The sequence below is a fragment of the Corallococcus caeni genome (genome assembly GCF_036245865.1).
GTDB classification, from domain to species: domain Bacteria; phylum Myxococcota; class Myxococcia; order Myxococcales; family Myxococcaceae; genus Corallococcus; species Corallococcus caeni.
Genome location: NZ_BTTW01000003.1, coordinates 575689 through 689348 on the forward strand (window position 1 = coordinate 575689; position 113660 = coordinate 689348).

Sequence of the window (113660 nt, forward strand, 5' to 3'; positions counted from 1 at the left end):
CCCCAGTAGCCCTGGGCGACGCTCGACCCCGACACCCAGACCTCGCCCACCTCGCCGGCCGCGCGCCGCTCCAGCGTCTCCGGATCCACGATGGCGATGCGCTGCTCCGCCAGCGTCCGGCCACACCCGACCAGCGTCCGGGCACCCGGCTCCGCCGCGCCCACTTCCTCCGCGCAGTGCCGCTCCAGCGCTCCGCCCGAAATCGTCACCGACACCGGCGGGGCCGACTTATCGCCACCGGAGACGATGAGCGTGCCCTCCGCCAGGCCATAGCAGGGGTAGAACGCCTCGCGCCGGAAGCCGCTGGGACCGAACGCTTCCATGAAGCGCTCCAGCGTCTCCGGGCGGATGGGCTCCGCGCCGCAGAACGCGACCTCCCACCGGCTCAAATCCAACGCCTGGCGCTGCTCCGGCGTGCTCTTGCGCACGCACAGGTCGAACGCGAAGTTCGGCCCGCCGCTGATGGTGCCCCCGAAGCGCGACACCGCCTCCAGCCACGCCATGGGCCGCTTGAGGAACGCCATCGGTGACATCAGCGCCACGGGGAACCCACCGTGCAGCGGCTCCAGGATGCCGCCGATGAGGCCCATGTCGTGGTACGGCGGCAGCCAGATGACGCCCACGCTGTCCGCCCGCGCCTGGAACGCGCCGTGGATCAGCGACAGGTTGTGCAGCAGGTTCCCGTGCGTGAGCATCACGCCCTTGGGCGTGCCCGTGCTCCCGGACGTGTACTGGAGGAACGCGAGCGACTCCGCCCCCACGCCCTCGGGCGCCACCCAGTCCCGCTCACCGCCCTCCGGCAGCGCATCCGTCGCCATCCAGTGCAGCGCGCGGAAGTCCGGCGCCTGCTCGAAGACGAAGTCCGACAGCTCCAGGATGCCGGACGTGGTGAGGACCACCGACGCCCTCGCGTCCTGGATGATGGCGCGCAGGCGGGGCAGGGTGCGCTCCAGCCGCATCGGATCCGGCGGATACGCGGGCACCGCCACCGCGCCCGCGTACAGACAGCCGAAGAAGCCCGCGACGTAGTCCAGCCCCGGCGGGTACAGGAGCAGCACGCGCTCGCCCACCGCGCCCCGCTCACGCAGCGCCGTCGCGATCCTCCGCGCGCGCACGTCCAGATCCGCCGCGCTCCAGACGGTCTCTTCGCCGTCGCCGTCTCCCAGGAAGGTATAGAGCGGCGCATGGGCGGAAGGCCCATGGACAAGCTTCAACAGGACGCCAGGAAGGGTTCGCGAGAAGTCGGGCACGGGGGGCCGTCCATGTGTCAAAAACCGCCGACACTTAATAGCAGCCCTGGTACTCGATCCCGTAGGCACTCGCGGTGATGAATTCCCTTCGAAGGCTCCCGCCGCCAGCCCACTCGGCGAGCGAGAACCCGCCGGGAATCACGCGCGGCCGAACAGGCCCTTCAACCACCCCATGAAACCTTTCTGCCGTGACACGACCGCTGCGTCCGGAACTGCCTCCTGGACGACCGGCGCGGACGCCGCCACGGGGGTGCGCGCCGCCGGAGCCACGGCCGGTGCCGCCGCGGTCTCCTGCTGCGCCAGCCGCGCCTTCACCACCTCCGGCGTGTCGCGGGTGGTGAACGTGCTGACCACCTCGCGCCCCGTGCTGCCCTCCCGCGCGACCACCTTCAGCAGCGACTCGTTGTTCACCTCGAACGTCACCTGCACCTGCACCGCGCCGCGCGGCTTCTTCGGCAGGCCCGCGAGCCGCAGCGTGCCCAGGTACTCGTTGTCCTGCGCGCGCTCGGAGTCCCCCTGGAAGACGGTGAGCTCCAGCTCCGTCTGGTCGTCCCGGTGCGTGGAGAGCGTGTAGCTCTTGACCGCCGGCAGCGACACGTTGCGCTCCAGCACCGGCTTGAAGCGCCCACCCGGCAGCCCCACGCCAATGGCCATGGGCAGCACGTCGATGAGCACCACGCCCTCCAGCTGCCCCAGGCTGTGCGCCAGCAGCGCCGCGCCCAGCGCCACCGCCTCGTCCGGGTGCACGCCCTTGCTGGGCGGCCGGCCGAAGAACTTCGTGATCTTCTCGTGCACCAGCGGGAAGCGGCTCTGCCCACCGACGAGGATCACCTCGTCGATGTCCTGCGGCTTCAGCCCCTTGGCCTGGAGCACCTCCTCGCAGACCTGGACCGTGCGGTCCACCAGCCCCTCCGTCAGGGCGATCAACTTCTGCCGCGTGAGCGTGACGTCCAGGTCGTACGGCTTGTTGTCGATCATCGTGATGAAGGCCACGTGCACGCGCATCTCCGAGCGCTCGGAGAGGGCGCACTTGGCCCGCTCCGCCGCGTCGTTGATGCGCTGCAGGGCCACCCGGTCCCCCTGGAAGGCGCGGCCCGTCTGCCGCTGGAACTCCTCCAGGAGGTACTCCACGATGGCGTTGTCGAAGTCGATGCCGCCCAGGAACGTGTCGCCGCCGGTCGAAATCACCTCGTAGACGGTGTCGTGCAGTTCCAGCACCGACGCGTCGAACGTGCCGCCGCCCAGGTCGTACACCAGCACGCGCTGGTTGAGCTTCTTGCCGTAGCCGTACGCCAGCGCCGCCGCCGTGGGCTCGTTGAGGATGCGCTCCACGTACAGGCCCGCGAGCTTGCCCGCCTCGCGCACCGCGTGCCGCTGGTTGTCGTTGTAGTAGGCGGGCACCGTGATGACCGCCCGGGAGATGGGCTGGCCCAGCTGGTTCTGCGCCACCTCGCGGACCTCCCGCAGGATCAGCGCGGAGATCTGCTGGAGCGAATAGATGCGGTCGCCCAGGCGCACCGCCGCCTCGCCGTTCTGGCCCGCGGCGATCTCGTAGTGGAAGCGGCCCTTGATCTGCCCGACGATGGGCGACGCGTACGGGCGGCCCACCAGCCGCTTGGCGCCGTACACCGTCTGGCGCGGGTTGGTGAGCATCTGCCCCTTCGCGGGGTGCCCCACCACCAGCTTGCCGCGCTGGTTGAACGCGAGGATGGAGGGCACCGTGTTGTGGCCCTCGCGGCTGGGCAACACCCCGGGCTTCGCGCCGCGCACGAACGCGGCGCACGAGTTCGTCGTCCCCAGGTCGATGCCGATGACAGGCCCCGTCCGGGGCGGCTCCACCGTGTTCAGCTCCAGTGACGCGTCCGTCACCATCTCCAGCGCGGGCGCGGCCGGGGCCTCCATCCGGGGGATGGCGCCGGCCTCCGCGGCCATGGCCGGGGGCAGGGCAGGGGCCGCCGCGGGGGCGGGGACGGTGTAGTCAGCGGGGCCCACGCCGTTGGGCACGGGGGGCAGGTCCGACTGGGCGTGAGGAAGGATGGCGACCGCGGCGTCCAGGAACCGGCGGGTCGGCGGGTCCGCCTCCCCGAACTTCAGGCCCATGCCGGAGATGCCCTGGCCCTGCTGTCCGGTGACGAAGTGGACGATGGCCGCTGTGTAGAGGAGCCGGTCGCCGCTTGCCAGGCGGAGGTCCAGGGTGACGGCCGTGCCCGGGGGGCGCACGGCCTTGGCGCGCAAATAGATGCCGCCCCGGGTGATGTTGCCCCCGTATTTCGCGAGGAACTCCTCGGGGGTGGCGAAGGGCAGCTTCACCACCAGCCCGACCGCCCCCGCTTGATTCAAATCCGCCAAGGCCCGGTCCAAGTCCCAAGAAGTGTGTGTGGGACGCCGAGTATCACCCGAAGTCCGAGGGAACGGGCGGCAAAAAACCTTCTTCCGTTGCGCGGCAGCCGCGCAAACCGTATGGACACGCACCCGCCGGGCGCTGGTGCCCCGCGGGGCCTCCGGGAGCCCCCATGTTGAACCCCGATATCCGGCTGGCCCTCACCTTCGACGACGTGCTCCTGCTGCCCGGTGAGAGCGCCGTCACCCCGCGTGATGCCGACCTCACCACCCGCCTGACGCGCAACATCCGGCTGAACGTGCCCCTGCTGTCCGCGGCCATGGACACCGTGACGGAGGCGAGAACCGCCATCGCCATGGCGCAGGAGGGCGGCATCGGCGTCATCCACAAGAACATGACGCCCGAGCAACAGGCCCTGGAGGTCCTCAAGGTCAAGAAGTTCGAGAGCGGCATGGTGGTGGACCCCATCACCATTGAGCCCAAAGCACCGCTCGCCCGCGCCCTGGAGCTGATGAAGATGCACGGCGTGTCCGGCGTGCCCGTGGTGCAGGGCAAGCGCCTGGTGGGCATCCTCACCAGCCGCGACGTGCGCTTCGAGAAGAACCTCTCCCAGAAGGTCGAGGACGTGATGACGACGAAGCTCGTCACCGGCCACGAGGGCATCGCGCACGACGACGCCCAAAAGCTCCTCCATGAGCACCGCATCGAGAAGCTCCTCGTCGTGAACGAGGCCTACGAGCTCAAGGGCCTCATCACCATCAAGGACATCGAGAAGCGCCGCACCCACCCCAACGCGGCCAAGGACGCCAAGGGCCGCCTGCTCTGCGCCGCCGCCGTGGGCGTGTCCGCGGACCGCGAGGCCCGCATCGACGCGCTGGTCAAGGCGGGCGTGGACGTCATCGTCGTGGACACCGCGCACGGCCACTCGAAGGGCGTGATTGAGGGCGTGCGCGACACGCGCAAGAACTTCAAGGGCTTCGACCTCATCGCCGGCAACGTGGCCACCGCGGAGGGCACGCGCGCCCTGATTGAGGCGGGCGTGGACGCGGTGAAGGTGGGCATCGGCCCGGGCTCCATCTGCACCACCCGCGTGGTGGCCGGCGTGGGCGTGCCCCAGGTGACGGCGGTGGATGACTGCGCCCGCGAGGCGGACAAGCACGGCGTCCCCATCATCTCCGACGGCGGCATCAAGTACTCGGGCGACATCGTGAAGGCGCTCGCCGCGGGTGCCAGCTCCGTGATGATCGGCTCGCTGTTCGCCGGCACCGAGGAGTCCCCCGGCGACGTCATCCTGTACCAGGGCCGCAGCTACAAGAGCTACCGCGGCATGGGCAGCCTGGGCGCCATGAAGCAGGGCGCCAAGGACCGCTACTTCCAGTCCGACGTGGAGGCGGTGAAGCTGGTGCCGGAGGGCATCGAGGGCCGCGTCCCGTACAAGGGAACGCTCTCCATGAACGTGCACCAGATGCTGGGCGGCATCCGCAGCGGCATGGGCTACGTGGGGTGCGCCACCATCGAGGAGCTGCGCACGAAGGCCACCTTCACGCGCATCACGTCCGCCGGGCTCAAGGAGAGCCACGTGCACGACGTCATCATCACCGAGGAAGCGCCCAACTACCGGATGGAGTAGCCGGAAGGGTGGGCGCCGGTCCCCGCCCCGGGGAGAAGCTCCGGGGCAGGGGAGGGCAGGCAGGGGCCTACTTGCCGCGACGCTTGCCGCCGCTGGACGTGTCCTCGGCGGGGGCGGCCGTGGTGGAGACGCGCTTCTCCGCCGCGCCCACGCGCTGGAGCAGCTGCTCGCGGTCATCCGGGTCCAGCGTCTCGATGGCCTTCTTCAGGGTGGCGAAGTCCAGGCGGGCCACCGTGACGGTGTTGCCCCCCTTGATCTCCTGCACCGTGGGCACGTCCACCAGCTCGCGCAGGTAGGTCTCGAACTCCACCCTGACGTCCGCGGTCTGCTGGATGCAGGTGTCCTTGGCGTTGACCAGGTTCTGGCTGCCCTCGCGGTAGCTCAGGTCCGGGTTGCGGGCCATGGCGTCCTCGAAGGTGTGGGTGCGGTCCTTCAGGGACGAGTACAGATTGACGTAGTCGATCAACCGGTCGGACTCCGGCCGGTTCACGTCCCGCGCCTTGTTGAGGGGCTGGGTGGTGTCGTCACAGGTGAGCTTGGACAGCTCCGTGACCCCGGGCGCGTCCTTCACCGCGACGCTGCGGGTGTCTCGTTCCAGGCGTTCGTCGGAGGTGATCTCCTTCACGCACCCCGAAGCGGACAGGAGGAGCATGGCTGCTGCAGTGGAAGCGGACAGGCGGCGCACGAACAATTGACGGCCTTTCAGCGTTGATTTCCCGAAGTTTGTAGCGATAAGGGCCCCCACCCGTCAACGACGCCCCCTGGGAGAATCGCCGGTGGACCTGCACTCCGAGAAGATCCTGATCCTTGATTTCGGGAGCCAGTACACCCAGCTCATCGCCCGCAGGGTGCGCGAGCTGGGCGTCTACTGCGAGATCCACCGCCCGGACCTCCCCGCCGCCGACATCCGCCAGTTCGCGCCGAAGGGCATCATCCTCTCCGGCGGGCCGGCGTCCGTGGAAGCGCCCGGCTCCCCGCGCTGCGACCCCTACGTCTTCGAGGCCGGCGTCCCCGTCCTGGGCATCTGCTACGGCCTCCAGCTCATCTCCAAGCTGCTGGGCGGCCGCATCGACCGGGGAGCCCACCGCGAGTTCGGCAGCGCGGCGGTGGAGGTCCTCACCGCGCGCGGCCCCTTCGCGGAGTTCCACCCGGGCGACCAGGTGCAGGTGTGGATGAGCCACGGCGACCGGGTGGACGTGCTGCCGCCCGGCTTCGAGGCCATCGGCCGCAGCGGCAACTCGCCCTTCGCGGCGGCCGCGCACGCGACGAAGCCCTGGTACGGCCTCCAGTTCCACCCGGAGGTGGTCCACACGCCGCAGGGCAAGGCCATGCTGCGCGCCTTCCTCTTCAACGACTGCAAGGTCACCGGCTCCTGGACGATGAAGGGCTTCATCGACGAGGCGGTGGAGACCATCCGCAAGCAGGTGGGTGACGAGGGCCGCGTCATCTGCGGGTTGTCCGGCGGCGTGGACAGCTCCGTGGCGGCGCTGCTCCTGCACCGGGCCATCGGCCCCCGGCTCCAGTGCATCTTCGTGGACAACGGCGTCCTCAGGCAGGGCGAGCGCGCGCAGGTGGAGGCGCTCTTCGTGGACCGCTTCCACGTGCCGCTCAAGACGGTGGACGCGCGCGAGCGCTTCCTGTCGAAGCTGGCCGGCGTGACGGATCCGGAGCAGAAGCGGAAGATCATCGGCCGGGAGTTCATCGCCGTGTTCGAGGAGGCCTCGCGCGACGTGCAGGACGCGGGCTTCCTGGCGCAGGGCACGCTGTACCCGGACGTCATCGAGTCCGTGTCCTGGAAGGGCCCCTCCGTCACCATCAAGAGCCACCACAACGTGGGCGGCCTGCCGGAGACGATGAAGCTCAAGCTGGTGGAGCCCCTGCGCGAGCTCTTCAAGGACGAGGTCCGCGCCCTGGGCCGCGAGCTGGGCCTGCCGGACGAGATGGTCTCCCGTCAGCCCTTCCCGGGCCCGGGCCTGGCCATCCGCGTGCTGGGCGAGGTGAACGAGAAGCGCCTGGACCTGGTGCGCCGCGCGGACGCCATCGTGCAGGAGGAGGTCCACAAGGCCGGCCTCTACAAGGAAGTGTGGCAGGCCTTCGCCGTGCTGCTGCCGGTGCAGAGCGTGGGCGTGATGGGCGACGAGCGCACCTACGAGTCCACCTGCGTGCTGCGCGCCGTCACCAGCGTGGACGGCATGACGGCGGACTGGGCGCGCATCCCGTACCCCATCCTGGAGAAGATCTCCTCGCGCATCACCAACGAGGTGCGCGGCATCAACCGCGTCGTCTACGACATCTCCTCCAAGCCGCCCGCCACCATCGAGTGGGAGTGAGCGGGTAGGGCAGGGCGCTCAGGTCACCGCGCGCCGGATGGCCTCCTCCACCGGCGACGTGTCCTCCGGGAGCCGGGCCAGGCTCAACGGCTCCCGGGGCAGGAGCGGCGGCTGCGCCATGAAGCGCGGCCGCGTTCCCCGGTGGGCCTGTGCCGAGTGCACGAGGAAGGGGTGGCACAGGTAGACGGTGCCCGCCTCTCCCGTGGCCAGCACCTCCCGCCGGTGGGCGGACTCCGAAAAGCCGTTGGCCGCGAGCTGCCGGAGCGTCAGGCCCGCCTCGCCCGCCGGGCCCAGGAGCCGGGCGATGTCCTGGTGCGAGCCCACGCGGATGCGGGTGGGCGCGTCGTCCTCGCCCACGTCGGAGAAGAGGAAGAGCATCAGCAGCGCCCGGCCCTTGGAGGCGACGTTGGCGCGCCAGTCCATGAAGTCCGGCTTGTCGAAGTCGAAGCCCACGTCGATGTGCCACCCCGTGTCGCCCGGGTCGTCCGGAGACGGGAAGCGCACCGGGAACGTGCCCATGGCCCGGCACGGCAGCCAGCGGCCGGGACCGACGAGTTCGTCGAACGCCTCGTGCAGCACAGGCGTGTTGGCGGCGTCCACGAAGGGCTTCTGCGTGTACATGCCCAGGCGGATGACGGGCCGGGTCCAGGTGGCGGGCTTGTCCGGGTCACAGCCCGTGTCCTTCCAGAGGAGGGCCCGGGCCTCGTCCGCGACTTCACGGGGGAAGGCGTGGTCGATCCGGATGAAGCCGTCCCGCATGAACTGCTCGGCGCGCGCGTCCATGAAACCTCCTGCCCCGGGGGGAGTGCCGGAGCGCCTCGACTTCACGGCAGGTAGCCGCTCTCCCTGACGAAGGTCTTCACCGCGGCGGTGTCCGCGTAGTCCAGTTCAATCATCCGCCGGAGCGCCGCCTGCTTGTCCGCAGCCTTCGCATGGTAGGCGCGAGCCACCGCGTAGCCCACGTAGTAGCCCACGTCCGCCACGCCGAACGCGTTGTCCGCGCCCGCCCAGAGCCAGGGGGCGAAGGTGTCCGTCGCGTCCTGGGCCTCGCGGAACCGCTCGCGCAGCTCGGCGTCGTGCTGGGGGCCGTAGGTGACGTAGGCCAGCGGGGGCAGCCGGCCGGTGACCTGCTCCGCCACGAAGTCCGCCACGCCCTCGTAGACGACCCAGTCCACCAGCACGTCGGCGGGCGGCTTCTGACGGGTGTGCACGGCCTCATGGGCGATGAGCAGGTCCATGCCCTGGTGGGGGCGGCTCTTGAAGAAGGTGCCCAGTCCGTCGCGCAGCTTCGGCGGCAGCTCCGAGACGTCGACCCCTTCGTCGCCGGTGGCCAGCTCCGCGCCCACCAGCACGCGGCCGTCCAGCGCGGTGCCGCTCGACTTGAGCGCCCCGACGGCGAAGTAGACCTCCGCGGGTCCCAGGGCCGGGTAGAGCGCGCGGAAGCGCGTCAGTGTGGGTTCGACGTGGGATACCGCCTCCCGGGCCCGCGCCGTCAGCGGCCGCACCGAGTCCCAGAACCGGGGGTAGTCCCGGATGGCGTCCACGTAGCCCCGGGCGGTGTAGTGCCTGGCGCGCATGAAGCTGTGCAGCCCCGGGGTGCCCCGGTCGATGTAGAGCGTCTGGAAGCGGGCGAGCTGTTCGGCCGGGTCCGTCGTGGCCCGCACGGCGTCATAGGCCTCCCAGAAGTGGTCCACGTCCACCGTGGAGACCACGTCCTGGACGGCCGGCGGGGCCTCCACGGGGCGCTTCGAGGCGCAGGCCTCCAGGCAGAGGGCGGCGGCGGTCGTCACGACGAGCAGGGCGGGGCGGAGGCGCATGGCGGACCTGGGAGGAGATGAACGAAGAGGCTGCCCGGTTCGCACCGGGCAGCCTCTGGGGACTTCAGGACGCGGTGGGGAGGACTACCCCGCCGGGTTCGCCTTCACCGGCGGCACCTTGGTGCTGCCGGGGCGCAGCTCTTCCAGGACGCGGTTGGCGCCGTAGACCTTCTGGAGCGCCTCGATGATGGCGTCCGAGTGCACGGCCACGGTGCGGTTCACGGACTCGTCGAAGCCGTACTCGCCGCCCAGCGACTGGATGTTGCCGTCGAACACCAGGCCGACGATCTCCTGGTTCTTGTTCACCACGGGCGAGCCGGAGTTGCCGCCGATGATGTCGTTGGTGGTGACGAAGTTCATCGGCGTGGTGCCGGTGATGACCTTCTCCGACTTCACCCACGACTTGGGCAGGGCGAACGGGTCCTGGCCCGTGGCGTGCTCGAAGGTGCCGGCCATCTGGGTGATGGGGGCGACCTTCTCACCGTCCTCCATGTAGCCCTTCACCGAGCCGAACGACACGCGCGGGGAGAACGTCGCGTCCGGGTACTGGCTGGTGCCGTAGATGTCGAAGCTCGCCTTGGCGACGAGCTCGCTGTTCTTCTTGATGACGGACTCCACGTCGTCCTCGAACTTCTTGCGGATGGCGCGCGCGTCGGGGTCCACCAGCGCGGCCAGCTGGATCATCGGGTCCTTGGACGCGTCCACGGCCTTCTTGCCGCCGTCGAAGAGCGCCTGGCGCGTCTTCACGTCCGCCAGCTTGGAGCCCTTCACCACGCGGGTGGCGACCTGCTCCGGGGACTCCTTGCCCAGCACCTTCTTCACGAACGGGTGCTTGGCGCCCAGCTCCTCACGCAGCTTGGTGAGGCTGAACGTCAGGCGGGCGATCTCCAGCTCCGGGTAGATGGGCGCGGGGCTGAAGAGCTGCGCCTTGAGCGCGGGCTGGTTGGCGTCGTTGAACTCGCGCAGCCGCTGGCCGTTGTCCTTGGGCAGCTCGTCGCCGGCGCGCACCAGCGTCTTGGCGATGCCGAACAGGGTGGAGGACAGGCCCTGGCCCTGCTCGATGTAGTTCAGGTCCTTGCGCAGGTTGACGAGCTGCGCCTCCGCCTTGGCGATCTCATCCCACGCCGCGGCGTACTTCTTCTTCATCTCCGGGTTCGCGTCGACCTTCTTGCGCAGCTCCTGCTCCGCGGCGACCTTGGAGGCGAAGAACTTCTTGTCGAGCAGCGCCTCGTGGCGGCCCTTGGACGCCTTGAGGCCGTTCTCCACGCCGAACAGCAGGTTGCTGGAGATGCGCTTCTGCTCGGGGCCGCGCTTCTGGAACTCGGTGATCATGCCGCGAAGCTCGGACAGGTACATGAGCGTCTTGGGCATGGACACGTCGCGGATGTACTCCAGCTCCGCGATGGTCAGCGCGCGCGAGGTGCGGCCCGGGTTGCCGGCCACGAACGTGAGCTCGTTCTCCTTCGCGCCGTGCTCGGACCACTTGAAGTAGTCCGGCGTCTTCACCGGCTGCTTGTCCTGGTAGACGCGCACGAAGGACACGTCCAGGTCGTAGCGGGGGAACTCGAAGTTGTCCGGGTCACCGCCGAAGAAGGCGATGGCGTGCTCCGGGGCGAACACCAGGCGCACGTCCTGGAAGCGGCGGTACTTGTAGAGGTTGTACTTGCCGCCCTGGTACAGCGTGACGACGTCACAGCGCACCTTGTCGTCGCCGTTGGCGCAGGCCTTCTCCACCTTGGCCATCTCCGCCTTCAGCGTGTCCGAGTACTGCTTGCCGGTCATCGACTGGGTGGCCTTGTTGAGCTGATCCGTCACGTCGGTGATCTCGACGAGCTGGTTCACCTCCATCGCCGGGCACTGCTTCTCCTCGGCCTGCGTCTTCGCGTAGAAGCCGTTGGCCAGGTAGTCCTGCTTCGCGGTGGACAGCTGCTCGATGCAGCCGCGCGCGCAGTGGTGATTCGTCATCACCAGGCCATCCGGCGACACGAAGCTGGCGGAACAGCCGCCGGCCAGACGCACCGCGCCCAGGCGGAGCTTCTCCAGCCACTGCTGATCCGGCTGGAAGCCGTACTTCTCCTTCACCTTGGCGGCGGGGAAGTTGTTGTACGTCCACATGCCTTCATCGGCGAGCGCCGGGGCGGCACCCACGAGGGCGGCGATGACCATCAATCGCTTCATGAATGGGATCCTTTCGGGCCGCGGGACGGAGACCCGCGGGGACGGGGCGTTTGTGAGGGATGCCTCAGCGGCGGTCAAGCTGGGAAAACGCCCACGCCAGAAGCACAACGTCCGAGCGCCCGAACGATTCCCTGGGCCCCCTGGCAGGCAGGCGGATTTCCCACCCGCCACCTCCCGACGCACCGCGTCCGAGCCGGATCAGGCCGCCCGGGCCCGCGTCCACGCCCCTGGCGTGGTGCCCAGCACGGCCCGGAAGTCCGCGATGAGGTGGGCCTGATCATAGTAGCCAGCACCCGCGGCGATGGCGCCCCAGTCCGGCCGTGCGCCCTGGCCCTGGCCCTGGACGGAGGAGGCCTGGAGCGCGCGCTGGAAGCGCACGAGCCGGGCATAGGACTTGGGTCCCATGCCGAGCACGTCGTCGAAGGCGCGGCGCAGGTGCCGCTCGCTCACGCCCAGGGTGCGGGCCAGGTCCGCGACGCGGGGGATGTCCGTGGCGTCCGTGAGCAGGCGGATGCCGCGCCGCACGAGGTACGCGGCGGCCGGTTCGAAGACGTCGTCGCGGTGGAGCCGCTCCACGAGCGCGGCCTCCAGGGTGCGCAGTCGGGCGTGGGAGGTGGGGGCCTGGGCCAGTGAGGCCCGGAGCCGGGCCCCGTCCGCCTTGCCCCAGAGCGTGTCGATGGAGAGGGTCCGGTGGGCCAGCTCCGACATGGGCAGGCCGAAGAAGGGGTAGGCGCCGCCGGGCTTGAACTGGATGCCCAGCGTGTCGGGCGGCACCTCCGAGGGCGCCTTGCGCACCACCTGCTCCCGGGGCCCCAGGGCGTGCACATCGCAGGCGGTGGGGGTGACGCGGACGACCAGTTCGACGGTGCCGTCCGGCACGCGGAGGTAGTCCCCCGCCAAGGGGCCTCGCCACAGGACCCGCACGCGCTGGATGAAGCGGGACAGGTCGGCCCGGGGGGCCAGCGCGGTGTCGGGCGGAGCGGCCATCGCCATGAAGCATGGGGCGGCCGGGCCGGGGCTTTCAAGCGGCGCCAGGGCGCATGGCCGATTCCTCCAATCGGGCACCGGGGTCGGGTCCGTACCTTGCCGGGCATGCGAATCCACCACCTCAACTGCGGAACCCTGTGTCCCGCCAGCGCCCGGTTCGTCACGGGCTCGGGCGGACTGTTCGAGCGGGCCCGGATGGTCTGCCACTGCCTGCTGCTGGAGACGTCGCGCGGGCTCGTCCTCGTGGACACGGGCCTGGGCACCCGGGACGTTCAGGACGCGAAGGCCCGGCTGGGCCAGCGCTTCGTGAAAAGGAACGCGCCCAGGCTGGATCCGGCGGAGACGGCGCTGGCCCAGGTGGAGCGCCTGGGCTTCAAGCGTGAGGACGTCCGGCACATCGTGCCCACGCACCTGGACCTGGACCACGTCGGGGGGCTGGCGGACTTCCCGGACGCCCAGGTCCACGTCTTCGGGGACGAGCACGCCGCGGCGATGGTGCCGCCGGATGCCCGCGCGAAGTTCGGGTACAAGCCGGTCCAGTGGGCACACGGGCCGAAGTGGAACCGGTACGCCGTGGAAGGGGAGCGCTGGTTCGGCTTCGAGTCGGTCCGGGTGATTCCGGGCCTGGACGCGGAGGTGGTGCTGGTGCCGCTGACGGGCCACACCGCGGGCCACTGCGGCGTCGCGGTGAAGGGGCCCGGAGGGTGGATGCTGCACGCGGGGGACGCGTACTTCAGCCACCGCGAGGTGGACCTGGTGGCGCCGCGCAGCCCGTGGGGCGTGGCGCTGTTCCAGAAGTTGAGGTCGGTGGACAACGCCGCGCGGCTCCAGAACCAGGAGCGGCTGCGCGGCCTGGTGCGTGCGCACGGACACGAGGTGAAGGTGTTCTCCGCGCACTGCGCGGTGGAGTTCGACCGGGTGCGCGCGGGATGAAACAAGCCTGTAGCATGGCGGGACCTTGCGACGCGCTCTGCTCTTCGGGTCCCTCCTGTTGTCGTTGTCGTCGTCCGCCGCCGCACCCGCCCGCGTCCAGGTCCTGAAGGCCGCCCGGCTCTTTGATGCGAAGGCGGGCAAGGTCATCACCCCGGGGGTGGTGGTGGTGTCGGAGGGAAGGGTGGTGGGCGTGGGACCGAAGGCGCCCGTGCCGGAAGGGGCGAGCGTCGTGGACCTGGGCGACGCCACGCTGCTGCCGGGCTTCATGGACGCGCACACGCACCTGACCGTGGAGCCCGGCCCGGACTGGCGCAAGGACCTGGTCGACAGCTTCCAGCGCACCATCCCCGAGCAGACGTTGGACACGCTGCCGTGGGCCCGGGCGACGTTGATGGCGGGCTTCACCACCGTGCGCAACCTGGGCGCGGAGGACTTCATCGACATAGGCCTGCGCAACGCCATCGCGCGAGGCAATGTGGTGGGGCCGCGCATCCTCGCGGCGACGTCCAGCCTCAGCTCCACGGGCGGGCACTGCGACTACGGCAACTCCTTCCGCAAGGGCCTGCTGGCCCACGACGCCAGCCCCGGCGTGGCGGATGGCCCGGACGCGCTGCGCGCCAAGGTGCGCGAGAACGTGAAGTACGGCGCGGACGTCATCAAGGTGTGCGCCACGGGGGGTGTGATGAGCCTCAACGCGGACCCCGACGCGCCGCAGCTCACCCAGGCGGAGCTGGACGCGGTGGTGGATGAAGCCCACGCGCACCGGCGCAAGGTGGCCGCGCACGCGCACGGCGCGGAAGGGGCGAAGCGAGCCATCCGCGCGGGCGTGGACTCCATCGAGCACGGCACGCTGATGGACGACGAGGGCGTGGCGTTGATGAAGCAGAAGGGCACCTGGTACGTGCCCACCGCCCTGGCCTTCTTCGGGGTGAAGGAGCTGGCGGACCAGGGCAAGCTGCCCCCGGACACCGTCGCCAAGCTGCGCGCCGTGGACAAGCGGCGGGAGCACGTGCTGCGCAAGGCGATCTCCCTGGGTGTGCGCATCGCCTTCGGCACGGACGCGGGAGTGTTCGAGCACGGCCGTAATGCGCAGGAGTTCGCGCTGCTGGTGGAGGCAGGCCTGTCGCCGGCGGAGGCCCTGCGCACCGCCACGGTGAACGCGGCGGAGCTGCTGGGCGTGGCGGACAAGCTGGGGACGCTGGAGCCCGGGAAGCTGGCGGACGTCGTCGCCGTGCCGGGCGATCCGCTGAAGGACATCCGCGTCACGCAGAAGGTCTTCTTCGTGATGAAGGAGGGCGTCATCCAGCGCGACGACACGGCGGCATGTTCGCGCGCCGCGCCGTGAGGCGGCACCTCCGGATGAGCACGTCACATCGCAAGAAGGACTGACCTGGGCGCGAGGCCAGCTCGTCCTCATCAGGTGCCGGGCAGGCGCGGCCCCAGGCACCGGACGGCGCGAACTGGTCCGACTGTCGGACCAGTTCCAAGCTCCTCAGCCGGACCAACGCGGCCTCGGCCCCCGGACGGCGCGAACTGGTCCGACAGTCGGACCAGTTGACCTGTGGTGCCTCCGGCCGGGGGCCCGGGCCCTTATGAGGCCAAAGGAGATTCTTCACGAGGAGGACACGGCGAACCGCCCAGGCGCCGTGAGCCTCACCGTCGGATGAGCACGTCGCTCAGCAGGAAGTCGAGCGAGTCCCCAGTCAACCAGCGCTCGCTCACGCCCGCGAAGTCTGGCTCCGCGTCGGCGTCAGCCTGGCGCCAGAGATCCTCCAGGCGGAAGCGCGCGGCGGTGCAGTAGACGTCCGCCAGTGCATCGGCGTGGGCCTGACCTCGTGAAGCCAGGGCCGCCGCGTGGGCTAGCGTGACGGACATGGTGAACAGCTCGTTGCAGAGCTGGTTCATCAGGATGAGCGTGCGCTGCCGGGCATGAAGGACACCCGCATCCGGGTATCGGCGCGACAGGTCCAGGCTTCGCTTCGCGAGCCGATGCACCTCACGAGCCGTGTGCTGGAGGTGCTCGCGATTGCGCGGGGACAGGTGCTCCTCCACGGGCAACGGGGCTGGGGGCGAGTCCAGCTCCGCCGTGTGCGCGGCCGACGGGTAGTAGAGGGAGAACAGGCCTTCCCGCGCGGCCTTGTGGTCCACGAGGAAGTCCACGCCGCCCGCGACCCGGAATGCCCGGGCATCGCGCAGGGTCCGCTCCAGCGGGACCGGTGTCGCGCCCCGAGCGGCCTTGCTCTCCGATGTCTCGTAGCCTTCCGCGGCGAGCAGCGACATCGTCCGGTCCGTGATCCGAGCGCACGTCAGCGACGCGATGTTCTTGGCCGCCACCTGTTCGAACCAGCGCAAGGGCAGCGTGTCCGCCGTCACACCGGTGAGGCTCCAGCGGGCCACGCTCTCCATGGCGAAGACCTCCGCCGCGGTGGCGGACACCTGACGCTGGATCTCATCGAAGTCGCCAAGCCTGCGCCCCTGCGCGAGGCGCCGGTGGAGGAAGTCGCGCGACCACTGGAGGCACTTCTTCGAGAGCGCCAGCGACGCGGCCACGATGATGTACATGCGGCCCAGGGCGCTGAGCGGCTCCAGCAGCGGCGTGTTCCGCCAGTGCTCCTGCGCCATCGCGAGCATCCGCTCCTTCGGCACGCGCACGTTCTCGAAGCCGAGTGCGGCGATGGGCAGCCCCCGCAGCCCCATCAGCTCGTGCTCGGCGCGGACGTGGAAGCCGGGGCTGGAGGCCTCCACGAAGAAGAGGCTGATCTGCTCGCGGCCGTCTTCCTGGAGCGTGGCGGTGACGTTCAGCAGGTCCGCGATGGACCCGTTCCCGATGAAGACCTTCTCCCCGTTGAGGACATACGCCGTCCCATCCTCCGTGGGCACGGCGGTGGTGGACGCGCGCCGCACGGAGGCGCCGATGGGCTCGGTGTCGGCCCAGCCGGAGATGACTCCATCGGCGACCCGGCCCCGGACGTAGTCCTTGAGGGGACCGTCCTGCACGGCTTCGATGATGGCGCCCGCGCCCAGGCCACTGTGGATGGCCAGCGTGTAGCCGACGGGCAGGCACACGCTCATCACGGCTTCGATGACACGGAAGGTGTTCAACATGGAGAGGCCCCGGCCTCCCAGCTCCCGCTCCACCTGGAGCTTGTAGTAGCCGCGCGAACGCAGGGCTTCGCGTAGCTCCGGTGGGATGCGTCCCGTGCGCTCGATCTCGTCCGGGTCCACGTGCGCCTGGAGGAACTGCTCGACCTCGGCGATGACTGCGTCGCCCTGCCGGCGTTCATCGGGGTCCTGTTCGGGGAACGCGCGGACGAGGTCCCAGCGGAGCTTCCCCGCGAAGAGCTGGCCCAGGAAGCCCTCGCGGCTGCGGGTGGCGGGGTGCAGTGGCTCGTGGCTCATGGGGTCGGGTTCCTTCTGGAGCGTGCTTCCGCGAAGAGGCGCAGGAGGGTGGACCTCGGCTCCGGATCCCGGAGGTAGAAGTGGCCACCGGGGAGCAGGTGGAGCGCGAAGGGGCCGGTGGCGTGGACATGCCACGGCTCCAGCTCCGCGCGGGTCAGATCGTCCTGGGTGCCGCCCGTGACGGTCATCGCGCAGGGGAGGGGCGCGCGGTCCTCGTGACGATGGGACTCCACGAGGAGCAGGTCCGCGCGCAGGCCCGGGAGGATGAGCTCGCGCAGCTCTTCGTCCTCGCGCAGCTCCTGGATCAGCTCGCCGTAGGTGGGCTCAAGAGCGGTGAGGAGTCCGTCCTCGTCCAGATGGCTCGGGGGGATGCCGCGCGGGGGGAGCTGTGGGGCTGGGGCCGAGGAGAGGAACAGCGTGTCGGGTGTCACCCGGCCCAGGTCGCGCAGGCGGCGCGCGGTCTCGAAGGCGACGAGCGCCCCCAGGCTGTGGCCGAAGAACGCGAAGGACGTTCCGAAGTCCACCGCGTGAACCAAGGCGTCCACCAGTTCGTGCAGTCGCGTGAACGGCGCTTCTTCCGCCCGAGCCCCCCGGCCAGGGAGCTGGATGCCCCAGACCTCAAGGTCCGGGAGCAGGTCCGCCCAGCGGACGTACTCGCCCACGGAGCCGCCGCTGTGCGGGAAGCAGAAGAGGCGCATGGAGGCATCCGGGCGCCGGATGCGGCACGCGAGCCAGGGAGAAGTCGCTGTCATACCGCGGAGGACTCCGCGATGACCAAGAGGCCGTCGCTGTGCGGGCTGCGGAAGAGGCGCATGGCTCCGGAAGAGGTCGAGGTCATGCCTGAGAAGACTCCGCGATGAAGCGGGTCAGCCTGGCCACGGTGGGCGCGCGGAAGATGGCCTTCACTTTGAGCGGTACGGCGACATGCGGACGCAGCCGAGCGATGAGCTGCGCCGCCATCAACGAGTCGCCTCCCAGCGCGAAGAAGTTGTCGTGGAGCCCCACCCGGGCCAGCCCCAGGACCGCCGCGAAGGCGGTAGCGATCCGGCGCCCGACTTCGTCCTCGGGCAACTCCGCCGCTTCGTGGCTCCCCATGGATTCAGCGTCGGCGCGCATGGGCACACCTGAAGGCGCCGCGTCCATGGCGATGGCGACCGTGGGATTCGTCACCATCGCGGTCGTGCCTGGCGCTTCGACGAGGTAGCGCTGCCGTTCGAACGGGTACGTGGGCAGCGGCACCCGGCGGCGGCGTGCGCCCCCGTGCAGGCCCTGCCAGGAGAGCGGGACGCCCGCGCTCCACAGACGTCCGGCGGCGGTGAGCGCGCTGATCGCGTCGGACGTGTTGTCCGCGGGATGGGGGAGGGTGGCCACCGTGAGGTGTGCCCCCGCTTGCGGGTGCTGACGTGCCAGCGTCGCCAGCGTTCGTCCGGGCCCGACCTCCAGGAAGATGCTGGCCGGGCCGGCGAACAACGTGTTCAGCGCGTCGCCAAAGCGCACGGTGTGGCGCAGGTGCGCGGCCCAGTACGCCGGGTCCACGGCCTCCTCCGCCGTCATGGCCACGCCGGTGCGATCGGAGATCCACGGGAGCCGCGGCGGACGCCGCTCGACGTGTTGGACGCAGGCCGTGAACGCGGCCAGCGACGGCTCGACGAGCGGTGAATGTCCCGCGCCTGGAATGCGCAGCAGCCTCGACTCCACACCGCGCGCCGCCAGCCCGGCCTGGAGCGCTTCGATCTCCGCCACCGGACCGGACACCGCGCACTGCGCGGGCCCGTTCACGGCCGCCAGCGCGAGGCCACCCTGAAGCAGGGGCACCAGCTCCGACTCGGGCAACGGCACGGCCAGCATCGCGCCCGAGGGCAGGCTCGCGAGGATGCGCGAGCGCTCCAGCACCAACCGCAGCGCGTCCTCCAGCCGGAAGACCTCTGCCACCGTGGCCGCCGCATAGGCCCCCAGGCTGTGTCCCACCACCGCGGCGGGCTGCACGCCCCAGCGCTTCCACAGCCGCGCCACCGCGTACTCGATGACGAAGACGGAGAGCTGGCCGGTGACGAACTCGCCCATCCGCGCGCTGGCCTGCTCCAGCGCGGCGGTGTCGGTGGGATCTGGATGGAGCACCGTCCCCAGGTCGAACCCGAGGAGCGGCGTCAGGTGCGCACGGCACGCGTCCACGGCTTCACGGAACGCCGGCTGCGAGCCGTACAGCTCCCGGCCCATGCCCACGTGCTGCCCACCGTGCCCGGGGAACATGAACACCACCTGACGCTCACCGGACTCCTGCCTGGATGAGTCCTCCTGTTCCGTCAGTGCACGCAGAGCATCGGCGGTGTCCTGGCCCACGGCGAACGCGCGGTGCCTGTGCGCGCCGCGTCCCACCTGGAGCGTCCAGGCGACGTCCCCCAGGTCCACCTCCGGATGCGTACGCAGGTGCCCGCCCAATCGGTCCACGGCACGGGTCAACGCCGCGGGGCCGTAGGCTGACAGCACCAGCAACTGCGGGGAGCGCGAACGCTCTGAGCCGGGCAGGGTGGGTGCCTCTTCCAGCACGGCGTGCGCGTTGGTGCCGCCAATGCCCAGCGAGCTGACACCCGCGCGTCGGGGACGACCGCCGGTGTCCCAGTCCCGCAGCGCCGTGTTCACGCGGAAGGGACCGTGCTCGAAGTCGATCTCCGGGTTGGGCTGTTGGAAGTTCAGGCTGGGCGGCAGCTTCCGGTGCTCCAGCGCGAGCACCGTCTTGATGAAGCCCGCCACGCCCGCCGCCGCATCCGTGTGGCCGATGTTCGTCTTCACCGACCCCAGCCAGCAGGGCGGCCCCTCACGAGCACCGAACGCCTTCGTCAGCGCGGCGACCTCGATGGGATCTCCCAGCCGCGTGCCGGTGCCATGCGCTTCGAGATAGCTGATGCTCGCGGGCTCCACCCCCGAGGCATGCAGGGCGGTCTCGATGACGCGGGACTGCCCCTCCACGCTCGGCGCGGTGAAGCCGATCTTCCCCGCGGCGTCGTTGTTGACGGCGGTGCCCCGGAGGACGGCACGGATGCAGTCCCCATCCTCCAACGCATCCGCGAGCCGCTTGAGCACCACGATGCCCGCGCCATTGCTGCCCACCGTGCCCTGCGCCCGAGCGTCGAACGCGCGGCAGCGGCCATCCGGGGACAGGGGCCCGCCCTCGCTGTAGTGACCGAACCGGGGCGGCACGTGCACGGATGCGCCGCCCGCGAGCGCGATGTCACAGTCGCCCGCGAGCAGCGCCTGCGCCGCCAGGTGGATGGCGACCAGGGACGTGGAGCACGCGGTCTGCACGGTGACAGCGGGCCCACGAAGCCCCAGCTTGTAGGCCACGCGGCTGGTGAGGAAGTCCACGCCCGTGGCCAGCCGGAGCTGCCAGTCACTGGCACCCGCCAGCAGGTCCCTCCGGGCACGCAGCGTGGACAGGTAGTCCGTCTCGCTCCCGCCCGCGAAGACGCCGATGGCGCCCCGGTATCGAGCCGGATCATACCCGGCGTCCTCCAGCGCCTCCCGCGCGCACTCCAGGAACACCCGGTGCTGCGGATCCAGCATCAGGGCTTCCTGCGGCGAGATGCCGAAGGCCGCCGCATCGAACATCTCTGCGTCCGCGACCAGACCGAAGGCGGGTACCGCCTCGCCGACAGCGCGATCGGTGGGAGGTTCGGCACAGGGCCGTCCGTCCGGACCGAAGAAGGTGATGGACTCGACGCCGCCGGCGAGGTTGGACCAGAACTCCGCCGCGTTGGCCGCACCGGGGAGCCGGCACGCCAGGCCCACCACCGCGAGGTGCGCCGAGCGATCCTCTTCCTCCATCAGGTCGAGGGACGCGCTCATTCCACGTCCTCCCGGGAGCGGTCCGACGTCAGCCGGCCCTGACGGCCCAGCAGGCGCGCACGTCCATTGCGCCGTTGCTCCTGGCGCTGTTCCTGCGCGGCCGCGGCCTCGCCTCCGTCGTCCCGGCCCTGGAGATGTCCCGCGAGCGCTCGGACGGTGGGGAACTCGAACAGCGTCACCATGGGCACGTCGTGGCCCATGCGCTGCTTCAGGAGGTGCTGCACCTGGGCCAGCAACAGCGAGTGGCCCCCGAGGTCGAAGAAGTTGTCCTCCGCGCCCACCCGCTCCAGGCGCAGCGTCTCGCACCAGATGCCAGCGATCCGCCGCTCCTGTTCGTTCGCGAGCGGGACCTGGGGCGCCTGGGTTCCGGGCGTGGGGTCTGGCAGCGCCCGCTCATCCACCTTGCCGCCGTGGGTGAGCGGCAGCGCCTTCAGCTCCACGTAGGCGGACGGGATCATGTACGCCGGCAGCTCGCGGGAGAGGTGCTCACGCAGCCGCGCCGGTGAGGGCACGGCCTGCCCGACACGAGGCACGAGGTAGCCGACCAACTGCGGTGCTCCCCCAGAAGGGCTCCACGCGCGAACGTGCGCCTCCGAGAGTCCCGGGTGCGTGCGCAGCCGCACGGCGACCTCCGCGGGCTCCACGCGGAAGCCACGGATCTTGAGCTGCGCGTCCATGCGGCCCAGGAACTCGAGCGTCCCATCCGGCCGGCACAGGACCCGGTCGCCCGTGCGGTACATGCGTGCGCCCGGCTGTGCCGAGTAAGGGTCGGGGACGAAGCTCGCGGCCGTGAGGTCCGCACGGTTCAGGTAGCCGCGCGCCACGCAGGCACCGCCGACGTACAGCTCTCCCGCGACACCTGGAGGGACCGGCTGCAGGTCCGCATCCAGGACATAGGCCGAGGCCCCGTCGATGGGCTGGCCAATGTCGGGCAGTTCTCCCGCGACACCCATGGGCACCGGCTGCGGCTTCGCATCCAGGACATGGACCTTTGCGCCATCAAGGGGCTGGCCGATAGCGGGCCGTGCTGTATCTGGACCCGCCGGCAGCACCTCGCCCGAGGTGGCCGTCACCGTGGTCTCGGTCGGGCCGTACTGGTTGAACAACCGCCACGGGAGTCCGAGCACCGGCCGCGCATGGAGCCGGTCTCCGCCCGCGAGCACCGTGCGCAGTTCACACGCGGCGGGCCATGGCAGGGCCAGCAGGCGTTCAGCGAGCGCGGTAGGCAGGTCCGTGAAGGTGATCCGTTCGGAGAGCAGCCAGGCCTGAAGCCGCTCCGGCGACAGGCGCACGTCCTGCCCCGGTACGTGCAACGTCGCGCCCGCGGTGAGCGCGGGCCAGACCTCCGCGACGGACGGATCGAACGCGGGCGAGTAGAGCAGCGTGGTTCGGCTGTTCGCATTCAACCCGAACGCGCGCCGATGCCAGCCAACGAGGTGGGCCAGCGCGCCATGCTCCACGACCACACCCTTGGGGACGCCTGTGGAGCCGGAGGTGTACATGACATAGGCCCACTGACCGGGCCGCACCTCCGGGGGCAGGCCACCCCGAGGCGTACCCGGGCCACGGAAGTCCTCGATGCGCATGCGCTCCAGCGTTGCGGGAAGCCGCTCCGCGAGGGGGCTGGTGGTGATCACCTGCCGGACACCGGCATCCGCGAGGATGAGCGCGATCCGTTCGACTGGGTGCTCGGGATCCAGCGGAAGGAAGGCGGCACCGGACAGCATCACGCCCAGCTCGGCCGTGACGAGGTCCGCACCGCGTGGCGTGCAGACGCCGACGACCGACTCCGCGCCCGCTCCGTGCTCGTGGAGATGCTCGGCGAGCAGCGTCGCGCGCCGGACCAACTCCGCGTAGGTGACAGTGCCTGCCTCGTCGCAGACGGCCACCGCGTCGGGAGTCCGCAGGGCCTGCTCCAGGACCTGCTGATGCACGGGGGCCTCCGCGCTGACGGAGGTCGCGGAGCCGTCGCCCAGGAGGACCTGCCGCTCCGCGTCCGAGAGCATCGGCAGGCGCGACACCGAGGTGCCGGGACTGGCCACCGCGGCCTCGAGCAATCGGAGGAAGTGCGCGGACATCCGCTCCATCGTCGAGCGGTCGAAGAGGTCCCGGTTGTACTCCCAGATGAGCGAGATGCGCGCGTCGCCGCGCTCCTTGTCCCCCAGGTGCCGGCCCGCGTGCGGAATGGCGACGACGTCCAGGTCCACCTTCGAGGATCCATTGCCGCGCTCGAAGATGGTGCACGAGGCCTCACCCAGCCGGGGACTTCGCACGGCGGAATCGTGGAAGCTGAACATGGCCTGCACGAGCGGGTTCCGGCTGGGGTCGCGCTTCACGCCCAGGGCTTCAATCAGCTTGAGGAACGGATACGTCTGGTGCTCCGCCGCTTCCACGGTGAGGTCCCGCACCTGGCGGACCAGCTCCCGGAACGACGGCGCGCCGGAGACGTCACACCGCAGGACGACGGCGTTGACGAACATGCCGATGACGTTCTCGATGTTCCGGACACCCGCCCGGGCCGCGAACGCCGAGCCGATGCACAGGTCCTGCTCCCCGGTGTAGCGATGCAGCAGCGTGGCGAAGGCGGCGAAGAGGGTGTTGAAGAGGGTGACGCCCTCTGACTGGCAGAACGCGCGCAGGGCGCCGGGCAGGGCGGGCGGCAGCTCCAACCGGAGCAGGTCGCCGTTGAAGGTCTGCACGCGGGGGCGCGGATGGTCGGTGCGCAGCGGAAGCACCTCGGGAGCACCGGCCAGCCGCTTCCGCCAGAAGTCGAGCTGGGCCTTCATGGCCGGGCCTTCGAGCGCCTCGCGCTGCCACGACGCGAAGTCGCGGTACTGCACCGGAAGCTCCGACAGCGGCGATGGCTCGCCCCGCAGATACGCGTTGTAGAGCGCGTCCAGCTCCCGCATCAGCACGGAGAAGGACACGCCATCGTGGACGACGTGGTGCTCCACGAGGACCAGCTCGTGATCATCCGGAGTCAGGCGGACGAGGGTCCAGCGCGCGAGCGGCGGCTCGAAGAGCGACAGCGGTCGGCGCAGCTCCTGGCGCAGGGCCTCTTCACGCCGGTGCTCGCGTTCATCCAAGGGCAGCGCGGACAGGTCGATCAGCGGGACCTGTACCGGCGTCACGGGAAGGACGCGCTGCCATGGCCGGCCGTCGACTTCTTCGTAGGTCGTGCGCAGCAGTTCGTGGCGCCGGGTGACTTCCGTCAACGCGCGTTCGAGCACCGCCAGGTCCAGACCGCCAAGCACACGGAGGGTCGTCTGCGCCTGGTAGGAGATGCTTCCGGGGGACAGCTTCTGGAGGAACCAGACCTGTTCCTGTTGCACGGACAGCGGTGCCCGAGCGGGGTCGGCGACGCGGACCACGGGCGGCAACGCGGCCTTCGCGGGGACAGCCCGGCGCGACTCCAGCACCGTCGCCAGCTGGGAGATGCGGCGGTGGGCGAAGAGCTCCGTCAGCGACAGCGGGAGGCCCATCACGTCCTCGACCCGAGCGGTGATCCGCGTGGCCAACAGGGAGTGTCCGCCCAGTTCGAAGAAGTCGTCCTCGACGCCGATTGCATCCAGGCGCAGCTCCTCCTGCCACACCCGCGCGAGCCCGTGCTCCAGCTCCGTGCGGGGCGCGACGTAGGCGCTGCTTCGGGTCGCGTGGGCTTCAGGCGTGGGGAGCGCCCGCACGTCGACCTTGCCGGTGGGGCCCAGGGGAAGGGCGTCCACGACGATGAAGGTCCGGGGCAGCATGGCTTCGGGGAGCCATGCCCGGAGGTGCTCGCGGAGCTGCTCCGTCCCGGGAACGGCCCGCGCGTCCTTCGGCGCGAACCAGGCCACGAAGGAGACGTCCTGGCCCTCGGCATCAGTGGTGCTCCGCGCCATGACGTGCGCGGCCCCGACGTGCGGATGGGTCAGCAGTGCGGCGGTGATCTCCGCGGGCTCGATGCGGATGCCGCGGACCTTCACCTGACGGTCGGAACGGCCGTGGAACTCCAGCGAGCCATCCGGCAACCGGCGGCCCAGGTCCCCCGTGCGATACAGCCGCTCACCGCCGAAGCGGGAGAACGGATCCGGAATGAAGCGGTCGGCGGTCAGGTCCGGAGTGCCCACGTAGCCGCGAGCCAACCCCGGTCCGCCGATGAACAGCTCTCCCGTCTCGCCCTCCGCCACGGGCCGCAGCTCTGGACCCAGGACGTGGACCTCCACGCCATCGATGGGCCGCCCGATGGAAGGCAGCCGTTCGTCGGGCGCCTCGTCGCTGGGAGGGACGACGCCGGACGTGCTGTAGATGGTGCACTCGGCGGGGCCGTAGCCGTTCACGAGCTGGAACGGCAGTCCAGGCCTGGGGCGCAGGTGCAGCCGGTCACCGCCGGTGAGCACCCAGCGCAGGGGGCAGGACTCGGGCCAGGGCAGGGGGAGGACGCGCTCGGCAAGGGGCGTGGGCAGGAAGACGCAGGTGATGTCCCGGGCCAGCAGCCAGTCCTGAAGCTTCTGGGGCGACAGGCGGGTCTCCTCGTCGGGAGGCAGCTCCAGGCGGGCGCCCGAGGCCAGCGACGGCAGGAGGGCCATGACCAACGCGTCGAAGCCCGGCGAGGCAACCACGCCGATGCGATCCGCTGGCGAGAGACCGAACGTGTCGCAGTGGTACTCGGTGAAGGCGGACAGGGCCCGGTGGCTGATCATCACGCCCTTGGGCAACCCGGTGGAGCCCGAGGTGTGGATCACGTACGCGAGATGATCCGGATGGACGGGGACGCCCGGGTTCACGTCCGGGAACGACTCCAGCGCAAGGGCCGCCGGAGTCAGGACCTGGATGCCGTCCGCCGCGAGCCGCTCCACGGCCGGTCCCGCGCCGATGACGAACCGGGCCCCCGCCGAGACGGACATGGAGCGCAGGCGTTCCGGAGGGGCGGCCGGGTCCAGCGGAAGCCAGGTGGCTCCGGCCTTGAGGACCCCGAGGACGGACGCCACCAGCTCCACGCTGCGAGGAAGGCACACGCCGACGAGGACGTCCGGTCCAGCGCCCCGAGCCATCAGCGCATGGGCCAGCCGGTTCGCGTGTGTGTTCAGCGCGGCATGGGTGAGGGAGCGGGCCCGGGAAGCGACGGCGAGCTGGGAGGAAAGTTCGTTCGCTCGTCGCTCGACGAGCTGGTGGACGGGGGGCAGCAAGAATCCTCCAACCGGCACCCGTCCGAACAAAATCAAGCGTTTAGCGGATTTGGGCCGTTTTCAGGATTTTACATGACCCAGTGACACACCGTGAGACAGGCCTGTCACAGGGCCAGCAGCAGCCCGACGGCGGCACCGCCCAGTACCAGCCAGGCCGAGTTGACCCGCCAGCGCAGGAGCAACAGCGCTCCAAGTCCGGCGAGGGCCACCGTCCATCCATCCACCAGGGCCGCGCGTCCCAGTTGCCACGTCACCACGGCCATGAGGGCCAGCGAGGCCGCGTTGACGCCGTCGAGCACCGCGCCCGCGGTCCGGGACCGGCGAAGCCTGGGAATCAGAGGGCCGCTGAGCGCCACGAAGACAAACGCGGGCAGGAAGATGCCCAGCGTGGCGAGCCCCGCGCCGGGCGTACCGCCCACCAGGTAGCCAATGAACGTCGCGGTGGTGAAGACAGGGCCCGGCGTGAACTGGCCCACGGCCACCGCGTCCAGGAGCTGGGCCTCGGTGAGCCAGCCCCAGCGTTCGACGAGGTCCGCCCGCAGGAAGGCCAGCAGGACGTAGCCACTGCCGAACAGGACGCTGCCGACCTTGAGGAAGAACAGGAAGAGGCCGCCCAGGCTGAACGGCGTGGCGGCCGTGGCCGCCATGGCGGTGACGCCGTTGAGGGCGAACGGCGTCAGGGTGAGCGCCGATCTGGACGCAGGGGACGCCCGGAGATGGCTCCAGGCCGCCAGGCAACCACCGGCCAGGGCCAGGATGAGCAGTTCGTTGGCGCCAAGGGCGCTTGCGACGGCCGCGCCGATGGCCACGGCGACCCGGGGACGCGTCGTCAGGGCCGTCTTGCCAAGGCTCCACAGGGCCTGGAGCACCACGGCCAGGATGACGGGTTTGACGCCATACAGGAGGGCGCCGGCTTGCGGCAGGGTGCCAAAGCGCACGTAGGCCCAGGCAGCCGCCAGCGTGAGGAGCATCGCCGGGACGATGAAGCACACGCCGGCCACCAGCAGCCCGGGCCAGCCAGCACGCCGATGGCCGAGGTGGATGGCCAGCTCGGTGGAGTTCGGGCCCGGGATGAGGTTGGTGGCGCCCAGCAGGTCAAGGAAGTCCTCACGGGGCAGCCACCGGCGCCGCCGCACGAGCTCGTCTTCCATCATCGCGATGTGCGCGGCAGGGCCCCCGAAGGCGGTCAGCCCCAGCCGGAGGAAGACCCATGCGACTTCGCCAAGCGAGCCCCGGGCGACGTCGTGGGAATGCGTTGAGTCCATGCGCCGCGGGAGCCTCGTGATGAACCGGAACCAACGGAATCGCGGCGGATGGTGCCACGGCGCAAGGGAGGGGATGAGCCCCAATGAACCCCACCCAGGACCCCAGAGACTTAGTTTACATAACGCTTCTTATCAGACGTTTCGACTGGGGGTTCCCCAAGGATTCCAGGCGCTTCCCCGGACCACCCCAGGCCTCCATGGACGTCCCCGCAACCCGCCCGGCGGACCTCCCGAGCACCGACTCCGCGCTGGCCCCCAGCGTCGACCGATACCGTCGACCAGCCACCTCCGGCCCACGGCCGCTGGAATTGGGTGCTTCCCGAGCCCGGTTCCGGAACGTACCTTGCCGGCCCATGCGCCTCTTCCGACGAACCGGACTCGCCGCGCTGTGCGGCCTCACCGCGGCCCTGCTGACGGGCTGTCCCGACAAGACGCCCCAGGGCCCCGTGGACGGCGGCGCCACCAGCGCCGCGACGACCCCGGATGCGGCTCCCGAGGCCGTCGTCTTCACGCTCCAGTACCAGTCGCCCGACGCCGGCATGGCGCTCATCCCCCTGGCCCTGGAAGAAAAGCCCCTCGTGGAGCCCACCTCCGACCTGGAGCTGCGCAGCACCCTGGGCCTCAAGAACTACCGGGTCCGGCTGATGGACGAAGCCGACCGGGCCATGGTCTCCGACGACTCCGTGTCCGAGGCCGACGACGGCCTCGTGTACCGCATCCACCTGCCGCAGCCGCTCAAGACCGGCTACTCGTACACCCTGGTCGTGGACGCCCAGACGGGCTCGGCGTTCCAGGACTCGCGCGGCCGCGACGTGGACGACCTCCGGGCCTCGTTCCAGATCATCGGCGACAAGGAAAAGGCCAAGCCGCCTCCGCCGCCCCCCGCCAAGGGCGGCAAGAAGAAGCACAAGTAGCCGTCATTCCTGGGCTTCGGACTGCCCCGGCGCCTGATCCGGCAGCGGTTCGGGCGTGGCCGGCGCCGGGGTCGGCAGGTTCAGCGCCGTGCGGAGCTCCCGCAGCTTCGCCTGGATGAGCCGCATGTTCCCCGGGCCCATCCGCAGCAGGTGCTTCTGGGCCTTGCTCAGCCCCTCCAGCTCCGGCGACGCGTAGACATACAGCGCGCCCTTGGGCATCACCTCCACCGGCCCCTTCGGCACCGGCACCGCCAGCAGATGCTGGATGGCCCGGCCGAAGGCCGTCTCGAAGCCCTGATCCGGCGGCGCGATCTCCCGGTACGCCTGGTCGATGAGCGGCTTCAGCTCCCGGTACACCATCGCCGCGCCGGACGCGTCCAGCGAGCCCAGCACCCGGGCCACCAGGTCGTAGCGCGCGTAGCTCAGCGGCGCGATCTCCGAGCGCCCGTCCGCCCCGGCCGCGCCCACCTGGAACGCCCCCACGGGCGCCATGAACAACAGCGAGGCCCGGGGGCTCTCGCCGTCGGCGATGTTGCTCACGGACGCGGTGAACCGGCGCGCCAGGTCGCGCTCCTGGAGCCACCGCGCCAGCTCCGGATCCACCGACAGCTTGCCCACCAGGTCGCGGATCCGCCCGTCGCTCTCCGGCAACGACACCTCCGGGGGTGCCTCCGCCATGCCCGCGTCCACCACCGGGGGCGCCGTCACCACGGGCGGCTGCTCGCTCTGGCGCCTCAGGCCGAAGTACGAGGCCGCCACGCCCACGACCATCAGCGCGATCAGGATGCCCAGCACCTTGCCCCGCGACGGCGCCTTGGGCGGCTCGGCCTCCGGCGGCGGTGGGACTCCTCCAGGGCCTGGGTTCACGAAGTTCGGATCACTCATGGTGCCGGACCTTACAGACAGGCCTCCGAGCCATTCCACGCGGGCGTGAACAAACCGCGCCGCCGGTGTTCACCGCGCGGAGAGGACCTCGTCCGGCAGGCGCCAGAGCTGGCCGTCCTCGGACGACAGGATGAAGCCGCCGGGCAGCAGGTGCACGGACGTGACGGTCTCCGTGGGCAGCGGCAACTCCCACGCGCACACGGGCCGCAGCGAGTCGGGGTCCAGTTGAAGCAGGTACCACTCCCCCGCCTCCAACAGGTCCTCCACCGCCACCAGCACCGCCCCCGCCGTCACCAGGCCTGTGTACCCCGTGGCCAGCGTGCCCTGTTCCGGCAGCAGGAACTCCGCAGCCATCCGGGCCTCCGGATACGTCCAGCGCCGCACCCAGGTGCCGCCCACGCCGATGAAGCCCGAGCCGTCCGGCAGGAAGCCCGCCGGATAGAACGGCGCATCCACCGACGCGACCGCCGCGCCGCGCTCGAGCCCCGCCGCGCCACGCTCCACGAACGTGAGCCACGTGCCCTCCTGGCCCTGGCTCACCGCCACGCCCATCACCGGCAGGCTCGGGTGCGGCATCCATTCGTACAGCCCGTCCAGGTCGTCCTCGCCCACGGGCGGCATGGCGAGCTCGAGCCCGGCCTCCGTCCCCGCGACGTCTGATAACGTTTGGGCATCCAGGACGTGCACGGACGCCCGCCCGTCCCGCGCGCCGCTCGTCCACAGGCCCTGGCCGGTGACGTCGAACCCCAGCGCCTGCGTGGGCCGCGTCCAGGCCCGCGCGGGCGTCTCCACCGGACCGCCGTCCGGAGACTGGCCCACCATTTCAATCCGGCCCGGTCCCAGCACCGCCGCGCCCCGCAGCGATGGATGCAGCGCCACCAACTGCGCCGTCCGGGGCAGTTCCAGCGCATGCCCGGGCGGCCAGGCCTCCGTCGCCCCGAGCACGGCCAGGCGCCGCGTGCCCACGGCCAGGCCCACCGCTTCGGCCGTGGGCGTCAGCACGAAGCCGTCGCCCGCCCACTCCGCGTCCGTCAGCGGCAGGGCCGTGAGCCGGGTGAGCGCCACGCGGCGGCTGGGAATGCCCCAGAGGGTGCCGGGCCGCGGCCGGCCGACCCAGGGCACGACCTGGCCGCTCAGGAATCCTGCTCCATGGCCCGCACGCGCGCGAGCGTGTCCAGGTCGCGTTCGGTGGGGCCCAGCTCCAAGAGCAGCCGGCTCACGTCGTAGAGCAGGTCCCCGCGCTCGAAGACCTTCAGCCGGGGGACGTCCAGGTTCAGGTCGTCCGCGCCCTTGTTGTACGCGAGGTCCATCAGCGACCGGAGCTGGAACGAGTCGTAGAGGTTGTACTCCACCAGGTAGCGCAGGGCCTCCACGTCGCCGCGCCGCAGGTACGCGCGCCACAGCAGCACCGCGTCGTAGCCGTTGACGCCCTTCAGGTGCGGCGGCCGGCCCACGCCCAGCTTGTCTTCAATCTCCTTCAGCCCGCCGCCCATCCCCAGCCGCCGCGTGACGAAGCGCAGGTCGATGTGCGCCTCCGGCACCGGGAAGTTCTTCGCGCCGAAGTACTCCTTCAGCACCGGCACGTCGAAGCACGAGCCGTTGAACGTCACCCACAGCCGCCGCGTCGCCATCGCCTCCGGCAGCGCGTCCATGTTCCGGCCCTGGATGAAGACGTGCAGCCCCGCGGCGTCGAACAGGCTCACCACGGTGGGCACCTGCGTCTGGCTGCCGTCCGTCTCGATGTCGAAGTAGACGGCGTCGTCCTGGAACTCCGGGAACAGGCGCCAGTGCTCGCGCGGCGGCACCAGGCGGGCCAGCTCCTTCAGGTCCTTGCGGGCCAGGGCCTCGCGCGCCTCCGCGATGCGCTGGCGGGCCACCGTGTCCGCCTTGCGGCTGATGACGATGCCGCCGTCCGGGAAGTCATCCCAGGTCCGGATGCCCTTGGACCACAGGTCCTTCTCGCGCCACGGCCCCACGCCGGGGATGTGCTGGAACGTGTGCAGCAGCATCAATCGAGCGCACCCAGCCTTCCCGCCAAGAGGTCGTCCAGGAGCGGCACGTCCGCCTCGCAGAACGGCAGCGCCTGCATCTCCGAGGGCGTGTGGAACGCCAGCTGGTGCGCGCCCAGGGGCTTCGGCTCGCCGGACACCAGCGTGGCCCCGTACAGCACCAGCTCCACCGTGAGGTCCGGGTACGTGTGCCGGCCCTCCCACAGGCGGCGGCCCACGGACAGCTCCACGTCCAGCTCCTCGCGGCACTCGCGCGCGAGGGCGGCTTCGTCCGTCTCGCCCGCCTCCACCTTGCCGCCGGGGAACTCCCAGAGGAGCGCGCGGCTGCCGCCGGGGAGGCGCTGCTGGACCAGGTACCGCGGCCCGCCGTCTTCCGGGCCGGGCCGGGGAATCAGCGCGGCCACGACCCGCACCGTCCGGGGCACGGCGCGCGTCACCCGCGCGGCCCCTTCTTCACGTCGTTCATGTCCAGCGAGTACAGGTACGCGTTGTTGGACAGCACGTACACCCGCGAGCCCACGACGAACGGCGGCGCGGAGATGCCCGTGCCCGGGTTCCACGACAGGCGCGTCTTGCCCGTCGTCGGGTCCACGAACAGCAGCGCACGCTCGTTGGGCACCAGGAGCATTCCCCGGGCCAACACCGGAGCCAGCGCCGTCCTATCCTTGAGGGGGAGCGACCAGATGAGCTTCCCCGTCTCCCCCAGGTAGGCGTCCACGCGGCCGTCGCCCGTGGCGAACACGACCTCGCCCCGGGACAGGAGCGACGTCAGGCCGCCCACGCTGGTGTTCCAGATGACGGCGCCGGTGTCCGCCTCCAGGGCGTACAGGCCGTTCTTGTAAGACGCGACGTAGAGCCGCCCCGCCGAGTCGATGGCCGGCGTGGTGTCCACGTCCAGGAACTCCGTCCCCGCGCCCGACAGGGACTTTTCCCAGACGACGCCGCCGTCCTCCAGCTTGAGGGCGACGAGGAAGCCGTCGGAGAAGCCGACGTACGCGGTGCCCTGGTCCACCCTCGGCGCGGAGGCGCCGCGGATGGTGAAGCCGGACGGCGGGTCGCGGCGGTACTGCCACACCCACGTGCCGTCCGTCGCCTTCACCGCGAACACCGTGTCGGTGTCCGTGGCCACCAGCACCAGGCCGTCCGCGAGCACCGGCACCGTGGCCAGCGACTCGTTGGTGGCGTACTTCCACTTCACCGCGCCGGTGCGGCCGTCGAGCGCGTACAGCACGCCGTCGCCACCCGGCATGTAGAGGACGCCCTCGCTGGCGATGCCGCCCGCGAGCGCCCGGGCCCCCGTGCGCAAGGACCAGGCCACCTGCCCGTCCGGCCCCACCGCGCGGATGTAGCCGTCACGCGTCTGGACGACGACGTTCCGGCTCTCCGGGTCGTACACCGGGGAGGCGGGCTCGCGCGGCGAGTATTCCAGCAGCGGGACCTTGTCGACCAGGCCCTTCCACCAGTCCACCTGGAAGTAATCCACCGGCGGCTGGCGGGGCGCCGCGGGCAGCTCCGGGTTGCCATACAGCGGCGCCCGGGCACACCCGGCCAGGAGCCCCACCCCGGCCACCATTCCCACCCACCGCTTCCACCGAGCGAGCCGCATGGTCATGAGCGCGCTACGGCTGCCCCGCGTCCGTGGCCGTGGCGGCCGGCGGCGCCGGCGTGGGCACCTTCACGCCCTCCGCGGCCAGCACCGCCATGCGCTCGGTGGCCTGACGGGCCGCGGCGCTGTTCGGGTGGTCCGTCGGGATCTTCGACAGCACCTGCGCGGCTTCGTCCTTCTTGCCCTGGAGGATCAGCATGCGCGCCTTGTGGTACGCGCCCATGCCGACGAGGTACTCGCCGGTGTCCGCCTTCTCCATCTCCTCGAAGGCGGTGATGGCCTTGGCGTAGTCGCCCTTGGCCTCGTAGGCGTAGCCCTGGCCTTCCAGGGCGCTCGCGCGCAGGGCGTCGTTCTCCGGGGCGCCCTTGAGGAAGGCGTCCAGGGACGCCAGGGCGTCGTCGTTCTTGCCCAGCCGGAACTCGGCCTTCCCCTGTGCCAGGGCGGCCGTCGTCGCCGAGCGCGTGCCCTCGTGCTCCTTGCGGAAGGCCGACAGCTGCTTCACGACCTCCTCGTCACGGGCCTGCACCGTCGCGAACGGGGGCTCCGTGGCCGTGGGGTCCGCCGGGTCCACGCCCGTCACGGGGCGGTCCAGGACGGTGAGGGCCTGGCCCAGGGCCATGGCGGCCGTCTCCTCGCCGCGCTTGGACACTTCGCTGACGATGGCGAAACCCACCGCGCCCAGCACCAGCACGCCCGCGCCGATGGCGAGGAACTTCTGGCGCTGCATCAACCAGTCGCGCGCGTCCGCCCCCACCTTCTGGAAGGCGTCCGGCTGGCGAAGCTCCTGCTGGCGAATCTTCTCGGTCTTCTGCTGGGCCACGATGAAGGGACCTCTCTCCGGCTCGACGGTGCTCTTCGCTCTGCTGGGAAAGCGGCGCACTGTAAAGAGCGCCCGCTGGGAGTGTCAACGCGTGAGCGCGGTCAGTCGCGCCCCGCGCGCTTCCCGCCCTTGCCACCCTTGCCCGCCAGGTGCGGCTTCTTGCGCGCCTCGCGCTTGGCCTTGCCTGGCCGCTCGCGGAAGAGCAGGCGGATGGGGACCCGCAAGTCGAACGTCTTGCGGATCTGGTTGGTGATGTACCGCTTGTACATGTCCGGCACGCCCTGCGGCTCGTTGCACGTGAGGGCGAACGTCGGCGGGGCCGCCGCCACCTGGGCGATGTAGTACAGGCGCAGCGGCTTGCTCTTCACGATGGGCGCCGGGTTGTTGTCCACCATGTAGTCCAGCAGCTTGTTGAGCTGCGGGGTGGGCGCCCGGAAGCGGAACTGCTTGGCCAGCTCCACCGCCACGTCCACCACCTTCTCCACCTTGGAGCCGTGCAGGGCGGACGTGAAGATGACCGGCGCGTAGCCCACGAACTTCAGGGCGATCTTGAGGTCCTCGCGGAAGGCCTCCTGGCGGCGCTTGTCCTCCGCGATGAGGTCCCACTTGTTCACCACGATGACCAGCGCGCGGCCCCGGTCCATGGACAGGCCCGCGAGCTTCGCGTCCTGATCCACCGCCGGCTCCGTGGCGTCCATCAGCAGCACCGCCACGTCGCTGCGCTCCAGGACCTTCAGCGCCGCGATGACGGAGTACTGCTCCACCTGGTGCGCGATGGTCTTCTTGCGCCGGATGCCCGCGGTGTCCGTGAGGATGAGCTGGTTGCCCTTGTACGTGACTTCCGAGTCGATGGGGTCGCGCGTGGTGCCGGCGACCTCGCTGGTGACGACGCGCTTCTCCTTGAGGATGGCGTTGACCAGGGTGCTCTTGCCCACGTTGGGCCGGCCGATGATGGCCACGCGGATCTTCCCGTCGTCCGGCGGCGCCTCGGCGTCCTCGCCCTCCACCTTCTCCGGGAGCTTGGACACCACGGAGTCCATCAGGCTGCCCATGCCCAGGTTGTGCTCGGCGGACATGGCGTTCACGTCGCCCAGGCCCAGGCGGAAGAACTCGCCGGCCAGCGACTGCATCTGCCCGGTCTCGTTGTCCAGCTTGTTGGCCGCCACGACGACGGGCTTGCCCGACTTGCGCAGGTAGTTGGCGACGGCCTCGTCCGCGGTCGTCATCCCCGCGCGGGCATCCACCACGAAGATGATGACGTCGCACTCCTCCACCGCGAACTGCGCCTGCTCGCGCACCTGCTTGAGCAGCGTGTCCTTCTCACCGGGGACGAAGCCGCCCGTGTCGATGAGGGTGAAGGCGCGGCCCTCCCACTCCGCGTCGGCGTAGTGCCGGTCGCGGGTGACGCCCGGCTCGTCCTCCACGAGCGCGATACGCCGGCCCACCAGGCGGTTGAACAGCGTGCTCTTGCCCACGTTGGGGCGACCGACAATGGCGACCAGCGGCTTCATGGAGTCTCTTTCGACAGCGACGACGACTTCAGCGGCAACGACGTCAGCGGCAACGGCTTCTGCGGCGACATCACTCGTAACCCAGCTTCCTCAGGCCCGCGGCGCGTTCGCTCCAGCGGGCCTCCACTCGCACGCGCAGGTCCAGGTACACGTGCGCGCCCAGCAGGCGCTGCACCGACTTGCGCGCGTCCGTGCCAATGAGCTTCAGCATCTGCCCCTGCTTGCCAATCAGGATGGCCTTCTGGCTGTCGCGCTCCACGTAGATGGACGCCGCGATGCGGATGAGGCCGCCCAGCTGGCCGGGGGGCGTGCCCGGGCGCGGCTCGCGCTCGGATTCGTCAAACACGTCCACCAGCACCGCGGTGGAGTACGGGATCTCCTGGCGGCAGTGCCGAAGCACCTGCTCGCGGATGTACTCCGCCACCAGCACGCGCTCCTGCTGGTCCGTGAGCATGTCCTCCGCGAAGAGGGGCTCGCCCTCCGGCAGGTGGCCCAGCACGACCTGGAACAGGTGCTCCACGCCGTCCTTCTCCCGTGCGGAGATGGGCACCACCTCCGCGAAGGGGAACTCCTGGCCGTAGAGGGCGATGAGCGGCAGCAGCTTCGACTTGGGGATGGAGTCGATCTTGTTGATGACCAGGAAGGTGGGCTTGCCCACCTTCTCCAGCCGCTCGAGGATGGAGCGGTTGCCCGGCGTCACGTCCAGCGTCTCGCCCTGGGGCGGCTCGATGAGGAAGAGGACCAGGTCCACCTCCTCGGCCGCGGAGAGGGCGGCCTCCACCATGTAGCGGTTGAGCTCTCCCTTGGCCTGGTGGATGCCGGGCGTGTCGAGGAACGCCACCTGCCCTTCCGGACGCGTCACCACGCCCAGGATGCGGTTGCGGGTGGTCTGCGGCTTGGGCGAGACGATGGCGATCTTCTCGCCGGTGAGCGCGTTGAGCAGCGTGCTCTTGCCCACATTGGGCCGGCCGATGAGCGCGGCGAAGCCAGCGCGAGGGGTCTTCTTCTGGGACTGAGAGGCCATACTTCCGGAGATGATCAGTGGGCCTTCCGACGACTGCACGGGAAGGCCCCGGGGGAACGGCTATGAACGGCGGACGGCTTTACGACGGCCGCGCCGTGGAGATGGTCAACTGCTGGATGCGCACGTCCCGGCGGGGACGGTCGTTTGAATCCTTGGGAAGCTCGTTGGCGATGCGGTCCACCACGTCCTGCCCTTCCACCACCTCGCCAAAGATGGTGTACCGGTTGTCCAGGTGGGGCTGTGGCGCGGCGGTGATGAAGAACTGACTGCCGTTGGTGTTGGGGCCGGTGTTGCCCATGGCCAGCAGGCCCTTCCTGTCGAAACGCCGGCCACCCTGGAACTCATCCTCGAAACGGAAGCCCGGCCCACCGTTTCCCCGGCTGGTCGGGTCCCCGCCCTGGATCATGAAGTCCTTGATGCAGCGGAAGAAGAGCGTCCCGTCGTAGAGCGGGCGGCCGTGCTGCACCTGGAACGTCACCGGGTCCGTCCAGGGCTTCTCCCCGGTGGCCAGGCCCACGAAGTTCTCCACCGTCCGCGGCGAGTCCTTGGAGAACAGGCGCACAACGATGCGCCCCTCCGTCGTCGCGAAGGTGCCGAACAGCTCCGTGCCCGCGCGGGCCTGCTCCATGAAGCTCATTGCGGCGCGCTCTTGGTGGCGGGAGCAGGCTTGGAGGCCGGGGCCTTCTTGGCCGCCGCGGCGGGGGCACCCTTGGGCGCCTTCTCACTCAGGGTAATCGTCTCCAGGACCACGGGCGTCTGCGGGCGGTCCTGCGCGCTGCGCGGCACGTTGCCGATCTTCTCCACCACGTCGTAGCCCGTGACGACCTCGCCGAAGATGGTGTGGCGGCCGGTGAGGTGCGCGGGCGTGGAGGTGGTGATGAAGAACTGGCTCCCGTTGGTGTTGGGCCCCGCGTTGGCCATGGCCAGGATGCCCGGCTTGTCGAAGCTCCGGCCGCTCTGGAACTCGTCCGCGAAGCGGTAGCCCGGGTCGCCATTGCCGGTGCCGGTGGGGTCGCCGCCCTGGATCATGAAGCCCGGGATGACGCGGTGGAACACGGTGCCGGCGTAGAGCGGCTTGCCCTTCACCTGCTCGCCCGTCTTCGGATCCGTCCAGGCCTTCTCACCGGTGGCCAGGCCCACGAAGTTCTCCACCGTCCTGGGCGCGTCCTTGGAGAAGAGCTTCACGGTGATGACGCCCTGGCTCGTCTTCAGGGTCGCGTAGACGTCCTTGCCGGCCTGGACCTTCTTGGTCCAGGGGCCCGCGGCGGGCTCGGCGGCCAGGGCCGCGAAGGCGGCAAGCGCCACGGTGATACCGAGAAGACGGTGCATACGGGACGGCCTCCAGGGCAGGAAGGCGCGGACCCTACCCCCCACCCCCCTCCCCCTCCAAGGGCTTTCACGCCGGAGGGTCGTCCGGTGAAGGACCTCCCGGGACGGGCGCCACCACGGCCGGGACCGCCACGACAGCGGCCTCCGCCTTGAGGCGCTCCAGGGTGGTGCGAGCGGCCGCCTGCTCGGCCTCCTTCTTGTTCCGGCCGGTGGCCCGGGCGTACACGGCCTCCCCGATGACCACCTCCACCTCGAACACCTTGGCGTGCTCCGGGCCCGTCTCCGACACCACCCGGTAGCGCGGCGACAGCTTGAGCCGCTCGTGGGAAATCTCCTGGAGGAGCGTCTTGTAGTCCAGGCGGCCGGCGCCGGAGGCCACCTCCTCCACCAGCTCCCCGAAGCAGCGGTCCACCAGCGCCAGCGCCGGCTCCAGGCCGCCGCTCAGGTAGACGGCGCCCAGCACCGCCTCCAGCGCGTCCGCCAGCAGCGAGTTCTTGTCGCGGCCGCCGGACTGGGACTCGCCCCGGCCCAGCAGCAGCAGCTCGCCCAGGCGCAGGCTCCGGGCCACGCGGGCCAGGCCCTCCTCGTGAACGATGCGGGCGCGCATCTTGGTGAGCTCCCCTTCCGGGACGCCGGGGCAGCGGTCCATCAGCCGGTGGCTCACGGCCAGGTCCACGACGGCGTCGCCCAGGAACTCCAGGCGCTGGTTGTCCTTGAGGTTCTGGTCGCGGTTCTCGTTGACGTACGTCTTGTGCGTGAGCGCTTCCAGGGCCAGGTCCCGCTTGGAGAACTGCACGCCCAGGCGCGCCTCCAGGGCCTGCACCCGCTCGGCCAGGGTCATCTTCTCCACGCGGCTCACTCCTGGGGGGCGTCCGGGCCCACGAGGCGCACGGCCTCGGGAGCGACCTTCAACAGGTCCGCCACCATCCGCACCACGCCAGGGAACTCATCCAGTTCGAAGCGGCCCGCCCACACCTTGCCCTGGGTGCCCGCCAGCAGGCCCCGGAAGGTGCGCCCGGCGATGCGCGCGGCGGCGAAGCGGTAGGCCCTGCCCTCCACCTGCAGCTGCGCCAGCAACTCCAGGCTGCTGCGCGGCGGCACCAGCGCCTGCGGACCGAACTTCTCCACCACCTCCACGAAGCGCACCGGCTCCGGGCCAGACGCCGCCTGGGGGGCCCGCGCCATCGGCTCGCCGAGCAGCGCGGACAGGTAGCCCGTCAGCGCGGCCCGCTCGCGAAACTCCGACAGCTCGATGACGTGCCCCGCGGCGGTGGCCAGCTCCTCCCCGCCCCGGATGGCCTGCGCGATGCGGAAGTTGCCCTGCCGGTCCGCCACCAGCTTCACCGCGAGCTGTCCCTCGTGCACCGACGTGGACAGCTCCAGCGACTGCGGATCCACGTCCGCGGGCAGGCCCAAGAGCTGCAGCTCCTCCGAGCGTCGCTGCAGGTGGAAGACGTGGTCGCTGAAGGTGTCCAGCAACAGCGCCTGCATCTCCTCCGCCGCGTCGATGGCGGACAGCAGGATGGGCGTCATGCCCACCACCGCCGGCGGCGCGATGGGGATGAGCCGGTCACCCATCACCTGGAAGGTGATGTCGGTGATGAAGTCCCGGGTGATGGGGTTCACCAGGGACGCGGCCTCCAGGTCCAGCACCACTTCGACGCCGGACGGCTCCTCACGGACCTGGAGCCCCAGCTCACGCAGCCGAGCGGTATCCATCAGGCCCCTTTGAAGGTCTCGCGGGCGATGATGGTGCGCTGGATCTCGCTCGTGCCCTCGCCAATCTCACAGAGCTTGGCGTCGCGCAGGTAGCGCTCCACCGGGAACTCGCGCGTGTAGCCGTAGCCGCCGTGGATCTGCACCGCCTTGTTGCAGCCGCGCATGGCCGCCTCGGAAGCGAAGAGCTTCGCCATGGAGGCCTCCTCCGAGTACGGCTGCCCCGCGTCCGCGAGCCGCGCCGCGCGGTGCACCAGCAGGCGCGCCGCCTCCAGCTCCGTCTTCATGTCCGCCATCATCCAGCGCAGGCCCTGGAACTCACCGATGGGCTGACCGAACGCGGTGCGGTCCTTGGAGTACGCCACCGACTCCTCCAGCGCCCCGCGCAGCAGGCCCACCGACAGCGCGCCGATGGTGATGCGGCCCTTGTCGAGGATCTTGAGCGTGTCGATGAAGCCGCGGTCGACCTCGCCCACGATGGCGTCGTCACCGACCTCCACGTTCTCCAGGATGAGCTCGGCCGTGTCCGACGAGCGCATGCCCAGCTTCCCGTGGATGGAGCGCTGGCTGAAGCCGGGGATGCCCTTCTCCAGCACGAAGGCGGTGATGCCCTTCTGGCGCTTCTCCGGCGAGGTGAGCGCCAGCACCACGAACACGTCACCCACCGTGCCCTGGGTGATGAACATCTTCGCGCCGTTGAGCACCCACTTGTTGCCCTTCTTCACGGCGGTGGTGCGCATGCCGGACGCGTCCGAACCGGATCCCGGCTCGGTGAGGCCCCACGCGCCCAGCCACTCGCCGGTGGCGAGCTTGGGCAGGTAGCGCTGGTGCTGCGCCTTGTTGCCGAAGACGCGCACGTGGCTGGTCCCCAGGCCGTTGTGGCTGGCCACCGTGAGGGCGAGCGAGCCGTCGTAGCGGGCGATCTCCTCCACGGCCACCGCCACGGCGAGCGAGTCCATGGCCGCTCCGCCGTACTCCTCGGAGACGAGCATGCCGAGCACGCCCAGCTGGCCCAGCTCCTTCACCACCTCCATGGGGAACTTCTCGTCCTTGTCCCATTCCCGCGCGTACGGCTTCACGCGGCGTTCGCAGAATTCACGGAGGGAGGCCTGGAGGGCGCGGTGGCTTTCAGGAAGTTCGAAGTCCATGGTCGGGTGCGGAATCTAGAGCGTGAATGACGGGTGGGGAACTTCAGACCGGGTGGACGCCGTGCTTCTTCTCCGCACGGGGCTGGAACCGGTCCGCATAAAGCGAATAACGCTGCAGCAATTCCCCGCGCAGGGAGTCGCCAGGAATCACGGCGTCGATGATGAGCTCGCTGGCCAGCTTGTAGATGTCCACGTCCTGCTTGTACTCGTCGCGCAGCTTCTGGACGTAGGCCGGCCGCTCGGCCTCCGGCAGCTCTTGAATCTTGTTGAAGTAGACGGCGTTCACCGCCGCCTCCGGGCCCATCACGGCGATCATCGCCTGGGGCAGCGCCAGCGTGGCCTCCGGGGCGAAGCCCGGCCCGCTCATGGCGTAGAGGCCCGCGCCATAGGCCTTGCGCACCACCACGCAGATGCGCGGCACGCTGGCCTCCGACACCGCGGAGATCATCTTCGCGCCCGCGCGGATGATGCCCGCGCGCTCCACCTTGGTGCCGATCATGAAGCCCGGCACGTCCGACAGGTACAGCAGCGGAATGTTGAACGCGTCACACAGCCAGATGAACCGGGCCGCCTTGTCCGCGCTGTCCACGAACAGCACGCCGCCCTTGTACTTGGGCTGGTTCGCGACGATGCCCACCGGACGGCCGCCGATGCGCGCGAGGCCGGTGATCAGCTCCTGCGCGAAGAGCTTCTTCACCTCGAACCAGCTGCCCTCGTCGATGAGCTCCGTGATGAGGGCGTGCATGTCGAACGGCTTGTTCTGATCCGGCGGGACGATCTCATCCACGCGCTTGCCGCTGTGCTTGGGCGCCTTCAGCTCGACCGTGGGCGGGGCCTTGGAGAAGTTCTCCGGGAAGAAGGCCAGGTACTGCTTCGCCGCGGCGATGGCGTCCTGCTCCGTCTTCACCAGCACGTCGCCCACGCCGGACACGGAGCAGTGCATCTTCGCGCCGCCCATCTCCTCCAGCGTGACCTTCTCACCGATGACCATCTCCGCCATGCGCGGGCTGCCCAGGTACATGGAGGCGTTGCCCTCCACCATGATGACCAGGTCGCAGAACGCGGGGATGTACGCGCCGCCCGCGGCGGACGGGCCGAAGAGCAGGCAGATCTGCGGGACGAAGCCCGACAGGTGGACCTCGTTGTAGAAGATGCGGCCCGCGCCCCGGCGGCCGGGGAACATCTCCACCTGGTCCGTGATGCGCGCGCCCGCGCTGTCCACCAGGTACAGGAGGGGGCAGCGCTGCGCCCGCGCGGTCTCCTGGATGCGGAGGATCTTCTCCACCGTGCGCGCGCCCCAGCTGCCCGCCTTCACCGTGGAGTCGTTGGCCATGATGGCCACCGCGCGCCCGTCGATGCGGGCCATGCCGGTGATGACGCCGTCGGAGGGCAGCTCCGGGTCCAGGTTGTTGGCGAGCTTTCCATCCTCCACGAAGGAGTCCGCGTCCACGAGCAGCCGGATGCGCTCGCGCGCGAAGAGCTTGCCGGTCTCCGCGTTCTTCGCGTGGTACTTGGACGCGCCGCCCTTCTCCACCTGGGCGATCTTCTCAAGCAGTGTCTGGTCTGAGGACATGGCCGCCGTCCCATACCAAGAAACCCCAGGCCTGGCTGCCTTCTTGCCAGCCGAAGCACCAGCCGTGCCGTCCAGAGGACGACGCAAGGGGCTACGACAGAGCGCTTCGGGGGATGTCGCGGGGGGCCTCCCTGCCTACCTTGATGTCGCACGGGGGGTGTGCACCCAGGCGGGCCACGAACCGCCCCGTGAACCGCATCCGGCCCTGGAGGGACCCATGTTCAGAGCGAAGAAGGCGAAGTGGCAGACGAAGGCCCTGGCCAAGAGCAAGCTGTACCGCCAGTTCCTGGCGCACCAGCTGCTCGACCAGCTCCCCGAGTACGCCGACAAGGCGGGCAAGGTGGCCCGGAAGTCCTGGGACAACTTCGACCCGGACGACGCGCTGCGATATGTGGGATTGACGACGTACAAGCCGGCGCGCGCGGGCCTGGGCGGCCTGGGGGCGTTCCTGCTGGGCGCCGCCGCGGGCAGCATCGTGGCCCTGCTGATGGCCCCCAGCCGCGGCACGGAGCTGCGCACCACCGTCAAGGACAAGGCGATGGGCTACATCAACAAGCAGGGCGTGAACATCGGCGGCGAGAAGACCGCGAGCGCCTGAAGCCAGTCTGAATGAAGCAGGCAGGGGCAGCACGGTCCGCGAGCAACCGCGGGCCTGTTGCCCCTGTCGCTTTCGTGGGGCCTAGCGGCCTTTATAGACAGGGGGACGCTTCTCCGCGAAGGCGCGGAGCCCTTCCAGCCGGTCCTCCGTCTTGAGCACCTCCTCGTACTTCTTGAGCTCCAGCGCCAGCGCGTCGTCCAGCTCCAGGCCGGTGCCCTCGTCGATGGCGTGCTTCGCGGTGGCGACGGCGACGGGGGCGTTCTCCACGACGGCCTCCGCGAGCTGGAAGGCGACCTCCAGCAGGTGCCCTTCCGGGGCCAGCCGGTTCACCAGACCGATGCTGAAGGCCTCCGCCGCGTTCACGCGCCGGGCGGTGAGGATGAGGTCCTTCGCGCGCCCGGGGCCGATGAGCCGCGAGAGCCGCTGCGTGCCGCCGCCGCCGGGGATGATGCCCAGCTTCACCTCCGTGAGGCCCATCTCCGTGGCGGGCGAGGCGACGCGCAGGTCGCACGCCAGGGCCAGCTCCGTGCCGCCGCCGAAGGCCGCGCCGTTGATGGCGGCGATGAAGACGCAGTCGCTCTTTTCAATGGAGCGCAGGGTGACGCGCAGGCCGTTGAGGAAGGCGCGCACCTCGTCCTCCGACATGGTGGTGCGCTCCTTCAGGTCCGCGCCCGCGCAGAAGGCCTTGTCGCCCGCGCCGGTGAGGATGACGGCGCGCACCGCGCGGCCGGAGGACACGCGGGCCACAAGCGCGTCCAGCTCCTGGTGCATCGCGCGGCTGATGGCGTTGCGGCGGCTCTCCCCGTCGATGGTCCAGATCTCGATGGCGCCGCGCGCGTCGACCTTGAACTCCGGCATCTTCGCTCCCCGTGACGGACCGCGGTGGGCGGCCCGCGTGAATGGCGCGCAGCCTGAAACCTGTTCCCCAGTCTGGCAAGCCGTAAACGGATAGGATTTCGCCCATGCCTTCGTGCCCAACGACGAACCGCCCGTGGCGGTGGCTGCCCGGACTGCTCACCGTCTCCACCCTGCTCGTGCTCGCCCTGCCGCTCGTGGCCCTGGCGCGCGGCGGTGGCGGCGAGCACTACACCTCCGGACGCGACCGGGGCGGCGGCGGCGGTGGGGGTGACGGCCTGCCCCTCTGGCTGATCTTCGACCTCATCCGGATCCTCTTCCTGTATCCGAAGGTGACCATTCCGCTGCTCGTCATCGGCGGCGGGCTCTACTGGCTCTACAAGCGCAACCTGCACCCGGACGCCACCACCCGGCGCGCGTTGGATCAGCGCGAGGCGGAGGCGCGCACGGAGGTGTCCGGCCGCGACGTGCAGGGCTGGGTGAACGCGCTGAAGCTCAAGGACCCGTCCTTCGAACTGGAGCCCACGCTGGAGAAGGTGCGCTGGCTCTTCCTCGAGCTGCAGAAGTCCTGGTTCCGGCGGGACATGACGCCGGTGCGCCCCTTCCTGTCGGACGCGACGTGGCAGCGCTTCAACGTGCAGCTGGCGCTGATGCAGGCGCAGGGCGTGCGGGACGCGCTCGCGGACATGAAGGTGCTGGACGTGCAGCTCATCGGCCTGCACCAGACGAACTGGTACGACAGCATCCACGTGCGCGTGCGCGCCAGCATCCGCGACACGGACGTGCCCGCGAACCAGACGGACGCGCAGGCCATGGCCGCCGCCAGCCGCGTGGCCCCGGAGGTCTTCACGGAGGTGTGGACCTTCGTGCGCAAGCCGGGCGCGCAGACGCGCATCGGCGAGGACCTGTTCCAGGGCAAGTGCCCCAACTGCGGCGCGCCCTACAAGGGCGGCGCGTCCAACACCTGCGAGTTCTGCAACGCGGTGGTGAACTCCGGCAACTACGACTGGACGCTCTCTGAAATCACGCAGGGCGTGGAGCACGTGCGCCACCACAAGCAGGTGGACGGCCTGATGCAGGCGCGCGAGGCCGACCCCGCGCTCAACCTGGAGATGCTGGAGGACCGCGCGTCGCTGCTGTTCTGGAAGTGGATCGACGCGCAGAGCCGCAACGAGACGCAGCGCCTGTCCAAGGTCGCCAACGCGGACGCCCTCACGAAGCTGGACGCGGAGCTGGGCCAGCTGGCGAAGCAGGGCCGGCGGCGCGTCTTCCTGGAGTGCGCGGTGGGCGCGGTGGACGTGCGCGCGCTGGAGGTGCACCCGGAGTCCTTCGACGAGGCGCAGGTCGAGATCCGCTGGAGCGCCCGCATGGGCGTGGGCCCCGTGAACGAGAAGCCCCCCAGCCTGCCCACGGTGCCGCAGCGCTGGGTCTTCACGCTGCTGCGCCGCCACGGCGCGAAGACGAACACGGACACCGGTATGTCCACGGACCGCTGCCCGCAGTGCAACGCGCCCACCACCAACAGCGCGGCCAACACCTGCGAGTTCTGCGGCACGGTGCTGGGCAACGGCGAGCGCGACTGGGTGCTCGCGTCCGCCCTCCCCTTCGAGTCCTGGAACGTGCACCACGCGCGGCAGACGAGCGCGAACGCAGCCCGCTACCAGCAGCGGCGCCAGGCCGAGCGCGGCACCGTCGCGCCCCCGCCCATGGACGTCGGCGGACACGCCCAGGGCGACGGCGACGGCGACCGGGTGGTGACGGACGTGAAGGAGCGCGAGCGGCTGCTCTACATGATGGCGTCCATCGCCGCCGCGGACGGTGAAGTCACCGCCGCCGAGCGCCGCCTGCTCAAGCTGTGCGCGGAGCGCTGGAGCGTGTCGTGGCCCAACGTGGAGATGGCGCTCAACGCCGGGCCCCAGCTCTTCGAGCGCCTCGTCCCGCGCGGCAGCCCGGAGGCGGAGGTGTTCCTGCGCCACATCGTGGACATGGCGCTGGTGGACGGCCGCATCGACCGCAAGGAGCGGCGCATGCTGCAGATCGCCGCCCAGCACCTGGGCCTGGAGGAGCAGCTGACGGCGATGCTCGGGGACCGCTAGTCACGCGGTCCCTGGTAGGGGCCTTCAGGTCTGCGCGCGGCGGGAGGCCTTCTTGTCCCGTTCACCCAGCGCGGCCTGGAGGTACTTGCCCGCGAGCTTCCGGCCGATGAGCTCCTGGGCGATCTCCCCGGCCTCCACCAGCTTGTCCAGGTCGATGCCGGTGTCCACGCCCATGCCGTGCAGCATGAACACCGCGTCCTCGGAGGCCAGGTTGCCCGCGGCGCCCGGCGCGTAGGGACAGCCGCCCAGCCCGCCGATGCTCGCGTCGAACGTGGTGACGCCCGCGGACAGGCCCACCAGCGCGTTGGCCAGCGCGGTGCCGCGCGTGTCGTGCAGGTGCAGCGCCAGCGTGTCCACCGGCATGTGCTGGAGCAGCGCGGCCAGGATTTCCTCCGTCTGGCGGGGCGTGCCCACGCCAATCGTGTCGCCCAGGCTGAGCTGGTAGATGCCCGCGTCCACCAGCTGACGGCAGATGTCCACCACGCGCTCCACCGGGACGTGGCCCTCGTAGGGGCAGCCCCACACGGTGGACAGGTAGCCGCGCACGCGCATGCCGGCCTTGCGGGCGGCGGCCGTCACTTCCTTCGCGCCGGCCAGGGCCTCCGCGATGGTCTTGTTGATGTTCTTCTTGGAGTGGGCCTCCGACGCGGAGATGAACACCGCGGCCTCCTCCAGGCCCGCCGCCTGCGCGCGCTCCAGGCCCTTGAGGTTGGGCACCAGCGCGGAGAAGACGACCCCCGGGCGGCGGCCCACCAGCTTGAGCAGCTCCTCCGCGTCCGCCAACTGGGGGATCCACTTGGGTGACACGAACGACGTCACCTCGATGCGCTTCTCCCCCGCGGCGACCAGGGCGTTGATGAGGCGCGCCTTGTCGCGGGTGGGCAGCGTGCGGAGCTCGTTCTGCAGGCCGTCGCGGGGGCCGACCTCGTACACGTCGACCCGGCGGGGCAGTTGCCCCAGCAGGCCGACCCGCGTTCGCGATGTCTCTTTCGGATCCACTTTGGACGTGTCCCGGGCCGGTCAACCGCGCCCGGCTCCCACGATGAGGTCGGTCGACTCGGGTGTCATCGGCCCGGAATCCAGGCCGCCGTGCACCCACTCCACCGAAAAGCCCGTGCTTTCCAACAGCCGTTCCAGTTCCGCAAGAGGATAGTAACGAAGCGCGTACGCCGCTCGCAGGACGCGACCGTCCGGCAAGGTGAGCTGACGCTGGCCGACATCGCGGCCACGCGTCGCGTCGAAGCGGCTCTCCTCCTCCAGGAGACTCCCATCCGGTAACCGCTCGCGGAACGACGCGCCCGGACTTCCGGCCAGCCGCTCGTAGGGAACCGTCTGGAACACCAACCGTCCGCCGGGCCGCAGCACCCGCGCCACCTCGCGCAGCACCTGGACGTGCTCCGCGTCACTGAAGGCGAAGAGTGTCGAATACCAGGCGTACGCGCCCCCCAGGGACGCGTCCTGGAAGGGCAGCGCCCGCAGGTCGCCCCGCACCGCGGGAAAGCCGGGGCGGCGCAGGCGCAGGGACAGCGGATCCAGCTCCAGCCCCACCACCCGCCCGGCGAGCGCGCCCTCCGCGTTGAGCCGAGCCGCGTGCCGGCCGTGGCCGCAGCCCAGGTCCACCACCGGCCCCTCCACGTCCGCGAACGCCCGGGACAGGTACTCCCCTTCCCGGGCCGTCACCGCCTCGGAGAGGTACGGCAGCGTGCTGCGCAGGTACAGCTCCCCGAAGAAGTCGCTCACGGCCATCGCGCGCCTTTATGGGACGCGTCAGCGCTTGAGGGCGGGCAGCTTCTCGCGCAGGCGGCGCACGGCCTCGTCCAGCACCGCTTCCGACTTGCAGAAGGCGAAGCGCGCGAAGCGCTGTCCCAGGTGCCGGTGCTCCGGGCCGTAGAAGACGCTGGGCGGGATGCCCGCCACGCCCACCTCCGTCACCAGGTGCCGGCAGAAGGCCACGTCGTCCGCGAAGCCGTAGCCGGTGATGTCCGCGAGGATGAAGTAGCTGCCCTCCGGGGAGAACGCCTGGAGCCCCGCCGCGCGCAGGCCCGTGAGCAGCCGCTCCCGCCGGGCGGTGTAGAGCGCCGTCAGCTCCTGGAAGTAGCTGTCCGGCAGCCGCAGCGCCACGGCCATGGCGGCCTGGAACGGCGACGCGGTGGCGAAGGTGACGAACTGGTGCGCGCGCTGTACGGCATCCCGCAGCGGCGGCGGCGCGATGATCCAGCCGATCTTCCACCCCGTCAGGCTGAAGGACTTGCCCGCGCTGCTCACCGTCACCGTGCGGTCCGCGAGCACCGGCACCGTGGCGGCGCGGATGTGGCGCGAGGGGGCGAAGACGATGTGCTCATAGACTTCATCCGCCAGCACCTTCACGTCGTGCTCGGCGCAGAGGTGGCCCAGGAACTCCAGCTCCTCGCGCGTGAAGACCTTGCCCGTGGGGTTGTGCGGCGAGTTGAGGATGAGCAGCCGCGTCTTCGGACCGAAGGCGGCGCGGACCTCGTCGCGGTCGAACCACCACGTGGTGTGCTCCGCGTCCGGCGGGCGCAGGGGCACGTAGCGCGGCGTGGCGCCCACGAAGGCGATGTTGGCGTCGTAGGAGTCGTAGAACGGCTCGAAGGCCACCACCTCGTCGCCGGGGTCCACCAGGCCCAGGATGACGTCGAGGATGGCCTCCGTCGCGCCGCTCGTGACGGTGACCATGGTGTCCGGGTCCACGGCGTGGCCGTAGAAGCGCTGCGCGTGCTCCGCGATGGCGTTGCGCAGGTCCTTCGCGCCCACGCCGGGGGCGTACTGGTTGACGCCGCCCTGGATGGCCTTCCACGCGGCCTCCTTGATGGCGTCCGGCCCGTCGAAGTCCGGGAAGCCCTGCCCCAGGTTCACGGCCTGGTGCTTCAGCGCCAGCGCGCTGAACTCGGAGAAGACGGTGGTGCCGAAGCGGGAGACGCGTTGCGCGAGCACGGGCCGGGGGGACATGGGTCAGGCCTCAAAAAAAGGCCAGCGCACGTCCTCCCCGGACCCCGGGGTGACCGGCTGGCGGTTCAGGGCCGGACGATAGCGTCCACGGGCACGGAACGCGCGCCCTGTTCCACCGCGCGCTGCCGGGCGGCCCGGGACAGGGCCAGCGCCAGCCCCGTCACCACCAGCACCAGCGGCACCGCGCACACCAGGTCGATGACGTAGTGGAACCGCCCCGCCAGCGTCGCGAAGATGAGCCCCATGCCGGGGAAGAGCATCACCCAGAAGAACCGCCGGGCGAACCGGAACGCGTAGAAGAGCACCACCAGCATCACCCCGGTGTGCCCCGACGGGAAGCAGTCCCGGGTGTACACCGGCGTGCGCATCATGGACTCCAACAGCGGCGTGAGGATCCACCCCTGGGTGGCCGGCCCGTCGAACGCGCCGATGAGGAAGTACCGGGGCCCCACCGCGGGCACCAGCGAGTACGCCGCGTAGTTGAAGCCCAGCAGCAGCCCCAGCCCCAGCAGGTACTCGTCGAAGCCGGGCGTGGGCCCCCTACCCCGGGCGTACAGGTAGATGCCCAAGAGCAGCGGCCACATGAAGTGCCCGTAGTAGCAGAGCATCAGGACGTCGTTGGCCCAGGGCGGCACCACGTGCGACAGCGCCACCGCGGCCTGGAAGCCGAACAGCTTCTGATCCACCGCGACCAGCTGGGCGTCCTTCACCAGTGGGTTCACCCAGTCCACGATGGGGCCCAGCCACCCGTGGGCCAGCGCCGACACGGGCAGGAGCCAGAAGTCCGCCACGATGGCGAGCAGCGGCTGGCGGGGGAAGCGGGCCTCCAGCATGCGCACGGCCGGCAGGCCCAGCGCGAAGAAGAGGAAGAGGAGCGCGTTGCGGCCGGAGTGCGGCGCCCAGCGGGCCGGGCCCACGCACACCAGGGCCGCCACCGAGCAGGCCGCCATCAGGACGAGGTCCACCTGCCGGAAGCGCACGAGCGCTTCACCCGACGACGCCAGGACGGGCCGCACACGGCCCTGGCTGAATGACCAGATGCTCACGCCGATTTGCGCTCCCCCGGCGACTCGGCCGGCAGCTCGCCGGCCCCCCCGAGATTGAGGCTCCGCACCACCGCGCCCGACCCTGGTGCCTCCGCGGACCGCCGCCCCTTCCACCGCTCCAGCAACGCCAGCATGGCCGGAAAGAACACCGTCGTCCCCAGGAAGGTGCTCACCACCCCAAGTAGGGCAATCTGCCCGATGCTGCGCAAGCCCTGGTGATTCGCCACGAGGAGCGCTCCGTAGCCCGCCGCGTTGGACAGGGTGGCCACCACCGCCGCGAAGCCGGTGTTGCGCACGACCCGGCCCAGCGACCCGGGGCCCTCTTCCTCGTACCGGTGGAACAGGTGCACCGAGTTGTCCACCGCGATGGCCAACAGGTTGGGCAGCACCACCGCGTTGATGAAGTTGAGCTGGACGTCGAAGAGGTACATGCCGCCCGCCAGGCAGGTCATGCCCAGGAACAGCGGGCCCGCCACCAAGAGCGCGCGCTTGAAGCTGCGCAGGCTGGCCAGGATGACCAGGAACACCACCGCCGCAGCGGACCAGAGGATGAACGGCCCGTCCCCACGCACCAGCGCGAAGATGCGCGCCGCGATGCGGTTGCTGTCCAGCACCGCCAGGTCGACGCCCTTCGCCCTCGCCCCGACCACCACCTCATCCAGCTGCGTCGCCCAGCGGTTCAGGTCCTGCGTGTCGTAGTTGGACACCGACGGGAACAGCAGGAGGAACATCCCCTTGCCGTCCAGCGCCTCGAAGCGGCGGCGCGCCTCCACCGGCAGCTCCTCCAGCCCGTAGGGCTTCGCGTCCACCATCTGCCGCAGGTCCTTCACGCGCGGGTCCTCCTGGGCGGACTTCGGCAGCCCGTCCAGCAGCGTCCGGATGCGGCCCATCTCCGCCGCGTGCCCCGCCACGTCGGACGGCACCAGGTCGCTCAGCGACGCGGTGCGCAGGAACACGGAGTTGGCGCCGTTGTTCGCCTTCACCTGGGCGATGACGGCCTCCACCTCGCGGACCTGCTCCAGCGTGTCCACGGAGAGGATGGCGGGGTTGAGCGGCGCGCCGATCTGCGCCGTGATGTGGTCGTCCAGCCGCGACGCCGGCGAGTCCCCCTTCAGGTTGCGCAGGTTGGTCTCGAAGCCCAGCCGGGGCGCGATGCCCACCGAGTACGCCGCGAAGCCCACCACCGACAGCGCCACCGCGACGATGACGCCCGTGGGCCAGCGCCGCCACTCCTTCGCCGGAGCCGGGGCCTGCTCCACGGCGGGCGCGGAGGCCTGGACGGCGGCGCCGGGGGCGGCGTCACGGCGGTACGGGCGGATGCGCTCCGCGATGGCGAGCAGCGACGGGCCCAGCGCATACGCGGACAGCACCGCCATCAGCACGCCGATGCCCGCGAGCAGGCCGAACTGCTGGAAGGCGTGGAACTGCGCCAGCACCAGCACGAAGAACGCCGCCGCGTTGGTGAAGGCGGACGTGAGCGCCCCGCTGAAGGTGCCGCGCACCGCCGCCGTCAGCGCCTCCTTCACGCCGTGCTGCTCGCGCTCCTCCCAGTAGCGCATCGCCAGGTGGACGCCGTACTCGATGCCCAGGCCGATGAGGATGGCGACGAGGAAGCCCGTCACGATGTTGAGGTGGCCGATGGCGCCCTGCGCGAACGCGAACGTCAGCACCAGCCCCACCACCACCGGCACGCCCACCACCGCCAGCGCGGAGATGCGCCGGGTGGCCAGCAGGATGAGCCCCACGGCGATGAGCGCGGACAAGAGGCCCGCGTTGGACAGGTCGCGGCGCATCACCGCGTCCTCTTCGATGCGGTTCTGGAAGTTGCCCGTCGCCTCCAGCGTCACGCCCGGGTACTTCTGGGCCGCGAGCTCGCGGCCGGTGTCGAACACCGTGGCCACGAAGTTGCGCGCGAAGTCCAGGTCCCCCGCCGTCCCCGACGGCTTGATCATCAGGTAGACCTCGGTGCCCTCCTTGTTCGCCAGCGTCTCCGGCAGCGCCGTGTCCGGGGTGTGCTTCTTCGCGATCTCCTCGAAGGTGGGCGGCACCGTGTCCGCGCCCAGGTCCACGAAGAGGGGGCTGGCGCGCTCCTTCTCGTAGCGGACGCGGGCCTCCAGGTCCTCCCTCAGGGAAGCGACCTCCGCCGTGGGCAGGAGAAGCAGCCCGTGGCGGCGGAAGAAGGCCACGTCATAGTGGTGCTCGACGTAGCGGACCGTCGGCAGGGCCTCCAGGCGCTGCTGGAACTCCGTGGCGTAGGCCTTGAGGGCCTCCGGCGTTCCTCCCTTGGCCATGATGACGAGGTATCCGTCACCGCCCGCCTTCTCTGACACGCGTGTCAGATCGCGAACCTCGGGGGCACCCTCCGGGAGGAGCTCCACGAAGGAGCCGCGGAACTCCAGGCGCGAGGCGAAGAGCCCCGCGGCGGCCGTCACCAGGGCGACAACGAGCAGCACCTGCCAGGGGCGCGACATCGCTGCCTGGATGAAGCCCTCGAACCACCGCTGCCGTCGCGCTTGGGACACCGTCTGCTCCTCTGATGCTGGCCGTCAAAGCAATAAGCCGGCCATGATCCAGGCCCCCGGAACAGACGGCCCCTCCGCACCCATTCCCCATGTGAACCTGTGTGTGCCCTGGGTGCTGGAGCATCCAGTCGCGAACAGAGGTCCGGGGGCGCGGCGTGCCACCAATGCGGCATCGCTGTCAAGGCGCGCCCTGACACGGATGCCCCACATGGCGAGTGATGGAACCGTCCCCGCCTTGACAGTGTGGATTTCCCTCTTTATTGACCCCCTCGCGTCGTCCCCCCTGGGTGTTCACGCGGCCGGGCAATCCGATCCTGGAACGCGCCCTGCACATGGAAAGCGGCTCGGATCACACCCCCCGACGCGTAAGAAAGACCACCATGAGCGACGTGTTCGACAAGTGCCGTACCTGGAAGGACTACCGCATCGCCAAGGCCACGGGGTTGTACCCGTACTTCCGGGCCATCGAGGCGTCGCACGGCGCCACGGAGGTGGAGATCGAGGGGCGGCGGGTCATCATGGTGGGCTCGAACAACTACCTGGGCCTGTCCGCGGATCCGCGCGTGAAGGAAGCGGCCATCAAGGCCACGGAGAAGTTCGGCACCACCTGCTCCGGTTCGCGCCTGCTCAACGGCACGCTGGCGCTGCACGAGGAGCTGGAGGCGCGGCTGGCGAAGTTCCTCAACCGCGAGTCGGCCATCGTCATCTCCACCGGCTTCCAGACGAACCTGGCGCTTGCCTCCATCCTGGGCCGTCACGACATCGTCTTCAGCGACCGCGCGAACCACGCGTCGCTGGTGGACGGCGTGCGCCTGTCGTTCGCGACGGAGCGCAAGTTCCGCCACAACGACATGGACCACCTGGAGCAGCTCTTGGCCGCGGCGGAGCCGGGCGCCGGGAAGATCATCGTCACGGACGGCGTGTTCTCCATGGAGGGCGACGTCTGCAACCTGCCCCGCATCGTGGAGCTGTCCAAGCAGTACAACGCCCGCGTGATGACGGATGACGCCCACGCCATGGGCGTGCTGGGCGAGATGGGCCGGGGCACCTCCGAGTACTTCGGCCTGGAGAAGGACGTGGACCTGGTGATGGGCACGTTCTCCAAGAGCTTCGCGTCGCTGGGCGGCGTGCTCGCGGGTCCGTTCGACGTCATCAACTACATCCGCCACAAGGCCCGCTCGGTCATCTTCTCCGCGTCCATGACGCCCGCGTCCATCGCGGCGGCGCTCAAGGCGACGGAGATCATCGAGGCGGAGCCGCAGCGCCGCGCGCGCCTCCTGGACATCGCGGAGAAGATGCACAACGGCTTCCGCGCCATGGGCTTCGACACGGGCGTGTCGGTGACGCCGGTGGTGCCGGTGCACATCGGCGACCAGGTGAAGTGCTTCCGCTTCTGGCGCGCGCTGCACGAGGCGGGCGTGTTCGCCAACCCCGTGATTCCCCCGGCGGTGGAGGCGGGCCACGCGCTCATCCGCACCAGCTACATGGCCACGCACACGGACGCGCAGCTGGACCAGGTGCTGGACACCTTCGAGAAGATCGGCCGCAAGCTCAACGTCATCCCGGAGACGCGCCCCACGGTGTACGAGCCGGTGAAGATCGCCCGGCCGGGCAGCGCGGTGCGCAGCAACAAGGCGAGCGAGACGTGGGCGGCGGGCAGCGCGGGCCTGCTCGCGGACAAGGGCTTCTCCCTGGATCAGCTGTCGCGGATGTCGTCGCGGGAGATGGCCGGGAAGTTCTTCGACGCGGTGGAGCAGCTCACCTGGCGCGCGGCGAACCTCCAGCCGGAGGACCTGCGGCGGCTGGGCGGCGCGCCCAAGAAGCTGTGGGAGAAGCGCAGCGAACTGGGCGGCGTGCTCCTGGAGAAGGGCGCCCAGCTCTTCATGCGCAACGGCAGCGAGGGTTCCGACGGCGGCAACCCGGCCGAAAGGAACTGAGCCTCCCTCATGGCCCACCCCGCCAAGCACTCCGACGCTTCCTCTTCCTCCATTCCCACCATGCCCTCCGACGTGCAGGTGACTCCCGTGCGCGGCGCGGCGGACCGGACGGCGTTCATCCGGCTGCCGTACTCGCTCTACCGTGACGACCCGAACTGGGTCCCGCCGCTGGAGATGGAGCGCCGCGACTTCCTGGACCCGAAGAAGAACCCCTTCTTCGACTACGCGGAGGTGGAGCTGTTCCTCGCCCGCCGCGGGCAGGACGTGGTGGGCCGGGTGGCGGCCATCAAGAACCCGCGCCACATGGAGTTCCACGGCACGAAGGAGGGCTTCTTCGGCCTCTTCGAGTGCGTGAACGACGCGGGCGTGGCCCGGGGCCTGCTGGACGCGGCCGGCGCGTGGCTCAAGGCGCGCGGCATCGACACCGTGCTGGGGCCGGCCAACTTCTCCTCCAACCAGGACTGGGGCCTGCTCGTGGAGGGCTACGACAGCCCTCCCGCGCTGATGATGCCCTACAACCCGGCGTACTACGCGGGCCTGCTGGAGACGTGCGGCTTCACCAAGGCGAAGGACCTGTGGGCGTGGGAGCTGTCGTCGTCCACGCCGCCGCCGGAGAAGGTGGCGCGCATCGCGGAGAAGATCCGCCAGCGCGAGGGCATCACCGTGCGCGCGGTGAACCTGAAGGACTTCCCCGCCGAGGTCGCCCGCATCAAGGAGATCTACAACGCGGCCTGGGAGAAGAACTGGGGCTTCATCCCCTTCACGGACCGCGAGTTCGACCACATGGCCAAGGAGATGAAGGCCATCGTGCGCCCGGAGCTGCTGCTCATCGCGGAGGTGAAGGGTGAGCCCGTCGCCTTCTCCATGACGCTGCCGGACGCCAACCCGGCGTTCCAGGCGGCCAACGGGCGGCTCACGACGTTCGGCCTGCCCATTGGCCTGGTGAAGCTGGTGCTGGCGTCGCGCAAGCTCAAGCGGCTGCGCCTGCTCACGCTGGGCATCAAGGAGGGCTACCGGCGCCGCGGCCTGGACGCCATCCTCTACCTGGACACCCTGCGCACCGCGAAGGAGCTGGGGTACACGGGCGGGGAGATCTCCTGGACGCTGGAGGACAACCACCTGGTCAACCGCGCCATCGAGTCCATGGGCGGCCAGCGCTCCAAGACGTACCGCGTGTTCCAGCGGCCCGCCTGACGTCCTGAAACACCTCCGCCCGGGCGCTGGTGGCACCCGGGCGGAAGGTGAAGCGCGAAGCTGTCAGGCGCCCTGCCCGGCTTCGTTACTTCGCCTGCGGCGCGGCGCCCGTGGCACCGGCGGCGGACTCCTTCACGGAGGCGGCGCTGGTGTTGGCGTTCTCCTTCTCCAGCTGGGCGCGCTTGGCCTTGAGCGTCGTCAGCAGGCCGTCGAAGCCCTTGGTGGAGAGGATCTTCTTGAACTGGCCGCTGTACGTGTCCACGAGGGAGACCTCGTCGGTGACGACGTCGTAGATGCGCCAGTCGGCCTTGGCCGACGCCTTGTAGAGCTTGTAGTTCACGGGCACCTGGTCCGTCTTCACGGTGAGCTGCGTGTCGACCGTGGCCTCGTTCCCCTGCACGCTCTCCTTGCCGTACTTCACGTCCGCCTTCGCCTGGCCGATGGCCTTCTGGGCGTACGAGGCGCGCAGCAGGCCCGTCATGGTGTCGGTGAACTCCTTGCGCTGGGCGGCGCTGAGGCCCGCCCAGGCCTTCTCACCCAGGGCGCGCTTGGCGAGCTCCTCGAAGTCCACGAAGGACTCCACGACGTTGGCCAGGGACTGCACGGTGGCGCCAGGGGCGTTGGCCGCCTTCTGCACGGCGGCGTTGCCGTTCTTCACCACGTTGAGCGGGCTCACGGGAGCGGCGGCGAGCAGCGTGGCGGCAAGCAGGGAAGCAATCATTTTGATGAAGCTCCGGGTTGAAGGTCAGGTGTGACGACACCTGTGAGGACTGGCAGCCTGGAAGGGTTATTCATCCGCCGCCGGGACGGCACCCGTGACGCGGGCCAGTGACGCCAGCCCCACACGCACGTCGTGCCAGCTCTTGCCCCGTTCGGCGGAGGCCTGGGCCAGCGCGGTGAAGGCGTCCACCAGCTCACGGGTGTCGCCGGTGCCCAGGTCGAAGGCGGCGTAGGCGGCGGTGGCCCAGCGCTTCGCGTTCTTCTCCGCCTCCGTGAAGGACTTCGCGCGCGCGTAGGCCGCGGCGAGCTGGCTCTGCACCTGCGTCACCTCCAACTGGATGCCGGCCTTGAGCGTCTGTTCCTGCGCGTGCATCTTGTCCAGCTCCGCGCGGGCCTGCTCCAGCTGCGCGTCCTTGATGGGGATGTCGAAGGTGCCTCGGATGACCAGGCCCAGGCCCGCGGTGCGGTCGTTGAAGGGGTCGTAGGCGAAGGGGCTGCGCTGGCGCGTGGCGCTGCTCGTCCAGCGCACGTCGTAGTACCCCGCGAGCCCCAGGTCCGGATAGTAGCTGCGCTCGCGGATGAGGACCTCCTGCTCGCGCGCGATGATGCCCGCGGCGATGGCCTTGAGCTCCGGGCGGCGCGCGTTGGCCTGCTTCAGCGAGGTCTCCAGGTCGGGCACCTTCACGTCGCCCTGGAGCGGCAGGTCCTCCTCCACCACCTCCACCTGCTCGTCCGGGCCCGCGCTGGCGAGGAGCCGGATGGCGGTGAGCGCGAACTGCTCGCCCTGGATGGCGGTGGCGCGCTGCGACTCCACCAGCTGGCGGAAGTACCCCAGCTTGTACGTGTCCAGCTTGGACACCTGATCCGAGTCCTCCTTGAGGAGCGCGTCGATCTTGTCGCCAGCGTCCTTGAGGCGCTTGGACACTTCCTCCAGCTGCTTCAGGCCCGCCCGGGCCAGCTGGTAGCCGTAGTACGCCTGGGCGGCCTGGAAGCCCGCTTCCGCGCGCACGCGCTCGCGCAGCGCCTCGCCCACCTTGGGCCCCTGCTCGCCCGCCCGCTCCAGCGCGGAGAGCTTGCCGAAGGTGTACAGCGGCAGCACCGCGTTGCCGGTGGAGAACACCGTCACGCCCACCTTGCCGAAGTTCCAGTCGCCCTCCAGCGACGCCTCCGTGGTGGGCGGTCCGCCCAGGCCGTTGTTGCGCGCCTCGGGGACGGGGCCGCCCGCGCCCAGGGTGATCTCGAACCGGGGGAACCAGGCCCAGCGGGCCTGATCATGGAGCGCCTGGAACTTGCGCAGCTCCGCGGTGGCCTCCGCCACGCGCGCGTCCTGCGTGCGCGCCCGCGCCACCAGCTGGGCCAGGGTGATGGGCCCGCGCAGAGGCTTCGCGCCTTCGGTGGGGCCGGGGGTCCGGGCCTCCTCCGGTGCGCCCCTGGGGGCACCGGGGGTGAGGTCGCCCCGCGCGCCGTCGCCCGAGCCGGGGGCCACCTGCGCGCCGTCGCCTGATTTGGGGGCGATGGGCGACGTCCCCATGTCCTGGGCTTCCGGAGTGGCCGAGGCCGGCTTGGGCGTGCCGGTGGTGGCGCTCTGGGCGGCGTTGCCCGGCTCGGCGGCCGCGGCGGGGTTCACGGTGGTGGGGACCGACGGCAGGGGCGCACGCGTGCCCGGCGTGGGGTTGGCGGCGGACGAGCCGCTGCCGCTGGGGCTGGGGGCCGGCGTGGTGCCGGGCTGGGGCGTGGGCACGGTGGCCGGAGACAGGCTGCCGGGCGAGGGAGACGCGGTCCCCGGCGCGCCTGTTCCCGGAGCGTTCGAGGGGGCCGTCGTGGGCGAGATCTGCGCGCCCGACACGCCACTGGTGAGCATCATTGCCACTGCGAAGACCCTGCTGACTTCTCTGCCCATGCTGTGGTCCGCCTCGTGTGCGGCCGGGCATATCCGGAAGCCCGCGACGGTGCAGCATTTCTGTGCACCCTTGGGGCCGGCCGGATGTCGGCTTCCATCCAGTCGGCTCGCGCGTAGAGGGCGTGACAGTCGCGGACATTCGGTACAGACAAAGCTTGGTCGGCGCGCGCAAGGACCGCAGAATCCCGCGCCGGTTTCGACGCCTTCCATCAAGGAAAACCCATGGCCTACACCGACCGCGTCAAGCAGATCCTCTCCTGGTACCCCTCCGACAACCCCGGCACGCTGACGAACCTGGCGCGCCTGCTCAACCACGGCACGCTCGCCGGCACGGGCAAGCTGGTCATCCTCCCGGTGGATCAGGGCTTCGAGCACGGCCCCGCGCGCTCCTTCGGTCCGAACCCCGCCGGGTATGATCCGGACTACCACGCGCAGCTGGCCATCGAGTCCGGCTGCAACGCGTACGCGGCGCCGCTGGGCTTCCTGGAGGCCATCGCGGGCAAGCTGGCCGGTGAGATTCCCCTCATCCTGAAGGTGAACAACTCCGACTCGCTGGCCAAGACGGCCGCGCCCATGTCCGCGGTGACGTCGTCCGTGAAGGACGCGGTGCGCCTGGGCTGCGCGGCGGTGGGCTACACCATCTACCCGGGCTCCGCGGCCCGCAACGAGCAGTACGAGGACCTGCGCGACATCATCGCGGAGGCCAAGTCCTACGGCCTGCCCACGGTGCTGTGGGCCTACCCGCGCGGCGCCCTGTCCAAGGAGGGTGAGACGGCCATCGACGTGGTGGCGTACGCGGCGCAGATCAGCGCGCAGATGGGCGCGCACATCATCAAGGTGAAGCCGCCCACGGACTTCCTGGAGCAGGCGGAGGCGAAGAAGGCCTTCGAGAAGGCGAACATCCCCACCAAGACGCTCGCGGACCGCGTGCGCGAGGTGGTGCGCTCCGCGTTCAACGGCAAGCGCATCGTCATCTTCTCCGGCGGCGAGGCGAAGGAGACGGGCGCCCTCATGGAGGACATCCGGCAGATCCACCAGGGCGGCGGCTTCGGCTCCATCATGGGCCGCAACGCCTTCCAGCGTCCGCACGCCGAGTCCATCAAGCTGCTCAAGGACGTGATGAACGTCTTCGCGGGCAAGTAGTCCCCGCGACGTCATCCGTGACGTGGCGCCCTTCCCGGCCCGGCTCCGCGCCGGACGGGCGCCACGCCGCGCGGGAGCGTTCCACCGTGAACGCTGGCGGACGACCGGGCCCAGGAACGGCCCCTCCCCCGCGGTCCCACCCTGGCCTCCATCCCGGGCCTGGATTACGCAACAGGGATGATTCAGGGTTCCAGTACGCCTGATGCCGGCGGCGCGCCTCCCGCGACCCAGGACTTCCTGTCCGGCGGCGGTGAGATGGGCGCCCTGGTGCGGGCCATGGACTGGTCGAAGACGCCGCTGGGTCCGGTGTCGTCCTGGCCGCAGTCCCTGCGCACCATCGCCAGCACCTGCCTCACCTCGGGCTTCCCCATGATGGTGTTCTGGGGACCGCTGTCGGTGAAGCTCTACAACGACGCCTACAGCCGCATCCTGGGCGGCAAGCACCCCGCCGCCCTGGGGAGGCCGGGCCACGAGGTCTGGGCGGAGGTCTGGGACGAGATTGGCCCGTGGGTGGAGCAGGTCCGCCGCGAGGCCCGCCCCCTCATGACGGAGAACCAGCGCCTCTTCGTCGAGCGCAACGGCTTCCTGGAGGAGACCTACTTCACCTTCTCCTACAGCCCCGTCCGCGACGAGTCCGGGGCCGTCAACGGCGTGCTGGACACGGTGGTGGAGACCACCAGCCAGGTGCTGGACGCCCGCCGCCTCCGCACGCTGCAGGAGGTGGCCTCGCGCGCGGGCGGGAGCCTCCGGGTCCAGGACGCGTGCACCCGGGCCATGGAGGCGCTCGCCACCAACCCCGCGGACCTCCCCTTCGCGCTGCTCTACCGCGTCGACGCGGATGGCACCCGGGCCCGGCTGGAGGCGCGCATGGGCCTCACGGCGGACGGCCCCTTCTGCCCGGAGCAGGTGAGCCTGGAGCCGGACGCGGCGGCCGCCTGGCCCCTGGCGCGGGTGGTGCGCTCCGGGCAGGCCGAGCAGGTCCACGGGCTCGAGGCGCGCTTTGGTCCGCTGCCCCTGCGGGACGGCGTGCCGCTCCCCACGTCGGCCCTGGTGCAGCCCATGGCCCGCCCTGGCGAGTCGAGCCCCGCGGGCGTGCTCGTGCTGGGCCTGTCGCCCCGGGTGCCGGCGGATGCCTCGTACCTGTCGTTCCTGGCGCTGGTCGCCGGGGGGCTGGGCGCGGCGCTCTCCGGGGCCCGCGCGTACGAGGACGCGCGGCGGCAGGCGGAGGCCCTGGCGGAGCTGGACCGGGCGAAGACGGCGTTCTTCTCCAACGTCAGCCACGAGTTCCGCACGCCGCTGACGCTGATGCTGGGGCCGCTGGGGGACGTGCTCACGGATCCGGAGCGCCCCCTGGACGTCCGGCACCGGGAGCAGTTGGAGCGGGTCCTGCGCAACAGCCAGCGGCTGCTCAAGCTGGTGAACAGCCTGCTCGACTTCAGCCGCCTGGAGGCGGGCCACCCGCGGGCCACCTTCGAGCCCACGGAGCTGGGGCCCTTCACCGCGGGGCTCGCGAGCGCGTTCCAGTCGCTGGTGACGAAGGCGGGGCTGCGGCTCCAGGTGGACTGCCCTCCCCTGTCCGCCCCCGTCTGGGTGGACCGCGATCTCTGGGAGAAGGTCGTCCTCAACCTGCTCTCCAACGCCTTCAAGTTCACCTTCCAGGGCACGCTCACCGTCCGGCTGCGCGAGCGGGGCGACCGGGTGGAGCTGTCCGTCAGCGACACGGGCACGGGCATCCCCGCGCACGAGCTGCCCCGCGTCTTCGAGCGCTTCCACCGGGTGGAGGGCGCGCGGGGCCGCAGCTACGAGGGGAGCGGCATCGGGCTGGCGCTCGTGCGCGAGCTGGTGGAGCTGCTCGGCGGCCACATCTCCGCCCAGAGCGTCCCGGAGGTGGGCAGCACCTTCACGGTGTCGCTGCGCAAGGGCACGGCGCACCTGCCGCCCGAGCAGCTGCGGCGGGAGCCCGCGCGGGACGACGCCCGCGCCCCGAAGCCGGAGGCCTTCGTCCAGGAGGCGGCGCAGTGGCTGCCGGGGGCCTCGGAGGACCTGCCCGCGCCCGTGCCGAAGGCGCCCCCGGGGCGCATGCGGGGCCACGTGCTCCTGGCGGAAGACAACGCGGACATGCGCGACTACGTGCGGCGGTCGCTGGAGGGCCGCTTCACGGTGACGGCGGTGGCGGACGGCCGCACGGCGCTGGACGTGGCGCGGCGGCAACCGCCGGACGTGGTGCTGTCGGACGTGATGATGCCGGAGCTGGACGGCTTCGCGCTCATGCGGGAGCTGAAGGCGGATCCGCGCACCGCCCACGTCCCCGTCATCCTCCTGTCCGCGCGCGCCGGCGAGGAGGCGAAGGTGGAGGGCCTCAACGCCGGCGCGGACGACTACCTGGTCAAGCCCTTCGGCGTGCGGGAGCTGGTGGCCCGCCTGGAGGGGACGGTCAACGCCGCGCGGGCCCGCGCCCAGCGCGAGGAGCTGGTCCAGGCGCTCAAGCTGTCGGAGACGCGCTACCGGCTGGCCACCCGGGCCACGAAGGACGCCGTCTGGGACCTGGACATCCGCACCCAGCAGCTGTCCTGGAGCGAGGGCATCCACACGCTCTTCGGCTACGCGCTGGACGCGGTGCGCCCCGGGCTGGACTGGTGGACGGAGGCCGTCCACCCGGAGGACCGAGAGCAGGCCGTCCAGAGCCTCCACGCCATCGTGGACGCGCCCGAGGGCAGCGACTGGCGCGCCGAGTACCGCTTCCGCCGGCAGGACGGCACCTATGCCCAGGTGGAGGACCGGGGCTGGGTGGTGCGCGACGCCACGGGCACGGCCATCCGCATGGTGGGCGCCATGCAGGACGTCACGCTGCGCAAGGCCGCGGACGACGCCCTGCGCCGCAGCGAGGAGGAGTTCCGCACGCTCGCGGAGGCGCTGCCCGAGGCCGTCTTCGTCACCGCCCCGGACGGGTCCTTCACCTATGTGAACAACGTGCTGTCGGAGCAGACCGGTCTGAGCGCGGAGGAGCTGATGGACCGGGGCTACCGGCGCATCATCCACCCCGACGACATGGCCGAGAGCGGCAGGATCTGGATGCAGGCGCTGGAGCGCGGCGAGCGCTTCCAGGCCGAGCACCGGGTGCTCTACCGGGACGGCCAGTACCGCTGGCACCTGGTGCGCGCCCTGTCCGTCCGGGACGCGGAGGGCCGGGTGGTGAAGTGGGTGGGCACGTCCATGGACGTCCACGAGCTGCGTCAGGCCCAGGCCCAGCAGCAGCAGCGCGCGGACTTCGAACAGCAGCTCATTGGCATCGTGAGCCACGACCTGCGCAACCCCGTGAGCGCCATCCTCCTGGGCGCCGCCAGCCTGATGCGCCGCGAGGAGCTGGACGAGCGCAGCACCAAGGCCGTCAGCCGCATCCAATCCGCCGCGGAGCGGGCCCACCGGATGATCCGCGACCTGCTCGACTTCACCCAGGCGCGCCTGGGCGGCGGGCTGCGCATCCAGCGCCGCGCGTCGGACCTGCACGAGCTCATCGACGGGGTGCTGGAGGAGATTGAAGCCACGCACCCGGACCGGGAGATCCGCCGGCGCCGCGGCGGCAGCGGCCTGGGCGAGTGGGATCCGGACCGGCTGGGGCAGATGGCCCAGAACCTGGTGACCAACGCGCTGAGGTACAGCCCCCGGGACACCGCCGTCCTCGTGGAGACCCACGGCGCGGACGACGCCGTGACGCTGACCATCCACAACGCGGGAGCCCCCATCCCCCCGGAGCGGATGGGCCTGCTCTTCCAGCCCCTGCAGCGCGCCAGCGGCGAGGTGGACCACGGCAGCCGCAGCATCGGGCTGGGGCTCTACATCGTGAAACAGCTGGTGGAGGCCCACGGCGGCACCGTCACCGTGACGTCCACCGCCGAAGCGGGCACCACGTTCACCGTGCGGCTGCCCCGCCACGTCCCGACGGCGCTCGCGGTCCCGGCAGGCCCGTAGCGCCCGCCGGGGCAGCGCCCCAAAAGCAAAAGGCCCGCGAGATTTCTCTCGCGGGCCTCTCTCACTTCAGTGTGGAGCTAACCGGGATCGAACCGGTGACCTCTTGAATGCCATTCAAGCGCTCTCCCAGCTGAGCTATAGCCCCTTCTTTGCTGCGTGCTGCCCGGTCCGCCGTGGGGGGCGGTCCGTGCCGTGAGGCGGCGCGACTTCTACGGCTTCTTCGTCCCCGACGCCACAACTTTTTGCGGCTTCGCGACGGTTTTTACCTTCAAACGGTCCGCCACTTCTTCTCCTTCCCGCAGCAGGTCGGTGAGGGACGCCGCGTGGTCCGCCGCCGCCTTCTCCGCCGCCGCGATGGACTGGAGCAGCCGGGCGAAGTTCGGGGGCAGCTCCAGCCGGCCTGCCTGCACGGCCTGCCAGACGGCCTCGCCCAGCTCGCGGTGGGTCTGCTCCTTCTTGTCCTTGAGGAAGGCCGCCTTGCCGTTGGCCCGCGCCAGCTCCGTGTTGCGTTCAACGGCCTCCCGCAGCTTGGCCAGCTTGGCCTCGGCCGCCTGGAAGGCCTCGTTGATCTGCCGCATCACTTCGGTCTGTTTCGGATCTGCCGCCACGGCTGTCACCCTCGGGAGAGGAGAAGGTCGTTCGTGCGTAGCGTGGCGGCTCGGCGACTGTCAACCCGCCTTGCGGACCAGCCGGGCGGCGAAGAAGCCCCCGCCGGGGACCCGGGGTGGCAGGGCGCGCAGGTAGGGGCCGTCCACCCCCACCTGGAGCTCCGCGGGCCACCCCTCCCCCACCGGCTCCAGGGCGAAGCCCGGGTGCTTCTGGAGGAAGGCCTCCACCACCGCGTCGTTCTCCTCCGGGAGCACGGAGCACGTGGCGTAGACGATGCGCGCCCCGGGCTTCACCTGGGCGGCCACATCCGCGAGCAGCGTGGACTGCGTGGCCTGGAACTCCGCGATGGCCTTCGCGGACAGCTTCCACTTCTGATCCGGCTCGCGCGCCAGGGACCCCGTGCCGCTGCACGGCGCGTCCACCAGCACCACGTCCACCGCGTCCAGCGGCACCGGGTGCGGGAACGTCACCTGCTTGAGGCCGAACTCGCGCACCCGGTCGCGCGCGTCCGCGAGCCGCCGCTTGGAGCGGTCTCCCGCCAGCACCTTCCCCTTCGCGCCCACCAGGTCCGCGAGCCCCAGCGTCTTGCCGCCGGCCCCCGCGCACACGTCCGCCACGGCGAGCCCCGCCAGGGTCGCCCCGGGAGGCAGGCACGCCAGGACGATGAGCTGGCTGCCCACGTCCTGCACCTGGAGCCGCCGGGCCTTCATCGTCCTCGACTCGAAGATGCGGTGGCTGGCGTCCGCGACGCGCAGCGCGTCCGGCGCACAGGGCACCGCCTCCGCCGCCACGCCTTCTTGCGCCAGCGCCGCGAGCACCGCGTCGCGCGTCCCCGGAGGCCGCGCGCGGAAGTGCAGCGACGGCTCCTCGTCCAGCGACGCCATCAGCCCCGCGAGCGTCCCTTCCGGGTACACCTGCGCCAGCCGCTGCGTGAGCCACCCCGGGAACGAGTACCGGGTGGCCAGCCGCTCGACGACGGACTCCGGGCCCTCCGCCGCGGGAGGCTCCGCGAGGGGCTTCGTCACCAGCCCCTCCAGCACCGCGTCATGCAGCGTGCGCGGCCGCACCGGCCCCGGCAGCTTCACCTCCGGCCCGATGCGCGCCCAGCCCTCGCCGCAGAACAGGCGCCGCCAGAGCGTGTAGCGCACCAGCGCCTGGTCCTCCGTGAGCACGTGCTTGCCGGGCGAGTGCCCCAGCTGCCGCGCCGCCAGGTCCAGCAGGCGCTGGTGCCGGGACAGCTCGCGCGCCGCCATGGCCACGAAGCGCCGCTCCTGTCCGCCCAGCCCCTCCGCCTCCCGGAGCGCCGTGGCGAGCGCGGCCTTCAGCGGCTCGCCCTTGAGGACGGCGATGTGCGTCTCCAGCGCCGCGGTGGCCGCGCGCCGGGACGGACGCCCCAGGCGTGACGGCTCATGCGGCAGGGGCCAGAGAGGGATGTCCACGGGTGACCTCGTCGCCTAGCCGCGCAGCGGCACGCACACGGCCAGCGCACCGGCCCGCGTCTTCAGCTGGGGCGACGCGCCCTGGCACAGGAAGAGGTAGCACGGCGCGGCATAGCGCTCCCCGTCCAGCTCCAGGTCGCCCTCCACCAGCAGGACGCCGTGGGCACGCTGGGGGAGGTGCCAGGAGAAGGTGGCGTCCGGCGAAAGGCGCAGCCACATCCGGGCGCTGTCCGGCGCCAAACCCGCGCAGCGCACCCCGGGCGAAGGCTCCGTCCATTCGGGCGCGTCAGCGGGCAGGGGCTCCCCGGCCGCGGCGACCACCTGGCGCTTGAGCTCCAGGAAGCGCTCCACCAGCCCCAGGATGTCGTCCACCTGGAAGGGCTTGATCAGCAGCGCGTCCGGCTCCGAGGGGTGCAGGACCTGGGCGACCTCGTCCGGCCCCGCGGCGCTGACGATGGCCACCGGGTGGCGCTGGCGGCGCGCGGCCTCCAGGACGCCGCGGCCGTCCGTGTGCCCTCCGGCGATGCGCATGTCGGTCATCACCAGCTCGAAGCGGTCCGCCGCCAGGGCGCGCAGCGCTTCGTCGAGGGTGCCCACCGCCTGCACGTCCGCCAGCTCGGAGACCAGCTCCCCCATTCCTTCGCGGAGGCTGGGATCATCCTCGACGAGCAGGACCTTCATCGCGTCTTCCAGCGCGGCGGACAGGGGAGCGCTTTCACGTTCGGGCGGCCCGGAAGACGGCATCTCGGGCGCCGGGTCTGCGTTTGAGGATGGCCCTCCCCGGACTCGAACCGGGACGCGGGGTCAGCCGCAGCGGATTTTGAGTCCGCCTCGTCTACCAATTTCGACAGAGGGCCCCTTGGGTGTGAGCGAGGCGGCCGAACGTATATCGCGCCTTCGGTTCGTGTGCATCCGAAGATTGCGGTGGTCCACGCACACCGCTAAAGGGGCAGCGCATGTACAACCTCCTCATCTCCCTGGCCGTCGGGCTGGCGGTCGGCGTGCTGGTGAAGTTCGCCGGCGGCTTCTCCTGGTGGGCCGGCATCGTGCCCGGCGTCATCGTCTTCTTCGCCACCTACATCGTGCTCGCCCGCCGGGTCTCCACCCGGGTCCAGGCGCTGATGACGACGGTGCAGAATGATCTCCAGGGCCAGCCCGCCAACCAGAAGGAAGCCCAGGGGCGCGTGGACCGGGCCGTGAAGACGCTGGAGCAGGGCCTGGTCTGGGACAAGTGGCAGTTCCTCATCGGGCCGGAGCTCCACGCGCAGATCGGGATGCTGAAGTACATGGTGAAGGACCTGGACGGCGCGAAGCCCCACCTGGAGAAGGCCAGCGGCCGCAACTACATGGCCAAGGCCATGGAGGGCGCCCTGCACTTCCGCCGCAACGACGTGCCCGCCATGAAGGCGTCCTTCGAGGCCGCGGTGAAGAGCGGCAAGAAGGAATCCATCGTCTGGGCCGTGTACGCGTGGTGCCTCCTCCAGCTGAAGGACAAGGACGGGGCCCAGCGCGTGCTCGCGCGCGGCGTGGAGCAGAATCCCTCCGACGAGAAGCTCAAGGGGAGCCTCGCCCAGCTGCAGAACGACAAGCGCCTGAAGATGAAGCCCTACGAGCCGCTCTGGTGGCAGTTCGGCCTGGAGGCCCCGCCGGTGATGCCCCCCATGGGCGGGCGCCGCGTGCAGTTCACCCACCGGCGCTGAAGTCCCGGTGGAAGTGCCGGCCCGGCGCCACCGCAATGGCGCCCGGGTCCCCTTTCGCGGCCCGCCGCGATCCCGTCGATGGCGCCGCTTCCGTGCGCGCGCTTCCGGGGAGTTCTCAACGGATCAGCCGCTCCACCCCACCTCCGGGAGCCCCTTCCGGAGCGGCCCGCGTCCGGCAATTCCTACCGTGCGCGCCGCCCGTACGCTGCAACGTCTTCCGATCGCCTTGTTGGCTGTCGCGCGGACCCCCATGCAACCCCCTGAAAAGAGGCCGGCCACCGCGTGAGTCGCGGGGCACAGGGCTTGCTCTCGGGCAGGGACACGCGGGCGTCCGGGGCGGATGGTTCCCAAAGCCCCCGCGGAGGCGGACGGGCTTGGCAGCCGGAGGTCTCGGGTGAAGTTTGGATGGGTGGGTGGGTGCTTGCAAGACGGGGCGGCGGCGGGTGCGCGTGGGGCGCAGGGGCGTGGGGAGCATCTGGATGGGCGTGGCGCCCGAGACTTTCGGCCTGCCATTTCGGGGCAGGCGAGCGGAGCGAACCAGTTCATGGAACGGCACGGCCGCAGCAGTGAGCGCGCGCTCCTGCTCATCATCGAGGACGACACCGGCGTGCGCGAAGGCCTGATGGACCTGCTCGCCCCGCGCTTCGACGTGCTGGCCGCGCCGGACGCGGACGCGGGCGTGGAGCTGGCGCGCGAGCACCGCCCGGACCTGGTGCTGCTGGATCGCTTCCTGCCCTCCGGGGACGGGCTGGCGGTCCTGGAGACGCTCCAGGGCGACGTGCGCACGGAGATGGTGCCGGTCATCTTCCTCACGGGGGACGCGGACGAGGCGACCCTGGAGCGATGCCTGGAGATGGGCGCCGTGGACTTCATCCACAAGCCGGCGAGCTCGCGCGAACTGCTCGCCCGCATTGACCGCGCGGTGCGCCAGAGCGAGCAGCAGCGCAAGCTCCAGGTGCTGGCGCAGACGGACGCGCTCACCGGGCTGGCGAACTTCCGGGCGCTGTCGGTCCGCCTGGAGGACGAGTTCAAGCGGGCCCTGCGCTACGGCTACGCGCTGAGCGTGGTGGTCATCGACCTGGACCACCTGAAGGCCATCAACGACGGCATGGGCCACGACGTGGGCAACCGCGCCATCCTGGCCCTGGCCACCCTGATGCAGGGCAACCTGCGCGAGTCCGACTTCGCGGCGCGCTTCGGCGGCGACGAGTTCGTCGTGCTCCTGCCGCACCAGACGTCGCTGGAGGCCGCGGTGTTCGCGGAGCGGCTGCGCTCGGAGCTGCGCGGCGTGAACGTGCAGCGCGGTGACGGGCGCCCGGCGCCCTTCGGGTTGAGCATCAGCGTGGGCGTGGCGGACCACACGGCCGACTCCCCGCGCGAGAGCACGGAAGCCTTGCTGAAGGCGGCGGACGCCGCGCTCTACGAGGCCAAGCGGGAGGGGCGCGACCGGGTGGTGGTGTACGGCCAGTCGCTCCACACCCCCTCGGCGCAGCGGCACTGACGGCGGGAAGGGAACGAGGGCGCGCGATGAGCGGGACCAGCAAGCTTACGAGTGGTTCGAGGGTGGCGATCGTCGGCGGAGGCATCGCCGGGGCGGGGCTCGCGGCCTCCCTGCTCTTCAACGGCCGCGCGCGGGGCGTGGCCCTGGACGTGCGCGTCTACTCAGGCGGCACCGAGGAGCGCACCGCGCCCCCTGCCCTGCTCACGCCGGAGTGCCGCTCGCGCCTGGCCGCGCTGGGCTGCCGCATCCCGCCGGAGTGGCGCGCGCACGAGCTGCGCGGCGTGGAAGTGATTTCCCAGGGCGAGCGCGAGCTCTTGCCGTGCGCCGCCGGCGGCCTCTGGGTGGTGGACGGCTGGCCCCGGGGTGAAGGCGGCCTGGACATGGTGCGCCACGTGCTGTCCACGGCGGCCAGCGCGCAGGGCGCCCGGTTCGTGGACCGCCACGTGGAGCGCGTGGAGCGGCAGGCGCCCGCTCCGGATGCTCCCACGGCGGTGCGCAACGCGGGCCCCCTGGTCGTCCGAGCGCAGGGCAGCGGTGAGCGCTTCCACGCGGTGGCGCTGGCCGCGGGCGCGGGGCCGCTCCTGGGTGACGCCTTCTTCAAGGGCTTCCGTCCCGCGCCGTCCATGCCGGCGGTGCAGGCGCGGCTCCAGGGCGCGATGACGGGCCGGGACCTGGCGCCGGTGGCGCGCCTGTGGGTGGCCCCGCTGCCTTCCGTGGATGCGCTGTTCCTCATCCCGGGCGCGTCGTCCGTGTACGCGCTGGCCTTTGGCGCGGCGGTGACGCCGGCGGACCTGTGCCAGGTGCTGATGATGGCCGCGCGCGACGGCCTGCTGGAGGAGGGCTTCGAGGTCGCCGCGCTGGAGACGACGCGCCTGCCCTTCGGCCCCGGCCGCACGCTGGTGGCGCCCGGGCAGCTGGCGGTGGGCCCCGCGGCCTTCGGCCACCCGCTGCAGGTGGGGCTGTCGGAGACGCTGGCGTCGTGCAGCCGCGCCGCGGTGGCGCTGCTGGATGGCGGGCTTGACGCGCCGTCGCTGGAGCGCAGGTACGTGCGCGACGGGCTGGGCGAGCTGATGGAGGACGCGGCGGCCGGTGCGCGCTCCATCACCTGGCTGCGCCGCGCGGGCAAGCGGGCCCCGGCCGCGTTCGTCGCGGCGCGCGCGAAGCATGCGACGGGCGGCGTGTATGGCGGCGGTGTGCTGGGCCTGAGCGCCCCCACTCCGTTGGGGCTGCTGTCCGCGGCGCGCTGGTCGGGAGTGCGGGAGGTGGTGGGCTCGTGGCTGCGCACGCCGATGGAGCCCGTGCCGACGTTCGTGCCGGAGGTGGAGCCGGACCTGTACTACGTGGTGGACGACGACGCGGACACGCGCGAGGCGCTCACGCTGCTGCTGGAGAGCACCGGCGCGCGCGTGGTGTCCTTCGCGGACGAGCTGGCGCTGTTCTGCGCCGTGGCCCGCCGCCCGCCCACCGCCATCCTCCTGGACGTGGTGCTGCACTGGGTGGACGGCCTGCGCCTGTGTGAAGGCCTCAAGCAGCACCCGCTCACCCGCGACACGCGCGTGCTGGTGATGAGCGGCCTCAACCGTCCGCACGTGCGGCAGCGCGCGCTCGACGCGGGCGCGGAGGCCTTCCTGCCCAAGCCGGTGAACCCGGACCGCCTCCTCTGCCAGCTCACCGGCCGCGTGCCGGACCCGCTGGCCGCGCCGCGTGAAGTCCTCCGGCCCGCCGTCGTGGAGTCCTTCGGCGAAGACCGTTTCGCCTCCTGACACCGTCCCGCACGCGACGGGGTTGAACCGGGGCGTGGGCCCCGGCGCGGGGACGTGGGCTCGGATTCGCGCGGGGATGACGACCCGCCCCGCCGGAGGAGCTCAACCGCATCCCGCAGGCCCCGGACCACGGTGGGCCCTGCTGCCTGGGCAGCAGGCGCCGTCGGACTCGCGGTCGCGGCCGGCACGGGCACCCGCTTCCTGGAGGCGTTCCGCGACGACGCCTTCGAGGCGATGCGCGGCTCGTGGAACCGCGATCCGCTCACCAGGTACGTGCACATCGACGCGCAGGGCACCACGGCCCGGCTGGCGGCCACGGCTGTGGCCGTCGGCTGGGCGCTGCTCGTCACGGACGAGGCGAACGGCGTCCGCCGCCGCATCGGCTACCCGGGCTAGACTTCACTCACTGATATCCCTTGTTCACCCAAAGTGAATGGGTGACAGGGTCGTCCTGGCGCTCAGGCCTCCACGTGGTGCAGTCCCCGCCGCAGCATGAGCGAGCCGGACATCATGGAGATGCCCCGGAAGAAGACGGCGAGCCCGACGAGGGTGCCCACGAGCCACACGGAGGACGAGGGCCACCGGGCCATGACGCTGATGCCCAGGACCAGGGAGATGAGGCCGTAGGCCAGGTCCCATCCCCACTGGAAGTAGCGGTCCATGACGGAGGTGATGACGTGGAAGAGGCCGCTGGCGAAGAAGTAGCCGGCGATCAGCAGCGTCAGCGAAGCGAGCCCCGCGGCCGGGTACATGACCGTGAGGATGCCGACGACGGTGGTGAGTACGCCCCCGAGCATGAAGGACCAGAAGGTGCCCCGGCCTTCGCCTCGGGAGCGGACGGCGGCGGCGATCTCCAGGACGCCGCCAATCACCAGCATCATGCCCACGAAGAAGACGGTGACCATGCTGGTGAAGAAGGTGGCGCCCAGCAGCACGACCCCCGCGATCGCCGTCAGCAGGCCCAGGAGGAAGGGGGCGCCCCACATCGCCGAGGCCCCCCGGGAAGGACGGTCCGGCCGGGTGTCCGGCGCGCGTTCGACATTCGTTCGCATGGCGATCTCCACGGTGATGGCTGCCCGCCTCGGGCCCTCGGCCGCCTGTCGGTCCGGGAGTGGACGAGGGGGAAGCGTTTCCTCGTGGAAGATGGGAGCGGCGTCGGTTGCGAACAATCCACGCCCCCCGCCGAATGAAACAGAGCAGCGAGCAGGGGCCGGCGTGGCCCACCCCGCTCAAGGGGTGGGGCGAGCGTAAGGAGGCGGGAGGAACACCGCGCCGGGCTCCTTGCGGAACCAGGTGAGTTGCCGCTTGGCGTAGCGCCGGGTTTCCTGCGCGGTGTCGGCGATGGCCTCTTCGCGCGTCATCCGGCCCTCCACCACGGCGCGGGCCTGCACGTAGCCGACGCTGCGCATGGGAGCCGCGTCCGCGTAGCCCTGGTCCAACAGGGCCCGCGTCTCCTCCACGAGGCCGCGTGAGAACAGCGCCTCCGTGCGCGCGTTGATGGCCGCGTAGAGGGCCTCGCGCGGCGGTTCGAGCACGTACAACTGGAAGGGATAGCGGTCCGGCGCGAAGGCATGCGCGCGGCGGAACTCCGAAGCGGGGACGCCCGTCTGCGCATGGATCTCCAGCGCGCGGACGACGCGCACCAGGTCCTGCGTGGGCAGCTTCGCCGCGGTCTCCGGATCCACCTCGGCCAGCCGGCGGTGCACGGCCTCCCTCCCCTGCTCCGCCGCGAGCGCCTCCAGCTCCGCGCGCAGCGAAGGCAGGGCACCGGGTGCGTCCACCACGCCGTGCAGGAGGACGCGCAGGTACAGGCCGGTGCCGCCAACGACGAACACGGGCCGGCCCCGGGAGGCGATGTCCGCGATGGCCGCGTCGGCGCGGCGCTGGTATTCGGCGGCGGAGAAGGCCTCCAGCGGATCCACGCAGGAGACCAGGTGGTGCGGCACGGCGGCCAGCTCCTCGGCGGAAGGCTTGGCGGTGCCGATGTCGAAGGCGCGGTACACCTGCTGCGAATCCGCGCTGACGATCTCCCCGCCCGCGGCGCGAGCCCACTCGATGGCCAGCGCCGTCTTCCCCGACGCCGTGGGCCCAGCGATCACCGTCAAAGGCACCCGCGTCTCAGCCACCGTCATCCGCCTCCCACGCCCGCTGTAACGCAGACGCGAGGCAAGCGCGAGCCCTGCCAGGATCGCCGCCGCTTCCAGCCCGGTGCGCGCCGGGGTCCCGAGCGCGACTCCCTCGCAGGTCCCGGAGACTGTGGTCCCGTCGCGTCCGCATCCCGTCCACCGCGCTGGCCCTGTGCTATCGCGGTCCCGCCGCGGTCAGCCGAGCCCGCACCACGTCGGCCGCGCTGGCATCCCGCGCGAACACGAGCCGCGCGGTCTCCACGGACGACAGCACGCGCCCCGCCGCGCCCACCAGCACGCCCCGCCCCGCCGCAGTGGGCTCGGGCAGCATCGCGTTGAGCAGCAGCACGCGGGCCACTTCCCCCGCCCCCTGCGCTTCCCACCGCGAAGCCGCGTCCCAGCCCAGCGTGCCCACCGCGACGAGCGTCGCTTCTGCGGTCCGGGTCGGCACGTTCCAGGGCGTCCCCGCGGCCCTCCAGCCTCCACCCTCCACGGGCCACACCGCCACCAGCTCGTCCGCGAGCACCGTCCCGCCCGCGTCGCGCCACAGCCCGCCCAGGGTGCTCTTGCCCGCGCCGGAGTGCCCCACGAACAGCGCGGCCCGGCCCTCGTGCACCAGGCCCACGCCGTGGATCAACAGCCCGCCGCGCTTCGCCAGCGCGGACGCGAGCATCACCTTGATCACGTTCTCCACGGGGTACCGGCCGGATCCGATGACGTCCGCGTGGCTTCGGTCCTCGGAGAGCACCGCGGAGTATCCGGAGCCCTCCACCCGCAGCGTGCCGGAATCACCAGGCTCCAGTCGGGGCAGCTCCTGCACGGTGGGCGGAGCACTCGGGCTAAAAGGAGTCCGCATCACCAGCCGGGCCTCCGCGGCCACGGCCTCCGGCGCGAGGAACGCGCCGAACACGCGCCGGAGCGGACCGGCGAGCGCCGCATCCTCCACCTCCAGCACCACCGTCCACCCGGCCAGGGTGATCCGGAGCGCGCCTTCACGGGGACCCGCCAGGGGGTCCCCGCCGTTCACGGCACGCACTCCGATTCGCCCGGGATGTTGCACGTGGACAGCTGCGCCAGCGCGACGAAGGGCTGCTCCCACAGGATGGCGGGAGGCACGTACACGGCGGGCGCGGCCGGCGGCTTCGGCACGGAGGGACCCGCGGGAGGCTGTGAAGGTCGTTGGCTCACGTGATGGCCCACCTAGAAGGGCACCGGGAAGGCACAGATTCGACCATCCGAGGACCCCACATGCAACCGGCTTACGGTGTGGTCGATGGTCGGCGTGCCGATGGCCTGCGCCGGGCCCACCGTCACCTGCCCGGAGTCGAGGCCCGTGTCCAGCTCCAGCTGGTGCACCTTGCCGTCCGAGCTGCCCACGTAGATGCGCGCCACGCCGTTCTGGTTGAGGGTGAAGGATCCGGCCGGGCCCGCGATGGCCGTCGACCACACCTGCACCGGCACGTTGGTCGCGTCCATCTCATAGCGCTCCACCCTGCCGTCCGCCGTGCTCACCACGAAGCCCCGGCCCAGGGGCCGCGCGAAGTGGGTGAACGCCCGCGCCGTGGTGGGCCGCACGGTGACCGTCCAGGCCGTCGTGAACGTGGCCGGATTCACGCCGTACACCCGGCCGTCGTTGGCCGTGACGAGGATCTGGTTGCTCGTGGCGTTGCGGACCACGCCGAACTCCAGGTCGCCCAGCGCCAGCCGCGCCACCTCCGCGCCCGTGAGGCTGTTGAGCACGCGCAGTGTGGCGGTGCTCGTGCCCGACTTCGTCGCCACGTAGAGCCGGTTCGTCGTGTAGTCCACCAGCATTCCGCCGCTCACCATGCCCAGGTCCCCGGGCCGGTAGCGCCAGATGAGCGCGCCCGTGGCCGCGTTCAGCGCGACCACCTGGTTCTGCGCGGAGGTGTTGCGCGTGGCGAAGATCGCCAGGTCCACGTTCGAATACGTCGTCCGGTACTCCGGGTTCGCGTAGTCCAGCAGCTGCGTCACCGGGAACGAGCTGATGTTCCCCAGCCCCAGCGTCGTGTTCTTCCACAGGAACTCACCCGTGGCCGCGTTGAGCACCGCCGGCACGCCGGCCTGGTCGCCCACGACGATCCACTGCTGCCCGGGCCGGCCCAGCAGCGGCACCACCGGGAAGCGGCTGCCAATCAGGCCCGTCATCTTCACCGGCCGGAAGCGCTCCGCGCCGTCCTCGGACGGGTTCACGGTGTTCGTGAGCGAGCCCACCACGGAGTCGTTGAAGGAACTGAAGATGCCCACGCCCAGCTCGGTGACGGGCTGCTGCAGCGTGGACAGGCCCACCGAGTAGCACCACAGCGGGTTGCCCGCCACGCGCGCCCGGGGCGTGACCAGCAGGCCCTGCGAGGTGGGCTGGTTGCCCGGGCCGTACCGGAACTCGTCATCCGCGTTGAACACGCGGTAGACGTACGTCGTGCCGTTCGTCACCGCCGTGTCCGTGAAGGACGACGCGGAGCTGAACTCGTCCGAGTACGCCACCGTCGCGTTGCCCAGTGCTTCCCCCACCGCGTAGCGCACGCCGCTGGTCGGCGCGGTGTTGGGCGTCGCCCCCTGCGCGCGCAGCACCAGGGTGCCGCCGTGGTTGAAGGGGTTGTCCCAGGTGAGCGTCACGCTGCCGTCGCGGGCCACGCCGGTGAGGCGCGCCACGTCCGGGGCCGTGGTCACCGCGAGCAGCGTCAGCGTCGCCTCCACGCGGATGCGAGGATCGTTCCAGCCCTGGTTCAGCTCCAGGCGGTGGCGGAACGCCGTGTCCGCGGGGACGGCGGTGAAGCCCGAATAGGTGATGCGGAAGGTGGCGTCGCCGCCCACCGGAATGCCGGTCTCCGACTCCCAGAGGTAGCCGGCCGCGTCCGAGGAGACGATCCAGTCCCCGAACGCCTGCGGCCCCGAAGCGGCCACCGCGAAGTAGTTCACCGCGGGCTTGAACAGCTTCACCTCGTAGATGGGCAGCGCGCCCCGGTTCTGCACCGTGTACGCCACCGTCACGCTCGTGGCCGCGGTGGACACCGTCTCCTGGCTCAGCCGCACGCGGTGCTCCACGATGCGGCCCTTGCGCGCGGTGACCAGGTCCCCCGCCACCGCCGAGCCGTTGAGCGTCCCGTCCACCTGCGCCTGGAACTGGTAGCTGGCGCCGGGCGTGCCCGACACCTGGTAGCGCCACGTGAACTGCGCGGAGGCCCCGGGCGCCAGCTGCGCCACGCTCTCCGGCGACGGGCCGGACACGAGCGTCGCCGCCGCGCTGCCCAGCCGCACCGGCGCGCGCGGGCGCACCTGTGTGTACGAACTCGTGGTGGACGCGTTGAACACCGTCATGCGCAGCGTCACCTGATCACCGATGAAAGCGTCCACGACGTCCATGTCCGCCGTCGCGACCAGGTTGCCAACGTCCGCCATGGGCGATTCCGCGAGCGGAGCGTTGGAGGCATTGTTGGACGTGCGCGCCCGGACGCGCGCGGCCACGGCGCCGGCGGCGGTGGGCCTGAGATTGACAGCGAAGACGCCCGCGGACCGCACGGCCACGGTCTTGCTGCCGTCCTTGCTCACGGTCGTGAGGGGCACGCTGGTCGTGGAGGTGGGGTTGTCCACGGTCACGTTCGTCGCCGCGCCGGTGCCGCGGTTCTCCACCACCACGCGCGCCACGGTGGCGCCGTTGACCGCCAGCACGCGCGGCAGCAGCGTCACGTTCGTGGCCAGGATGGCGCGCGTCCACGGGGTCATGTTGTTGACGTTGTACGTGTAGTTCGTGCCGTCACACTGGTCGCGGGCGTACGTCCCCGCCACCAGGCGCTCGGTGGTCCCGTCGGTGGCGCGGTCCGCCGGGGCCACCACGTTCAGCACGAAGCGCGCGGCCTCGTTGCGCGCCAGGCCGCGCCCGTTGTCCACGCAGCCCAGCGTGGACTGGAACGTGATGCGCCGCTCGTTGGAGTCGACGTACTCGACCTTCCAGTTCGGGTTCTCCTCCGCGGGAAGGCCGCCCAGCAACTGGTAGCCCGCCGGCAGGACGAACGACACCTCCGACAGGCGCGCATCGACCGAGGCCGCCGCCGTGTTGGTGACCTCCACGACGAGCTCGGACGCGTCGCCCATCACCACCCGCGCCACCGTCTCTCCGGTGGCGGGGACGGGGCGCGCGGTCCAGGTCTGGGAGAAGCCCACCGCGGGCAACAGCACGGCGGCGAGCGCGAGGATGCGGACGTTCATGGCGTGCCTCACGTCACGGCTCCAGGGTGAAGGACGCGGCGGCCAGCTGCGCCCCATCCAGGAAGAAGCGCACCTGCCAGGTGCCCGTCATGCGCGTCATGGACACCGGCGTGCCCGCCACCGGCAGCGAATAGCGCAGCGTGCGCGTCTCCTCCGGCGGAGCCTCCACCGTGGCGCTCCGCTTCTCGTACGGACGCCCGCCCGGCGCGATGAACTCCACGTCCACCTGGCCCTTGGTCCGCACGCCGCTCACCACGAAGTCCACGTCCACCTGCTGCACCTCGGACAGGGCCGTGGGCTCCGAGCCCGCGCCCACCACCACCGCGCTCCCGGAGGGAGTCGGCAGCGGCGCCGGAGGCGGCTCCTCCTCCACGACCTCCGGAGGCGGCTCCTCGTCCCCGGAGGCCTGCGGCGGCGGCCTCGCCACGCTCCCGCCACCGGCCAGCACGTCCGTCGGATCCACGGGGGTGACGGAGCCGCTGCCCGGCCCCGGCTTCACGGCCGGCGGCGGCAGGGGGGACACCCCTTCCGAGCACGCCGACAGCACCACCGCACCCGCCAGCACCGCCACGAGCGCCCGCATCATGTGTCCTCCAGAGGCGCGGCACCGGCCGGCGCGCGCACTTCGTCCAACAGCCCCCGCCGCTGAAGCTCCGCGAGGAAGCGCAGCGTGTCGGTCAGCACCGGACCGACGTCGGTCGAAAATTCGGCAGCCACCTGCTCCGCCACCGCCCGGGCCGTGCGCTGTCCGTCGCACAGGGCCCAGATGCGCGCCGCCGTCGGGTTGAGCCCGCGCAGCGTGCGCCCCTCCGCGTCCAGCACCAGGAAGTCCGCGCCAAAGCCTTCCCCCGAGGTCCCCGCACGCCGCCGGGGAACGCTGCCCTCCTGGAAGCTCATGCGCGGCCCGTCCTTCCCAGCCACGCGGCCACCTGGCGCTTCACCGTCGCGCGCCAGCGGCCCACGAGCCGCGGCCCCACGTCCCAGCGCTCCACGTCCAGCAGCGCGCCGCCCCGGCGCACACGCCGGGCCCGCCCGAGGATACGGAAGAGAGGCAGCGGCGGATCTTCCGCGCCGCCATTGTCCCCGCGAAGCGCGCAGAAGCTGCCGTCACACCAGCGCACCCGGTGCAGCACCAGCGAGGACTCGAAGCGCGCCAGCACCACCTCACCGGGGCGCGGCGCCTCCACCAGCGGCTCCACCTCCGCCACGTCCCCCGCGCGCAACGACGGCCACATGCTGTCCCCGGCCACGGGGATCCAACGCGGGCCATCGATCACGGAGGCGGGCTGGGGAGCGCTCGACATTGACGAAGCAATGTACCCCAACCTCTCAACCTCCGCGAATCCCCACGCCTTCATTCCCCCAGCGATTCCCGGGACTTACGATGCTTAACACCTTTACTCCCGGGTTTTCAGGGAAGACAGGCCGCCCCCCTCCCCTCCGGCCAGGCGCGTCATGCCGGAGGGGCTGTTGGATCAGCAAACGGGAGCGGTGGCCGGGGCTTGCTGCTGGGCGCGCACGGTGGCGGCCACGTTGTCCAGGGCCACCGGGATGGGCTCGCCGCCCGCCATGGGCTTGAGCTTTGCCTGGCCGCTCTGGCGCTCCTGCTCGCCCAGCACCAGGGTGAAGCGGGCACCGGACTTGTCCGCGCGCTTCATCTGGCTCTTGAGGCTGCCGCCGCGCGTGTCGAAGTCCACCTTCAGCCCCTCGCGGCGCAGGCGGCTGGCCAGCGCCAGGCCCTCGTCCTGCGAGCCCTCGTCCGCCACGGCGATGAACAGGTCCGGCTGCTGGGTGAACGTCTTGCCGCTCTCTTTCAGGAGCAGCACCAGCCGGTCCAGGCCCATGGCGTAGCCCACCGCGGGCACGTCCGGCCCGCCCAGGCCCTTCATCATCTTGTCGTAGCGCCCGCCGCCGCCCACCGTGCTGGCGGTGCCCAGCGCGGGGTGCGAGGCGATGAACTCGAAGACGGTGCGCGTGTAGTAGTCCAGGCCTCGCACCAGCCGGTGGTTCACCACGTACTTGATGCCCAGCACGCCCAGCTTGCGCTGCAGGTCCGTGAAGTGCGCGCGGCACGGCTCGCACAGGAACTCCAGCACGTTGGGCCCGGCCGCGGCCACCGCCTGGCACTTCTCGTTCTTGCAGTCCAGGACGCGCAGCGGGTTGCGCTCCAGCCGCTGCTGGCAGTCCGCGCACAGCTCTTCCCGGTGCGCGTTGAGGTACTCCACCAGCCTGGCGTGGTACGCGGGCCGGCAGTTGTCGTCGCCCAGCGAGTTGATGTTCAGGGTGACGTCCGTGAGGCCCAGGGCCTCCAGGAACTGCACCACCACGTCCATCAGCTCCGCGTCCTGCGCGGGCTCCTTCGCGCCGTACGCCTCCGCGCCAATCTGGGAGAACTGGCGGTAGCGGCCCGTCTTCATCCGCTCGTAGCGGAACATGGGCCCCATGTAGAACCAGCGCGACACCGGCTCCTGGTTGTTCACCGAGTGCTCGATGTACGCGCGCGCCGCGGGCGCGGTGCCCTCCGGACGCAGGGACAGGCTGCGGCCGCCCTTGTCCTCGAAGGTGTACATCTCCTTGCCGACGATGTCCGTCTCCTCGCCCACGCTGCGCACGAAGAGGGCGGTGTCCTCCACCATCGGCGTGCGCACCTCGCCGTAGCCGAAGCGGCCGAACAGCGTGCGCGCGGTGGACTCCACGAACTGCCAGACCTCGATTTCGCCCGGCAGAAGGTCGTTCATCCCCTTCACGCCGTTGATCTTCTGGCTCACGTGATGACTCCGATGCGCGTGCCCATCCGCACCACCGCTTCGGGCTGCATGCTGTCGTCCCAGCGCACGCGCCCGGGCTCGAAGCAGAGGATGACGGTGGAGCCCATCTCGAAGCGGCCCAGCTCGCCGCCCTTCTCCACCGGGATGCCCGCGCCGTAGCGGTGCACCTTGCCGGGCTGACCGAGGTGCGTGGTGATGTCCTCGTAGGACGCCTTGATGCGCGACACGCAGGTGGCGCCCACCTTCACCACCGCCACCTTGCCGGCCACGGTGTCCAGGTACGTCACCAGCCGCTCGTTCACGCAGAACAGCGACTGCTTGTTCTTCACCGACGCGGGGTTCACCGGCCAGAACTCACCCGGGATGTACGCGTACCCGGTGATGGTGCCGCCCAGCGGCGAGTGGATGCGGTGGTAGTCGCGCGGCGACAGGTACAACGTCGTCCAGGCGCCGCCGTGGAAGGGCTTCGCGGCCTGCGAGTCCCCCAAGAGCTCGTCCACCGTGTACTCGATGCCCTTGGCCTGGAGGCAGCGGCCGTTGTCCGAGTAGCCCACCTGGGACACGCGGCCGTCCACCGGCGACACGACGACCTTCTCACCGCCGTCCACCGGACGCAGGCCCGGCTTCAGGCCGCGGGTGAAGAACTGGGCGAAGGTCGGGTACTTCTCGAAGGAGTGCTCCGCCTCCTCCATGTCCACGTTGTACGCCTTGGCGAAGGTGCGCATGGCCCAGTGGTGCACCGGCGCGGGCGCGGGCAGGCGCGTGGCCAGGCCCACCACGGAGGACACCGCCGACTTGGGCAGCACGCGCATCAACTTCATGAAGGTCTGTTCGTTCATCGAAGGTCGTCAGCTCTTGAAAGAGAGTGGTTCAACGCCCGCCATCGTTCGCGGGCACCGTGCCGCCGTCCTCATAACGGCGCACGGTCCGCATGGCGCTCCTGGGTAACAGCGCCAGCACGCGGCCGTCTTCAATCACCAGCGAGGTGTCGCGGTGGCTGGGGTACTCCAACTGGCAGGACGCCCGGTCGCTCAGCTGCCAGGTGTCCCGCATCCCCCGCCCTTCCACCGTGACGGGCATGGAGCGGGTGAAGCAGCCCTGGAAGCCCGCCACCAGCTCGGAGGCCGGGGTGCCCATCTGGGGCCCGGCAATCACGCCGGCGTCCCCCAGGCCGGCGTCCGCCGGCTCCGCTGCCTCGGGCTCGGGCCGGCGCGGGATGTTCGTGGAGGAGGGGTCCAGGGTGGGCACCGTGCGGGCGTTGGCCACCGCGCGGCGCTTCTCCTCCTGGGCCGCCTGCATGCGCGTGCGGCCCTGCTGGATGCGCTGGAGCAGGGACTGGGACGCGGCGGAGTCCACGCTGTCCGAGGGCACGCGCTGCAGCTGCGCTTCAATCTCCCCGATGGAGGGGTCCAGGTACGCCTCGTCCAGCTTCTGGGCGTAGAGCGCCGTCCACCGGCGGCTGGCCTGCTCGAACTCGGGCGAGGGCGGCGCGGGGGCGCGGCTGCACCCGGAGACGAAGAGCAGGGCTGCGAGGCCAAGGCCCATGAAGGGCCGCTTCGGACGGGGGACCTGGGGGCGCACGGCCCCGGTTTATGCCACCTTCCGTCCGGCCGCGCCGCTTTTCCGCACGCGCCGCGCCATGCGGCCCGGACGGGCTAGACGCCCAGGAACAGCCGCTTGCCGAAGTTGAGCGCCAGGTCCGCGTCGAAGATCTTCTGCGCGGAGGTCTCGATGTCGTACTCCACGCGCAGGTACTCCACCGTGCGCGCGTCCGTGTCGCAGATGACGAAGCAGGCCCGGTTGTCGTAGTCGCGCGGCTGGCCCACACTGCCCACCGACACGATGTACTTGTAGCCCTTCCGGAGCACGAACTTCTGGGCCACCACGTCGTTCACCTCGCCGTTGCCAATGGCGAACGCGCGGCACAGGTGGCTGTGGCCAATGAAGGTCACCTCCGGCAGCTCCGCCACGTACGGCGTCAGCTCCCGCGCCTGCTCCAGCGCGAAGATGTACTCGTACGCCTTCGGGTCGATGGGCGAGCCGTGGCAGAAGCCCACCTCGCCAATGCGGTACGTGTACGGGAGGCTGCGCAGCCAGGCCAGGTTCTCGTCGGAGATGACGTTGGCGCTCCAGTCGAGCGCGTGCCGGGCGGCGTCGTAGTAGTACGAGTAGTCCATCCGCCCCGCCACCGCGGCGTCGTGGTTGCCCAAGAGCGTGATCTCCGCCACCGAGCGCACCAGGTCGCAGCACGGGTTGGGGGACGCCCCGTACCCGACGATGTCCCCCAGCGACACAAAGCGGTCCACCTTCTGGTGCTCCGCCACCCTCAGCACCTCCGTGAGGGCCTCGATGTTGGAGTGGATGTCGGAGATGACGGCGATGCGCATGGGAGCCCTATCGGGGGGTCTGCTGCTGGGACTGGGAGATGATGCGCCGCAGACTCGTCAGGGCGTCCGCGTCCAACGCTTCGAATCTCAGGCCCATGCCCGGGGGCCGGCCGGCGGGTTGCTCGTCCTGCCGCAACCAGACGACCGTGGCCTGCGCCTGCAACTGCGTGTCCGTCGCCTGCTGGGTGAGCCGCACCTGCGCCCGCGTCCCCGCCGCCAGCGGGGTGCTCGTCCTGAGGAAGAGGCCTCCCTCGCTCAGGTTGGCGATGCGTGCATACAGGGTCACGTTCTCACCCTCGCACCAGCAGCGCAGGAGGGTGCCGACCCGCGCGTGCTTTCGATTTTCGCTCAACCGGGGGGACCTCCCGACGCGGAATCTGCCCGTCCACGTCGGCGCTGAAAAAGGACGTCCGCACCGGATTTATTCATCCACTGCGTCCGGTCGAGCCTAGGGAGGGTGGGTGCGGCCCGTCAAGTTCCACACCGGGCCGCATGCCCTTCCTGAACTCCCCTACCCGCCCAGCGGGCCCAGGTCGTCGAAGTGGGTGAGCTTCTTGAACTCGGCGAAGCGGGCGTGGATCTCCGGGCGCTGCACCTCGCGCAGGCGCTCCAGGCTGAACTTCTCCACGGTGAAGGAGGCCATCACGCTGCCCATGACCATGGCCTTGCGGAGCAGCCGCTGATCCACGTTGCCCGAGGCGCCGGAGCTGGCCAGGGTGCCCATGAAGCCGCCGGCGAAGGTGTCACCCGCGCCGGTGGGGTCGAACACCTCCGACAGGGGGAAGGCCGGGCAGGCGAAGATGTGGTCGTGGTCGAAGAGCAGCGCGCCGTGCTCGCCGCGCTTGATGACCACGCGGGACGGGCCCATGGCCAGGATGGCGCGGGCGGCCTTCACCACGTTGTGCTCGCCGGACAGCTGGCGCGCCTCCGCGTCGTTGATGAAGAGCAGGTTCACGCGCTGGAGCGTCTTGAGCAGCGCGGGGCGGCTGCCCTGGATCCAGAAGTTCATCGTGTCCGCGGCCACCAGCTTGGGCGCCTTCACCTGGTCCAGCACGCGCGACTGGAGCTCCGGGTGGATGTTGCCCAGGAAGACGTAGGGCGTCTCCCGGTAGGCGGCCGGCAGGTTGGGTGAGAAGGACTCGAAGACGTTGAGCTGGGTGTCCAGCGTCTGCGCCTCGTTGAGCTCCCAGCCGTACTTGCCCTTCCAGCGGAAGGTGCGGCCGGCCTCGCGGGTGAGCCCCTCCAGGTCGATGCCGCGCCCGCGCAGGAACTGGAGGTGCGACTCCGGGAAGTCCTCGCCAATCACCGCCACCAGCTGAACGGGGCCGAAGAAGGACGCGGTCGTGGAGAAGTACGTGGCGGAGCCGCCCAGCACGTCCTCCTTCTTGCCGAAGGGCGTTTCCAGCGAGTCCAGCGCGATTGAACCGACGACGAGCAGAGACATGGAGGCTTCTTCCTGGGGGTGACCTGGCGCGAGTACGGCATCGCGTCAGGGCACGGCGAATTCCAGGGGAAACCCCGTGCCCGTGCCGGGTACGACACCTTCCCGGCAACGTCAAGGACTACACAGCCTAGAACGTGGGGACGCCGATGGTGGTGATGAGGGCCTTCAGGTCGTCGTCGGTGAAGAAGAAGCCCGCGCCGAAGAAGAAGTCGCGGCCGGCGATGAGGCGCCGGGTGGCCGCGTCACGCTGCCTGGCGTTGAGGATGTCGTCCATGCCCGCCATGGCGTACAGGTGGTCGAAAGCCTGGGCCTTCAGCATGGCGCGCAGCCGCGGGTAGCGCAGCTCGTCCGCGGTGAAGTTGAACGCGTCCATCTTCAGGGTGAGCGCGTCGTCGAAGAGGTGCAGGTCCGCGCCCACGCCGCCCGTGGACTCGATGAGGCCCACGCGCAGGGTGGTGAAGTAGTAGCGCTTGGCGAACTGGAGGCTGACCTTGAAGGACTCCCGGGTCACCTTCTGCGTCTGGATGACCGGGTCGCCGTCCGACGGCGGGTTGGTCTGCACCACCTGCGTGCTGACGGAGCCGCGCGGGTCGTCGATGATCTCCAGCAGGTAGTACTTGTCCGGCTTGGGGATGAGCTTGAGCGACAGGCCGTTCTTCGACGCGCCCTGGGACACCAGGTAGGTGCTGAACAGGCCCACCTCCGTCTGGAGGGTGGAGAGGCGGGTGGCGAACTCGCTGACGTCGGTGACGGCCTCGCTGAGGCGCTGGCCCAGCTGCTCGTCGGTGAGCAGCGCGCCCGCGGCGCCCTCGCCGTCCTTCACCTTGCGGGTGATGTCCTCCAGGTTGGCGAGCGTGTTGTCCAGCCGGCCCAGCGTCTGCTTGAGGCTGGAGACGCTCTCCTTGAACTCCCCTTCCCCGCTGCCCACGATGTTCTTGACGGTGCCGAGCACCTCGCGGACGTCCTGGGTGATGCGCTCCACGTTGGTGACGATGCGGGTGACCTCCGCGCCGTTGCCCTGGGTGAGGGCGCGCACGTCGGAGGACACGCCCTCCACGTTCGCCATGATGGTGTCCAGGCGGTCCGTGTTGCGGCGCACCGTCGCGTCCACCGAGTCCGACAGGCGGACCAGGTTCTCCACGATGCGCTCCAGGCTGCCCGCGCCCTTCTCGCCGCCCAGCACCTCGCGCAGCGCGCCCGTCACCTGCTGGATGTCGGAGGTGATCTGCGACAGGGACTCGAAGACGGCCTCCACGCCCTGGGTGTCGATGACGCGGCGGATCTGCCCGCCGTTCTCCAGCTCCGGCGCCTGCTCCGTGCCGGGGTTCAGGTCCAGCAGGTAGTCGCCCAGGAGCGACTCCGAGCGCTTGGTGATCGCGGCGTCCTGGCGGATGTCCACGCCCTTGCGGATCTTCAGCCAGATCTTCGCGCGGGTGCCCTCCAGGCTGATGTCGCTGATCTCCCCCACGGGGATGCCGGCGATCTGCACCCGGCCGCGCACCGCGAGCCCGGACGCGTCCCGGAAGTAGGCCCACACCTGGGTGGAGTCACGGTCGCTCAGTCCGCCCTTCTTGGCGAACAGCACGAACGTGATGAGGAAGCCCCCGGCGGCGAGGACCAACAGGCCAACACGGAAGGGCGTGACGAGCTTCTTCACCTGATGTGACTCCGAGCGCTACCACCGCTACCACCGGCCGCGCGCGACTCTAACGATTTGCATGCCGGCTGCCAGCTTTTCATGAAGGGCTGGAATCCTTGGGGGACCGCCTTCCCCGCCCCGCCGTCCTATCAGTTCTTACCGAACCACGTCTGGAGGAAGACCTGGACGGCCGGGTGCTGGGACTCCCGCAGCTGCTCCGGCGGGCCGTGCTCCACGATGACGCCCTTGGACAGGAAGGCGATCTGGTTGGCCACGTTGAAGGCGGACGCGATGTCGTGGCTGATGACCACGCTGGTGACGCCCAGCTCCTTCTGCGCGGTGAGGATCATGTCGTCCACGGAGTCCGTGGTGATGGGATCCAGGCCGGTGGTGGGCTCGTCGTAGAGGACGACCTTGGGGTCCAGCACCACGGCGCGCGCCAGGCCCACGCGCTTGCGCATGCCGCCGGACAGGTCCGCGGGGAAGCGCCCCTCCACCTCGCGCTTGAGCCCCATGAGGTCCAGGCGCTTGCGCACCTGCTCGCGGATCTCGTCCTCGGACAGCTTCGTGTGCTGGCGCAGCGGGAAGGCGACGTTCTCGAACACCGTCATGGAGTCGAAGAGCGCGGCGGCCTGGAACACCATGCCGAAGCTGCGGCGCACCTGCTGCAACCCCTCCACGCTCATGGGGACGATGTCCTGCCCGTCGATGATGACCTGGCCGCTGTCCGGCTTGAGCAGGCCGATCATGTGCTTCATCAGCACCGTCTTGCCGGACCCGGAGCCGCCCAGGATGACGCAGGTGCTGCCCGCGGGCACGGTGAGGTTGATGCCGGTGAGGACCTTGTTCCCCGCGAACGTCTTGTGCAGGTCCACGATCTGGATCATCGCCTTCGAGCTTCCGGCGGGGGCGCCGGTGGACTCGGGCGGGGGCGGAGTCGGGGGGCCCATCAGTGCATCATCATGCCGACGATGAAATCGAGGATGAAGATGGCCAGCGCGCTGGAGACCATCGCCTCCGTGGTGGCCTGGCCCACGCCCTTCGCGCCGCCGGACGCGTTGAAGCCCTTGTAGCAACAGATGAGGGCCACGGAGAGGCCGAAGATGGCGCCCTTGAGGAGGCCCTCGTAGACGTCCGACGGAGCCATCCACTGCTGGGTGCGCGACAGGAACGTGCCGGGGGAGATGCCCAGGCCGAACACGGCGACGACGTAGGCGCCGGACATGCCCGTGGTGTTGAAGAGCATGGTGAGCGCGGGGACCATGAACAGGCCCGCGAGCACCCGGGGCACCAGCAGGTACTGCACCGGGTTGACGGCCATGGTCTCCAGCGCGTCCACCTGCTCGGTGACGCGCATGGTGCCCAGCTCCGTGCACATGGCGGAGCCGGCGCGCATGGTGACCATCAGCGCGGCGAACACGGAGGCGAGCTCGCGCGTGAGCGTCAGCGCCACGGTGGGGCCCACCAGGCTCTCCGCGTCGAACAGGGCGAAGGCGGTGGACGTCTGGAGGGCGAACACCATGCCGGTGAAGGTGCCGGTGAGCCCCACGATGAAGATGGAGCCCACGCCCACGAAGTCCAGCTGGGTGAAGAGGTTCTGCAGCCGGAACGGGCGGCGCACGCTCCAGCGGAAGACGTCCAGGCCCAGGGCCACCACGCCGCCAATGCTGCTGACGACGTCGATGATGCCCTTGCCGAGGCCCTCCACCGACTGAGTGAAGGCGCCGGTGAACCGGTTGGGTTTGCTGGGGGTCTCGGTGGTCATGCGCTCAGGCGGGCGACTCTACGTGCTCCGGACGGCGGCACAAGGGAACTCCAGCGCCGCCCCATCCCACCCCCACCTCCATCGGTTGGTCGCCAGGGGGGCTCCCACGCGGCGCGAAGGCGGGATGCGATGGGGCTTCCTCCGCCTGGGGTCGGCCGTTATGTTCCGCGGCCCTCTTTACTTTCCACGCCCGGCGCGCCCTTTTGGGGGAGTTGCCGGGCCAGAGCGACACGACAGCATGGCTACTCTGAAGGTCGGCGGCGAGGTGGATGCCCAGTGCACCCGCTGCAAGATGAATCTGGCGCACACCATCCTCGCGATGGTGGGTCCGAAGATCGTGCGCGTCCGCTGCAACACCTGCGGCGGTGACCACGCGTTCCGGGGCGCGGCGGGCGTCACGGACCGCCCCAAGGCGGCCTCGACCCGGGCCCCGCGCGCCGCGTCCGGCACGCCCCGCGCGGAGAAGGTGGTCATCTCCTTCGACGAGCAGCTGGCGGGCAAGGACATCGCGAGCGCCCCCAAGTACAGCCCCAAGGACACCTACAAGGTGGATCAGGTGATCCACCACCCGACGTTCGGGGTGGGCCTGGTGACCGCGGTGCGCGGCGACAAGGTGGACCTCACCTTCCGCTCGGACACCAAGACGCTGGTGCACGGCCGGGGCGGGGCTCCGGCGGACAAGCCCGCCTTCAGCCCGCCCACGACCCGGCAGGCGGGGCCCGCGGACAAGCCCATGGCCGAGCCGCCTCCCGAGGAGGAACTGGCGGCTGAGACTTCCCTGCCTTCCGGGGATTGACCCGGAGGCCGGAGCGGCGGTCAACTGGGACACTGGGTTTCCCGTATGCGTCCGCCGCTCCACTTCGCCGTCTGCCTCCTGATGCTGGGTGCCGCCGTGGCACGGGCGGAACCGCCGGAGGTGGAGGCGACGCCCGGGCGCGTGGTGCTCGGGAAGGACGCGGCCGTGGAGGTGCGGGTGCGGGTGCCCAAGGGCGCCGGCCCCGTGCGCGCGGCGGCCTCCTCCGGCACCTGGGCACAGCCGCGGCTGGAGGGCGGCGCCGAGCGCGTCTTCCGCTGGACACCTCCGCCGGTGCGCTACCCGCTGTGGGCGGTGCTCGCGTTCTGGGTGGAGGACGGCCGCGCGCCGGAGGTCACCACCGTGGTGCTGCCGCTGCTGGGGCGCACCACGCTGGACGTGTCCACCGCGCCGGGCGCGGAGGTGGTGGTCGCGGTGGGCGACGCGCGGTTCGGCCCGGTGAGGGCGGACGGGCACGGTCGGGCGCAGGTGCCCGTGGAGGTGCCTCCGGATGCGACGGAGGCGCGCGTGCTCGCGACCCGGGGCACGCTCACCACCGATCGCAGCACGCCGCTGGAGGTGCCCGCCGGGCGCCCGCTCGTCGCGGCGCTCACGCCGGATCCGCTGCCCGCGGAGGGCGGCGGCTGGTTGATCATCGCGGGCACGCGGGAGCGGATCTCCCCCTCGGAGCTGGACGTGGTGGCGGAGGGTGCCACCGTGACGCCGGAGCTCACGCGCTACACGGTGCGGCCGCGCGCGGACGCGACGAACGTGTCCGTCACCGTGGGGTGGCGTGATGCGCCGGCGGACGACGCGGTGCGGATCCAGGGCGCGGTGAAGCCCACCGCGGCCAAGCCCGCGGAGGTGATCGCGATCCCGGCCGACGCCCGCCCCTACCCGGCACTCCAAGGCCGGATCCCGATATCGAGGCAGACGTCGCTGTTCCTCCTGGGCGGCGCGGCGTTCGCGAGCGGCGCCAATGGTGGACCGCTGCTGGGATTGGGCGTGTCCGTGCCGCTGCCGGTGTGGCGCAGGCGCGTGGCGGCGGAGGCGGAGCTGGGACTGCGTCACGCGAGCCTGGAGGGACAGCAGGGAAGCACGCAGGTGCGCTCGCGCGTGTGGGGGATGCCCCTGCTCTTGTCCGCGCGGGTCACCCTTTTTCAACGGGGTTCCTTCCAACTGGACGGCCGTGCAGGCGGGGGTGTGCTGGCATTGAGCCATCACCTTTCAACGCAAGGCATTGGGACCGGGGATGTCTTTCCTGCCGCCGTGGATGAGCGCAGAGTGCGCGCCATGGGATTCCTGGCCGCGCAAGGCGCTTATCAGTGGGGCCGCTGGAGCCTCCTCACGGAGGTGCGCGGGGCCCTGGCGCCCGTGGAGACGCCGTCGCTTCGCGCCGAGCTGGGCGGCGTGTCCGTGTCCGCGGGGCTGAGGTTCGTTCCGTGAAGCGCGCGGGCCTGGGCATGGTGGGGATGGCGGTGCTGGCGTGGGCCTGCACGGGCGCCCCGGAGTCGCTGCCCCAGCCCACCATTGTCGCGGTGGAGCCCGCGACGCTGCCGGTGAACACGAAGAACGACGACATCACCATCCGGTTCGACGCGCGCTACGCCATGACGGTGGACTACGGCGCGGAAAAGGTGGATGCGCGCATGGGTTCGGGCCGCGTCTGGGTGGACGAAGAGGAAGCGACGGTGACGCGCTTCGACCCGACCGGCGTCGCCATCGCCACGGTGCCCCAGGGCCTGGGCGCGGGTACGCACGCGGTGCGGCTGCGGCTGGACGACGGTCGCGAGGCGGTCTCCAGGGACGCCCTCACCCTGCGCCCGCCGGGGCAGGGAGGAGTGGATCCGCCCCTCACCATCGAGGACGGCGGCGTGTTGATCGCCACCGACGCGGGCCCCATCGTGAAGGGCTTCGATGGCGGGGTCGGCGACGGTGGCGAGCCCGAGGACGCGGGGCCCGGCGCGGAGGACCCGATGCGCGAGGGCGACGTCACGGCCTACGTCTTCGACCCCATCGAAGGCACGCGCATCAGCCGGACGGCCTTCACCATCACGGTGCACGCCCAGGGGCCGCGGGCCGGGCACTTCCAGGGCTCGTTGGAGTTGATCGCCTCACGCGGCACCGTGAAGCCCGCAAAAATCGGCCCCTGCGACAGCGGCGTGTGCAACGCGACCATCATCATGGACGCGCCCGCCGGCAACGTGCACCTCAACTCCGTGGACGCCTTCGGGGTGACGGGCGAGTCCAACACGTTCCGGCTGGAGCCGTACAAGTAGCGCGGACGTTCACCCCGCCGCGCGCAGCAGCTCCAGCGCGCGCAGCATGTCCGGAGGCAGCGGGGCATCCACCCCGCGCGCCGGCACTCCGGGCAGCGCGGGCCACTCCACCCGCGCGGCGTGCAGCGGCGTCCGGGTCAGCACCTCCCGGGTCCCCTGCCCTCCCAGGTCGCCCTCCGTGAGCGGAGCCTCGCGGCCGTACTGGTGATCCACGAGCAGCGGGTGCCCCAGCGACAGCAGGTGCACGCGGATCTGATGCGTGCGGCCCGTCAGCGGCTCCGCCTCCACCAGGGACGCGCGCGCGAAGGTCTCCACCGGGCGCACGCGCGTGCGCGACGGCTTGGCGTCCGGCTCCTCCGGCCTGGCCACGCGCATGCGCCCCTTGCGGCCGGCGACGAGCGGCGCGTCCACCATCCGGGGCGCCTCCAGCCGGCCCTCCACCAGGGCGCGGTAGCGCTTGCGCACCTTGCCCGTCTCGAAGGCCTGGGACAGCGCGCGGTGCACGTCCGCGTCCAGCGCGAACACCAGGGCGCCGGAGGTGTCCCGGTCCAGCCGGTGCACCACGTACACCTTGCGGCCCAGGTGCGCCTCCAGCGTGTCGCGCAGGGACGGGCCGCCCTCGCGGCCGGGGATGACGAGCACCCCGGCCGGCTTGTCCACCACCATCACGCCCGCGCCCTCGAAGAGGACGCGGGGAACCTCCCCGCTCATTCGTAGTCCGACGCCGGCACGACGGTGATGGGGCCCAGCCCCTCCAGCAGCGGCTTCACCTCCGACGCCTTGCCCAGCACCACGATGACCGGCCGGTCCGCGAACGCGTACTTCTTCGCCGCGGCGGCCACGTCCCTGGGCGTCACGGCGCGCAGCCGGTCACGGAACTTCTCCACCCAGTCGTCGCCCAGGCCGTGGATGCGCATGTCCGCGATGACGGAGGCCACGGACTCGTTGGTCTCCGTGCGCAGCGGATAGAGGCCCGCCAGGTAGCTCTGCGCGTCCTTCAGCTCCCGGGGCTTCAAGCCCGCGTCGCGCACGCCGTGGATCTCCTTCAGCGCCACGTCGATGATCTCCCGCGTGGACGCCGTCTTCGTGAACGTGGACAGCGCGAAGATGCCGCCCGCGCTCATCGTGTCGAAGTAGGAGCTGACGCCGTAGGTGAGGCCCCGGTTGACGCGGATCTCGTTCATCAGCCGCGACGTGAAGCCGCCGCCCAGCGCGATGTTCATCGCCGTGGCCGGGAAGTAGTCCTCGTGGCCCAGCCAGAAGCCCGGGCCGCCCAGGCGCACCTGGGACTGCGTCTGGTCCGGCTTGTCCACCAACAGCACCGTCCCGGCCTTCGCGGGCCGCTCCTGCTTGCGCGGCAGCATCGGCTCCACGGCGGGGCCGCCCGTCCAGCCGGCGAAGGCGCGCTCCGCCTCCGCGGCCACGGTCTCCGGGGCCAGGGCGCCCACCACCGTGAGCAGGGAGATGCGCGGCCCCATGCACTCGGCGTGGAAGCGGACCACGTCGTCGCGGGTGAACGTGGACACGGTGCGCTTGTTGCCGCCCAGGTCGCGCCCGTACGGATGGTCCCCCCACACGGCGCGCGTGAAGGCGCGGTCCGCGATGGAGGATGGATCATCCAGGTCGTTGGCGAACTGCGCCAGCGCGCGCTCCCGGGCGTCCACCACCTCCTGCTCCGGGAACGTGGGCTCGCGCACCACCTGCCCCAGCACGTCGAGCATCGCGGAGAAGTGCTCCGCGGGCGTGGTGAGGTAGACGGACAGCACGTCCTCGTTGACGCCCGCGTAGAGGCTGGCGCCCACGAACTCGATGGCCTCGCTGATGCCATCCGCGTCCATGCGCTTCGTGCCCCGGCGCAGCAGCCGCGCGGTGAAGTCCGCCAGGCCGTCCTTGCCCGGCGGATCCCACACGCCGCCCGCGCGCATCACCAGCCGCACGGACACGAGCGGCAGCGGCCCGCGCTCCGCGGCGATGACCTTCAGGCCCGTGGACGTGGTGCTCTCATGCAGCGCGGGCAGCTTCAGTTCGCCGGTGGCGGCGGACTTCGGCGCGGGCACGGCCTTCAGCAGCTTCTTCGCCCGGGCCGGGACGGCCTTCTTCGCCTGCGCGACCTTCTTGCGCGCGGACGTGGCCTGCTTGCGCACGGCCTTGGCGGCCTTGCGGACGGTGTTCTTCACGGAGGCGATCTTTCGGGAGGCCATGGGTTACGCCTCCGCCGCTTCGTCACCGGCTTCGTTGGCGCCGGCTTCGGGATGGAGGGTGACCACCGAGCGGCGCTCGGGGGCGAAGTACTTCGCGGCCACGGCCTTCACCTGGTCCGCCGTGACGTTCGCGTAGAAGGTCGGCAGGGACAGGCCCTCGCGCCAGTCGCCCAGCAGGGCCTCGTAGTGGCCCAGGGCGTGGCCCCGGCCGCTGTTGGTGGACAGCTCCCGCAGGTGGTCCGCGCGCAGGTTGTTCTTCGCCTTCTGCAGCTCCTTGTCGGTGACGCCGTCACGCGCCAGCCGCTCCAGCTCCGCGTACAGCAGGCCCTCCACCTTCGCCGCGTCCGAGTCCGGCTTGAGCTCCAGGTAGAACAGGATGGTCCCCGGGTCGATGCGCCAGCTCCAGTCGAGCATCACCGACACGGCGGCCTTCTGGTCATACACGAGGGACTTCACCAGCCGGCTGCCCTCGCCCTTGGTGAGGACGTACTGGACGACGTCCAGCACCAGCGTGTCCTCGTCGCTGGCCGCGGGGCCGCGGAAGCCGATCATCACCGACGGCGACTGCGCGGGGTGGCGCACCACGGCGCGGCGCTCGCCCTTCTGCTCCGGCTCCGCGTTGAGCACCGGCGCGGGCGTGGGGCCGCGCGGGATGTTCCCGTAGTACTTGCGCACCAGCGCGAGCGTCTTCTTCGGGTCGATGTCCCCGACGATGTAGAGCACCGCGTTGTTGGGCGCGTAGTACGTGCGGAAGTACTCCTGGCAGTCCTCGCGGGTGATGTTCTCGATGTCCGCCATCCAGCCGATGACGGGCCAGCGGTACGCGTGCGCCTTGTAGACGAGCGTGCCCAGCTCCTCGTCCATCATGCCGGGGATTTCGTTGTCCACGCGGACGCGGCGCTCCTCCATCACGACCTGGCGCTCGCTCGTCAGCGTCTCCTGGGAGATGCGCAGCGAGCGCATCCGGTCCGACTCCAGGTCGAGCACCGTCTCCAGCGCGTCGGCGGAGAAGTCGTCGTAGTACACCGTCATGTCGTTGGACGTGTACGCGTTGGAGCGGCCGCCGTTGGACTCCAGCGTCTTGTCGAACATCTTGGGGCCGTACTTCTTCGCCCCGTTGAACATCATGTGTTCGAACAGGTGGCTGATGCCGGTGATGCCGGGCCGCTCGTTGCGGCTGCCCACCTGGAAGAAGGTGTAGAGGCTGACCACCGGGGCCTGGTGGTTCGCCAGCAGGCGGACCTTCAGGCCGTTGGGCAGCGTTGCCTCGTGAACGTCGAACAGTGCGGCGAGGGTGGGGTCCACCGCGCGCACGGCGGTGGACCGCGGGGATGCCTTGGACATAGGTGCCCCACCGTAACCACGGCGGGCCTAGAGATCCACGACACCTTCACGCAGGGCCATCACCACCGCGTCCACATGGGAGTTCACGCCCATCTTCCGGTAGATATGCGACAGGTGCGTGCGCACCGTCCGCCGCTCGAGCGTCATCACCCGCCCCACCTCCGCGTTGGACAGGCCCTTGGCCACGTAGCGCAGGACGTCCAGCTCCATGGCCGTCAGCCCCCAGGGCAGCTCGGCGGGCTTCTGGGCGGGCTTCGCCTGGACGGACTGGAAGTAGTTCCAGAAGCGCCGCGCGATGATGGGCTCCAGCACCGTGCCGCCGTCCATGACCTCCTGGATGCCGGAGCGGATCTTCTCCGGCCCCACCCGCTTCACCAGGTAGCCGGACGCGCCCGCCTGGATGGCCTCGTAGACCTTCTGCTCGTCCTCGAAGGACGTGAGGATGAGGATCTCCACCTCCGGGGCCCGGCGCTTGACCTTCTGGGTCACCTGGATGCCGTTGAGGCTGGGAAGCTCCAGGTCCAGCAGGACGAGCTGCGGGCGCTCGCGGACGATGTCGTCCACCGCCTGCTCACCGTCCTGGGAGGTGCCCACCACCTCCAGCTCCGGGAAGGTGCCCAGCACCTTGACCAGGTTGCGCAGCAGCTGGGGCTGGTCCTCGACGACGAAGATGCGCGTGCGCTCCACGGAACTCACCGCCTGGTGGGGGGAGGCTGGAACTGTTCCTCCAGCTTCTGGTGCTGGCCCCGCGAGAAGCGGAGCTGGAAGTCCTTCTGCTCGCCGGTGGCGATGGCCACCACGCGGATGTCGCGCGTGCCCACGCGGACCGGGTAGTTCACCAGCGGCGTGGCGCGGCGCACCCGGGCCCCGTCGATGAAGACGTTCGCCGGGAGGTTCGTGCGCAGCGTGAGGAACGCCCGCTGGTTCTTCGGGGGAACGCCCGGCTCCGCGGTGTCCTCTTCCGCGTCCTCGTCCTCCACGTCCCGGGCGCCCGGGTCGATCGGCGGCGCGGGCGGAGGGGGCGTGATGGGCTTGAGCGCGGACGGGTTCGCGGGCTGAGCCGGGGAGCCGTTCGCCCCGGGCGCGTTCGGGTCGTAGCGGGGCAGCTCCGGCTCATGCACCGGCTCCAGGCCCAGCCGCCACGCGGCGACCGCGAACATGAACAGGCCCACCAGGGCGATGCCGCCCGCGATGAAGAGCAGGCGCTTGCGGCGCGTGCCTGCGTTCACCGCGTCCATGCTCGGCGTCTCCACCGTGTCGAAGCGCTGGTGCACGGGCAGGTGCCGGTCCGACGGCGCCGGCTCCGCCATGTCGCTGCGCACGCGGCCTTCCGCCTTGGGAACGGCCGCGCGGCGCTCCGAACGGGGCTCGGGAGGAAGGGCCTCGGTGGGCTCGGCGCGGCCCCGGCGCTCCTGGCGGGGCGCGGGCGCTTCGGGGGCCTTGGGGGCCACGGAGGGCGTTCCGCCGCCCGCGGGGAGGATCGCCGTCTCCTGACCGGGGGCCCTGCCGCCGGCACCGTGCGCGGGGCGCAGGGCCGGGCGCTTCGTGGAGGGCGGCGGCTCTTCGCCTGAGCCCAGGGGCGGCCCCGAGGGCGCGCCGGAGGGCTGACCGGGACGCAGGGCCGGGCGGCGGCCGGAGGGTGGGACGGGCTCCTCCCCGCCCAGGGGCACCCCGGGGCGCATGGCGGCGCGGCGGCCGGTGGGCACGGGCGGTTCGTCCTCGCCCAGGGGCGGCCCGGAGAAGTCCTCGACCACCTTCACGCGAGGGTTGCGGCCGGCGCGCGAGGAGCCCTGGCCCTCCGCACCGCCCTGCGGGCCGGCCTGACGGCGGGACTTCTGCGCGAGGACGCCGGGCGGCGCGTCCCAGCCCTGCTCCAGCGGCCCCGCGTGGGACGGATCCGTGCTCCGCGCTTCGTTCGTGGGCTCGGGCTCCGGGGCGGGTCCGTCGTCCTCGGGAGCATCCGGGGCGTAGTCCTCGGGACGGAAGGCCTCGAAGCCGGGCGCGGCCTCCTGCGTGTCCGCGGAGGACTCCTGCTCCGTGGGCGCGCGGCTGTACGGGGCGCGCTGGACGATGGACGCCTCGTGCTCCTCGGCGTGCAGGTCCTCCATCTCCGCGCCGGAGACGGGCTCCAGTTGGAAGGGCTCCACGAACGGCACGGGCCCGGGGGCCGCGAGGCTCACCTCGTTGGGGAACAGCTCCGACACGAAGCGCCCCACCTCCTCCGCGCCGGGCAGGCCGCCGCCCGCGGAGAGGAAGTTGCGCAGCGCCTGGGCGAACTCGCCACACGAACGGAAGCGCCGCTGGGGCGCGGGATCCAGCGCGCGCATGATGGCCGGATCCAGCCGCGAGTTGATCCGCCGGTCCAACCGGCTGGGCGGAGGCAGCGCCTCACGGCGGGTGCTGACGCCGCTGCCGGGCACCACGGCTTCGCGCAGCGTGAGCAGTTCGTAGGCGATGGCGCCCAGCGAGTACACGTCGGACGCCTCCGTGGGCGTCTCCCCGCGAGTGACCTCCGGCGCGCGGTACGCGCTGCGGCCCCGGTGCGCGAACGTGCGCTTGAGCTGGGGCACGGACAGCAGCGCCTGGAGCGCGCCGAAGTCGCAGATGGCCGGGAAGCCGTCGCGGGACAACAGCACGTTGCCGGGGGTGATGGCCCCGTGGACGACGCCCGCGTCGTGCGCGAGCTGCACGGTCTCCAGCAGCTGGATGACGATGGAGAGCGCCACCGTGGGCGGCAGCAGCACCTCCTTCGTGTTGAGGCGCTGGAGCGCGATGCCCAGCGTGAAGCCGTCCACGTCCTCGCGCACGATGGCGAGCCGCTGGCGCACGAAGCCCACGTCCACGACGTGGAGGAGGCCCGGGTGGCGCACGGGCTGGAGCCGCCGCACCGTCTCCGCCAGCTCGCGGGCATAGCCCGGGTCGGAGGTGCGCGGCAGGAAGAGCTTCACCGCGACGGGGAGCGTGGGCAGCAGCAGGGCCTCGTACAGCTCCGCCAGGTCCCCCGCCTCCGTGCGGCCGGTGAGCCGGTACGTCCCGCTCATCGGGGCTTCCGGGGCGTCTTGGGCGCGCGCGCGCGGCGGGACACGGCGGCGAACATGAAGCCGCACCAGACGCACGACTCACCGCGCCGTCCGCGGGGCAGCTCCAGGGTGCAGCCGGGGCAGCGCGGCCGGGGCCGGGCGGTGCGGACGGTGGCGGCGGAGACGCTGGCGCGGGTGCGGACGGGGGGCGGCTTGCGAGCCTCCAGGGCCAGTCGGGCCTCCAGCCGGCGCACCCGGTCCTCCAGCGCGGTGATGCGAGCGGCCAGGCGCGCGTGGAGGTCCTCGGCGGAGGCCGGGGATGGACGTGGGGTGCGCATCGTTGGACAGAGCGTGCCAGCCCCGTGCGAAGCCCGCAAGGACGCGGGCGAAGGGCGAGCGGCGCGTGTTATGTCTTGGGGTCCCGTGTCGCCCCTACTCTCCCCTGCCCAGCCCATCCCGGGCGGACCCTCCGTGGATCCGCTGCACGGGAGCTTCCGCTCCTCCATCCGCCGCGAGCACGCCGAAGACGCGGCCCGCCGCGCGAGGGACCTGCTCACCGACGACGTGCTCGGCCGGCTGCTCACCACCCCGCGCGAGCCCACCACCCAGGTGCCGCATTCACGGGACGTGTTCGTCAACCGCAACCTGCGCATGGACCACGTCGAGCTCATCGGGTTCGACATGGACTACACGCTGGCCATCTACCACATGCGCCGGCTGGAGCAGCTGTCGTTCGACATGACGCTGGCGAAGCTGATCAGCGAGTACGGCTATCCGCCGTTCGTGGGCGGCCTGCTCTACGACCACCACTTCGTGATGCGCGGGCTGGCGGTGGACCGCGTCAACGGCAACGTCCTGAAGATGGACCGCTTCGGCCACGTGGGGCGCGCGTACCACGGCCTCAGGCCCCTGAAGCGCGACGCGTGGAAGGAGCTGTACCGCAACAAGCGCGTGCGGCTGCGCAACCCGCAGTTCGCGTGGAACGACACGCTCTTCGCGTTGCCGGAGACGTGCCTGTATTCGGGCATCATCGAGCTGATGGAGTCGCTGGGGCACACCGTGAACTACGGCAAGCTCTACGACGACATCCGGGAAGCCATCGACACGGTGCACCGGGACAACTCGCTCAAGCGGGAGATCCGCAAGGACCTGGCGCGCTACGTGTTCCTGGACCCGGAGCTGGGGCCGGCGTTGCACAAGCTGCGCTCGGGCGGGAAGCGGCTGTTCCTGCTGACGAACTCCGCGTGGGACTACACGAACGCGGTGATGCGCTACCTCTTGGACGGGCAGCTGCCGGAGTACCCCAGCTGGAAGAACTACTTCGACTTCGTGGTGACGGCGGCGGGCAAGCCGGCGTTCTTCACGGAGAACCGGCCGTTCCTGGAGCTGGATTCGTCCACGGAGGCCGGCAAGGTCGTGGGTGAGGCGAAGTCGCTGGAGCGCGGCACGGTGTACTCCGGAGGCAACCTGGCCCAGTTCGAGGAGTTCACCGGCTACCGGGGCGAGCACGTCCTCTACGTGGGCGACCACATCTACGGCGACATCCTGAAGTCGAAGAAGTCGTCGCTGTGGCGCACGTGCATGATCGTCCAGGAGATTGAGGACGAGATCACGTACACGGACGCGAGGCGCGAGGAGATCGTCACGCTGTCCGAGGTGGAGCTGACGCGCGCGCGGCTGGACGACGAGGTGAACCACCGCAAGACGGTGTTGAACACCCTGGAGCGCAGGCTGGAGCGCGAGGAGCTTCCCGCGGCGGAGCGGCAGGAGGTGGAGGAGCTGCGCAAGAAGACGAAGGCGGAGCTGGAGAAGCTGCGCCGGTCGTTGAAGGAGACCAACGGCATCGCGGACACGCTGGAGCGCGACGTCGAGGAGGGCTTCAACCCCTACTGGGGCCTGCTGTTCAAGGAGGGCAACGAGAACAGCCGCTTCGGCTACCAGGTGGAGCAGTACGCGTGTCTCTACACGAGCCGCGTGTCGAACTTCCTGCACCACTCGCCGATGCAGTACTACCGCTCGCCGCGCGACCTGATGGCGCACGAGCAGGCGGGAGCGCTGTCGAGCAAGCTGTCCCCGATGGGGAGCGAGGGCCCGCCGAAGGGGTCGTTGGAGAAGGAGTAGCTCAGGGCGTCGCGGGAAGCCGGCCCCAGATGACGTCGCTGAAGCGCGACGTGGGCGCCGGCTCGATGCCCAGCTTGCGCAGGTCGTCGGTGTGGCGAGCGCCCTTCACGACGACCCACCGGCGGGCGACGCGCCTCCCCTCCTCCACCGCTTCGGGCGTGAGGGGGGCGTGCTCCGCGAAGCGGCGCAGGACGTCGAAGGCCGGCTGGGCCTTCTTCGGCTTGGCGAACATCGGGTCGAAGAAGACGACGTCGAAGGACTTCGCGGGCAGCGTCTTCAGGTACGCGTGCGCGTCCGCGTGGACGACTTCGATGGCGCAGGAGTCCGCGCCCCGGTCATAGCGCTGGAGCCCCTCCGCGGCGACGATGCACAGGGGCAGGCTCTTCTCCAGTCCCACGACACGGCCCGTCGGACCTACGGCGAGCGACGCCACCAGCGCGTCCTGCGCCAGGCCCAGGGTGCAGTCGAGCACGGCATCGCCCGGGACGATCTCCGCGACCTTGAGGAACGCATCATCGCGCTGACCCTGCCGAAGGCGCATGCGCCGCAGGTGCGCCATGCCCGCGTGGAAGCCGAATGAACCCTGCGGTTCCCACAGCGTCACGCCATCGCCGCCCACGACGAGCAGCGCGTCCACCTTGGTGCCCAGCCAGGGCGCGATGCCCTCACTGGAGCGGCGCGAAAGGAACGGCAGGTTCCACCGCTGCGCCACGGCCCGCGCCTCGCGCACCGTGGCCACGTCCGTCTTCGTGCTGGTGGTGACGGCGAGGGGAAGCGGAGTCATGGCGGGCAAGGTCCCATACCATGCGTCTCATGAACTTTCGGGTCTGGATCGCCGTGCTCGCGGGAGGGGCATTTGCCGGAGGCTGCGCAGCGGCACCGCTCGCGACCTGCACGCCTGCCGACTCCACCATGAGTTGCTGCATCAAGACGCATCCCCTGAGCCCCGTCGACAGCTGCGGCGCTTCTGAGGCCGAGGCGGTTGCCGCACTCACCGCCCTGAAGACAGCCTACGAAGCCTCACGATTGACCGAAGACGAGTTCGCCAACAATGCCCACCTTCCTGAATGGCAGCAGGCCTGCATTCGCAGCTACGTGGACTGCAAGAACCAGGGCTGGAAGGGGCGCTGCTATGAATGCCTGCGATATTGCGAAGGGCAGCACGAATGGCCCTTCAAGGCCTGCGCTCCCACGAGGAAATGAAGCCATGGTCGAAGACCTCGAAGGCGACTGGCATCAACTCCGCGTGCTCGACACGCGAGCCCAGCAAGAAGGCACCGTCGTCCTGGATGACGCCCTTCGCTCGCTCCTGCGCCGGGCTGGCCCGTCCGTGGCCATGCCCGCCGAGGAAGTAGAAGCCGGCCTGCGCGCCCCGGAGGCCGCACGCACCCTCCTCCACCAGATGCGCCAGCGCATCACGGAGGGCTCCCGGCGCATGAGCGACGCCCTCCACCGCATGTACCGCCTGCGCGACCAGGGCGACCTGGACGGCGCGCGCCAGCAGATGCGGGACCTGCTCGCCGTGGAGGTCGTGCCGTACTACCGCGAACTCGCGCAAGGCCAGCTCGCGGACCTGGACTGAAGCGCCCTACTCCGCGACCGCCTGGAGCTTCCGGCCACCCTGCATCTGCGCCACCGTCACGGACTGGTTCCGGCCGTTGCGCTTGGAGTGGTACAGGCACTGGTCCGCCAGGTCGATCATCTGCTGCTTCTCCATGGCGTTGTCCGGGAACGTCGCGATGCCCAGCGACATCGTGATGCGCAGCGGGCCCATCTCCGTCTGGAACACCTCCGCCATCACCGCCTCGCGGATGCGCTCGGCGATGATCTTCGCGCCCTGCACGTCCGTCTCCGGCATCACCATCACGAACTCCTCGCCGCCGTAGCGCGCGACGATGTCCGTGTCCCGCGCCAGCGTCTTGATGATGCGCGCCACGCCCTTGAGCACCTGGTCGCCCGTCGGGTGCCCGTACGTGTCGTTCACACTCTTGAAGTGGTCCACGTCCGTCAACATGATGGAGCACTTGCGGTTGTACCGCCGCGCCTGCGCCAGGATGTCGTCCGCGCGCGACTGGAACGTGCGGTGGTTGAGCAGCCCCGTGAGGCCGTCCGTCGTCGCCATCTTCTCCATCTGCTCGTAGAGCTGCGCGCGCAACACCGCCTGCGCCGCCTGGATGGCGATGACTTCGATCATCCGCAGCACGTCCTGCTCGAACGCCGTCTTCTTGCGCGACCCCGCCACCAGCGTGCCCAGGATGCGGTCCCCCGCCACCAGCGGGAAGATCTTCAGCGCGCCCAGGCCGCGCACCTGCGTCTCCTCGTCGAAGATGACCTGGCGGTCCATCGCCTTGATGTCCCGCCCCGGCAACGGCGCCCCGTAGCGCACCACGTTCGCCACCAGGCCGTTGTTGTCCTGGAACGTGCGCCCCTCCAGCGCCTTGCCCTGCGCCGTGACGCCCGTCATCCGCATCACGCGGTGCACCCGCTTGCCCTCCTGCTCCGACACCAGCGTCACCGCGCAGAAGTCCAGCCCCGCCAGCTGCCGCGTCGCCTCCAGCACCGCCACGAACACCTGGTCCGGGCTGCCCGCGCGGTTCAGCTCCTCGATGGCCCGGAAGAACCGGTCCTTCTCGTCGCGCGTCTTGCGGATGTAGCTCATCACCCGCTCCACCTCGATGGAGCGCAGCACCTCTCCCGCGATGGTGGTGAGCATCTTCTCGTCCTGATCCGTGAACGGCTCGTTCTTGAGCTTGTCCGCCACCAGCACGCCGCGCACCAGCCCGCTGCCCTCCAGGATGGGCACCGCCAGGAGCGCCTGCACCGTGGGGCCGCCGCCCTCGTAGTACGTGACGCCCTTGAGCCCCTGCGGCGAGTTCATCCGCACCGGCGCGCGGCGCTTCAGCACCCCGCCGATGATGCCCTCGCCCGCGTTGAACTTCTCCCGCTGCACCCGCTCCGACGCGGAGCGGCAGTCGTACAGCTTCAGGCTCCGGTCGTCCGACGTGAGCAGGAACGCCGCGCAGGTGTCCGTGCGCAGGCCCGTCTCCGCGATCTCCAGCGCCGCGTGCACCGCGCCTTCAATCTCCTTCACCGACGCGACCAGCCACTTCTCGTCGGAGTTCATCCCGCTGAAGCTGTCCTGCGTGCCGGAGGACACCAGCCGGAAGGTGCGCGCGCGCTCCTCCACCTCGCGGATGCGCTTCTGCACCGCGTCCGACTCCGCCCGCTTCGCCACCGCCATCCGCGCGGACAGCACCAGGTGGTACAGCCCCGCGAACAGCGCCAGGAACAGCGTGTGCGTCAGGAAACCCGTGACGTTCACCACCGGCCCGCCCAGCGTCACCAGGCCGTCGTACACCAGCGCCACGCCCAGCAGCGTCATGCCCGCGTTGCGCGGCAGGAACGCCACCAGGAACGCCATCAAGAGATACACGATGGGGAACAGCTCCCCGCCGCCGATGGCCACCACGATGAAGGCCGCGGAGATGAGCCCGCCGCCCAATTCCAGGTCGTCGCGCAGGTCGATGACCGCGCCCACCGAGGAGCGCATCGCCCGGCGCCACGCCGCCATGCCGATGCCGACGAGCAGCCCCATCACGAGCGCCGCTTCCGTCCAGCCCAGCGTGTGCAGGCCCCGGAAGCCGCCCTGCGCCAGGTGCACGAAGGTGGCCAGCGCCACCGCCGCGGGGATGGCGCGGAAGAAGGCGCGCACGAGCTTCGCCGGAGAGGGCACCACGGTCAGCGAGGTCATGGCGACTCCAGATGGAAGACGATTTCGCCCGGCTTCACGTAGCCGAGTTCCTCACGCACCGACTGCTCCAGCGCCGCCGGGTCCTTGCGCAGCGCCGCGATCTCCTTGCGAAGCGCGTCGTTCTGCGCGGCCAGCGAGCGGTTGCGCTCGTCGAGCGCCTCCACGTCCTGCCGCAGGCGCAGGTAACGACGGAAGCCCTTGGCGTCCGCCACCGAAGCGAGGCTCAGGGCCACCGCCACCACCGCCGCCACCATCAGGAGCTTTCGCCGGGACGTCATGAGCGCCGGCGAAGGTACCAGCGGCCCCCCTGCCCGCAAGAATTCCGCTCCAGCCCTGTAGCACTCCCCAGCAGGGGCGGAACTCAGTCCGCTTTCAGCAGCTTCTCGATGGCCTTCGCCACGTCCGACTGGCCCTCAATCCCCTGCCACGCGGCCACCGCGCGGCCGTGCTTGTCCAGCAGCACCGTGCTGGGCAGCGCTCGGATGCGGCCAAAGGCGCTCCCGCCCGCGCGCATGCGGTCATCCGACAGCAGCACCGGGTACGGAAAGGCGTAGTGGTCCGCGAACGGCCCCAGCACCCGGCCCTCGTCGATGTCCATCCCCACCGCGACGACCTGGAAGCCCTGGGGGCCGTACGTCTCCTGGAGCTGCTTGAGCGTGGGCAGGTCCGCCAGGCACGGGAAGCACCAGGTGGCCATGAAGGACACCAGCACCACCTTGCCCGGGAGCTGCCGCGGGTCGTAGCGCGTGGGCCCCACCGACGGCAGCCACAGCGCCCGGTAGAACGCGGGCCCGGCGTCCACCGGCCCGCTGTTCCGGTGACAGCCGGCCCCCAGGCCCGTCAGCCCGAGCACGCCCAGCGCCACCGCGCACGCGAGGGCGCGTCGTCGCACCGGACTCACGCGGGTCAGGCCTCCGGCTCCAGGGGGCCACCCCGCAGCTGGCACTCCCGGCACAGGCCGTACAGCTCCATCTTGTGCGAGGTCACCGTGAAGCCGTGCTTGCGCGCCACCGCGTCCTGGAGCGTCTCGATGCGGTCGTTCTCGAACTCGACGATGGTGCCGCAGCTCGTGCAGATGAGGTGGTCGTGGTGCTCGCGCCCCGCCGCCGCCTCGTAGCGAGTCTGCCCGTCACCGAAGTTGCGCGCGTGCGCGAGGCCGCACTCGTTGAGCAGCTTCATGGTCCGGTAGACGGTGGCCACGGACACCTTGGTGTCCTGCTCGCGCACCTTGTTCCACAGCTCCTCCACGGACAGGTGGCCGCCCACCTCGAAGAACGTGTCGATGATGAGGCTGCGCTGGCGCGTGCTCTTCAGGCCGTGCTGGGCCATGTAGCGGGCCAGCACCTCGTCCTTGTCTTTCTCGGAATGGGAGTGGCTGTGGTGATGGGTCGTCATCTGCAATCTCTGGAGCACCCCATGTGTTGAGGTGGGAATGCCTGCTCCCGCAAGACAATTTCGCCAACCGGCCTCAGCGAGCGCCCGCTCCCCCGCTGACTACCACGGACTTCGGCGTCTTCGGCTTGCGCCGCGCCTGGGCTGTTTACATTGAGGCCGGACTGGCTCATTGACACCTGTCTGGCCGCGAAGATAGAGGCATCCGCCCTCGTAAACGAGCAATTTTCCGAACCTTTCCATGATCAGTCCCTGGCAGAGAAGACGGCAGCCCGATGACGTACCCACCCCGGTGGCGGTGGCGGTGTCGGACTTCTGCCGACGCGCGAAGGCTCCGGCCCCCGCACAGCAGGTCCGAGAGGCGCTCGCGCTCCTCACGGAGGATGAGGACTTCCGGGTCCGCGCCCTCACGGACGGTGAACCGGAGACGTCCCCCCTGGGGCCCTTCGCGGTGGTGGACATCCTGCGCGGCGTGACGCCGTCGCTCGCGGCCCAGCGCCAGGAGTGCGGCTACTACGACGTGGTCCAGGAGCTGGCCCAGGTGCGCGAGGAGAAGACGCCGCCCCCCGCGCCCGCTCCCACCACGCCCGTGTTCGCCCTCCCCTCCTCCCCCGTGGAGGAGACGGACGCCAGGACGGGCCGCCGCAAGAGCGCCAAGGCGGAGGCCGCCGCCGTCCAGGAGCGCATCGCGCCGAAGAAGCGCACCACCGACGCGGAGGACGCCGACACCGCCGCACAGGCCACGCTGGCACCGCAGGCGCCTGAAGAAGAGGAGGCCCCGCGCTTCCTCAAGCGCGAGCTGCCCCGCCCCCGCGGCCGCTTCACCCGCGTGGAGGCCCAGCGACTGTCGTTCTTTGAACTGACGCGCGCGGAGGGCAAGGAGACGCTGGAGGCCGCCATCGAGGCCACGGAGCACCGCTACTCGCTGCTGCGCACGCTGGAGCACCGCTACAACGGCCCGCGCGGCGAGCTGACCCAGGTGGACATGGAGAACGTCCTCCGGCAGCACGGCATCATGGAGACGCTGGAGGCCCGCGAGCGCCACAACATCCAGACGGCCTATGCCTCGCAGCGCGGCGCCACCGGCCGCGTGGGCTGGGCGCTGGGCCTGTCCCCCAGCGAGCTGCAGCGGCTCACCCACGCGCTCAAGCTGGAGGAAGAGGTGGAGGCCCTGCGCGAGCGCTTCCGCAACGAGGTGCTGGCGACGGGCCACCTCACCCACCGGCTGGATCTGCTCGGCCGGGACAAGTACCTGGTGGACCTGGGCATCCAGAAGCGCTTCGCCGACGCGCTCCGCAAGGAGCTGGAGCGGCTGGCGAAGGATGCCCTGCCGGACGCCACGGATCTGCACTCGCTGGCCAACGTCGTGGGGCGCAAGCACGGCGCGCCCGCGGAGCTGGTCACCCGCGCTTTCGAACGCCTGAACCTGACGGAGGGCCTGCGCAAGCAGCTCTCCGCCCAGGCCCAATCCCCTTCGCACTGACTCATCGACACGAGGTACCCACCCCATGCCCATCTACGAGTACGGCTGCTCGGCCTGTGGAAAGACCATCGACGTCCTGCAGAAGATGTCCGACCCGACGCCCCCCGCGTGCACCGCGTGCGGCGCCCAGGGCACGCTGAGCAAGCAGGTCAGCCGCTCCAGCTTCCACCTCAAGGGAGGCGGCTGGTACTCCGACCTGTACGGCTCCACGAAGAAGGACGGCGGCGGTTCGTCATCGTCGTCGTCCTCCTCGTCGTCGACCGCGTCCACCGCGGCCGCGGCGCCGAGCAGCAGCCCGGCGGCCAGCGCTCCCGCGGCCGCGCCCGCCCCCGCGTCCGGCGACAAGTCGTAGCGCGCACGCCCCACCGCCCCCGGCTGAAAATTCGCTGGGGGCGCGGGGAGGCCGCACACTTGACGCGTGCCCTTTCCTCCCTCGAAGCGTCCCCCCCGCCACTGCGCGCTGTGCGGCCATCCAGAGCTGACGGATGCGCGGGGGCAGGGGCGATTCCTCCTGGTCGCGGACCCGCATGGCCGTGGCCCCGTGTGCCCTCCGCAGCGCGGCTGCCGCAACGGCAAGCTCGCGGCGACGGACACGCCAGCGCTGACGCAGGCCATCCGCTAGGCTAAGCAGACACCTCAGAAGCGCGCGTTCCTCCCCGCGTGCCTCCAGGTGCCATGCCGCGTCCCTCCTTCCGCTCGCTGTCGTCCCTCCTCCTGGTGCCGCTGCTGGCCGCGCTCTGTGCCGGCTGCGCGTCCGCCACCCGCATGTCCCCCGAGGATCGCGCCTCGCTGGACCGGACCCTCACCGGCCCGGACGCGGAGCAGTACCTGCGCGTCTCCGCCTACCTGACGCCCTTCTTCGGGGACGCGTCCAAGCGGCTGCTCACGCCCTACCCGCCGGAGGACGTGCGGCTGGTGGACGACACCCAGGGCAAGCCCATCAACCCCGGCCCCATCCAGGCCACCCTCCCCGCCGGCTCGCGCGTGCGCATCACCAAGGTGGAGTTCCCCACCGCGTGGGTCGTCACCGAGCGCGTCCTCTACTCCCCGCGCACCTGGCCGTGGGTGTACGTGACGGTGGAGGGCGCGCCCGCGGGGGAGCAGGTGGTGCTGGTGCTGCCGCCCAACCTCGACCGGCCGGACGCCTTCCGCGCGGAGCTGGAGAACACGCTGTCACCCCACTCGCCCAAGGCGCAGCTGGACGGCTTCAGCGCGGCGGTGAAGGAGGCGGTGCGCACCAAGAAGCTGGTGGCGGACATGCCCGCGGACGCGGTGCGCATGGCCTGGGGGCCTCCGGAGTCCATCCGCCGCACGCTGGAGGGCACCGCGAAGAACGAGGAGTGGCGCTACACGGGGGAGCGCCGCAAGGCGTTCCTCACCGACGGGAGGCTGGTGCGCGCGGAGGAGGCGGGCAAGTCGGTCCTGCCCTGAGGCCTCCCGTAGGCGTCTAGCGCCGGCCGCCGCGGCGGTGCTGCTTCTTGCCGCCGCCGCCCTTGCGCTGGGCCTGGGCCTCGCCCGGCCGGGTGAGGCGGGGCAACTCACCGGCCATCACCGGCCAGTAGTCGCCCTTGAGCAGTTCCTCCACCAACTGCGCCTGGGTGAGCACGTCGCGCTTGAAGAAGGTGGCGCCGCGGCCCATCTCGTCCAGGGAGCCGCGCGCGTCGCTGCCGCCCACGCAGGGCAGCTTGAGCGCGTCCGCGGCCTCCACGGCCAGGTCGTTCGCGGTCTGCTTCACCTTGGCGTTGTAGCCCTCCACGGCGCACAGCACGCCCGACAGCGAGCGCACGTAGTCCATGGCGGGGTTGGGCACGTCGCGGTCGAAGGGGCGGGCCGCGACGATGGCCGCGCCCAGCGCCTTCACCTTGGGCAGGCACTCGGCGGCGCTCCAGGGCTTCTCCCGGTTGCTGCCCCACATCTGCACGGGCTCTGGCGCCAGCTCCGGCTTCGGGAAGAAGCACAGGTACTGGCCCCGGTCCGTCACCAGCTCCAGGCCCACGAAGACCTTCACCTTGGACTTCGCGCCGATCTCGAAGAGCTCGTCGCAGCCGTCCTGGGTGTTGGTCTCCGTGAACGCCACCGCGTCCAGGCCGAACATCGCCGCCCGCTCCAGCACGGCGCGCGGCTCCAGTTCGCACCCCTTGGACAGATGGGAATGGGCGTGTAGGTCGATGAGCATGGGCGATGCGTGCCTAACAGGCCTCCCGGGGCCTGTCGAGCCCGCGCGCACGCACCGCTCAGGCGTACGCGTAGGACTGGAAGTTGCCCTGCTTGGCCTGGCTGTTCTTCTCCTCGTACGTGCGGATGAGGTAGCCCATCAGCATCAGCGAGGAGGTGTTCTCCAGCACCCGCGAAGGATCCTTGGAGATGAGGTTCGCGCTGTAGTTCAGGAAGAACTGCGCCAGCTCCTCGCCCGCCTCCTTCACGATGAGGGCGTTGAGCGCACTCGGTTCCATGGTGCGGATGGTGTTGATGAAATCGACCGCCAGGTCCTTCTTCGTCTTCATGTCCACGGTCCTGCCCCCTCTTTCCGCCCTGGCCCTGAAGCCGGAAATGGCTCCGGGCCCCCGCCCCAATCCAAGAACCGGGTGCGACCGGATGAACCTATGCATGCAGGTACACCTGCAAACCCCCACCCCGTCGCGCTCCCCCGCTCCCTCGCGGATCACGACTTTTGGAGCGCAGCATTTTTGACACCCTGAAAAGGCGTGTGCGATAACCCCCGGTCAAGCCTTTTCTCACCACCGCACAAGGAGTGGCAGGCGATGTTCACGGGCGTGAAGGTCTTCTCCGCGACGAAGGCCAAGGAGCGGGAAGAGTTGGGTGAGAACGTCACCCGTTGGATCAAGAGCAACGCGGACCTGGAGATCGTGGACCGGGTCGTGTGTCAGTCCTCCGACAACGAGTTCCACTGCTACACGCTGGTGCTGTTCTACAAGCACGCGAAGCCGCCGGCCCCGCCGGCCTGACAGCGGCGCGGTTCCTGGTCGCCTCCCGGGCCCGACCTCTTCCGCCCACGCTCAGTTCCAGAGCGTGCGGGGAGGCCGGGCCTTTCCATTTCCCTATGTTATGGTCCGCGCCGTGGCGCGCTTCGGGGACGACAGCGGGGAGGAGGACCGGCAGCTTCGCACGGACGCCCTGCCGGCGATGCGCTCGGCGCGGGTGCGGGTGCGGCTGCTGGTGCTGTCCGGCCCGGACGCCGGCCAGAGCTACCCGCTGACCCCCGGCCGCTACCGGGTGGGCGCGGACGCGAGCTCGGACGTGGTCATCGCGGACCGGGCGGTGTCGCGCAGCCACCTGCTCCTGGACGTGCGCGAGGACGGCATCCAGGCGGTGGACGTGGGCTCGCGCAACGGCTCGTTCTGCGAGGGCATGCGCTTCACTACCCTGGAGGTGCGCCCCGGCGCGGTGCTGACGCTGGGCACCACGGAGCTGAAGCTCGTTCCGGAGTCAGAGAAGGCGCACGCCCTGCCCCTGTCCAACCGGGAGCGGTTCGGCAACCTGGTGGGCCAGAGCCGGCGGATGCGCGAGGTGTTCACGCTGCTGGAGCGCGTGGCCCAGGGCGAGTCCGACGTGCTCATCCAGGGCGAGACGGGCACCGGCAAGGAGCTGTGCGCGGAAGGCCTGCACCTGAACGGTGCGCGCTCCACGGGGCCCTTCGTCATCGTGGACCTGGCGGGCGTGGCGCCGCAGCTGCTGGAGTCGGAGCTGTTCGGCCACGTGAAGGGCGCCTTCACGGGCGCGCAGGCGGACCGGGCAGGCGCCTTCGAGCGCGCGCACGGAGGCACCCTCTTCCTGGACGAGGTGGGTGAGCTGCCCCTGGAGGTACAGCCCCGGTTGCTGCGCGCGCTGGAGCGCCGGCAGGTGAAGCGGGTGGGCGCCAACGACTACCGCTCCGTGAACGTGCGGGTGGTGGCGGCCACGCACCAGGACCTGGAGGGCGCGGTGAAGGCGGGCCGCTTCCGGGGAGATCTGTTCCACCGGCTCGCGGTGCTGCGCGCGACGCTGCCGCCCCTGCGCGAGCGGCCGGAGGACATCCCGCTGCTCATCGACACCGTGCTGGAGCGCATGGGCAAGCCGCCCAGCGCCCTGTCGGACCAGACGCGTGCCCTGCTGGCCCAGTACCCGTGGCCGGGCAACGTGCGCGAGCTGCGCAACGTGGTGGACCGGGTGGTGAGCCTGGGCGAGTCCGCGCTGCCGGACCTGCCGGACACGCCGCCCGCGCGCCATGCCCTGTCGCCGGACCTGGGCCCCGAGGACACGCTGTCGCTGGCGCTGGAGCTGCCCTTCAAGGAAGCGAAGGAGCGCCTCATCGAGGGCTTCGAGCGCGACTACCTCCGCACGCTGCTGGAGCGCTGTGGCGGCAACGTCTCCAAGGCCTCGCGCGAGGCGGGCATCGACCGCGTCTACCTGCGGAAGCTCTTGCGCAAGCACGGGCTGGTGTCCGGTCCGGACTGACAGCGGTCCTCTGCCCCCACCGGGAGTCACGGGTGCCGTGGCCCGGGTGACACTGGGGTGGACCTCCCTGCCAGGGGTGGTTGTCGCACGGGGTTTCCGCCCCATCTTGGGAGCACCAACGCACGCGAGGTGGGTGCCATGCGCCAGGGCTGGGGGAGGTGGCTGTTCGCTGGAGGGCTCTTGGGAGGGCTCGTGCTGGAAGGCAGCGCGTGCCAGTCGCGGGACGGGGCGGCCGTCGCGGAGAGCGGCATGGTGCCGGCGCTCGCGGTGTTCCAGCCCCGCTCGGAGGCGTTGCCGGACGAAGGCACCGGCGGGAGCGGGAGCGTGGCAGAGGCGGTGGCCGAGGAGGCCCCGGACTTCTACGGCACGGTGACCCTCTCCGGTACGCGGGGCTTCACGGTGCGCGACGATGACGGCGTGGAGCGGCCGTTCGAGGTGGCGCCGTCCACGCGCATCCTGCGCGACGGCAAGCGCGTGGCCCGGGCCCAGCTGCGCCCGGGCGTGCTGGTCCACACGACCTACGGCGAGCGGCTGGGGACGTGGGTGGCCACCGACGTGGAGATCTACTCCGGCACGCCGTCGCGGGACCTGACCGCGGCGGCGGCGCCGGTGAAGCGCTGACGGGCGCGACGGTTCGTCAGTAGACGGCGAGCGCCTGCGGCAGGTGGTAGCTGACGATGGTGAGCACGGGGATCTTCGGGCCCGCGTCCTCGTCGTCGGTGGTCATGCCGGAGGTGACGCGCAGGCCGTCGAAGCGCGCGAGGATGACGTAGTCGCGGCGGGTCTCCAGGAAGGGATCCGGCGCGGCCAGGCGGCCCAGGGCCTCGCGGCCGGTCTCCTCGGAGAGGTTGTCGTAGGTGCGCTCGGAGGCGGACTGGGTGGTGCTCTCGCGCGTGAAGATGGAGCCGCCCACGCGGCCCTCGCCGGTGAGCGCCGCGCGGCCGCCCAGGTCGCCGGAGGTCTCCGCCACCGTGTCGGTGTTGTAGGCGACGCCGACCTCGCGGCGGGAGCCCACGGCCTGGAGGCCCTGCTCCACCAGCCACAGCGTGGGGCGCTCCCCTTCCGAGCGCTGGTCGGCCACCTGCGCGCGCAGGAGCACGTAGCGGCCCCGGTAGGTGTCCGGCTGGGCGATGGCGGACGCGAGCGAGAAGATGGGCACCTTGCGCGCGTGGAGCAGGCGCAGCTCGCCGTCCACGCTGCCGCCGCGCTGGGCCACCACGCGGGCGATGAGGTTGGCGGCGTCCGGACGCACGCGCAGGTCCTCCGTCCACGCGCTGCCCAGCACCGCGCCCAGCTGCGTGAAGCCGGGAGCCTCCGCGCACACCTTCAGGGCCAGCCACGCGTCGTCGCGCGAGGACGCCTGGAGCCTGCGGGCGGCGCCCTCGCAGGCGGTAGGCGTGGGGTAGCGCGCCAGGAACGCGCGGGCGTCATGCGGGGACGCGGGCGGCTCCTCGGAGGCGACGGAGCGCCGGGCGGCCGGCGGAGGCGTCTGGGGAGGCGGCGCGTCCGTGAGGGCGCGATCCTCCAGGGCGACATGGGAGTGCGAGGCACCGCAGCCGGTGGCGAGCGCACCCAGGAGGGTCAGCAACGGAAGACGGGGCATGGCGCGGGGCTCCTTGAGGTGCGGCGGCGCGGCGGGACGTGCTGGATGGCGGACAGGCGTGAAGCAATGGGTCCTGCGAACGGCTTGCTCGCGCGATGACTGAACGCGCGGACTCCCGCGCGCTACAGCGAGGCGGAGTCGGTGTGCTGCGGGCGCGCGCGCGACGGCGCCTGGCGCGGGATGGAGGCGGACGAGGGCAGCATCATCGAGCAGGCGTCGTGGCAGCGGTCGTCCATGCACGCGAGCGTGGTGGGGCCGGCCTGCTGCCTCGACACGGCCGCGTAGCAGCTCTCGCCGGTGCCCGGGCACTGGCTGCGCGCGGCGCACTCACAGCAGGTGGAGGCCACGGTGGCCATCAACTGCACGTCCTGGAGCACCGTGGACAGCGCGCGGTAGCAGGCGCGGGCCACGGGCGCGAAGCGGCCCTTGGCATCCACCACCGGGGAGTTGCCCTCGATGCCGCAGCGGCCCACGACGTCCGCGTACTTGCGCTCGCAGACGGCGACGAGCTTCGGGTCCGGCGTGCCGTCCCGCGCGTTGCTCACGGCCTCCGAACAGAGGGCGCGCGACGCGTCCTTCAGCAGCTTCACGTTCGCGGACTCCTGGTCCGCGTTCGCGGCACCGGGAGGCGGCAGCTCCGCTTCGAACACGCACTCCTTGCCCGCGCGCAGCGTGTCGATGGTGCACGCCCACGCGGTGGGAGACGCATCCACGAGCGGGGGCGCGCCCAGCGCTTCGGGAGGCAGGGACGACGGCGCGGGGCCCGACGGCGCGGCGCCGAGGAGGAGCAGGGAGAGGAGCATCGCCTTCATGGGGACAGCAGCGTAGGCCGCCAGCCCGCGCCGCTCAAACCGCTCCGCCGGGAGGGTGTTCGTCCACCATCACGCCCGTGGGTCCGGGCGGACCAGCCCCAAGCTTCACCGGAAGCGCCTTCGTGCGGCCGATGACGATGGGCGGCTCGATGAGCCGGGGCGGTGTCGCCCGCGTGTCCGCCGGGTCCGGCACCCACACCGGCTCCTCCGGTCCGCGCCCCCGCTTCCACCTGCGCGGCACCCGCCGGAAGCCCACCGGGTACACCGTGAGCTGACCCTCCGTGTCGATGTGGAGCCGGAGGAAGTTCTTCCAGTCCGGTATCGACAGCGCGGAGAACGCCTCGTTGGGATGACAGGAGAACACGTTGAGCGACAGCAGCAGGTACACGCCCACCACCAGGGGTCCCAGCAGCGCGCCGCCTCCAAAGAGCAGCAGGCCGCTGAAGAAGTCGCGCCGCAGGCTCCACTGGAGCTCCGCCGCCAGCGGCGCGGCGACGGCGGACACACCCCACGTGAGCAGCAGCGCCACGGCCATGTGCGCCAGTCCGTGCACGACGCCGGCGGCCTTCTTCCACCGCGGTCCCCGGCGGCCATCCGCGAACGCGACCGCGCCCAGCACCACTCCCGCGCCCAGCACCATCGAGCCCGTGCTCTGCAACGCCGCGTTGATGACCTCCCGGAACGAAGGCGCCCCCACGGCCCCCTCGTTGAGGTTCGCGGCCACGCCCCAGCCCAGCATCGTGTAGATGACGCCCATGAACACGCTGAACCACGGGTTGATCACGGGGAACAGCAGGTTGCGCCAGGCGAGCCGCTGGGACGTCTGCTTCGACGGGAAGCACGCCTTCTGCACGAAGCCACCCGGACGCTGGTCCACCTTCGGCAGGTGCGTGGGGTGCAGGAAGGCCCCTCCCCCACCCGCGACGATCTTCTGCCGCCCGTCCGCGTTCTCGTGCCGGCGGTAGTGGTGCAGGTCCCCCGCGAGGAAGACGCTCACGCGCTTGCCCAGCACCTTCTGCTCCAGGAAGTCGATGTTGTTGTCCAGGAAGCCGCGGCCCGCGTGGGGCGTCACCTGCTGCTTGATCCAATCCGGCTCCGCGTTGCAGAGGATGACGCGATCCGCGGCGTCCATCTTCCTGGCCACTCTCGTGAAGAACTCCACCTGCGGCGCGTCCAGGTCGGACTCCAGTTGCATGTCCGTGCCCAGGAGCCACCAGCCGTGCGGCAGCTTCAGCGCGAAGTAGCTGCGCCGCTGCCGCGTGTGCCAGCCCCTGGAGGTCCGGCCCTGGCAGAACAGGCGCGTGAAGGACACCAGCCCGTCGTACCAGTCGTGGTTGCCCGGCACCGCGAACAGATCCGGCCGGTGACGCCGCCGGTTCAAGGCGTCCTCGTACGGCACCACCGTGCGCGCCTGATACTCCCCCACGCTCGCGGTCGGATAGACCTCGTCCCCGCCGAACACGAGCACCTCGCCGCCCCGCGTGGGGTACGCCTTCCCGGAGGCGTCCGTCAGCACCAGCTCCGGCGCCGTCACCGCCGAGGCCACCGAGTAGGTGGAGTCCCAGCCGTCCCCCAGGTCCGCCACGTAGTCCAGCCACAGCTCGTCGCGCGGGTGCTGGGGGTTGTCCTCCGAGTAGTCGAACTTCAGGTCCTGGGGCTGCGACACCGCGTCCAGCAGCCGCCGGTCCGCCTGCCGTCCGAACGTCCCCGACAGCAGCGCCTTCACCCCCGACTTCGCGAGCACGGCCGGGTCGAACCACGACACCATCGGCTTTCCCGGGGGCGTCTCCGGCTGGGGTTCGGGCCGGGTTCGCTGGCCCGGGATGCGGCTCACATCGGAGGCACGGACGGCCATGGCCCCTCCTCTTGTGCGTGCTCCGGCGCATGCTCCGGTGCGTGCCACGAACGTCCCCTCGTGGAACGTCGGTGCGAGTCGATGAGCGCATCCGCGAAGCGGTCCGCGAGCGCGGCGATGGTGAGGCTCGGGTTGGGGCCGGTGGGGCCCGGCATCATCGCGCCGTCGGCCACGTACAGGCCCGGGTGGCCAAAGGCCTCGCCCGTCGCGTCCACCACGCCCGTCTCCGGGCCACGTCCCATGGGACAGCCGCCCAGCGGGTGCACGGTGATGACGCGGCTCAGGTAGCTGAGCGGGTTCTGCACCAGCTTGCCTTCCAGCGTGCGCGCGATGTCCGCCATCGACTGGCGCACCTCATCGAAGTACTCGCGCGAGCCGCTCATCCGCCAGTCGATCTCCAGCATCTCGTCCTTCGTCAGCCGCATGTGGCCGTTGGGGATGTCGCGCCCCATGCCCAGCAGCGGCAGCGACGTCGCGGAGCCCAGGCAGTCCCCGAGCAGCTCGGCGATCTCCTCGCTCACGTCGGAGTCGCGCGTGAGCCCCGTCCACCCGCGGATGATGCGCCA

Annotated in this window: 99 protein-coding genes and 2 tRNA genes (2 of these 101 only partly in view); 28 read left to right on the top strand and 73 right to left on the bottom strand. The window is 70.8% G+C overall.

The features are described from left to right. Window positions 1-1214 carry the 5' end (the start) of a non-ribosomal peptide synthase/polyketide synthase gene (locus tag AABA78_RS16515; protein ID WP_338264019.1) on the bottom strand. Its footprint begins 35926 nt before the window's first position, so the window shows 1214 of its 37140 coding nt (coding positions 1-1214); the start codon lies at window positions 1212-1214; its stop codon lies off the left edge, out of view. 174 nt (window positions 1215-1388) lie between these two features. Beyond that, complete coding sequence (locus AABA78_RS16520) at window positions 1389-3599, bottom strand: TIGR02266 family protein (protein WP_338264020.1); 2211 nt, start codon at window positions 3597-3599, stop codon at window positions 1389-1391. A gap of 164 nt (window positions 3600-3763) precedes the next feature. On the opposite strand from AABA78_RS16520, the gene guaB reads away from it, so the two are divergent. Continuing rightward, window positions 3764-5221 (top strand): IMP dehydrogenase, encoded by a 1458-nt coding sequence (guaB, locus tag AABA78_RS16525; RefSeq protein WP_338264021.1) that lies wholly within the window; start codon window positions 3764-3766, stop codon window positions 5219-5221. 67 nt (window positions 5222-5288) lie between these two features. On the opposite strand, the gene AABA78_RS16530 is transcribed toward guaB, so the two are convergent. Continuing rightward, window positions 5289-5873, bottom strand: coding sequence for a hypothetical protein (locus tag AABA78_RS16530; protein WP_338264022.1), 585 nt, complete (start codon window positions 5871-5873; stop codon window positions 5289-5291). A 124-nt stretch (window positions 5874-5997) separates the two neighbouring features. Between AABA78_RS16530 and guaA the strand changes: the two genes are divergently transcribed. After that, window positions 5998-7551, top strand: a complete 1554-nt coding sequence (gene guaA / locus AABA78_RS16535) for a glutamine-hydrolyzing GMP synthase (protein ID WP_338264023.1) — start codon at window positions 5998-6000, stop codon at window positions 7549-7551. A gap of 18 nt (window positions 7552-7569) precedes the next feature. Here guaA and AABA78_RS16540 read toward each other — a convergent pair whose 3' ends face one another. The 4 genes from AABA78_RS16540 to AABA78_RS16555 all read right to left on the bottom strand — a co-directional run bounded on the left by AABA78_RS16540 (window position 7570) and on the right by AABA78_RS16555 (window position 12533). Then, window positions 7570-8334, bottom strand: a complete 765-nt coding sequence (locus tag AABA78_RS16540) for a phytanoyl-CoA dioxygenase family protein (RefSeq protein WP_338264024.1) — start codon at window positions 8332-8334, stop codon at window positions 7570-7572. Between the two features lie 41 nt (window positions 8335-8375). Further along, window positions 8376-9368, bottom strand: coding sequence for a DUF2268 domain-containing putative Zn-dependent protease (locus AABA78_RS16545; protein ID WP_338264025.1), 993 nt, complete (start codon window positions 9366-9368; stop codon window positions 8376-8378). Window positions 9369-9452: 84 nt separating this feature from the next. After that, window positions 9453-11546, bottom strand: a complete 2094-nt coding sequence (locus tag AABA78_RS16550; protein ID WP_338264026.1) for a S46 family peptidase — start codon at window positions 11544-11546, stop codon at window positions 9453-9455. 198 nt (window positions 11547-11744) lie between these two features. Continuing rightward, window positions 11745-12533, bottom strand: coding sequence for a helix-turn-helix domain-containing protein (locus AABA78_RS16555; protein WP_338264027.1), 789 nt, complete (start codon window positions 12531-12533; stop codon window positions 11745-11747). A gap of 105 nt (window positions 12534-12638) precedes the next feature. On the opposite strand from AABA78_RS16555, the gene AABA78_RS16560 reads away from it, so the two are divergent. Both AABA78_RS16560 and AABA78_RS16565 read left to right on the top strand, forming a co-directional pair. Continuing rightward, complete coding sequence (locus AABA78_RS16560; protein WP_338264028.1) at window positions 12639-13466, top strand: MBL fold metallo-hydrolase; 828 nt, start codon at window positions 12639-12641, stop codon at window positions 13464-13466. A gap of 25 nt (window positions 13467-13491) precedes the next feature. After that, window positions 13492-14811, top strand: a complete 1320-nt coding sequence (locus AABA78_RS16565) for a metal-dependent hydrolase family protein (RefSeq protein ID WP_338264029.1) — start codon at window positions 13492-13494, stop codon at window positions 14809-14811. A gap of 308 nt (window positions 14812-15119) precedes the next feature. Here AABA78_RS16565 and AABA78_RS16570 read toward each other — a convergent pair whose 3' ends face one another. The 5 genes from AABA78_RS16570 to chrA form a co-directional block, all read right to left on the bottom strand. Beyond that, window positions 15120-16865 (bottom strand): acyl-CoA dehydrogenase family protein, encoded by a 1746-nt coding sequence (locus AABA78_RS16570; RefSeq protein ID WP_338264030.1) that lies wholly within the window; start codon window positions 16863-16865, stop codon window positions 15120-15122. Further along, complete coding sequence (locus AABA78_RS16575) at window positions 16862-17617, bottom strand: thioesterase II family protein (RefSeq protein ID WP_338264031.1); 756 nt, start codon at window positions 17615-17617, stop codon at window positions 16862-16864. Before AABA78_RS16575 ends, AABA78_RS16570 begins: the two co-directional genes overlap by 4 nt. An 82-nt stretch (window positions 17618-17699) precedes the next feature. Beyond that, complete coding sequence (locus AABA78_RS16580) at window positions 17700-20708, bottom strand: type I polyketide synthase (RefSeq protein WP_338264032.1); 3009 nt, start codon at window positions 20706-20708, stop codon at window positions 17700-17702. Next, the gene (locus AABA78_RS16585) at window positions 20705-25873 is read right to left on the bottom strand and encodes a non-ribosomal peptide synthetase (protein WP_338264033.1); all 5169 of its coding nucleotides are present in this window, start codon (window positions 25871-25873) and stop codon (window positions 20705-20707) included. The genes AABA78_RS16580 and AABA78_RS16585 overlap by 4 nt, the downstream gene beginning before the upstream one ends. A gap of 104 nt (window positions 25874-25977) precedes the next feature. Continuing rightward, window positions 25978-27138, bottom strand: coding sequence for a chromate efflux transporter (gene chrA, locus AABA78_RS16590; RefSeq protein ID WP_338264034.1), 1161 nt, complete (start codon window positions 27136-27138; stop codon window positions 25978-25980). A gap of 353 nt (window positions 27139-27491) precedes the next feature. Here chrA and AABA78_RS16595 point away from each other — a divergent pair, with 353 nt between their 5' ends. Further along, a complete protein-coding gene (locus tag AABA78_RS16595) occupies window positions 27492-28052 on the top strand; it encodes a hypothetical protein (protein WP_338264035.1) in 561 nt (186 codons plus the stop codon). A 3-nt stretch (window positions 28053-28055) separates the two neighbouring features. Here the strand turns inward: AABA78_RS16595 and AABA78_RS16600 are convergent, their stop codons facing one another. The 14 genes from AABA78_RS16600 to AABA78_RS16665 form a co-directional block, all read right to left on the bottom strand. Then, window positions 28056-28937, bottom strand: a complete 882-nt coding sequence (locus tag AABA78_RS16600) for a DUF3014 domain-containing protein (protein ID WP_338264036.1) — start codon at window positions 28935-28937, stop codon at window positions 28056-28058. A gap of 69 nt (window positions 28938-29006) precedes the next feature. Then, window positions 29007-30059, bottom strand: coding sequence for a hypothetical protein (locus tag AABA78_RS16605; protein ID WP_338264037.1), 1053 nt, complete (start codon window positions 30057-30059; stop codon window positions 29007-29009). 11 nt (window positions 30060-30070) lie between these two features. After that, window positions 30071-30946, bottom strand: coding sequence for a ribonuclease H-like domain-containing protein (locus tag AABA78_RS16610; RefSeq protein ID WP_171416592.1), 876 nt, complete (start codon window positions 30944-30946; stop codon window positions 30071-30073). Then, complete coding sequence (locus AABA78_RS16615) at window positions 30946-31383, bottom strand: NUDIX domain-containing protein (protein WP_171416590.1); 438 nt, start codon at window positions 31381-31383, stop codon at window positions 30946-30948. The genes AABA78_RS16610 and AABA78_RS16615 overlap by 1 nt, the downstream gene beginning before the upstream one ends. Next, complete coding sequence (locus tag AABA78_RS16620) at window positions 31380-32519, bottom strand: outer membrane protein assembly factor BamB family protein (RefSeq protein WP_338264297.1); 1140 nt, start codon at window positions 32517-32519, stop codon at window positions 31380-31382. The genes AABA78_RS16615 and AABA78_RS16620 overlap by 4 nt, the downstream gene beginning before the upstream one ends. Before the next feature lie 46 nt (window positions 32520-32565). Next, window positions 32566-33372, bottom strand: coding sequence for a tetratricopeptide repeat protein (locus tag AABA78_RS16625; protein WP_338264038.1), 807 nt, complete (start codon window positions 33370-33372; stop codon window positions 32566-32568). Between the two features lie 101 nt (window positions 33373-33473). Further along, the gene (der, locus tag AABA78_RS16630) at window positions 33474-34883 is read right to left on the bottom strand and encodes a ribosome biogenesis GTPase Der (RefSeq protein WP_120530303.1); all 1410 of its coding nucleotides are present in this window, start codon (window positions 34881-34883) and stop codon (window positions 33474-33476) included. 70 nt (window positions 34884-34953) lie between these two features. Next, window positions 34954-35907: a GTPase Era gene (gene era / locus AABA78_RS16635; protein ID WP_171416582.1), complete on the bottom strand. Its 954-nt coding sequence runs from the start codon at window positions 35905-35907 to the stop codon at window positions 34954-34956. Window positions 35908-35986: 79 nt separating this feature from the next. Continuing rightward, on the bottom strand, window positions 35987-36544 hold the full coding sequence (locus AABA78_RS16640; protein ID WP_338264039.1) for a peptidylprolyl isomerase: 558 nt from the start codon (window positions 36542-36544) through the stop codon (window positions 35987-35989). Beyond that, on the bottom strand, window positions 36541-37236 hold the full coding sequence (locus AABA78_RS16645) for a peptidylprolyl isomerase (protein ID WP_338264040.1): 696 nt from the start codon (window positions 37234-37236) through the stop codon (window positions 36541-36543). The genes AABA78_RS16640 and AABA78_RS16645 overlap by 4 nt, the downstream gene beginning before the upstream one ends. A 67-nt stretch (window positions 37237-37303) precedes the next feature. Next, window positions 37304-38077, bottom strand: coding sequence for a ribonuclease III (rnc, locus tag AABA78_RS16650; RefSeq protein WP_338264298.1), 774 nt, complete (start codon window positions 38075-38077; stop codon window positions 37304-37306). 14 nt (window positions 38078-38091) lie between these two features. Beyond that, window positions 38092-38955 (bottom strand): hypothetical protein, encoded by an 864-nt coding sequence (locus AABA78_RS16655; protein ID WP_338264041.1) that lies wholly within the window; start codon window positions 38953-38955, stop codon window positions 38092-38094. Beyond that, a complete protein-coding gene (locus tag AABA78_RS16660; RefSeq protein ID WP_171413341.1) occupies window positions 38955-40100 on the bottom strand; it encodes an acyl-CoA dehydrogenase family protein in 1146 nt (381 codons plus the stop codon). Before AABA78_RS16660 ends, AABA78_RS16655 begins: the two co-directional genes overlap by 1 nt. 43 nt (window positions 40101-40143) lie before the next feature. Then, window positions 40144-41673: an acyl-CoA carboxylase subunit beta gene (locus AABA78_RS16665; RefSeq protein ID WP_338264042.1), complete on the bottom strand. Its 1530-nt coding sequence runs from the start codon at window positions 41671-41673 to the stop codon at window positions 40144-40146. A gap of 217 nt (window positions 41674-41890) precedes the next feature. Here AABA78_RS16665 and AABA78_RS16670 point away from each other — a divergent pair, with 217 nt between their 5' ends. Continuing rightward, window positions 41891-42271, top strand: a complete 381-nt coding sequence (locus tag AABA78_RS16670; RefSeq protein WP_171413343.1) for a YtxH domain-containing protein — start codon at window positions 41891-41893, stop codon at window positions 42269-42271. 81 nt (window positions 42272-42352) lie between these two features. Here AABA78_RS16670 and AABA78_RS16675 read toward each other — a convergent pair whose 3' ends face one another. Next, window positions 42353-43129 carry an enoyl-CoA hydratase-related protein gene (locus AABA78_RS16675; protein ID WP_338264043.1) on the bottom strand — a complete coding sequence of 259 codons (777 nt, stop codon included), beginning with the start codon at window positions 43127-43129 and terminating at the stop codon, window positions 42353-42355. Window positions 43130-43233: 104 nt separating this feature from the next. On the opposite strand from AABA78_RS16675, the gene AABA78_RS16680 reads away from it, so the two are divergent. Continuing rightward, window positions 43234-45222: a TIM44-like domain-containing protein gene (locus AABA78_RS16680; RefSeq protein WP_338264044.1), complete on the top strand. Its 1989-nt coding sequence runs from the start codon at window positions 43234-43236 to the stop codon at window positions 45220-45222. Window positions 45223-45246: 24 nt separating this feature from the next. Here the strand turns inward: AABA78_RS16680 and AABA78_RS16685 are convergent, their stop codons facing one another. From AABA78_RS16685 to AABA78_RS16705, 5 genes are all read right to left on the bottom strand, one after another. Continuing rightward, entirely contained in the window at window positions 45247-46221 is a 975-nt protein-coding gene (locus AABA78_RS16685) for a hydroxymethylglutaryl-CoA lyase (protein ID WP_171413346.1), read from the bottom strand. 21 nt (window positions 46222-46242) lie between these two features. Beyond that, a complete protein-coding gene (locus AABA78_RS16690) occupies window positions 46243-46968 on the bottom strand; it encodes a methyltransferase domain-containing protein (protein WP_338264045.1) in 726 nt (241 codons plus the stop codon). 21 nt (window positions 46969-46989) lie between these two features. Further along, window positions 46990-48189, bottom strand: a complete 1200-nt coding sequence (locus AABA78_RS16695; RefSeq protein ID WP_338264046.1) for an aminotransferase class I/II-fold pyridoxal phosphate-dependent enzyme — start codon at window positions 48187-48189, stop codon at window positions 46990-46992. Window positions 48190-48254: 65 nt separating this feature from the next. Next, on the bottom strand, window positions 48255-49235 hold the full coding sequence (locus AABA78_RS16700) for a phosphatase PAP2 family protein (protein WP_338264047.1): 981 nt from the start codon (window positions 49233-49235) through the stop codon (window positions 48255-48257). Beyond that, complete coding sequence (locus AABA78_RS16705) at window positions 49232-51706, bottom strand: efflux RND transporter permease subunit (protein ID WP_338264299.1); 2475 nt, start codon at window positions 51704-51706, stop codon at window positions 49232-49234. Before AABA78_RS16705 ends, AABA78_RS16700 begins: the two co-directional genes overlap by 4 nt. Before the next feature lie 431 nt (window positions 51707-52137). On the opposite strand from AABA78_RS16705, the gene AABA78_RS16710 reads away from it, so the two are divergent. Both AABA78_RS16710 and AABA78_RS16715 read left to right on the top strand, forming a co-directional pair. Continuing rightward, window positions 52138-53694, top strand: coding sequence for an aminotransferase class I/II-fold pyridoxal phosphate-dependent enzyme (locus tag AABA78_RS16710; protein WP_338264048.1), 1557 nt, complete (start codon window positions 52138-52140; stop codon window positions 53692-53694). 9 nt (window positions 53695-53703) lie between these two features. Next, entirely contained in the window at window positions 53704-54888 is a 1185-nt protein-coding gene (locus tag AABA78_RS16715; RefSeq protein WP_338264049.1) for a GNAT family N-acetyltransferase, read from the top strand. A gap of 85 nt (window positions 54889-54973) precedes the next feature. Here AABA78_RS16715 and AABA78_RS16720 read toward each other — a convergent pair whose 3' ends face one another. Then, window positions 54974-55609 (bottom strand): MlaC/ttg2D family ABC transporter substrate-binding protein, encoded by a 636-nt coding sequence (locus tag AABA78_RS16720; protein ID WP_338264050.1) that lies wholly within the window; start codon window positions 55607-55609, stop codon window positions 54974-54976. 66 nt (window positions 55610-55675) lie between these two features. After that, a complete protein-coding gene (locus tag AABA78_RS16725) occupies window positions 55676-57472 on the bottom strand; it encodes a TolC family protein (protein WP_370469464.1) in 1797 nt (598 codons plus the stop codon). Window positions 57473-57730: 258 nt separating this feature from the next. Here AABA78_RS16725 and AABA78_RS16730 point away from each other — a divergent pair, with 258 nt between their 5' ends. Together AABA78_RS16730 and AABA78_RS16735 are read left to right on the top strand one after the other, a co-directional pair. Then, on the top strand, window positions 57731-58651 hold the full coding sequence (locus AABA78_RS16730) for a class I fructose-bisphosphate aldolase (protein ID WP_120530525.1): 921 nt from the start codon (window positions 57731-57733) through the stop codon (window positions 58649-58651). 177 nt (window positions 58652-58828) lie between these two features. After that, window positions 58829-62620 (top strand): ATP-binding protein, encoded by a 3792-nt coding sequence (locus AABA78_RS16735; RefSeq protein WP_338264052.1) that lies wholly within the window; start codon window positions 58829-58831, stop codon window positions 62618-62620. A gap of 72 nt (window positions 62621-62692) precedes the next feature. Here AABA78_RS16735 and AABA78_RS16740 read toward each other — a convergent pair. The 5 genes from AABA78_RS16740 to AABA78_RS16760 form a co-directional block, all read right to left on the bottom strand. Beyond that, a tRNA-Ala gene (locus AABA78_RS16740) sits at window positions 62693-62765 on the bottom strand. A 64-nt stretch (window positions 62766-62829) separates the two neighbouring features. Beyond that, the gene (locus tag AABA78_RS16745) at window positions 62830-63228 is read right to left on the bottom strand and encodes a hypothetical protein (RefSeq protein ID WP_120559940.1); all 399 of its coding nucleotides are present in this window, start codon (window positions 63226-63228) and stop codon (window positions 62830-62832) included. A 60-nt stretch (window positions 63229-63288) separates the two neighbouring features. Continuing rightward, window positions 63289-64668, bottom strand: coding sequence for an RsmB/NOP family class I SAM-dependent RNA methyltransferase (locus AABA78_RS16750; RefSeq protein WP_338264053.1), 1380 nt, complete (start codon window positions 64666-64668; stop codon window positions 63289-63291). 15 nt (window positions 64669-64683) lie between these two features. Beyond that, window positions 64684-65349: a response regulator gene (locus tag AABA78_RS16755; RefSeq protein WP_338264054.1), complete on the bottom strand. Its 666-nt coding sequence runs from the start codon at window positions 65347-65349 to the stop codon at window positions 64684-64686. Window positions 65350-65439: 90 nt separating this feature from the next. After that, window positions 65440-65525, bottom strand: a tRNA-Leu gene (locus AABA78_RS16760). A gap of 99 nt (window positions 65526-65624) precedes the next feature. On the opposite strand from AABA78_RS16760, the gene AABA78_RS16765 reads away from it, so the two are divergent. From AABA78_RS16765 to AABA78_RS16780, 4 genes are all read left to right on the top strand, one after another. Then, window positions 65625-66368, top strand: a complete 744-nt coding sequence (locus tag AABA78_RS16765; protein WP_120530034.1) for a tetratricopeptide repeat protein — start codon at window positions 65625-65627, stop codon at window positions 66366-66368. A gap of 544 nt (window positions 66369-66912) precedes the next feature. Beyond that, on the top strand, window positions 66913-67869 hold the full coding sequence (locus AABA78_RS16770) for a diguanylate cyclase (protein ID WP_338264055.1): 957 nt from the start codon (window positions 66913-66915) through the stop codon (window positions 67867-67869). 26 nt (window positions 67870-67895) lie between these two features. After that, window positions 67896-69632, top strand: a complete 1737-nt coding sequence (locus tag AABA78_RS16775) for a response regulator (protein WP_338264056.1) — start codon at window positions 67896-67898, stop codon at window positions 69630-69632. Between the two features lie 132 nt (window positions 69633-69764). Then, window positions 69765-70028, top strand: coding sequence for a hypothetical protein (locus tag AABA78_RS16780; protein WP_338264057.1), 264 nt, complete (start codon window positions 69765-69767; stop codon window positions 70026-70028). A gap of 62 nt (window positions 70029-70090) precedes the next feature. Here AABA78_RS16780 and AABA78_RS16785 read toward each other — a convergent pair whose 3' ends face one another. From AABA78_RS16785 to AABA78_RS16865, 17 genes are all read right to left on the bottom strand, one after another. Next, window positions 70091-70684, bottom strand: coding sequence for an HdeD family acid-resistance protein (locus AABA78_RS16785; protein ID WP_338264058.1), 594 nt, complete (start codon window positions 70682-70684; stop codon window positions 70091-70093). 177 nt (window positions 70685-70861) lie between these two features. Further along, window positions 70862-71764 carry a tRNA (adenosine(37)-N6)-dimethylallyltransferase MiaA gene (gene miaA / locus AABA78_RS16790; RefSeq protein WP_338264059.1) on the bottom strand — a complete coding sequence of 301 codons (903 nt, stop codon included), beginning with the start codon at window positions 71762-71764 and terminating at the stop codon, window positions 70862-70864. 169 nt (window positions 71765-71933) lie between these two features. Further along, a complete protein-coding gene (locus tag AABA78_RS16795) occupies window positions 71934-72785 on the bottom strand; it encodes a hypothetical protein (protein WP_338264060.1) in 852 nt (283 codons plus the stop codon). Beyond that, window positions 72782-72946, bottom strand: a complete 165-nt coding sequence (locus tag AABA78_RS16800; RefSeq protein ID WP_338264061.1) for a hypothetical protein — start codon at window positions 72944-72946, stop codon at window positions 72782-72784. Before AABA78_RS16800 ends, AABA78_RS16795 begins: the two co-directional genes overlap by 4 nt. Window positions 72947-72958: 12 nt before the next feature. Further along, on the bottom strand, window positions 72959-75982 hold the full coding sequence (locus AABA78_RS16805) for an outer membrane protein assembly factor BamB family protein (protein ID WP_338264062.1): 3024 nt from the start codon (window positions 75980-75982) through the stop codon (window positions 72959-72961). A 13-nt stretch (window positions 75983-75995) separates the two neighbouring features. After that, window positions 75996-76568 carry a hypothetical protein gene (locus tag AABA78_RS16810; RefSeq protein ID WP_338264063.1) on the bottom strand — a complete coding sequence of 191 codons (573 nt, stop codon included), beginning with the start codon at window positions 76566-76568 and terminating at the stop codon, window positions 75996-75998. Further along, entirely contained in the window at window positions 76565-76879 is a 315-nt protein-coding gene (locus AABA78_RS16815; protein ID WP_338264064.1) for a PqqD family protein, read from the bottom strand. Before AABA78_RS16815 ends, AABA78_RS16810 begins: the two co-directional genes overlap by 4 nt. After that, window positions 76876-77286 carry a S24/S26 family peptidase gene (locus AABA78_RS16820; RefSeq protein ID WP_301340488.1) on the bottom strand — a complete coding sequence of 137 codons (411 nt, stop codon included), beginning with the start codon at window positions 77284-77286 and terminating at the stop codon, window positions 76876-76878. Before AABA78_RS16820 ends, AABA78_RS16815 begins: the two co-directional genes overlap by 4 nt. Window positions 77287-77457: 171 nt before the next feature. Further along, window positions 77458-78720 (bottom strand): histidine--tRNA ligase, encoded by a 1263-nt coding sequence (hisS, locus tag AABA78_RS16825; protein WP_338264300.1) that lies wholly within the window; start codon window positions 78718-78720, stop codon window positions 77458-77460. 26 nt (window positions 78721-78746) lie between these two features. Next, window positions 78747-79589: an archaetidylserine decarboxylase gene (asd, locus tag AABA78_RS16830; RefSeq protein ID WP_338264065.1), complete on the bottom strand. Its 843-nt coding sequence runs from the start codon at window positions 79587-79589 to the stop codon at window positions 78747-78749. A gap of 31 nt (window positions 79590-79620) precedes the next feature. Beyond that, window positions 79621-80295 (bottom strand): hypothetical protein, encoded by a 675-nt coding sequence (locus AABA78_RS16835; RefSeq protein WP_338264066.1) that lies wholly within the window; start codon window positions 80293-80295, stop codon window positions 79621-79623. Between the two features lie 110 nt (window positions 80296-80405). After that, entirely contained in the window at window positions 80406-81137 is a 732-nt protein-coding gene (locus AABA78_RS16840) for a metallophosphoesterase family protein (RefSeq protein ID WP_120526312.1), read from the bottom strand. 7 nt (window positions 81138-81144) lie between these two features. Further along, a complete protein-coding gene (locus tag AABA78_RS16845; RefSeq protein WP_171420211.1) occupies window positions 81145-81489 on the bottom strand; it encodes a TIGR02266 family protein in 345 nt (114 codons plus the stop codon). A 159-nt stretch (window positions 81490-81648) separates the two neighbouring features. Beyond that, window positions 81649-82581 carry a PfkB family carbohydrate kinase gene (locus AABA78_RS16850; RefSeq protein ID WP_338264067.1) on the bottom strand — a complete coding sequence of 311 codons (933 nt, stop codon included), beginning with the start codon at window positions 82579-82581 and terminating at the stop codon, window positions 81649-81651. A 127-nt stretch (window positions 82582-82708) separates the two neighbouring features. Beyond that, a complete protein-coding gene (locus tag AABA78_RS16855) occupies window positions 82709-84238 on the bottom strand; it encodes an MlaD family protein (RefSeq protein ID WP_338264068.1) in 1530 nt (509 codons plus the stop codon). Window positions 84239-84369: 131 nt separating this feature from the next. After that, the gene (locus tag AABA78_RS16860; RefSeq protein WP_171420214.1) at window positions 84370-85107 is read right to left on the bottom strand and encodes an ABC transporter ATP-binding protein; all 738 of its coding nucleotides are present in this window, start codon (window positions 85105-85107) and stop codon (window positions 84370-84372) included. Window positions 85108-85169: 62 nt separating this feature from the next. Further along, entirely contained in the window at window positions 85170-85985 is an 816-nt protein-coding gene (locus tag AABA78_RS16865; protein ID WP_171421003.1) for an MlaE family ABC transporter permease, read from the bottom strand. Between the two features lie 238 nt (window positions 85986-86223). Between AABA78_RS16865 and AABA78_RS16870 the strand changes: the two genes are divergently transcribed. The 3 genes from AABA78_RS16870 to AABA78_RS16880 are packed head-to-tail and all read left to right on the top strand — an operon-like array spanning window position 86224 to window position 89057. Then, window positions 86224-86781, top strand: a complete 558-nt coding sequence (locus tag AABA78_RS16870; protein WP_338264069.1) for a hypothetical protein — start codon at window positions 86224-86226, stop codon at window positions 86779-86781. 45 nt (window positions 86782-86826) lie between these two features. After that, window positions 86827-88224: a hypothetical protein gene (locus tag AABA78_RS16875; protein ID WP_338264070.1), complete on the top strand. Its 1398-nt coding sequence runs from the start codon at window positions 86827-86829 to the stop codon at window positions 88222-88224. Beyond that, on the top strand, window positions 88221-89057 hold the full coding sequence (locus tag AABA78_RS16880; protein WP_338264071.1) for a hypothetical protein: 837 nt from the start codon (window positions 88221-88223) through the stop codon (window positions 89055-89057). Before AABA78_RS16875 ends, AABA78_RS16880 begins: the two co-directional genes overlap by 4 nt. Window positions 89058-89066: 9 nt before the next feature. Here AABA78_RS16880 and AABA78_RS16885 read toward each other — a convergent pair whose 3' ends face one another. The 6 genes from AABA78_RS16885 to AABA78_RS16910 are packed head-to-tail and all read right to left on the bottom strand — an operon-like array spanning window position 89067 to window position 95960. Continuing rightward, entirely contained in the window at window positions 89067-89768 is a 702-nt protein-coding gene (locus AABA78_RS16885) for an RluA family pseudouridine synthase (RefSeq protein ID WP_338264072.1), read from the bottom strand. Beyond that, window positions 89765-91258 carry a M16 family metallopeptidase gene (locus AABA78_RS16890; RefSeq protein ID WP_338264073.1) on the bottom strand — a complete coding sequence of 498 codons (1494 nt, stop codon included), beginning with the start codon at window positions 91256-91258 and terminating at the stop codon, window positions 89765-89767. Before AABA78_RS16890 ends, AABA78_RS16885 begins: the two co-directional genes overlap by 4 nt. Window positions 91259-91261: 3 nt before the next feature. Next, on the bottom strand, window positions 91262-92602 hold the full coding sequence (locus AABA78_RS16895) for a M16 family metallopeptidase (protein WP_338264074.1): 1341 nt from the start codon (window positions 92600-92602) through the stop codon (window positions 91262-91264). A gap of 27 nt (window positions 92603-92629) precedes the next feature. Then, complete coding sequence (locus AABA78_RS16900) at window positions 92630-93289, bottom strand: response regulator (protein WP_171420996.1); 660 nt, start codon at window positions 93287-93289, stop codon at window positions 92630-92632. Window positions 93290-93294: 5 nt separating this feature from the next. Continuing rightward, the gene (locus AABA78_RS16905) at window positions 93295-95643 is read right to left on the bottom strand and encodes a serine/threonine-protein kinase (RefSeq protein WP_338264075.1); all 2349 of its coding nucleotides are present in this window, start codon (window positions 95641-95643) and stop codon (window positions 93295-93297) included. Further along, a complete protein-coding gene (locus AABA78_RS16910; protein WP_171421083.1) occupies window positions 95640-95960 on the bottom strand; it encodes a hypothetical protein in 321 nt (106 codons plus the stop codon). Before AABA78_RS16910 ends, AABA78_RS16905 begins: the two co-directional genes overlap by 4 nt. Before the next feature lie 70 nt (window positions 95961-96030). Between AABA78_RS16910 and AABA78_RS16915 the strand changes: the two genes are divergently transcribed. Beyond that, window positions 96031-97743: an HAD-IG family 5'-nucleotidase gene (locus AABA78_RS16915; protein ID WP_338264076.1), complete on the top strand. Its 1713-nt coding sequence runs from the start codon at window positions 96031-96033 to the stop codon at window positions 97741-97743. Window position 97744: 1 nt separating this feature from the next. On the opposite strand, the gene AABA78_RS16920 is transcribed toward AABA78_RS16915, so the two are convergent. Further along, complete coding sequence (locus AABA78_RS16920; RefSeq protein WP_338264077.1) at window positions 97745-98527, bottom strand: class I SAM-dependent methyltransferase; 783 nt, start codon at window positions 98525-98527, stop codon at window positions 97745-97747. A 20-nt stretch (window positions 98528-98547) separates the two neighbouring features. Here AABA78_RS16920 and AABA78_RS16925 point away from each other — a divergent pair, with 20 nt between their 5' ends. Beyond that, window positions 98548-98946 carry a DUF1707 domain-containing protein gene (locus tag AABA78_RS16925; RefSeq protein ID WP_338264078.1) on the top strand — a complete coding sequence of 133 codons (399 nt, stop codon included), beginning with the start codon at window positions 98548-98550 and terminating at the stop codon, window positions 98944-98946. 4 nt (window positions 98947-98950) lie between these two features. Then, on the top strand, window positions 98951-99325 hold the full coding sequence (locus AABA78_RS16930) for a DUSAM domain-containing protein (protein WP_338264079.1): 375 nt from the start codon (window positions 98951-98953) through the stop codon (window positions 99323-99325). A gap of 6 nt (window positions 99326-99331) precedes the next feature. Here the strand turns inward: AABA78_RS16930 and AABA78_RS16935 are convergent, their stop codons facing one another. The 4 genes from AABA78_RS16935 to AABA78_RS16950 form a co-directional block, all read right to left on the bottom strand. Next, on the bottom strand, window positions 99332-101494 hold the full coding sequence (locus AABA78_RS16935) for a sensor domain-containing diguanylate cyclase (RefSeq protein WP_338264080.1): 2163 nt from the start codon (window positions 101492-101494) through the stop codon (window positions 99332-99334). Next, the gene (locus AABA78_RS16940; RefSeq protein WP_171421078.1) at window positions 101491-101772 is read right to left on the bottom strand and encodes an FtsB family cell division protein; all 282 of its coding nucleotides are present in this window, start codon (window positions 101770-101772) and stop codon (window positions 101491-101493) included. Before AABA78_RS16940 ends, AABA78_RS16935 begins: the two co-directional genes overlap by 4 nt. Window positions 101773-101855: 83 nt before the next feature. Further along, on the bottom strand, window positions 101856-102395 hold the full coding sequence (locus tag AABA78_RS16945) for a TlpA family protein disulfide reductase (RefSeq protein ID WP_338264081.1): 540 nt from the start codon (window positions 102393-102395) through the stop codon (window positions 101856-101858). A gap of 5 nt (window positions 102396-102400) precedes the next feature. Next, entirely contained in the window at window positions 102401-102889 is a 489-nt protein-coding gene (locus AABA78_RS16950) for a Fur family transcriptional regulator (protein ID WP_171421077.1), read from the bottom strand. Between the two features lie 238 nt (window positions 102890-103127). Between AABA78_RS16950 and AABA78_RS16955 the strand changes: the two genes are divergently transcribed. The 4 genes from AABA78_RS16955 (at window position 103128) to AABA78_RS16970 (ending at window position 105800) form a co-directional block, all read left to right on the top strand. Continuing rightward, complete coding sequence (locus tag AABA78_RS16955; RefSeq protein ID WP_338264082.1) at window positions 103128-104369, top strand: hypothetical protein; 1242 nt, start codon at window positions 103128-103130, stop codon at window positions 104367-104369. 25 nt (window positions 104370-104394) lie between these two features. Beyond that, window positions 104395-104721, top strand: a complete 327-nt coding sequence (locus tag AABA78_RS16960; protein ID WP_338264083.1) for an FmdB family zinc ribbon protein — start codon at window positions 104395-104397, stop codon at window positions 104719-104721. 66 nt (window positions 104722-104787) lie between these two features. Next, a complete protein-coding gene (locus AABA78_RS16965; protein ID WP_120530714.1) occupies window positions 104788-104991 on the top strand; it encodes a hypothetical protein in 204 nt (67 codons plus the stop codon). A 53-nt stretch (window positions 104992-105044) separates the two neighbouring features. Continuing rightward, window positions 105045-105800: a hypothetical protein gene (locus AABA78_RS16970; RefSeq protein WP_338264084.1), complete on the top strand. Its 756-nt coding sequence runs from the start codon at window positions 105045-105047 to the stop codon at window positions 105798-105800. A gap of 16 nt (window positions 105801-105816) precedes the next feature. On the opposite strand, the gene AABA78_RS16975 is transcribed toward AABA78_RS16970, so the two are convergent. Continuing rightward, window positions 105817-106545, bottom strand: a complete 729-nt coding sequence (locus AABA78_RS16975; protein ID WP_338264085.1) for a PHP-associated domain-containing protein — start codon at window positions 106543-106545, stop codon at window positions 105817-105819. A gap of 58 nt (window positions 106546-106603) precedes the next feature. Beyond that, window positions 106604-106879, bottom strand: coding sequence for a hypothetical protein (locus AABA78_RS16980; RefSeq protein WP_043321624.1), 276 nt, complete (start codon window positions 106877-106879; stop codon window positions 106604-106606). 252 nt (window positions 106880-107131) lie between these two features. On the opposite strand from AABA78_RS16980, the gene AABA78_RS16985 reads away from it, so the two are divergent. From AABA78_RS16985 to AABA78_RS16995, 3 genes are all read left to right on the top strand, one after another. Then, window positions 107132-107335: a hypothetical protein gene (locus AABA78_RS16985; RefSeq protein ID WP_120527132.1), complete on the top strand. Its 204-nt coding sequence runs from the start codon at window positions 107132-107134 to the stop codon at window positions 107333-107335. Window positions 107336-107435: 100 nt separating this feature from the next. After that, window positions 107436-108824, top strand: a complete 1389-nt coding sequence (locus AABA78_RS16990) for a sigma 54-interacting transcriptional regulator (protein WP_338264086.1) — start codon at window positions 107436-107438, stop codon at window positions 108822-108824. A 138-nt stretch (window positions 108825-108962) separates the two neighbouring features. After that, window positions 108963-109445: a hypothetical protein gene (locus AABA78_RS16995; protein WP_338264087.1), complete on the top strand. Its 483-nt coding sequence runs from the start codon at window positions 108963-108965 to the stop codon at window positions 109443-109445. Window positions 109446-109461: 16 nt separating this feature from the next. Here the strand turns inward: AABA78_RS16995 and AABA78_RS17000 are convergent, their stop codons facing one another. The 4 genes from AABA78_RS17000 to AABA78_RS17015 form a co-directional block, all read right to left on the bottom strand. Continuing rightward, complete coding sequence (locus AABA78_RS17000; protein ID WP_338264088.1) at window positions 109462-110427, bottom strand: hypothetical protein; 966 nt, start codon at window positions 110425-110427, stop codon at window positions 109462-109464. A gap of 122 nt (window positions 110428-110549) precedes the next feature. Then, window positions 110550-111239: a hypothetical protein gene (locus AABA78_RS17005; protein WP_171413333.1), complete on the bottom strand. Its 690-nt coding sequence runs from the start codon at window positions 111237-111239 to the stop codon at window positions 110550-110552. 34 nt (window positions 111240-111273) lie between these two features. Then, window positions 111274-113094: a hypothetical protein gene (locus AABA78_RS17010; protein ID WP_338264089.1), complete on the bottom strand. Its 1821-nt coding sequence runs from the start codon at window positions 113092-113094 to the stop codon at window positions 111274-111276. After that, on the bottom strand, window positions 113070-113660 hold the 3' end of the coding sequence (locus AABA78_RS17015; protein ID WP_171413331.1) for a GMC oxidoreductase. It continues 1209 nt past the right edge of the window; 591 of the gene's 1800 nt are visible here — the last part of the coding sequence; its start codon lies off the right edge, out of view; it ends in the stop codon at window positions 113070-113072. Before AABA78_RS17015 ends, AABA78_RS17010 begins: the two co-directional genes overlap by 25 nt.

What these genes read in the sequence shown, in the direction of transcription:
- guaB (WP_338264021.1), top strand. Translation starts at nt 3,764, where the DNA reads ATGTTGAACCCCGATATCCGGCTGGCCCTCACCTTCGACGACGTGCTC.
- AABA78_RS16655 (WP_338264041.1), bottom strand. Translation starts at nt 38,955, where the DNA reads ATGGATACCGCTCGGCTGCGTGAGCTGGGGCTCCAGGTCCGTGAGGAG.
- AABA78_RS16715 (WP_338264049.1), top strand. Translation starts at nt 53,704, where the DNA reads ATGGCCCACCCCGCCAAGCACTCCGACGCTTCCTCTTCCTCCATTCCC.
- hisS (WP_338264300.1), bottom strand. Translation starts at nt 78,720, where the DNA reads ATGAACGACCTTCTGCCGGGCGAAATCGAGGTCTGGCAGTTCGTGGAG.
- AABA78_RS16840 (WP_120526312.1), bottom strand. Translation starts at nt 81,137, where the DNA reads ATGCGCATCGCCGTCATCTCCGACATCCACTCCAACATCGAGGCCCTC.
- AABA78_RS16815 (WP_338264064.1), bottom strand. Translation starts at nt 76,879, where the DNA reads ATGAGCTTCCAGGAGGGCAGCGTTCCCCGGCGGCGTGCGGGGACCTCG.
- AABA78_RS16890 (WP_338264073.1), bottom strand. Translation starts at nt 91,258, where the DNA reads ATGGCCTCCCGAAAGATCGCCTCCGTGAAGAACACCGTCCGCAAGGCC.
- AABA78_RS16670 (WP_171413343.1), top strand. Translation starts at nt 41,891, where the DNA reads ATGTTCAGAGCGAAGAAGGCGAAGTGGCAGACGAAGGCCCTGGCCAAG.
- AABA78_RS16690 (WP_338264045.1), bottom strand. Translation starts at nt 46,968, where the DNA reads ATGGCCGTGAGCGACTTCTTCGGGGAGCTGTACCTGCGCAGCACGCTG.
- AABA78_RS16620 (WP_338264297.1), bottom strand. Translation starts at nt 32,519, where the DNA reads ATGGTGGCCGGGGTGGGGCTCCTGGCCGGGTGTGCCCGGGCGCCGCTG.
- AABA78_RS16785 (WP_338264058.1), bottom strand. Translation starts at nt 70,684, where the DNA reads ATGCGAACGAATGTCGAACGCGCGCCGGACACCCGGCCGGACCGTCCT.
- AABA78_RS16915 (WP_338264076.1), top strand. Translation starts at nt 96,031, where the DNA reads ATGTCTTGGGGTCCCGTGTCGCCCCTACTCTCCCCTGCCCAGCCCATC.
- AABA78_RS16610 (WP_171416592.1), bottom strand. Translation starts at nt 30,946, where the DNA reads ATGCTGCTGCACACGTTCCAGCACATCCCCGGCGTGGGGCCGTGGCGC.
- AABA78_RS16530 (WP_338264022.1), bottom strand. Translation starts at nt 5,873, where the DNA reads ATGCTCCTCCTGTCCGCTTCGGGGTGCGTGAAGGAGATCACCTCCGAC.
- AABA78_RS16580 (WP_338264032.1), bottom strand. Translation starts at nt 20,708, where the DNA reads ATGAGCGCGTCCCTCGACCTGATGGAGGAAGAGGATCGCTCGGCGCAC.
- AABA78_RS16940 (WP_171421078.1), bottom strand. Translation starts at nt 101,772, where the DNA reads ATGACGTCCCGGCGAAAGCTCCTGATGGTGGCGGCGGTGGTGGCGGTG.
- AABA78_RS16695 (WP_338264046.1), bottom strand. Translation starts at nt 48,189, where the DNA reads ATGTCCCCCCGGCCCGTGCTCGCGCAACGCGTCTCCCGCTTCGGCACC.
- chrA (WP_338264034.1), bottom strand. Translation starts at nt 27,138, where the DNA reads ATGGACTCAACGCATTCCCACGACGTCGCCCGGGGCTCGCTTGGCGAA.
- AABA78_RS16920 (WP_338264077.1), bottom strand. Translation starts at nt 98,527, where the DNA reads ATGACTCCGCTTCCCCTCGCCGTCACCACCAGCACGAAGACGGACGTG.
- asd (WP_338264065.1), bottom strand. Translation starts at nt 79,589, where the DNA reads ATGAACGAACAGACCTTCATGAAGTTGATGCGCGTGCTGCCCAAGTCG.
- AABA78_RS16860 (WP_171420214.1), bottom strand. Translation starts at nt 85,107, where the DNA reads ATGATCCAGATCGTGGACCTGCACAAGACGTTCGCGGGGAACAAGGTC.
- AABA78_RS16985 (WP_120527132.1), top strand. Translation starts at nt 107,132, where the DNA reads ATGTTCACGGGCGTGAAGGTCTTCTCCGCGACGAAGGCCAAGGAGCGG.
- AABA78_RS16735 (WP_338264052.1), top strand. Translation starts at nt 58,829, where the DNA reads ATGATTCAGGGTTCCAGTACGCCTGATGCCGGCGGCGCGCCTCCCGCG.
- AABA78_RS16970 (WP_338264084.1), top strand. Translation starts at nt 105,045, where the DNA reads ATGCCGCGTCCCTCCTTCCGCTCGCTGTCGTCCCTCCTCCTGGTGCCG.
- AABA78_RS16710 (WP_338264048.1), top strand. Translation starts at nt 52,138, where the DNA reads ATGAGCGACGTGTTCGACAAGTGCCGTACCTGGAAGGACTACCGCATC.
- AABA78_RS16705 (WP_338264299.1), bottom strand. Translation starts at nt 51,706, where the DNA reads ATGTCGCGCCCCTGGCAGGTGCTGCTCGTTGTCGCCCTGGTGACGGCC.
- AABA78_RS16600 (WP_338264036.1), bottom strand. Translation starts at nt 28,937, where the DNA reads ATGAGTGATCCGAACTTCGTGAACCCAGGCCCTGGAGGAGTCCCACCG.
- AABA78_RS16925 (WP_338264078.1), top strand. Translation starts at nt 98,548, where the DNA reads ATGCGTCTCATGAACTTTCGGGTCTGGATCGCCGTGCTCGCGGGAGGG.
- AABA78_RS16910 (WP_171421083.1), bottom strand. Translation starts at nt 95,960, where the DNA reads ATGCGCACCCCACGTCCATCCCCGGCCTCCGCCGAGGACCTCCACGCG.
- AABA78_RS16550 (WP_338264026.1), bottom strand. Translation starts at nt 11,546, where the DNA reads ATGAAGCGATTGATGGTCATCGCCGCCCTCGTGGGTGCCGCCCCGGCG.
- AABA78_RS16895 (WP_338264074.1), bottom strand. Translation starts at nt 92,602, where the DNA reads ATGTCCAAGGCATCCCCGCGGTCCACCGCCGTGCGCGCGGTGGACCCC.
- AABA78_RS17005 (WP_171413333.1), bottom strand. Translation starts at nt 111,239, where the DNA reads ATGAAGGCGATGCTCCTCTCCCTGCTCCTCCTCGGCGCCGCGCCGTCG.
- AABA78_RS16885 (WP_338264072.1), bottom strand. Translation starts at nt 89,768, where the DNA reads ATGAGCGGGGAGGTTCCCCGCGTCCTCTTCGAGGGCGCGGGCGTGATG.
- AABA78_RS16645 (WP_338264040.1), bottom strand. Translation starts at nt 37,236, where the DNA reads ATGCACCGTCTTCTCGGTATCACCGTGGCGCTTGCCGCCTTCGCGGCC.
- AABA78_RS16975 (WP_338264085.1), bottom strand. Translation starts at nt 106,545, where the DNA reads ATGCTCATCGACCTACACGCCCATTCCCATCTGTCCAAGGGGTGCGAA.
- AABA78_RS16545 (WP_338264025.1), bottom strand. Translation starts at nt 9,368, where the DNA reads ATGCGCCTCCGCCCCGCCCTGCTCGTCGTGACGACCGCCGCCGCCCTC.
- AABA78_RS16640 (WP_338264039.1), bottom strand. Translation starts at nt 36,544, where the DNA reads ATGAGCTTCATGGAGCAGGCCCGCGCGGGCACGGAGCTGTTCGGCACC.
- AABA78_RS16665 (WP_338264042.1), bottom strand. Translation starts at nt 41,673, where the DNA reads ATGTCCTCAGACCAGACACTGCTTGAGAAGATCGCCCAGGTGGAGAAG.
- AABA78_RS16805 (WP_338264062.1), bottom strand. Translation starts at nt 75,982, where the DNA reads ATGAACGTCCGCATCCTCGCGCTCGCCGCCGTGCTGTTGCCCGCGGTG.
- AABA78_RS16775 (WP_338264056.1), top strand. Translation starts at nt 67,896, where the DNA reads ATGAGCGGGACCAGCAAGCTTACGAGTGGTTCGAGGGTGGCGATCGTC.
- AABA78_RS16835 (WP_338264066.1), bottom strand. Translation starts at nt 80,295, where the DNA reads ATGGGCCTTGGCCTCGCAGCCCTGCTCTTCGTCTCCGGGTGCAGCCGC.
- AABA78_RS16935 (WP_338264080.1), bottom strand. Translation starts at nt 101,494, where the DNA reads ATGACCTCGCTGACCGTGGTGCCCTCTCCGGCGAAGCTCGTGCGCGCC.
- AABA78_RS16730 (WP_120530525.1), top strand. Translation starts at nt 57,731, where the DNA reads ATGGCCTACACCGACCGCGTCAAGCAGATCCTCTCCTGGTACCCCTCC.
- AABA78_RS16570 (WP_338264030.1), bottom strand. Translation starts at nt 16,865, where the DNA reads ATGAGCCACGAGCCACTGCACCCCGCCACCCGCAGCCGCGAGGGCTTC.
- AABA78_RS16990 (WP_338264086.1), top strand. Translation starts at nt 107,436, where the DNA reads ATGGTCCGCGCCGTGGCGCGCTTCGGGGACGACAGCGGGGAGGAGGAC.
- AABA78_RS16675 (WP_338264043.1), bottom strand. Translation starts at nt 43,129, where the DNA reads ATGCCGGAGTTCAAGGTCGACGCGCGCGGCGCCATCGAGATCTGGACC.
- AABA78_RS16575 (WP_338264031.1), bottom strand. Translation starts at nt 17,617, where the DNA reads ATGACAGCGACTTCTCCCTGGCTCGCGTGCCGCATCCGGCGCCCGGAT.
- AABA78_RS16960 (WP_338264083.1), top strand. Translation starts at nt 104,395, where the DNA reads ATGCCCATCTACGAGTACGGCTGCTCGGCCTGTGGAAAGACCATCGAC.
- AABA78_RS16875 (WP_338264070.1), top strand. Translation starts at nt 86,827, where the DNA reads ATGCGTCCGCCGCTCCACTTCGCCGTCTGCCTCCTGATGCTGGGTGCC.
- AABA78_RS16660 (WP_171413341.1), bottom strand. Translation starts at nt 40,100, where the DNA reads ATGGACTTCGAACTTCCTGAAAGCCACCGCGCCCTCCAGGCCTCCCTC.
- miaA (WP_338264059.1), bottom strand. Translation starts at nt 71,764, where the DNA reads ATGACGGTGGCTGAGACGCGGGTGCCTTTGACGGTGATCGCTGGGCCC.
- AABA78_RS16555 (WP_338264027.1), bottom strand. Translation starts at nt 12,533, where the DNA reads ATGGCCGCTCCGCCCGACACCGCGCTGGCCCCCCGGGCCGACCTGTCC.
- AABA78_RS16765 (WP_120530034.1), top strand. Translation starts at nt 65,625, where the DNA reads ATGTACAACCTCCTCATCTCCCTGGCCGTCGGGCTGGCGGTCGGCGTG.
- AABA78_RS16820 (WP_301340488.1), bottom strand. Translation starts at nt 77,286, where the DNA reads ATGTCGAGCGCTCCCCAGCCCGCCTCCGTGATCGATGGCCCGCGTTGG.
- AABA78_RS16680 (WP_338264044.1), top strand. Translation starts at nt 43,234, where the DNA reads ATGCCTTCGTGCCCAACGACGAACCGCCCGTGGCGGTGGCTGCCCGGA.
- AABA78_RS16955 (WP_338264082.1), top strand. Translation starts at nt 103,128, where the DNA reads ATGATCAGTCCCTGGCAGAGAAGACGGCAGCCCGATGACGTACCCACC.
- AABA78_RS17010 (WP_338264089.1), bottom strand. Translation starts at nt 113,094, where the DNA reads ATGGCCGTCCGTGCCTCCGATGTGAGCCGCATCCCGGGCCAGCGAACC.
- rnc (WP_338264298.1), bottom strand. Translation starts at nt 38,077, where the DNA reads ATGACCCTGGCCGAGCGGGTGCAGGCCCTGGAGGCGCGCCTGGGCGTG.
- era (WP_171416582.1), bottom strand. Translation starts at nt 35,907, where the DNA reads ATGGCCTCTCAGTCCCAGAAGAAGACCCCTCGCGCTGGCTTCGCCGCG.
- AABA78_RS16770 (WP_338264055.1), top strand. Translation starts at nt 66,913, where the DNA reads ATGGAACGGCACGGCCGCAGCAGTGAGCGCGCGCTCCTGCTCATCATC.
- AABA78_RS16725 (WP_370469464.1), bottom strand. Translation starts at nt 57,472, where the DNA reads ATGATGCTCACCAGTGGCGTGTCGGGCGCGCAGATCTCGCCCACGACG.
- AABA78_RS17000 (WP_338264088.1), bottom strand. Translation starts at nt 110,427, where the DNA reads ATGCCCCGTCTTCCGTTGCTGACCCTCCTGGGTGCGCTCGCCACCGGC.
- AABA78_RS16755 (WP_338264054.1), bottom strand. Translation starts at nt 65,349, where the DNA reads ATGAAGGTCCTGCTCGTCGAGGATGATCCCAGCCTCCGCGAAGGAATG.
- AABA78_RS16995 (WP_338264087.1), top strand. Translation starts at nt 108,963, where the DNA reads ATGCGCCAGGGCTGGGGGAGGTGGCTGTTCGCTGGAGGGCTCTTGGGA.
- AABA78_RS16905 (WP_338264075.1), bottom strand. Translation starts at nt 95,643, where the DNA reads ATGAGCGGGACGTACCGGCTCACCGGCCGCACGGAGGCGGGGGACCTG.
- AABA78_RS16930 (WP_338264079.1), top strand. Translation starts at nt 98,951, where the DNA reads ATGGTCGAAGACCTCGAAGGCGACTGGCATCAACTCCGCGTGCTCGAC.
- AABA78_RS16865 (WP_171421003.1), bottom strand. Translation starts at nt 85,985, where the DNA reads ATGACCACCGAGACCCCCAGCAAACCCAACCGGTTCACCGGCGCCTTC.
- AABA78_RS16810 (WP_338264063.1), bottom strand. Translation starts at nt 76,568, where the DNA reads ATGATGCGGGCGCTCGTGGCGGTGCTGGCGGGTGCGGTGGTGCTGTCG.
- AABA78_RS16850 (WP_338264067.1), bottom strand. Translation starts at nt 82,581, where the DNA reads ATGTCTCTGCTCGTCGTCGGTTCAATCGCGCTGGACTCGCTGGAAACG.
- AABA78_RS16950 (WP_171421077.1), bottom strand. Translation starts at nt 102,889, where the DNA reads ATGACGACCCATCACCACAGCCACTCCCATTCCGAGAAAGACAAGGAC.
- der (WP_120530303.1), bottom strand. Translation starts at nt 34,883, where the DNA reads ATGAAGCCGCTGGTCGCCATTGTCGGTCGCCCCAACGTGGGCAAGAGC.
- AABA78_RS16870 (WP_338264069.1), top strand. Translation starts at nt 86,224, where the DNA reads ATGGCTACTCTGAAGGTCGGCGGCGAGGTGGATGCCCAGTGCACCCGC.
- AABA78_RS16595 (WP_338264035.1), top strand. Translation starts at nt 27,492, where the DNA reads ATGCGCCTCTTCCGACGAACCGGACTCGCCGCGCTGTGCGGCCTCACC.
- AABA78_RS16720 (WP_338264050.1), bottom strand. Translation starts at nt 55,609, where the DNA reads ATGATTGCTTCCCTGCTTGCCGCCACGCTGCTCGCCGCCGCTCCCGTG.
- AABA78_RS16540 (WP_338264024.1), bottom strand. Translation starts at nt 8,334, where the DNA reads ATGGACGCGCGCGCCGAGCAGTTCATGCGGGACGGCTTCATCCGGATC.
- AABA78_RS16560 (WP_338264028.1), top strand. Translation starts at nt 12,639, where the DNA reads ATGCGAATCCACCACCTCAACTGCGGAACCCTGTGTCCCGCCAGCGCC.